This window comes from Pyruvatibacter mobilis, from assembly GCF_012848855.1.
In the GTDB taxonomy this organism is placed as follows: domain Bacteria; phylum Pseudomonadota; class Alphaproteobacteria; order CGMCC-115125; family CGMCC-115125; genus Pyruvatibacter; species Pyruvatibacter mobilis.
The window spans coordinates 1,764,236-1,879,578 of the sequence record NZ_CP051630.1 but is presented as its reverse complement, the minus strand read 5'-3'; the positions used below and the strand labels follow the sequence as shown (position 1 = coordinate 1,879,578).

General features: G+C 64.2%; 97 protein-coding genes, 2 tRNA genes and 1 pseudogene (1 of these 100 cut by a window edge). 55 read left to right on the top strand and 45 right to left on the bottom strand.

The window, feature by feature from the left end; translation table 11 throughout:
- Positions 1–272 precede the first annotated feature (272 nt).
- A complete protein-coding gene (locus HG718_RS08790) occupies positions 273–1,400 on the top strand; it encodes an acyl-CoA dehydrogenase family protein (protein WP_160587407.1) in 1,128 nt (375 codons plus the stop codon).
- 43 nt (positions 1,401–1,443) lie between these two features.
- Entirely contained in the window at positions 1,444–2,679 is a 1,236-nt protein-coding gene (locus tag HG718_RS08785) for an acyl-CoA dehydrogenase family protein (RefSeq protein WP_027839131.1), read from the top strand.
- Positions 2,680–2,773: 94 nt separating this feature from the next.
- On the opposite strand, the gene HG718_RS08780 is transcribed toward HG718_RS08785, so the two are convergent.
- The 3 genes from HG718_RS08780 to HG718_RS08770 form a co-directional block, all read right to left on the bottom strand.
- Positions 2,774–3,955, bottom strand: a complete 1,182-nt coding sequence (locus HG718_RS08780) for a molybdopterin molybdotransferase MoeA (RefSeq protein WP_160587408.1) — start codon at positions 3,953–3,955, stop codon at positions 2,774–2,776.
- A gap of 16 nt (positions 3,956–3,971) precedes the next feature.
- A complete protein-coding gene (locus HG718_RS08775; protein ID WP_160587409.1) occupies positions 3,972–4,493 on the bottom strand; it encodes a molybdenum cofactor synthesis domain-containing protein in 522 nt (173 codons plus the stop codon).
- Positions 4,494–4,592: 99 nt separating this feature from the next.
- Entirely contained in the window at positions 4,593–5,759 is a 1,167-nt protein-coding gene (locus tag HG718_RS08770; protein WP_160587410.1) for an aromatic ring-hydroxylating oxygenase subunit alpha, read from the bottom strand.
- Positions 5,760–5,849: 90 nt separating this feature from the next.
- On the opposite strand from HG718_RS08770, the gene HG718_RS08765 reads away from it, so the two are divergent.
- Positions 5,850–6,548 (top strand): TetR/AcrR family transcriptional regulator, encoded by a 699-nt coding sequence (locus HG718_RS08765; RefSeq protein WP_160587411.1) that lies wholly within the window; start codon positions 5,850–5,852, stop codon positions 6,546–6,548.
- Positions 6,549–6,597: 49 nt separating this feature from the next.
- Here the strand turns inward: HG718_RS08765 and HG718_RS08760 are convergent, their stop codons facing one another.
- Positions 6,598–7,026 carry a DUF4112 domain-containing protein gene (locus HG718_RS08760; protein WP_205345656.1) on the bottom strand — a complete coding sequence of 143 codons (429 nt, stop codon included), beginning with the start codon at positions 7,024–7,026 and terminating at the stop codon, positions 6,598–6,600.
- A 125-nt stretch (positions 7,027–7,151) separates the two neighbouring features.
- Between HG718_RS08760 and HG718_RS08755 the strand changes: the two genes are divergently transcribed.
- The 3 genes from HG718_RS08755 (at position 7,152) to HG718_RS08745 (ending at position 9,744) form a co-directional block, all read left to right on the top strand.
- Positions 7,152–7,766, top strand: a complete 615-nt coding sequence (locus HG718_RS08755) for an exopolysaccharide biosynthesis protein (protein ID WP_027839136.1) — start codon at positions 7,152–7,154, stop codon at positions 7,764–7,766.
- A 103-nt stretch (positions 7,767–7,869) separates the two neighbouring features.
- Complete coding sequence (gene dusA, locus HG718_RS08750) at positions 7,870–8,898, top strand: tRNA dihydrouridine(20/20a) synthase DusA (RefSeq protein ID WP_160587597.1); 1,029 nt, start codon at positions 7,870–7,872, stop codon at positions 8,896–8,898.
- 12 nt (positions 8,899–8,910) lie between these two features.
- Positions 8,911–9,744 carry a sulfite exporter TauE/SafE family protein gene (locus tag HG718_RS08745; RefSeq protein WP_160587412.1) on the top strand — a complete coding sequence of 278 codons (834 nt, stop codon included), beginning with the start codon at positions 8,911–8,913 and terminating at the stop codon, positions 9,742–9,744.
- Positions 9,745–9,747: 3 nt separating this feature from the next.
- Here HG718_RS08745 and HG718_RS08740 read toward each other — a convergent pair whose 3' ends face one another.
- The 3 genes from HG718_RS08740 to HG718_RS08730 all read right to left on the bottom strand — a co-directional run bounded on the left by HG718_RS08740 (position 9,748) and on the right by HG718_RS08730 (position 12,512).
- A complete protein-coding gene (locus HG718_RS08740) occupies positions 9,748–10,164 on the bottom strand; it encodes a PaaI family thioesterase (RefSeq protein ID WP_160587413.1) in 417 nt (138 codons plus the stop codon).
- A gap of 11 nt (positions 10,165–10,175) precedes the next feature.
- The gene (locus HG718_RS08735; protein ID WP_160587414.1) at positions 10,176–11,675 is read right to left on the bottom strand and encodes a phosphomannomutase/phosphoglucomutase; all 1,500 of its coding nucleotides are present in this window, start codon (positions 11,673–11,675) and stop codon (positions 10,176–10,178) included.
- 138 nt (positions 11,676–11,813) lie between these two features.
- Entirely contained in the window at positions 11,814–12,512 is a 699-nt protein-coding gene (locus HG718_RS08730) for a retropepsin-like aspartic protease family protein (protein WP_160587415.1), read from the bottom strand.
- A 234-nt stretch (positions 12,513–12,746) separates the two neighbouring features.
- Here HG718_RS08730 and cobA point away from each other — a divergent pair, with 234 nt between their 5' ends.
- Positions 12,747–13,619 (top strand): uroporphyrinogen-III C-methyltransferase, encoded by an 873-nt coding sequence (cobA, locus tag HG718_RS08725; RefSeq protein WP_160587598.1) that lies wholly within the window; start codon positions 12,747–12,749, stop codon positions 13,617–13,619.
- On the opposite strand, the gene HG718_RS08720 is transcribed toward cobA, so the two are convergent.
- Entirely contained in the window at positions 13,569–14,372 is an 804-nt protein-coding gene (locus HG718_RS08720; RefSeq protein WP_160587416.1) for a hypothetical protein, read from the bottom strand. The two genes, cobA and HG718_RS08720, sit on opposite strands and share 51 nt — an antisense overlap.
- A gap of 270 nt (positions 14,373–14,642) precedes the next feature.
- Here HG718_RS08720 and HG718_RS08715 point away from each other — a divergent pair, with 270 nt between their 5' ends.
- Together HG718_RS08715 and HG718_RS08710 are read left to right on the top strand one after the other, a co-directional pair.
- Entirely contained in the window at positions 14,643–15,830 is a 1,188-nt protein-coding gene (locus HG718_RS08715; RefSeq protein ID WP_027839142.1) for an acyl-CoA dehydrogenase family protein, read from the top strand.
- A 170-nt stretch (positions 15,831–16,000) separates the two neighbouring features.
- Complete coding sequence (locus HG718_RS08710) at positions 16,001–17,128, top strand: acyl-CoA dehydrogenase family protein (protein ID WP_027839143.1); 1,128 nt, start codon at positions 16,001–16,003, stop codon at positions 17,126–17,128.
- 97 nt (positions 17,129–17,225) lie between these two features.
- Here the strand turns inward: HG718_RS08710 and HG718_RS08705 are convergent, their stop codons facing one another.
- Complete coding sequence (locus HG718_RS08705; protein WP_160587417.1) at positions 17,226–18,629, bottom strand: sensor histidine kinase; 1,404 nt, start codon at positions 18,627–18,629, stop codon at positions 17,226–17,228.
- A gap of 228 nt (positions 18,630–18,857) precedes the next feature.
- Here HG718_RS08705 and HG718_RS08700 point away from each other — a divergent pair, with 228 nt between their 5' ends.
- The 4 genes from HG718_RS08700 (at position 18,858) to HG718_RS08685 (ending at position 23,603) form a co-directional block, all read left to right on the top strand.
- Complete coding sequence (locus HG718_RS08700) at positions 18,858–19,661, top strand: crotonase/enoyl-CoA hydratase family protein (protein ID WP_027839144.1); 804 nt, start codon at positions 18,858–18,860, stop codon at positions 19,659–19,661.
- A gap of 127 nt (positions 19,662–19,788) precedes the next feature.
- Positions 19,789–20,091: a putative quinol monooxygenase gene (locus HG718_RS08695; RefSeq protein ID WP_160587418.1), complete on the top strand. Its 303-nt coding sequence runs from the start codon at positions 19,789–19,791 to the stop codon at positions 20,089–20,091.
- A 265-nt stretch (positions 20,092–20,356) separates the two neighbouring features.
- Positions 20,357–21,565 (top strand): acyl-CoA dehydrogenase family protein, encoded by a 1,209-nt coding sequence (locus HG718_RS08690; protein WP_160587419.1) that lies wholly within the window; start codon positions 20,357–20,359, stop codon positions 21,563–21,565.
- A gap of 124 nt (positions 21,566–21,689) precedes the next feature.
- The gene (locus HG718_RS08685; RefSeq protein ID WP_160587420.1) at positions 21,690–23,603 is read left to right on the top strand and encodes an ATP-binding protein; all 1,914 of its coding nucleotides are present in this window, start codon (positions 21,690–21,692) and stop codon (positions 23,601–23,603) included.
- A 39-nt stretch (positions 23,604–23,642) separates the two neighbouring features.
- Here HG718_RS08685 and HG718_RS08680 read toward each other — a convergent pair whose 3' ends face one another.
- Positions 23,643–24,545, bottom strand: a complete 903-nt coding sequence (locus tag HG718_RS08680; protein ID WP_027839147.1) for an SDR family oxidoreductase — start codon at positions 24,543–24,545, stop codon at positions 23,643–23,645.
- A 194-nt stretch (positions 24,546–24,739) separates the two neighbouring features.
- On the opposite strand from HG718_RS08680, the gene HG718_RS08675 reads away from it, so the two are divergent.
- Entirely contained in the window at positions 24,740–25,993 is a 1,254-nt protein-coding gene (locus tag HG718_RS08675; protein WP_373868287.1) for a NupC/NupG family nucleoside CNT transporter, read from the top strand.
- On the opposite strand, the gene HG718_RS08670 is transcribed toward HG718_RS08675, so the two are convergent.
- Both HG718_RS08670 and HG718_RS08665 read right to left on the bottom strand, forming a co-directional pair.
- Positions 25,990–27,036 (bottom strand): LLM class flavin-dependent oxidoreductase, encoded by a 1,047-nt coding sequence (locus HG718_RS08670; protein ID WP_205345657.1) that lies wholly within the window; start codon positions 27,034–27,036, stop codon positions 25,990–25,992. The genes HG718_RS08675 and HG718_RS08670 overlap by 4 nt on opposite strands.
- A 92-nt stretch (positions 27,037–27,128) precedes the next feature.
- Positions 27,129–27,563: a PaaI family thioesterase gene (locus tag HG718_RS08665; RefSeq protein ID WP_027839150.1), complete on the bottom strand. Its 435-nt coding sequence runs from the start codon at positions 27,561–27,563 to the stop codon at positions 27,129–27,131.
- 107 nt (positions 27,564–27,670) lie between these two features.
- Between HG718_RS08665 and HG718_RS08660 the strand changes: the two genes are divergently transcribed.
- The 5 genes from HG718_RS08660 to HG718_RS08640 all read left to right on the top strand — a co-directional run bounded on the left by HG718_RS08660 (position 27,671) and on the right by HG718_RS08640 (position 32,857).
- On the top strand, positions 27,671–28,192 hold the full coding sequence (locus HG718_RS08660; protein ID WP_160587421.1) for a PAS domain-containing protein: 522 nt from the start codon (positions 27,671–27,673) through the stop codon (positions 28,190–28,192).
- A gap of 126 nt (positions 28,193–28,318) precedes the next feature.
- Positions 28,319–29,467: an acyl-CoA dehydrogenase family protein gene (locus HG718_RS08655; RefSeq protein WP_027839152.1), complete on the top strand. Its 1,149-nt coding sequence runs from the start codon at positions 28,319–28,321 to the stop codon at positions 29,465–29,467.
- A gap of 12 nt (positions 29,468–29,479) precedes the next feature.
- Complete coding sequence (locus HG718_RS08650; RefSeq protein ID WP_160587422.1) at positions 29,480–30,082, top strand: uracil-DNA glycosylase family protein; 603 nt, start codon at positions 29,480–29,482, stop codon at positions 30,080–30,082.
- Positions 30,083–30,220: 138 nt separating this feature from the next.
- Complete coding sequence (locus tag HG718_RS08645) at positions 30,221–31,129, top strand: alpha/beta fold hydrolase (protein ID WP_160587423.1); 909 nt, start codon at positions 30,221–30,223, stop codon at positions 31,127–31,129.
- 45 nt (positions 31,130–31,174) lie between these two features.
- Positions 31,175–32,857, top strand: a complete 1,683-nt coding sequence (locus tag HG718_RS08640) for an ArnT family glycosyltransferase (RefSeq protein ID WP_160587424.1) — start codon at positions 31,175–31,177, stop codon at positions 32,855–32,857.
- Here HG718_RS08640 and HG718_RS08635 read toward each other — a convergent pair.
- The 5 genes from HG718_RS08635 to HG718_RS08615 all read right to left on the bottom strand — a co-directional run bounded on the left by HG718_RS08635 (position 32,846) and on the right by HG718_RS08615 (position 37,073).
- Positions 32,846–34,342, bottom strand: coding sequence for a sensor histidine kinase (locus tag HG718_RS08635; protein ID WP_160587425.1), 1,497 nt, complete (start codon positions 34,340–34,342; stop codon positions 32,846–32,848). The two genes, HG718_RS08640 and HG718_RS08635, sit on opposite strands and share 12 nt — an antisense overlap.
- A 163-nt stretch (positions 34,343–34,505) precedes the next feature.
- Entirely contained in the window at positions 34,506–34,928 is a 423-nt protein-coding gene (arsC, locus tag HG718_RS08630) for an arsenate reductase (glutaredoxin) (protein ID WP_160587426.1), read from the bottom strand.
- A 43-nt stretch (positions 34,929–34,971) separates the two neighbouring features.
- Positions 34,972–35,046: transfer RNA gene (locus HG718_RS08625), tRNA-Val, on the bottom strand.
- Positions 35,047–35,149: 103 nt separating this feature from the next.
- The gene (gph, locus tag HG718_RS08620; RefSeq protein ID WP_027839157.1) at positions 35,150–35,818 is read right to left on the bottom strand and encodes a phosphoglycolate phosphatase; all 669 of its coding nucleotides are present in this window, start codon (positions 35,816–35,818) and stop codon (positions 35,150–35,152) included.
- 85 nt (positions 35,819–35,903) lie between these two features.
- Positions 35,904–37,073: a DUF2817 domain-containing protein gene (locus HG718_RS08615; protein WP_160587427.1), complete on the bottom strand. Its 1,170-nt coding sequence runs from the start codon at positions 37,071–37,073 to the stop codon at positions 35,904–35,906.
- 114 nt (positions 37,074–37,187) lie between these two features.
- Between HG718_RS08615 and HG718_RS08610 the strand changes: the two genes are divergently transcribed.
- From HG718_RS08610 to HG718_RS08590, 5 genes are all read left to right on the top strand, one after another.
- Positions 37,188–38,675 (top strand): NAD-dependent succinate-semialdehyde dehydrogenase, encoded by a 1,488-nt coding sequence (locus HG718_RS08610; protein WP_160587428.1) that lies wholly within the window; start codon positions 37,188–37,190, stop codon positions 38,673–38,675.
- A 6-nt stretch (positions 38,676–38,681) separates the two neighbouring features.
- The gene (gene rpiA, locus HG718_RS08605; protein ID WP_160587429.1) at positions 38,682–39,398 is read left to right on the top strand and encodes a ribose-5-phosphate isomerase RpiA; all 717 of its coding nucleotides are present in this window, start codon (positions 38,682–38,684) and stop codon (positions 39,396–39,398) included.
- Between the two features lie 87 nt (positions 39,399–39,485).
- On the top strand, positions 39,486–40,868 hold the full coding sequence (gor, locus tag HG718_RS08600) for a glutathione-disulfide reductase (RefSeq protein WP_160587430.1): 1,383 nt from the start codon (positions 39,486–39,488) through the stop codon (positions 40,866–40,868).
- 240 nt (positions 40,869–41,108) lie between these two features.
- Positions 41,109–42,491, top strand: a complete 1,383-nt coding sequence (locus HG718_RS08595; protein WP_160587431.1) for a class II 3-deoxy-7-phosphoheptulonate synthase — start codon at positions 41,109–41,111, stop codon at positions 42,489–42,491.
- 88 nt (positions 42,492–42,579) lie between these two features.
- A complete protein-coding gene (locus tag HG718_RS08590) occupies positions 42,580–44,625 on the top strand; it encodes an alpha/beta fold hydrolase (RefSeq protein WP_244624807.1) in 2,046 nt (681 codons plus the stop codon).
- A gap of 92 nt (positions 44,626–44,717) precedes the next feature.
- Here the strand turns inward: HG718_RS08590 and HG718_RS08585 are convergent, their stop codons facing one another.
- Both HG718_RS08585 and HG718_RS08580 read right to left on the bottom strand, forming a co-directional pair.
- On the bottom strand, positions 44,718–45,743 hold the full coding sequence (locus tag HG718_RS08585; RefSeq protein ID WP_160587433.1) for an NADP-dependent oxidoreductase: 1,026 nt from the start codon (positions 45,741–45,743) through the stop codon (positions 44,718–44,720).
- A gap of 69 nt (positions 45,744–45,812) precedes the next feature.
- Positions 45,813–46,829 (bottom strand): NADP-dependent oxidoreductase, encoded by a 1,017-nt coding sequence (locus HG718_RS08580; RefSeq protein ID WP_160587434.1) that lies wholly within the window; start codon positions 46,827–46,829, stop codon positions 45,813–45,815.
- A 237-nt stretch (positions 46,830–47,066) separates the two neighbouring features.
- On the opposite strand from HG718_RS08580, the gene HG718_RS08575 reads away from it, so the two are divergent.
- From HG718_RS08575 to rarD, 6 genes are all read left to right on the top strand, one after another.
- Positions 47,067–48,068: a Gfo/Idh/MocA family protein gene (locus HG718_RS08575; RefSeq protein ID WP_160587435.1), complete on the top strand. Its 1,002-nt coding sequence runs from the start codon at positions 47,067–47,069 to the stop codon at positions 48,066–48,068.
- Between the two features lie 39 nt (positions 48,069–48,107).
- Positions 48,108–49,769 (top strand): NAD+ synthase, encoded by a 1,662-nt coding sequence (locus HG718_RS08570; RefSeq protein WP_160587436.1) that lies wholly within the window; start codon positions 48,108–48,110, stop codon positions 49,767–49,769.
- A complete protein-coding gene (gene gltX / locus HG718_RS08565) occupies positions 49,759–51,102 on the top strand; it encodes a glutamate--tRNA ligase (RefSeq protein WP_160587437.1) in 1,344 nt (447 codons plus the stop codon). The genes HG718_RS08570 and gltX overlap by 11 nt, the downstream gene beginning before the upstream one ends.
- Before the next feature lie 190 nt (positions 51,103–51,292).
- Positions 51,293–52,657: a cysteine--tRNA ligase gene (gene cysS, locus HG718_RS08560; RefSeq protein WP_160587600.1), complete on the top strand. Its 1,365-nt coding sequence runs from the start codon at positions 51,293–51,295 to the stop codon at positions 52,655–52,657.
- Between the two features lie 13 nt (positions 52,658–52,670).
- On the top strand, positions 52,671–54,293 hold the full coding sequence (gene cimA / locus HG718_RS08555) for a citramalate synthase (RefSeq protein WP_160587438.1): 1,623 nt from the start codon (positions 52,671–52,673) through the stop codon (positions 54,291–54,293).
- A 7-nt stretch (positions 54,294–54,300) separates the two neighbouring features.
- The gene (gene rarD, locus HG718_RS08550; RefSeq protein ID WP_160587439.1) at positions 54,301–55,209 is read left to right on the top strand and encodes an EamA family transporter RarD; all 909 of its coding nucleotides are present in this window, start codon (positions 54,301–54,303) and stop codon (positions 55,207–55,209) included.
- Here the strand turns inward: rarD and HG718_RS08545 are convergent.
- Positions 55,206–55,766, bottom strand: a complete 561-nt coding sequence (locus HG718_RS08545; RefSeq protein WP_027839171.1) for an LOG family protein — start codon at positions 55,764–55,766, stop codon at positions 55,206–55,208. The genes rarD and HG718_RS08545 overlap by 4 nt on opposite strands.
- 944 nt (positions 55,767–56,710) lie before the next feature.
- On the opposite strand from HG718_RS08545, the pseudogene HG718_RS15740 reads away from it, so the two are divergent.
- The 4 genes and pseudogenes from HG718_RS15740 to HG718_RS08525 all read left to right on the top strand — a co-directional run.
- Positions 56,711–56,887: pseudogene (locus tag HG718_RS15740) on the top strand (LysM peptidoglycan-binding domain-containing protein); the annotation flags it as partial.
- Positions 56,888–57,047: 160 nt separating this feature from the next.
- Positions 57,048–58,949: an ABCB family ABC transporter ATP-binding protein/permease gene (locus HG718_RS08535; protein WP_160587441.1), complete on the top strand. Its 1,902-nt coding sequence runs from the start codon at positions 57,048–57,050 to the stop codon at positions 58,947–58,949.
- 64 nt (positions 58,950–59,013) lie between these two features.
- A complete protein-coding gene (locus HG718_RS08530) occupies positions 59,014–59,706 on the top strand; it encodes a phosphatidylserine decarboxylase (RefSeq protein ID WP_160587442.1) in 693 nt (230 codons plus the stop codon).
- Positions 59,703–60,563, top strand: a complete 861-nt coding sequence (locus tag HG718_RS08525; protein WP_160587443.1) for a CDP-alcohol phosphatidyltransferase family protein — start codon at positions 59,703–59,705, stop codon at positions 60,561–60,563. The genes HG718_RS08530 and HG718_RS08525 overlap by 4 nt, the downstream gene beginning before the upstream one ends.
- Before the next feature lie 52 nt (positions 60,564–60,615).
- On the opposite strand, the gene HG718_RS08520 is transcribed toward HG718_RS08525, so the two are convergent.
- The 5 genes from HG718_RS08520 to HG718_RS08500 form a co-directional block, all read right to left on the bottom strand.
- Complete coding sequence (locus HG718_RS08520) at positions 60,616–63,819, bottom strand: efflux RND transporter permease subunit (RefSeq protein WP_160587444.1); 3,204 nt, start codon at positions 63,817–63,819, stop codon at positions 60,616–60,618.
- Complete coding sequence (locus HG718_RS08515) at positions 63,816–64,922, bottom strand: efflux RND transporter periplasmic adaptor subunit (protein ID WP_170080196.1); 1,107 nt, start codon at positions 64,920–64,922, stop codon at positions 63,816–63,818. Before HG718_RS08515 ends, HG718_RS08520 begins: the two co-directional genes overlap by 4 nt.
- 106 nt (positions 64,923–65,028) lie before the next feature.
- Complete coding sequence (locus HG718_RS08510; protein WP_160587446.1) at positions 65,029–65,589, bottom strand: PadR family transcriptional regulator; 561 nt, start codon at positions 65,587–65,589, stop codon at positions 65,029–65,031.
- Between the two features lie 144 nt (positions 65,590–65,733).
- The gene (locus HG718_RS08505) at positions 65,734–66,933 is read right to left on the bottom strand and encodes a class I SAM-dependent methyltransferase (RefSeq protein WP_160587447.1); all 1,200 of its coding nucleotides are present in this window, start codon (positions 66,931–66,933) and stop codon (positions 65,734–65,736) included.
- A gap of 114 nt (positions 66,934–67,047) precedes the next feature.
- The gene (locus tag HG718_RS08500; protein WP_244624788.1) at positions 67,048–69,396 is read right to left on the bottom strand and encodes an efflux RND transporter permease subunit; all 2,349 of its coding nucleotides are present in this window, start codon (positions 69,394–69,396) and stop codon (positions 67,048–67,050) included.
- A gap of 223 nt (positions 69,397–69,619) precedes the next feature.
- Between HG718_RS08500 and HG718_RS08495 the strand changes: the two genes are divergently transcribed.
- The 8 genes from HG718_RS08495 to HG718_RS08460 all read left to right on the top strand — a co-directional run bounded on the left by HG718_RS08495 (position 69,620) and on the right by HG718_RS08460 (position 77,878).
- Positions 69,620–70,162, top strand: coding sequence for a tellurite resistance TerB family protein (locus HG718_RS08495; RefSeq protein WP_160587448.1), 543 nt, complete (start codon positions 69,620–69,622; stop codon positions 70,160–70,162).
- Between the two features lie 87 nt (positions 70,163–70,249).
- On the top strand, positions 70,250–71,428 hold the full coding sequence (locus tag HG718_RS08490; protein ID WP_160587449.1) for a saccharopine dehydrogenase family protein: 1,179 nt from the start codon (positions 70,250–70,252) through the stop codon (positions 71,426–71,428).
- A 146-nt stretch (positions 71,429–71,574) separates the two neighbouring features.
- Complete coding sequence (locus HG718_RS08485; RefSeq protein ID WP_160587450.1) at positions 71,575–72,819, top strand: acetyl-CoA C-acetyltransferase; 1,245 nt, start codon at positions 71,575–71,577, stop codon at positions 72,817–72,819.
- A gap of 90 nt (positions 72,820–72,909) precedes the next feature.
- Positions 72,910–73,755: a crotonase/enoyl-CoA hydratase family protein gene (locus tag HG718_RS08480; RefSeq protein ID WP_027839179.1), complete on the top strand. Its 846-nt coding sequence runs from the start codon at positions 72,910–72,912 to the stop codon at positions 73,753–73,755.
- A gap of 108 nt (positions 73,756–73,863) precedes the next feature.
- Positions 73,864–74,262, top strand: a complete 399-nt coding sequence (locus HG718_RS08475) for a globin (RefSeq protein WP_160587451.1) — start codon at positions 73,864–73,866, stop codon at positions 74,260–74,262.
- A gap of 102 nt (positions 74,263–74,364) precedes the next feature.
- Positions 74,365–75,225, top strand: a complete 861-nt coding sequence (gene purU, locus HG718_RS08470; RefSeq protein WP_160587452.1) for a formyltetrahydrofolate deformylase — start codon at positions 74,365–74,367, stop codon at positions 75,223–75,225.
- Between the two features lie 120 nt (positions 75,226–75,345).
- On the top strand, positions 75,346–77,022 hold the full coding sequence (locus HG718_RS08465; RefSeq protein ID WP_160587453.1) for a sulfatase: 1,677 nt from the start codon (positions 75,346–75,348) through the stop codon (positions 77,020–77,022).
- A complete protein-coding gene (locus tag HG718_RS08460; RefSeq protein WP_160587454.1) occupies positions 76,997–77,878 on the top strand; it encodes a formylglycine-generating enzyme family protein in 882 nt (293 codons plus the stop codon). Before HG718_RS08465 ends, HG718_RS08460 begins: the two co-directional genes overlap by 26 nt.
- 64 nt (positions 77,879–77,942) lie before the next feature.
- On the opposite strand, the gene HG718_RS08455 is transcribed toward HG718_RS08460, so the two are convergent.
- Together HG718_RS08455 and HG718_RS08450 are read right to left on the bottom strand one after the other, a co-directional pair.
- Positions 77,943–79,655, bottom strand: coding sequence for a methyl-accepting chemotaxis protein (locus HG718_RS08455; RefSeq protein WP_160587455.1), 1,713 nt, complete (start codon positions 79,653–79,655; stop codon positions 77,943–77,945).
- A 291-nt stretch (positions 79,656–79,946) separates the two neighbouring features.
- Positions 79,947–80,020: transfer RNA gene (locus HG718_RS08450), tRNA-Gln, on the bottom strand.
- 318 nt (positions 80,021–80,338) lie between these two features.
- Here HG718_RS08450 and HG718_RS08445 point away from each other — a divergent pair.
- The 6 genes from HG718_RS08445 to guaA all read left to right on the top strand — a co-directional run bounded on the left by HG718_RS08445 (position 80,339) and on the right by guaA (position 87,996).
- Positions 80,339–80,878 carry a response regulator gene (locus HG718_RS08445; protein WP_160587456.1) on the top strand — a complete coding sequence of 180 codons (540 nt, stop codon included), beginning with the start codon at positions 80,339–80,341 and terminating at the stop codon, positions 80,876–80,878.
- 516 nt (positions 80,879–81,394) lie between these two features.
- On the top strand, positions 81,395–82,618 hold the full coding sequence (locus HG718_RS08440; RefSeq protein ID WP_160587457.1) for a Ppx/GppA phosphatase family protein: 1,224 nt from the start codon (positions 81,395–81,397) through the stop codon (positions 82,616–82,618).
- A 99-nt stretch (positions 82,619–82,717) separates the two neighbouring features.
- Positions 82,718–83,470, top strand: coding sequence for an RlmE family RNA methyltransferase (locus tag HG718_RS08435; protein WP_160587458.1), 753 nt, complete (start codon positions 82,718–82,720; stop codon positions 83,468–83,470).
- A gap of 227 nt (positions 83,471–83,697) precedes the next feature.
- Positions 83,698–85,173: an IMP dehydrogenase gene (gene guaB / locus HG718_RS08430; protein WP_027843282.1), complete on the top strand. Its 1,476-nt coding sequence runs from the start codon at positions 83,698–83,700 to the stop codon at positions 85,171–85,173.
- Positions 85,170–86,396 carry an RsmB/NOP family class I SAM-dependent RNA methyltransferase gene (locus HG718_RS08425; protein ID WP_160587459.1) on the top strand — a complete coding sequence of 409 codons (1,227 nt, stop codon included), beginning with the start codon at positions 85,170–85,172 and terminating at the stop codon, positions 86,394–86,396. Before guaB ends, HG718_RS08425 begins: the two co-directional genes overlap by 4 nt.
- Before the next feature lie 16 nt (positions 86,397–86,412).
- Entirely contained in the window at positions 86,413–87,996 is a 1,584-nt protein-coding gene (guaA, locus tag HG718_RS08420) for a glutamine-hydrolyzing GMP synthase (protein ID WP_160587460.1), read from the top strand.
- A gap of 47 nt (positions 87,997–88,043) precedes the next feature.
- Here the strand turns inward: guaA and HG718_RS08415 are convergent, their stop codons facing one another.
- From HG718_RS08415 to HG718_RS08385, 7 genes are all read right to left on the bottom strand, one after another.
- A complete protein-coding gene (locus HG718_RS08415) occupies positions 88,044–89,186 on the bottom strand; it encodes a hypothetical protein (RefSeq protein ID WP_160587461.1) in 1,143 nt (380 codons plus the stop codon).
- A 59-nt stretch (positions 89,187–89,245) separates the two neighbouring features.
- Entirely contained in the window at positions 89,246–90,148 is a 903-nt protein-coding gene (gene bla / locus HG718_RS08410; RefSeq protein ID WP_160587462.1) for a class A beta-lactamase, read from the bottom strand.
- A 100-nt stretch (positions 90,149–90,248) separates the two neighbouring features.
- Positions 90,249–90,935 carry a CerR family C-terminal domain-containing protein gene (locus tag HG718_RS08405; RefSeq protein WP_160587463.1) on the bottom strand — a complete coding sequence of 229 codons (687 nt, stop codon included), beginning with the start codon at positions 90,933–90,935 and terminating at the stop codon, positions 90,249–90,251.
- 62 nt (positions 90,936–90,997) lie between these two features.
- Positions 90,998–92,356, bottom strand: a complete 1,359-nt coding sequence (locus HG718_RS08400) for an oxygenase MpaB family protein (RefSeq protein WP_205345658.1) — start codon at positions 92,354–92,356, stop codon at positions 90,998–91,000.
- Positions 92,357–92,511: 155 nt separating this feature from the next.
- Positions 92,512–93,630: a sensor histidine kinase gene (locus tag HG718_RS08395; protein ID WP_160587464.1), complete on the bottom strand. Its 1,119-nt coding sequence runs from the start codon at positions 93,628–93,630 to the stop codon at positions 92,512–92,514.
- Between the two features lie 251 nt (positions 93,631–93,881).
- Positions 93,882–94,757, bottom strand: a complete 876-nt coding sequence (locus HG718_RS08390; RefSeq protein WP_036265373.1) for an SDR family oxidoreductase — start codon at positions 94,755–94,757, stop codon at positions 93,882–93,884.
- A 43-nt stretch (positions 94,758–94,800) separates the two neighbouring features.
- Positions 94,801–95,412 carry a TetR/AcrR family transcriptional regulator gene (locus tag HG718_RS08385; RefSeq protein ID WP_160587465.1) on the bottom strand — a complete coding sequence of 204 codons (612 nt, stop codon included), beginning with the start codon at positions 95,410–95,412 and terminating at the stop codon, positions 94,801–94,803.
- Positions 95,413–95,652: 240 nt separating this feature from the next.
- Here HG718_RS08385 and HG718_RS08380 point away from each other — a divergent pair, with 240 nt between their 5' ends.
- From HG718_RS08380 to der, 7 genes are all read left to right on the top strand, one after another.
- On the top strand, positions 95,653–96,501 hold the full coding sequence (locus HG718_RS08380) for a tetratricopeptide repeat protein (RefSeq protein ID WP_160587466.1): 849 nt from the start codon (positions 95,653–95,655) through the stop codon (positions 96,499–96,501).
- Between the two features lie 89 nt (positions 96,502–96,590).
- Complete coding sequence (locus HG718_RS08375; RefSeq protein ID WP_160587467.1) at positions 96,591–97,448, top strand: hypothetical protein; 858 nt, start codon at positions 96,591–96,593, stop codon at positions 97,446–97,448.
- Between the two features lie 152 nt (positions 97,449–97,600).
- A complete protein-coding gene (locus HG718_RS08370; protein ID WP_160587468.1) occupies positions 97,601–98,485 on the top strand; it encodes a hypothetical protein in 885 nt (294 codons plus the stop codon).
- 229 nt (positions 98,486–98,714) lie between these two features.
- On the top strand, positions 98,715–99,548 hold the full coding sequence (panB, locus tag HG718_RS08365; protein WP_160587469.1) for a 3-methyl-2-oxobutanoate hydroxymethyltransferase: 834 nt from the start codon (positions 98,715–98,717) through the stop codon (positions 99,546–99,548).
- Between the two features lie 252 nt (positions 99,549–99,800).
- Positions 99,801–100,571: a tetratricopeptide repeat protein gene (locus tag HG718_RS08360; protein ID WP_160587470.1), complete on the top strand. Its 771-nt coding sequence runs from the start codon at positions 99,801–99,803 to the stop codon at positions 100,569–100,571.
- On the top strand, positions 100,568–101,908 hold the full coding sequence (locus tag HG718_RS08355) for a PQQ-like beta-propeller repeat protein (RefSeq protein ID WP_036263581.1): 1,341 nt from the start codon (positions 100,568–100,570) through the stop codon (positions 101,906–101,908). The genes HG718_RS08360 and HG718_RS08355 overlap by 4 nt, the downstream gene beginning before the upstream one ends.
- Positions 101,909–101,959: 51 nt before the next feature.
- Positions 101,960–103,432 carry a ribosome biogenesis GTPase Der gene (gene der, locus HG718_RS08350; protein ID WP_160587471.1) on the top strand — a complete coding sequence of 491 codons (1,473 nt, stop codon included), beginning with the start codon at positions 101,960–101,962 and terminating at the stop codon, positions 103,430–103,432.
- Between the two features lie 150 nt (positions 103,433–103,582).
- On the opposite strand, the gene HG718_RS08345 is transcribed toward der, so the two are convergent.
- The 11 genes from HG718_RS08345 to HG718_RS08295 form a co-directional block, all read right to left on the bottom strand.
- Positions 103,583–104,302, bottom strand: a complete 720-nt coding sequence (locus tag HG718_RS08345; RefSeq protein WP_160587472.1) for an SDR family NAD(P)-dependent oxidoreductase — start codon at positions 104,300–104,302, stop codon at positions 103,583–103,585.
- 18 nt (positions 104,303–104,320) lie between these two features.
- Positions 104,321–105,886, bottom strand: coding sequence for an amidophosphoribosyltransferase (gene purF / locus HG718_RS08340; RefSeq protein WP_170080195.1), 1,566 nt, complete (start codon positions 105,884–105,886; stop codon positions 104,321–104,323).
- A gap of 69 nt (positions 105,887–105,955) precedes the next feature.
- Complete coding sequence (locus HG718_RS08335; RefSeq protein ID WP_027840082.1) at positions 105,956–106,627, bottom strand: CvpA family protein; 672 nt, start codon at positions 106,625–106,627, stop codon at positions 105,956–105,958.
- Positions 106,628–106,693: 66 nt separating this feature from the next.
- Positions 106,694–108,088 (bottom strand): DNA repair protein RadA, encoded by a 1,395-nt coding sequence (radA, locus tag HG718_RS08330; protein ID WP_160587473.1) that lies wholly within the window; start codon positions 108,086–108,088, stop codon positions 106,694–106,696.
- 30 nt (positions 108,089–108,118) lie between these two features.
- On the bottom strand, positions 108,119–108,895 hold the full coding sequence (locus HG718_RS08325) for an ABC transporter ATP-binding protein (RefSeq protein ID WP_160587474.1): 777 nt from the start codon (positions 108,893–108,895) through the stop codon (positions 108,119–108,121).
- 28 nt (positions 108,896–108,923) lie between these two features.
- The gene (locus HG718_RS08320) at positions 108,924–109,697 is read right to left on the bottom strand and encodes an MlaE family ABC transporter permease (RefSeq protein ID WP_027840085.1); all 774 of its coding nucleotides are present in this window, start codon (positions 109,695–109,697) and stop codon (positions 108,924–108,926) included.
- 62 nt (positions 109,698–109,759) lie between these two features.
- Positions 109,760–110,893 carry an alanine racemase gene (alr, locus tag HG718_RS08315; protein ID WP_188658408.1) on the bottom strand — a complete coding sequence of 378 codons (1,134 nt, stop codon included), beginning with the start codon at positions 110,891–110,893 and terminating at the stop codon, positions 109,760–109,762.
- 30 nt (positions 110,894–110,923) lie between these two features.
- On the bottom strand, positions 110,924–112,432 hold the full coding sequence (locus HG718_RS08310) for a replicative DNA helicase (protein WP_027840087.1): 1,509 nt from the start codon (positions 112,430–112,432) through the stop codon (positions 110,924–110,926).
- Positions 112,433–112,595: 163 nt separating this feature from the next.
- The gene (locus HG718_RS08305) at positions 112,596–113,849 is read right to left on the bottom strand and encodes a cyclopropane fatty acid synthase (RefSeq protein WP_160587475.1); all 1,254 of its coding nucleotides are present in this window, start codon (positions 113,847–113,849) and stop codon (positions 112,596–112,598) included.
- Between the two features lie 381 nt (positions 113,850–114,230).
- Positions 114,231–114,860 (bottom strand): 50S ribosomal protein L9, encoded by a 630-nt coding sequence (gene rplI, locus HG718_RS08300; protein WP_160587476.1) that lies wholly within the window; start codon positions 114,858–114,860, stop codon positions 114,231–114,233.
- A gap of 110 nt (positions 114,861–114,970) precedes the next feature.
- Positions 114,971–115,343 carry the 3' end of a DUF2232 domain-containing protein gene (locus HG718_RS08295; RefSeq protein ID WP_160587477.1) on the bottom strand. The gene runs 689 nt beyond the window's last position, so only the last 373 of its 1,062 coding nucleotides appear in the window; its start codon lies beyond the right edge, outside the window; its stop codon occupies positions 114,971–114,973.

Below are 115,343 nucleotides of genomic sequence, written 5' to 3'. Positions count from 1 at the left end.
CCACGGGGCTGCAAAAACACGCAACCTCTTTCAACAGGCAGACCCTACGTCAAAGAGAAAATTAGCCGACAAGCCACCGGCATGGCCTTTCCGCGGCCTTGCCGAGCGCTAGTTTTTGCCTCAGAAAACAGGGGCTAATGGCCTGCAAAGGCACGGTCCCGCGACCGCGCCGAAGGTCGGAAAAGGTTCATTCCCGCATCAAGGCGACACGCGCGTGGCTGTAATCCAGCCCGCACCGCCGGGCGGACCAGGCAGGGTTGAGGAAACGGAAGATGAATTTTGACTTCTCCGATGACCAGAAGCTCCTGAAGGATCAGGCAGCGAAATTTCTGGCCGACAAGTGCAAGCCCGAGGATGTGCGCAAGATCCTCGAAAGCGATGCGCCCTATGACAAGGCGCTGTGGCAGGGCCTCGCCGAGATGGGCTTCTTGGGCACCACCATCGCCGAAGAGTATGGCGGGCTGGGCCTTGGCTATCTCGAACTGTGCGTGATCGCCGAAGAGCTGGGCCGCGCCTGCGCGCCGGTGCCCATGTCTTCCTCGGTCTATCTCGCTGCCGAAGCCCTGCAGCGCGCCGGCACCGAGGAGCAGAAGCAGAAGTGGCTGCCCAAGGTTGTGACCGGCGAAGCCATCGGCTGCTTTGCCTTTGCAGAGGGCGTGCAGGCCCCGACGCCGCGCACCATCAAGACCACCCTGTCCGGCAGCAAGCTTTCCGGCACCAAGCTGCCCGTCGCCGATGGCGATGTGGCGGACTTCGCCGTGGTCGTCGTCAAGACAGGCTCTGGCACTGCAGAAGGTGATGTGTCCCTGGCGCTGGTCGACCTCACTGCAGGCGGCGTGTCGCGCGAGACGGTGACAACGCTGGATCCGACGCGCAGCCACGCCTCCATCACGTTTGATGGTGCCGATGCTGAACTGCTGGGGGCAGAAGGTGAAGGCTGGGCGGTGACCCAGGACATCCTCAACCGCGCTGCCGTGCTCGTCGCCTTCGAGCAGCTGGGCGGCACCCAGGCAGCCATGGAAATGGCCCGCGACTATTCGCTGGAGCGCTACGCCTTCGGCCGCCAGATTGGCTCCTACCAGGCCATCAAGCACAAGCTGGCCGATATGTATGTGAAGCTCGAGCTGGCCCGTGGTCATTGCTACTACGGCGCCTGGGCGCTCTCCACCAATTCACCGGAACTGCCGCTGGCAGCCGCCGGTGCACGTGTGGCGGCCACCGAGGCCTTCCGCTTTGCGGCTCAGGAGAACATCCAGACCCATGGCGGCATCGGCTACACCTGGGAAGCCAACACCCAGTTCTACTACCGCCGCTCCAAACTGCTCGGCCTGACGCTCGGCGCCATCGGCCAGTGGAAGGAACGCATCGTGCGGCAGCTTGAGCAGCGCAACGCCGCGTAGCTGACGGAACCAACGCAAATTCGAGGAAACAGGAGTCCCCAAGATGGATTTCAACGATACCCCAGAAGAAGCCGCCTTCCGTAAGGAGTGCTATGACTGGCTCTCCGCCAACGCCAAGCTGAAGGCTGATGTGAGCGAAAAGCGCTCCGGCGGCAATCTCTCCGTGGACGAGCACGTTGCCCGCGCCAAGGAATGGCAGGCGAAGAAGGCCGAAGCCGGTTTTGCCCAGATCACCTGGCCGAAGGAATGGGGCGGCCGTGGCGGCACGCCGATTCAGTCGGTCATCTATTCGCAGGAAGAAGCCAAGTTCGCCGTGCCCGGCGGCGTCTTCGAGATCGGTCTCGGCATGTGTGTTCCGACCGTGATGACCTATGCCGACGCCGACACCTGCAAGCGTTTCGTGGGCCCGGCCCTGCGCGGCGAGGAAATCTGGTGCCAGCTCTTCTCCGAGCCGGCGGCTGGTTCCGACGTGGCGGGCATCCGAACCAAGGCCGAGAAGGATGGTGACGAATGGGTCATCAACGGCCAGAAGGTGTGGACCTCCGGCGCCCACTTCTCCGATTTCGGCATCATCATCACCCGGACCGACCCGAACGTGCCCAAGCACAAGGGTCTGACCATGTTCTGGATCGACATGAAGGCGCCGGGCGTAGACGTCCGCCCCATCAAGCAGATCTCCGGTGACGCCAACTTCAATGAAGTGTTCTTTACCGATGTGCGCGTGAAGGACAGCCAGCGCCTCGGCGAGGTGGGTGAAGGCTGGAAGTCCGCCATCACCACGCTGATGAATGAACGCCTGGCAGTCGGTGGCGGCGCCGGTGCCGGTGATTACGGCGAGCTCCTCGATCTTGCCCGCAGCACCGAGATGGAAGAAGGCCCCGCCATTGCCAACCCGGTCGTGCGCGAGCGCATTGCCGATTGGTATGTGGAAAGCCAGGGCCTCAAGATGAACCGCTTCCGCACCATTACCGCGCTCTCCAAGGGCACGGCACCGGGGCCGGAAGCCTCCATCGGCAAGATCGTGTCCGCACCGAAGATGCAGGATCTCGCTGCTTTCGCCATGGACCTTGAAGACATGGGCGGCATCATCACCGACCGTGAAATCGCTCCGCTGAATGGCGGTTTCCAGGCCCAATGGCTGGGTGCTGCGGGCTACCGCATCGCCGGCGGTACGGACGAAATCCTTCGCAACATCGTTGCCGAACGCGTGCTCGGCATGCCGCAGGACGTGCGTGTGGACAAGGACGTGGCCTTCAACGATCTGCCCAAGGGCAAGTAAGGCCCGCAGGCCCAAGCAATACGAAAGCGGCCCGCGGAACTATCCGCGGGCCGTTTTTGTGCGCGAGATCCTCGATAGGTTTTGCGGCGGAGACCTACAATGGCAGCACTTCGACAGTCTGCCCCGCGTCCAGCGCCGGCGCGTCCGGCAGGCGTCGGATGAGGACAGTGGCATTGGCCAGCGCGGCGAGATGCGCGGAGTCCTGTTTGGAGAGGGCGCGCACCGGCCCGGTCTGATGGTCGCGCACGCCACGCACATAGGTTTCGCGGTCACCATTTGCCTCAAGCGGCGCACCAAGCACGGCCTGCTCGAAGCCGAGCGCGAGCGCCGAAGGCTGGCCAAGCAAGGTCCGCATGGCCGGCACGAGGAACAGCCGCGCGGTTACCATCGCGGATACCGGATTGCCGGGCAGGCCCAGCACCGGCAACTCACCCAGCTTGCCGAACCAGGCAGGCTTCCCCGGTTTCACCCGCACCTTCTCGAAAATCAGCGTACCGCCTTCCTCGGTAAACACGCGGCGCAGATGATCGTGATCGCCGACAGACGCACCGCCGATGGTGACGAGCAGATCCGCGCCGTCGGCGCTGGCCAGGGCCTCGCGCACATCCTCCGGGTCATCTTCGGCAATGCCCAGCGACAGGGGCTGTCCGCCTACGGAGAAGACGAGCGCCGACAAGCCGGGCGTGCCTGAATTGAAAATCTGGTCCGGCCCCGGCGTTTCGCCCGGCATCACAAGCTCGTCGCCGGTAGAGAGGATGGCAACGCGCGGGCGCCGCATTACCGGGATATCGCCGATGCCGGCTGCTGCGGCCAGCGACACCTTGGCCGGGTTGAGGATGGTGCCCGGCTCCAGCAGCTGCTCGCCGGCTCTGTAGTCGGACCCGGCCTTGCGCACATGCCGCCAGGGGTTGGCAGCGTCCGCCGTATGGAGCGACGTGCCGTCGATGGTGACATTTTCCTGGATCACCACCTGATCGGCGCCAGCGGGCATGCGTGCGCCCGTGGACACGCGCACGGCCTGCCGCGGTGCGAGAGGGGCATCATGGCCGGTGCCGGCACGGGACTCGCCGCGGACCTCCAAAGGCGTGCCGTCAAGATCCTGTGACCGCACCGCGTACCCGTCCATGGCGGAAACGTCGCTCGGTGGCTGGTCACGCGTGGCGGTGATGGCAGCGGACAGGGTGCGGCCAAAAGCGCGCGCGGCTGCGACCGTCTCAGCGTCCAGCGGCGAAAGGGAGGCAGCGATGAGGTCGCGTGCTTCTTCCACGGTGATCATGCGCGGGACTGAAATCTCACTTCTCCCCAAGGCGCGGGATCATCTCAATGAGATTGCAGGGTTTGTGCTCGGGGTCGAACTCCGCCCGCAGCACCTTCTCCCATCCGTCGCGGACAGCACCGCTGGAGCCGGGCAGGGCGAACAGGAATGTCTCCCCTGCAATGCCCGCCGTCGCGCGTGACTGCAGGGTGGAAACACCGACGCTTTCAAAGCTGACCATGTGGAAGACAACGGAGAAGCCCTCGATCTCCTTGTCGTAGAAGGTCTTGAACACTTCCGGCGTGATGTCGCGGCCCGTGAGGCCGGTGCCGCCGGTGGAGATCACCGCGTGGATGGCCGGGTCAGCAATCCACTGTTCGAGCTTGAGGGCGATTGCTTCCTTCTCGTCGCGGACGATGGCGCGATCGATCACCGCGTGATCGGCTTCGCGGATGGCATCAATGAGATAGGCACCGGACGTATCCGTACTCTCGTCGCGTGTATCGGAAATGGTGAGAACGGCGAAGCCGACGGTTTTGGGGGCAGGATTGTCACTCACGGCGCTTTGGTCCACTCGCTGCTAACCGGTTACATATGCCGCAAACATAGGGGATGCGGCCGGCAAGCGCGAGGGGACCTTTGCGCACAAGACCGTGCGTCACGCTTCCATCAGGGGAAGTGGCGCGAGGCCAAGCGCTTCGCGATAGGTGTTGTGATAGTGGTGCAGGGCAGGCTCATTGCGGCCGAACACCATGTGGTCAAGAAGCCCTGACCTGAGTCCCCTGTGCGATGAAGCCGCTGCCACGTAGTCTTCGTCACGAATGATTTCGGCAAACTGACGGGGGAGTTCCACCAGACGTTCATCATCCTGGTCCAGCGCTTCAGGCCGGCCATAAAAGGTGATGCGTGAATAGGAACGGTGTGGATCATCCCCATGCGGATAGACGCGCACCAAGATGACCGTGGTCGCCCCCACATTCACCTGCACATTCGGGAACATGTAATAGACCGGAAACGCACCGTCGGTGATGTGCCAATCGGCCTCGTCTGTTCCGCGCAGTTCGTCGATACCGCGCGTACACAATGACATGCGGTGGTTGCGCCCATAGGTGTCATAGGCTTGCACATTGCCGTGGAAGAACGGGAACAGCGAGTTCTTGTGCAGCGCCGAGAAATGGTAGGTCTCGCCGAAAGTATCGATGGCGAGTTTCCAGTTCATCGGCGTCTCATAGGTGTCCTCACCCAGATAGACCATGCGGGAGAAGTCCCAGGAGTCGAACTCCGGCGTCAGGCCGGCCATGAGGGTGTCCATATCGAGCACACCATCCGCCTGCGGATGAACCCACAGGAGTCCGCAGTGTTCCGTGGCAGGCAACTCGGTCAGTCCGTGACAGTCCTTGTCGATCTGCCCGAAGTGATCCTCCTTCGGCACTGCGACCAGTCGGCCGTCGGGCGCATATGTCCAGGCATGGAAGGGGCAGGAGAACAGTTTCTTCTTGCCCCTTGTTTCGGTCTCCACGATGGCACCCCGGTGGCGGCACACATTTGCGAAGGCGCGGAACCGGCCGCTCTGGTCGCGGGTGGCAAGGATCGGCAGGTCGAAATCGTCATGCGTTGTGAAGCTGCCGGGCTCCGGCAGGTCGCCGCTCATGCCGATGATCTGGGGATGGCCGCGAAAGAATCTGTCCCACTCCTGCAGGGCTCGCGCCGGGCTCGTATAGGTCTCCGCAGGCGTATGCCGGATGCCGCCGGCATCCACGTTGGTGCCCGCATCGATATGGGCCATCAGCTGCTTCAGAACCTTGATCTGTTCGGCTTTTTCCATGGCCGTCACCTCCCATCAGCCAGTGTCGCTGAAAGAAGCGTGACTCAAATTGCAACGTGTTGCAAATAAAATATCCGCTATAGAGAACCCATGAGCATCGTCGACACTTCGTCTGCCCCCACGACCGGCCGGGAGCGCGCCAAGCAGGCGCGCATACAGCGGGCGCTGGATGCCGCGCGGTCAATCCTCCGGCGCGAGGGGGTGGAAGGGCTGCAGATCCGTTCGATCGCTGATGAGGCCGGGCTTGCGGTCCGGACGCTCTACAACCAGTTCAGCGGCGGCAAGCTGGACGTTTTGATGGCCCTGATGTCCCAGGAGCTCGATGACCTGGCCCAGGCGCTGGAGCAACTGCATCTCGATGATGGGATCGAGATTTCCCGCGCCGTGATCACCGTTTCCATCGACCGCTTCCGCAAATCCGAAGACGTGATGCGGCCCCTGATGTCGCTGACTTACGGCACGACGGACGAGCAGACAGCCTATCTCGGAAACAAGGCACGCCAGCTACAGGAGCGGGCGGTGGCCAAGGCGATGGAAGACGGGCAGTTGCGAGCCATCATGCCGCCGCGTGTCCTCGGCCATTTCATTCTTGATGCCTATGCGAATGCCGGCCATCGGTGGGCGCGCGGTGCCCTTGATCATGAAGGCTTTGAGGCCCAGGCGCTCAACGCCTGGGCATGCCTGCTTCTGGGCCTGGCCGAGGGGGATACGCGCACACGGCTCGAGGCAGAAATCGCAGCCCTTGCCCCGCGCGTTGAACAACTGGTGGACCGCCGGCGCAATATTTAGCAAGGGCAGGCTGATACGCGCGCCGGCCCGACACGGTGTCGGCGGCGCGTCAGTCCTTCGGCAGACGTTTTTCCATGTCCCGCAGGATGAGCCGCGCATTGCGCATGTTGGATTTGTAGGCAATGTCGAAAATATCACCCAGCACGGGGATGGCGCCGATGGCCGTATCAAGCAGTGTATTGATACCCATCGCCGCCAGCGTCCGTTTCCGCACGCCCGCGCGAAGCGCCTCAGAATAGATATAGCCCGACAGGATCAGCCCCAGCGCGTCGCCGATCCCTGGAATGATGCCGATCAACCCGTCTATGCCGAGCCGGATTCCGGTCCCGGGCACAGTGAACTGGGCATCCAGCATGCGCGCTACCCGCGCAATGCGCACCGCCGCATCCCGGTCCTTTTCCCCAAGGCCTGCAGGCGGAATGATTTCCATCCGGTCGGTCACATCGGTGAAGGTCTCGTCCGTTTTTCGGTCGTTCATGGGAACTCTTTCGAATGCGGGCGCTTAACAAGCTGAACCACTATGTGGGCAGGCAATGAAGGGCGGCAAGGGTGCGCACGGGCTGCCCATTGGCGAGATGCGCCCCCCGGGATGGATGCATAACCATGAGCGACAGCAATAGTTTCACCTCCCTCTCCAGCATCGTGGATCATATCCATGACCTGGCGGAAGATGCCGACAGCCTGCATGTGGACGACATCCTCGAGATGATCGGTAGCCGGTCGTTCGGCCCGCTGATGGTCGTACCGGCGCTGATGGCGGTCATTCCCTTCATTGGTGCTATTCCCGGCATGACCATCATCACCGGGCTCGCAATTGTCGCCATCGCCTGCCAGATCCTGCTGGGCCGCTCGCACGTCTGGGTGCCAAAGAAGGTGCGGCAGATACCTCTCGACCGGTCGGCCTTAAAAAAGGGGGCAGGCGGTTTCGAAGGCACCGCCAAGTTCATCGACAAGTTCATGACCTACCGCCTTGCCTGGGCCACCCGCGGGGCAGGCCTCTGGGTCACAGCGCTGGTGATGGTCATCCTCGGCGTCGCCATGCTGCCGACAGCGCTGCTGCCATGGGCTGTGCTGGTCCCCGGCATGGCTGCGCTGATCCTGGCTCTCGGTATCACCGCGCGCGACGGGCTCGTGGTGGTCATCGGCTGGCTGCTGGCGGCAGGCGCTGTCTACGCGGTCTATAGCTTCGCCGCCTCCAGCGAGAGCATTTCGGTCTGACCCGTTACCGGAACTGAGGTTGCCATGGTTTGACCTTGCCCCATCGCGGGCTTAGGTAAGCCTCATCCTGACCAGCGTGACGCGGTCCCGGCAGAGGTGCGTGGTGAACGCCGCAGAACACAGATTTTCCGTCGCCCCGATGATGGAATGGACGGACCGGCACTGCCGCGTCTTCCATCGCTGTCTGACGGCGTATGCGCGTCTGTACACCGAAATGGTAACCGCCCCGGCCGTGATCCACGGAGACCGAGAGCGGCTGCTGGGGTTTTCCGAAGGCGAGCATCCGGTAGCCTTGCAGATTGGCGGATCAGAGCCCGCGGAACTGGCCGAGGCGGCGCGCATCGGTGCTGAAGCGGGCTACGACGAGATCAATCTCAATGTTGGCTGCCCGTCCGACCGCGTTCAGTCCGGCAGTTTCGGGGCCTGCCTCATGCGCGAGCCGGACCTTGTGGCCCGCGGCGTCGACGCGATGAAGAGCACGGTAGATGTGCCCGTGACGGTGAAATGCCGCATAGGCGTCGACGATCAGATCCCGGCCAACGTGCTGCCCGCCTTCGCAGAGACCATGAAGCAGGCAGGCGCGGACGCCCTCATCGTCCATGCCCGCATGGCCTGGCTCAAGGGATTGTCGCCGAAGGAAAACCGCGAGGTGCCGCCCCTCGACTACCCGCTTGTCTATGCCCTGAAACAGGCCCATCCGGACTGGCCGATCAGCATCAATGGGGGCATCCAGTCGCTTGAGGAAGCCGAGGGGCATCTCGCCCATATGGACGGGGTGATGATGGGGCGGACCGCCTACCACGAGCCTTACGTGCTCGCCCGGGTCGATCAGCGTCTGTTCGGTGGAACGACACCCGTGCCCACCCGCCATGAGGCACTGGAACGCTTTCTGCCCTATGTGGACGAGCAATTGGGCAAGGGTGTCCGCCTCAATGCCATGGCAAAGCACGTGCTCGGACTTTTCCATGGGGCCCCCGGCGCCCGCGCCTTCCGCCGCCATTTGTCCGAACACATGCATAAGGACGGCGCCGGCCTCAATGTCCTGACTGACGCTGCAGCCCTCGTGGCCCGCGATCAGGCTGCCGAACCGGCGGCCACAAAAAGCCGTGCGTCCGTGGCGGGTGCGGTGTAAACACCGCCCGTCATGGATATTGCATCAATCGATTTCTCAATCCTGTTCGTCTTCGTCGGTGCGCTTGCCGCGGCGGGCATCCTCGCGGGCCTTGTTGCCGGGCTCTTCGGCGTTGGCGGCGGCATCGTCATCGTGCCGGTGCTCTATTACGTGTTCACGGCTTTCGACGTGCCCGAAGAAGTGCGCATGCATGTGGCGGTGGGTACATCGCTGGCGACCATCGTCGTGACCTCCATCCGCTCCGTCAGAAGCCATTTGCAATCAGGGGCAGTGGACGTACCACTGCTCAAGAGCTGGATATTGCCGATCACGGCAGGTGTCGTGGCGGGAACAGCCGTTGCCGACATCATTGACGGCACGGCCCTGACGCTGGTTTTTGGCTCCATCGCGCTGCTAGTTGCCGCCAACATGGCGTTTGCCAAATCTAGCTGGCAGCTTGCGGCTGATCTGCCGGGCCGTCCGGGGCGGGATGCCATCGGCGCGACAATCGGGTTCCTGTCGACGCTCATGGGCATCGGTGGCGGCACCTTCGGCAATACGGTTATGACCCTCTGCGGCCGGACGATCCATCAGGCGGTGGCGACCAGTGCGGGCCTCGGCCTTATCATCGCTGTGCCCGGGGCACTCGGCTTCATTGTCAGTGGCTGGGATGAAACCGGCACGCCGCCCGGCTCTGTCGGCTATGTGAATTTCATTGCGTTCGCCTGCATCGTGCCCGCAACCATCCTCATGGCACCGGTAGGTGCCCGGATGGCGCACCGGCTGCCGCAGAAGACACTCAAGCGTGGCTTCGCGCTGTTCCTGGCCATCGTTGCCATCCGCATGCTCTACGGCGTGCTGGCCTGATCGTCAGGCGCCGATGATGGCCCAGGCGCCTGCGGACGATGCAATCAGCTTGTCGCCCACATGAAATTCACCCTGGGTGAACACCACCCGGCGGCCCTTCTTGCGCAGCGTGGCAACGCCTTCGACCCAGTCCCCCTCGCGGGCTGCGCCGATGAATTCCGTGTTCAGATAGATGGTCGCGATCGGAACGCCGCTGGTGGCGTGATAGACGACCGACCCGAGCAGAGTATCAGCCACGGTAGACAGCATGCCGCCATGCAGCATGCCATAAGGATTGCAGTGGCGTTTCTCCACCAGGAACCCGTAACGCTGTTCGCCCTCCGTCTGGTGCGGCGGCTTGTAGATCGGGCCTGCGAGTTTTTCGAAGGTGTCGTAGTCGAAGGTATGGATGGGCGTCCATCCGTCAGGGATCTGCGTCATGTCTGTTGTTCTTATAGTTTCTGGTCGTAGTCGCCGACATCCGGATAGGTGGACAGGGTGGCGTCCAGCTCCGCGAACATGGCGCGCATATTGTCTTCCGACACGGGGCTTTCCACCACCACCACCAGGCCAGGCTTGTTGGACGAAGCGCGGATCAGCCCCCAGGTGCCATCATCAAGCGTCAGCCGCACACCATTGACCGTAACGAGATCGCGGATCGCCTGACCCATGATGGTCTCGCCCTTGTCGCGCATGGCGGTGTAGTGCGCCACGACGTTATCGACGACGCCGTATTTCTTGTCGTCCGGGCAGTGCGGCGACATGGTGGGCGACCCCCAGGTCTTGGGCAGGTCGTCCTTGAGGTCGGCCATGGTCTTGTCCGGCGCGCGGTCCAGCATGTCGAGCACGGCCAGCGCGGCCACGCAGCCATCGTCATAGCCGCGGCCGATGGGATTGTTGAAAAAATAGTGGCCCGACTTTTCAAAGCCCACCAGCGCACCAAGCTCATGGCTGCGTCGCTTGATGTAGGAGTGGCCCGTCTTCCAGTAATCCGTCGTGGCGCCTAGCTCCTGCAGCACAGGGTCGGTGAGGAACAGGCCCGTCGATTTCACATCGACCACGAATTTGGCATTGGGGTGCTGCCGGGCCAGGTCGCGCGCCAGCATCACACCAACCTTGTCGGCGAATATCTCTTCGCCCGTATTGTCGACAACGCCGCAGCGGTCGCCGTCGCCGTCGAAGGCAAGGCCCACATCCGCCTTGTGCTCCAGCACCGCATCACGCAAGGCGTGCAGCATCTCCATGTCTTCCGGGTTCGGATTATAGCGCGGGAAGGTAAAGTCGAGCTCGCAGTCGAGAGGGACGACTTCAGCGCCAACCTTTGCAAGGACCTCCGGCATGAAGGCACCGGCAGTGCCGTTGCCGCAGGCTGCGACGACCTTGAGCTTGCGGCTGATGGCGGGACGGTCCGTAAGGTCGGCGATGTAGCGGGCGCGCATGTCGTCGACATAGGTGTATCCGCCGCCGGACCGTGTCTTGCCCTCACCCCCCAGCACGATGGCCTTGAGGCGGGTCATCTCGTCAGGCCCGAAGGTCAACGGACGGTTCGCCCCCATCTTCACCCCGGTCCAGCCGTTTTCATTGTGGCTGGCCGTCACCATTGCGACGCAGGGCACATCCAGCGCGAATTGCGAGAAGTAGGCGACCGGCGAAAGTGCCAAGCCGATGTCGTGGACCTGAACGCCGGCAGCCATCAGCCCGGTCATCAGCGCCTGCTTTATGCTCGCTGAATAGGACCGGAAATCATGCCCCACGGCGATCTCCGGCTTGACGCCCAGCTCATGGATGAGCGTGCCGAGCCCGAGGCCGAGCGCCTGGACGCCGAGCAGGTTGATCTCCTTCTCGAACAGCCAGCGCGCGTCATATTCGCGGAACCCCTGCGGCGCGACGAGCGGGATGTTCTCGTACTCCAGCGTGTTGGGTTTGAGGTCGGCGCGCGGCGTGGGCAGCATGAGGGTCACCTTCGGATGCGGTGTGTGTCGATGTCGGTCGGGGAGTGCGTAGCATGCCCCAATGCATCCTGCATCCCGCAGCAATGTCTCATTGATATGACGCAATCAGGCCCGATGCGGCAGTCAGGGTGCACCAGCCTACTGACGCAGAATGAGCCGGTCTCCGTCAAACTGCACGGCCGATAGTTCTCGCAGGAAGGACATGCCCAGCAGGGATTGCGACAAGCCATCTCCCTGCGTCACCGACGCGGCCACGTCGCGGACCGTCAGTGAGCCGACGGTCACTTCGTCGAGGACCACGCGCGCCCCGGCCACCTGCCCATTGGCGGTGTTGTAAATGCGGTCGAACCGCAAGGTCGCGGGGTCGATGCCCAGGCGGCGCGCATCGCTTGCGGTCAGCGCCACACCACTTGCGCCCGTATCCACCAGCAATCGTACATTGGTGCCGTTGATGAGGGCCTGCACGTGGAAATGGCCGTCTGCGCTGGCCCGCAGGGCCACCTGGCCGGGAGTATAAGAGAGCGGGGCCGAGGGCACCACCTCGCCGAGCAGCCGGTGCCCCAGCATCCGGAACTCATCGCGGAAGGAATAGGCCGCGACCAGCACGATGCCGATGGCGATCCACACAAGGGCCTGTTTCAACGCCAGCCCGGCCCGCTGACGCCAGCCGACAATGACCGAGGATCCCACCAGCACCAGGAGCAGGACCAGATAGGTCAGGCGCATCTGTGCATCTTCATTGGCCAGCGTGTCGGGATAGGCGGACGCGAGGAAGAGGACCAGGGCACTAATCGCAAGGCCGGCAAGCCCGATCCACGTCCAGGTGTTGCGGTACATTTCAAAAATCCGGGCTGTTGCGAGGCAGGGGTGTGGTGCGCCGGGTGCGGACCTGCATCAGGTTAGGCTAAAGCTGGGTGCGGCCGGTTACGATTTTTCTTGGCATCGCCGAACCTGCTAATTATCTAGTAGGCAATGTGAAAATATTCATACAACACATGATATTTGGAAAATAAGTCTGTGACGACCGAACCCACCCAATTGCGGCCTGCTGCCGGCGTCCTGCCGGGAGAGATGCGCCAGCGATTCGGCTTGCCTGTGTTCGAGGCGGGGTGGGTGTGGCTTGCCGGAGCGGGGCCGGGGGATCCTGGCCTGCTGACGCTCCACACAGTGCATGGCCTCGCTGAAGCCGATGCGGTTGTGTACGACGCGCTGGTGGATGACCGCATCCTCGCCTTGGCGAAACCGACCGCTGAACTCGTGTTCGCAGGCAAGCGCGGCGGCAAACCAAGCCCCAAGCAGCGGGATATCTCAGACAGGCTCATCGAGCTGGCCCGGTCCGGCAAGCGCGTGCTGCGGCTCAAGGGCGGCGACCCGTTCGTCTTCGGGCGCGGGGGCGAGGAAGCCCTGGCGCTGGTGGAGGCGGGGATCCATTTCCGCGTGATTCCCGGTGTCACCGCGGGGACCGGCGGCCTTGCCTATGCGGGCATTCCCGTCACCCACCGGGATACTAACCAGGCCGTCACCTTCGTGACCGGCCACAGCGCGGCCGGCGAGGTGCCCGAGGGTCTTGACTGGGAGGCCATCGGTCAGGGGTCGCCCGTGATTGTGCTTTATATGGCGATGAAGCATCTCGGCATCATCGCCTCGAAATTCATTGCCACCGGGCGTAATCCCGACGAACCGGTTGCGGTGGTGAGCAATGCCTCGACACCGGATCAGAAGGTGCTTGAGACCACGCTGGCGAAAGCCGCGCAGGATGTGGCCGCTGCCGAGATGGCCGCGCCTGCTGTCATCTGCATCGGCGACGTGGTGCGTCTGCGTAGCGGACTTGATTGGCTCGGGGCGCTGACCTCAGGCCGCATGCTCGATCCGGACCCGCTGGGGGAAAAGGGATCAGGCGCTGAGCAGGACGGCGAGCGCCAGCAGCGCCCAAACCTCGCCTGACTGCTGCATCGCCAGAGGGGCGGCGAGGACCTCGGCCTCGATATCGCGGGCCAGCAGCCGCGGTGCGATGAACGCACCGAACATCGCCCCGCCGGCCGCCACTGCAGTCGGCATCAGGCCCAGCCCCAGAATGCTGATGATCAGCGCGATCAGGATCGCCGTTGTCGGTGCGCCAAGCGCGCGCCCATTGCCCTCGTCCATCTCGTCTTCGGTGATCCGCGTCCCGTCCGGCGGCAGGATCACGACCTTGGGGTCCACAGCCCCTGCCTCCGCCGGCACGTCCGCCTCATCTTCCCCATCCGGCTCAAGAAGAATCGCTGCGGCTTGCGACAGCGCGCCCGCGCCCGCCAGTGCCACCACCACCATGGCCGGGCCGCCGCCCGGCGTCAGCGGGCTGCCCAGCACATAGACCGCCGCCAGCTTCATCATGGTGGCGACCATCAGCGGGGCGGATGCTGTGTGACCATGGTCGTCCACATGCCCGCCGAGCAGAAGAAGCGCAGCGACGCACAGCACCGTGTTGACCACCAGCGGCAGGCCTGCGTCATGGGCCACGAAGAAAGCCCCACCCGCTGCCAGGCCCATGAAGGCTGCAACCAGCGGAAATGTGCGCTTCGGGCGTTCCGACAGGCAGGCCGCCGCCGGCGGTGCACCGACCGGCAGCCGGGTCAGGAGGCTGAGAGCCACATGCAGGTCATCCCGCCAGGCACGGACAGTCCAGGCGTCGTCGGCGGTGGTGAAGGGGGGCGTCATATGCGGGATGATTTTGCGGTTTTGCAGCTTGCTGACAGTTTTGTAGGTTATGTGGCGTTTTCACATCATGAAAAACGTCGCGTCAGCGGCACCCTAGCGATGCGGTGGTGGATGTGCCACACCCGCGCAGGTGAGTCAGTTTTCTTGAAACACGAACGATCGGAGCTAATATCCGCGCAACGCTGACGCGTGTTCATTTTTTGAAGAACGGGTGGGGCCGGGTGGCAGCAGGTGTTGCCACCGCCGATGCGGCGCCCCGGAGGGAGTAACATGGAAATCGAATTCAGCCCGGAAGACCTGGCGTTCCGCGATGAGGTACGCCAGTTCATCGAAGAGAATTATCCGGCCTATCTGCGCGAGATGAAGTCGCGCGGTGAAATGGGCAAGGAAGACATCCTTGCCTGGCACAAGGTCCTTCACAAGAAGGGGTGGGTCGCCCCGCACTGGCCGAAGGAATATGGCGGCTGTGAGTGGAACGTTACCCAGCGCTACATCTGGGGCGAAGAGAACGCCCGCGCGGAAACCCAGCCGCTGCTGCCGTTCGGCCTCTCCATGGTCGGCCCGGTGATCTACACTTACGGCAATGAAGAACAGAAGGCCCGCTTCCTGCCGCGGATCCTGTCCGGCGAGGACTGGTGGTGCCAGGGCTATTCCGAGCCCGGCTCCGGGTCCGACCTTGCGAGCCTGCGCACCAAGGCAGTGCGCGACGGTGATGAATACGTCATCAACGGCTCCAAGACCTGGACGACGCTGGCCCAGTACGCCGACTGGATGTTCTGCCTGTGCCGGACCGATCCGGACGCCAAGCAGCAGGAAGGCATTTCCTTCATCCTCATCGACATGAAGACGCCGGGCATCACCGTGCGCCCGATCATCACCATCGATGGCGGCCATGAAGTGAACGAGGTCTTCCTCGAAGACGTCCGCGTGCCGGCCGAGAACCTGATCGGCGAGGAGAACAAGGGCTGGACCTACGCCAAGTTCCTGCTCGGCAACGAGCGCTCCGGCATTGCCGGCGTTGCCCGCTCCAAGAAGGCCATCGAGCGTCTCAAGACGATTGCCGGGTCCGAGACCGTGGACGGCGAGCCGCTGATCAAGACCGATGAGTTCAAGCGCAAGATCGCCGATCTCGAGATCGACCTCTCCGCACTGGAATTCACCGAGCTGCGGACGCTGGCGTCCGAAAGCAAGGGCAAGGGCCCGGGGCCGGAAAGCTCCATCCTCAAGATCAAGGGCACCGAGATCCAGCAGCGCATCACCGAGCTGACCGTGGAAGCAGTGGGCCACTACGCCTTCCCGTACAATGCGCCGAACGGTGACGGCTCCAACGAAGTGCCGGGCCCCGACTATGCCCGCGGTGTCTCGCAGAACTACTTCAACGTCCGCAAGACGGCGATTTATGGTGGTTCGAACGAGATTCAGCGCAACATCATTGCGAAAGCGGTGCTGGGGCTCTAATCACTAGGGCGAAACGTTTTGCCGCTGGGAGGCATCGGGTCATTCGGCCCTGTGCCTCCCAATGGCTGACAGCTATTCAATTCTCACCTTTGACGCGGGAGGGGCCGCTTCGGCGCCGCTCCCTGCATCCTGAAAAAAGTAACCTGAACAACAGGAAGGACGCCTGAGCGATGGATTTCTCCTTCTCCGAAGAACAAAACCTGCTGCGCAACACCGTCGAGCGCTTCGTGCAGGAAAACTACGAGTTCGAAAAGCGCCGCAAGATCGTGGCCGCCGACAATGGCTGGAACCGCGACACGTGGACCCAGATCGCCGAACTCGGCCTGCTGGCCGCTCCCTTCTCCGAAGAGCAGGGCGGCCTCGGCGGCGGCCCGATCGACACCATGCTGGTGATGGAAGAATTCGGTAAGGGCCTGGTGGTCGACCCCTATCTGCCGACGGTCGTGCAGGCCGGCGGTTTCCTCCGCCGCGGCACCGCTGCCCAGATCGAAGAGCACATCCCCGGCATCATCGGCGGTGAGAATGTGTGGGCCTTCGCCTATGCCGAGCCGCAGAGCCGCTATAACCTGGCCGACGTCACCACGACGGCTAAGAAGGACGGCGACGGCTTCGTCATCAACGGCAGCAAGGCCGTCGTGCTGGCCGGTCCGTGGGCTGACAAGCTGATCGTGACCGCCCGCACCGCCGGTGGCCAGCGTGACGCCAACGGCATCACTGTCTTCATCGTGGACAAGGGTGCAACCGGCGTCTCCACCCGCGATTACCCGACTGTGGACGGCTCCCGCGCCTCGGAAATCACCTTCGAGAACGTCAAGGTCGGTGCCGACGCCGTCATCGGCGACGTCGACAACGGCCTGCCGCTCGTCGAGCTCATCTCCGACGAGAGCATCGCTGCCCTGTCTGCTGAAGCCTGCGGCTGCATGAAGATGCTGGTCGATGACACGGTCGAGTACTGCAAGACCCGCAAGCAGTTCGGTGTGCCCATCGGCAAGTTCCAGGTGCTGCAGCACCGCATGGTGGACATGTTCATGAACCATGAGCAGTCCGTGTCCATCACCTACATGGTCAACCTGAAGCTGGGCGAGGACGAAGCTGAGCGCAAGAAGGCCGCGTCCGCTGCCAAGGTGCAGATCGGCAAGGCCGGCCGCTTCGTGGGCCAGCAGGCCGTGCAGCTGCATGGCGGCATGGGCATGACCGACGAACTCCGCGTCGGTCACTACTTCAAGCGCTTGACCATGATCGACACCCAGCTCGGCAATGTGGACTTCCACCTGAAGCGCTACGCCGACGCTGCCTGAACAAGGCAGTCGACCTGACGAATTGCAGGACGGCCGTCTCCCGTGCGGGAGGCGGCCGTTTTGTTTGTGACCGACATGAAAGGAAAGCGGTGTGCAGCTAGGCCCGGACGCGGGCCGGTGACAGTTCGGCGTGGATCAGCCGGGCGCGCGGCAGAGTGACCGTGGCGCGTGTGCCGACGCCGGGCGTGCTTTCAAGCCCGAACGTCCCGCCATGGGCGTCCACCAGCCCGGTCACGATTGCAAGGCCAAGGCCGGTGCCCCGCTCGCCCGTATGGGACTGGGCATTACCCTGTGTAAAGGCGTTCATTACCCGGGCCAGCTCATCCTCGTCCATACCGCAGCCGGTGTCTTCAACGCCGAAGCGGATGGACCCGTCAGCCGTGGTGCCCGCAAACAGGGTCACGCGGCCACCATTGCCGGTGAACTTGAAGGCGTTCGAGACGAGGTTGAGCCAGAGCTGCCGCATGGCGCGGACATCAGCGAGAATGCGCGGCGGCTGCGCGGGCATATCGAGCTCAATGGTGACATTCCGCTCGGAGGCCTGAAGCCCGATCATCCGCTTGCAGTCTTCCGCAATGCCGCCGAGGTCTACCGGCTCTTCATTGAGTTCAAGCCGGCCCGCTTCGATGCGGGCCAAGTCGAGCACATCGTTGATGAGGGACAGCAGGTGCTGACCGCTGCCGTGAATGTCATCGACATACTGGCGGTAATTGTCGTGACCGACCGGGCCGAATGTCTCCGCACGCATGACGTCGGAAAAACCGATGATGGCATTGAGCGGCGTGCGCAGTTCATGACTGATGCTGGCGAGGAAGGTCGACTTGGTCTGGTTCGCCTCTTCGGCGCGCGAGCGCTCATGTTCGGCCACGCGCTTTTCTGTCTTGAGGCGCTGGATGAGCGCGTCTTTTTCGTCGCGCAGCGCCAGCATCGCCGTTGATGTCCGGTTGATTCCCTTGCCGATGACGACAAGGAAATAGACATAGACGCCGGCCACGCCGCCGATTGCCATGAACAGCGGATCGCCCGTGGAAATCGGCATCAGCACAAGCCCGAATGCCGGGACCAGAATCGAGCCATACATGAGCGGCAGGTAGATCGAGGAATGGCCGATGGCCATGGCCAGGTGGGCGGCAAGGATGCAGAGCAGGAAGGCGTTGTTGAGCACATCACCGGTCTGCCAGAAAATGAATGTGGCGGAGACCCAGGTAATCTCCCCCAGCAAGTTGCCGATGACGACGCGCTTACGCCAGCGCTGGAAAGCCTCATCGGTCATGTCATGAGCGCGGCCGCGCTTGGTAACCGTGTAGAAAGCGACATAGGTGCCGATGACGACCACAGCCCAGACAATGGCGGGAAGGATGCCGCCCCAGAACGACAGGACGGCCGCGACACCGGCGATCATGGTCGGGACCACGAGGGCGGTGGGGGCCATGTTCTGGACGAAATAGTCCAGCTGAGACCGTTCGGACTGGAGGCGGTCTGACAAATCTGACGCAGCCACGGCTGGTGCTCCCCGGGGTAACTAGCAGGCACCGCAGGGATCGGCCGGCGGCGGCGGGGCGGATCATGGGCCGAATGTGTTAACAAGCGCTTCGCAGATTGCAGATGCCGATCAAAAAAATGCGGAAAACAGCCAAAAATGACATGAATGCAAAGGTTTGGCATTCCGTGGCGGGCTGCTAGTGTCCGGCCAACAAACGCCATAACGAGACCTGACAGGGAGTTCTTCATGTCCGACGCGCCTGTGCTGCTGGAAGTGGACGGCCACATCGCCACGCTCACCATCAACCGTCCCGATGCGCGCAATGCCATCGGTGAGCCGGAAGACGGGCCCGCCTTCGCCGCTGCCGCAGATCAGATCAATGCCGACGTCAATATCCGCGCCGTCATCCTGACCGGCGCCGGCAAGGCATTCTCCGCCGGCGGCAACATCAAGGCCATGAAGGAGAAGGCCGGCAATTTCGCGGGGCCCGGCGTTGATATCGCGCGCGGCTACTACACCGGCATCCACCGCATCGTGAAATCCCTCTGGGCCCTCGAAGTACCGATGATCGCTGCCGTCAACGGACCGGCCATCGGGCTCGGCAATGACGTGGCCTGCCTTGCCGACACCCGCATCGCGTCTGACAAGGCCATCTTTGGCGCCACCTTCCTGAAGATCGGTCTGGTGCCCGGTGATGGCGGTTCGTGGCTGCTGCCGCGGGTCATCGGCTCGGCCCGCGCGGCTGAACTGTTCTTCACAGGCGATGTGATCGACGCGGAAACCGCCCGCGAATGGGGCCTCGTCAGCCGCGTGGTGCCACATGACGACCTGATGGCGGAAGCCCGCGCGCTCGCCGAGAAAATGGCAAAGCAGCCGCCGCATGTGCTGCGCATGACAAAGCGGCTGATGCGGCAGGGCATGACCACGACCTTTGATCAGATCATGGACATGTCCGCCAACATGCAGGCACTGGCCCACCACACCGAGGATCACGCCGAAGCTGTGAGCGCCTTCATCGAGAAGCGCGATCCGACCTATCACGGCCGCTAAGCGATTTGCGAAAATGCGGTAACCCGCAAACGGGCAGGTAATTGCCCTTGCGGCGGACTGCACATAAAGTCCCCCGCGTCAGACATTCACCAAACTGAAACACAACCAACCCAACGGGAGAAACAACATGGCCAAGGTAGGCATCGTCGCAACGCTCAGCATTCAGGCCGGCAAGGAAGCCGAGTTCGAGACCGTCTTCAACGACCTGCGGAGCCAGGTGCTGGCAAATGAGGCCGGCTGCGAGATGTATGACGTCTACAAGTCAAAGGCTGATGCCTCGACCTATGTCATCATGGAACGCTACGCCGACGACGCTGCGCTGAAGGCGCATGGCGAAACGGACTATTTCAAGGCCGCCGGTGCCAAGTTCGGTGCGCTGCTGGCCGGCGCCCCGAAGCTTGAAGTGCTCGACGGCGTCTCCATCGGCTGAGGCTGCACGCTTCAGGAAGTGATGGTCACGCCTTGAAGCGGCATCGTGTGAATTTCCGTCCAGGCGGGCAGGGCAACGGGGTCACAGACCTCTGCCTTGCCCGCGGACCGGGATGCCACATGTACTAAGTAGACGCTGCCGACCCGTGGATGCCGGCAGCACCACATTGTTTGTGGTCATGGAACAATGGGCGCGCCAGTCTGCGCCGTAAGGCCGGTTCTTCGACCGCGTTGCGTAATTCGGAATACCAAGCAGGAGCATCCAGATGGATCTGAGCTTTTCCAAGGAAGACCTCGCCTTCCGTGACGAAGTGCGGGCCTTTATCGAAGAGAATTTCACCGACGATCTGCGCCGCAAGATGGCGCGCACCAAGAACGGCTATCTGGACAAGGAAGACCACATCACGTGGCAGAAGCGTTTGCACGCCAAGGGCTGGGCGGCACCGCACTGGCCGACCGAGTATGGCGGGCCGGGCTTCACCCATTCCCAGCACTTCATCTATGACCGCGAAATGTCGGCTGCCGGTGTGCCGCTGACGGTGCCCTTCGGCATCACCATGGTGGCACCGGTCATCATGAAATTCGGCTCTGAAGAGCAGAAGAAGAAGTATCTCCCGGACATCCTGGCCAGCAATGTGTGGTGGTGCCAGGGCTATTCCGAGCCCGGTGCGGGGTCCGACCTTGCCTCTCTCCAGATGAAGGCTGAGGACAAGGGCGATCATTACCTGTGCAACGGCTCGAAGATCTGGACCACCCAGGCCCAGCACGCCGACATGATCTTCTGCCTGGTGCGCACTGCAAAGATGGAGAAGCGTCAGGACGGCATCTCCTTCCTGCTCATCGACATGAAGACGCCGGGCATCAAGGTGGAACCGCTGGTGACACTGGATGGCCCTGCGGAAGGCAAGCAGGAGATCAACCAAGTCTTCTTCGAAGACGTGAAGGTCCCCAAGGAGAACCTGATCGGCGAAGAGAACAAGGGCTGGACCTACGCCAAATACCTGCTCGAATTCGAACGCGGCAACTCCTATTCCCCGGGCCTGATGCGCTCGCTGGGCAAGGTCCGCAAGATCGCCGCAGACACCATCGTTGATGGCGAGCCACTGGCCGCCCAGCCGGAATTCCAGGCCAAGATCAACGACGTGGAAACCCAGGTCCGCGCCATGGAATACACCGAGCTGCGCATCTTCTCGGCGCTCTCCAACGGCCAGAATGTGGGCCCGGAATCCTCCATGCTGAAATGCCGTGGCACCGAGCTTCAGCAGGCGATCTCCGAACTCGCCCTGGAGGGCATCGGCTATTACTCCATGCCCTTCGTGCGCGACACGTTCGCGCTCTCCAACGAGGAAGTGGTGGGTCCGGATTACGCCCCGCCGGTGGCGCCTTATTATTTCAGCCTCCGCAAGGCCTCGATCTACGCCGGGTCGAATGAGATCCAGCGCAACATCATGTCCAAGGCGGTGCTGGGCCTCTGAGCCGCAACACATCGTTAAGCATGACGGGCCGGGGCAGCATTTTGGCTGCTCCGGCCTTTCTTTTGCGTCTTGGCTGATTGTAAGTCGCATCATTTTTTAACTGCTTTTGCTGCAGTCTTCAGCCATGAGTGACTGGAACCAGCTACGGCAGGCTGTCTGGGGCAAACCGCGCACCAAGGCGGAACTGGACGAGGCCATTTCAGGCGTCGAGAACCATCTCGACGTCCACCGGTGGGATTTTTTCAACACCGTGGCCTTCTCGTCCCTGCTGGTGCTTGCCTTCATGTCCGTCGGTCTGGGCCGCGAGGCGGTGATCTGGGCGGCCTGCGTCTGGTCGATCGAGGCGGTGCTGTCGACCGTCCACTGGCATCTGCGCAAGGCCCGCACGACCGCCCGCAACGTGATGAAGCGCCTCACGATCCTCCAGTGGGGCTCTTTCGCCACGCTGATGGTGTGGGCGCCGGGCCTGCTGTTCGGCATGGGGACATCCGACCCCATGTGCACGACGCTCGTGTTGCTATCCTGGTCCGGCTCGCTGATGGTCGTCACCAATCAGAACGGCGCCATTCCGCGTATCGCCATCACCAGCGGCATGGTGCCGGGTCTGCTCATCCTCTTCGTGCCGGCCATCTATGCCGAGCGCCCCGCCGAATATGCTCTTGCGGGTCTGGGCGCAGTTCTGGTGTTGCTGGTCGCGCGCACCACGACGTCCAATCTTGAACTCAACAAGAAGCTGTTCGCAGTACAGGCCGACAAGGACGAGCTGATTACCGAGCTTGAGTTCGCCCGCCGCGCCGCCGAGGCTGACCGCCAGCGCGCCGACACGGCCAATACGGCCAAGAGCGAATTCCTGGCCATGATGAGCCATGAAATCCGTACACCGATGAATGGCCTTCTGGGTATGGCGCAGATGCTGCTGCGCGGCGACCTATCCGATGAACAGCGCACCTATGCGCAGACCATCGTTGATTCTGGCGACACGCTTCTGGCCCTGCTCAATGATACGCTGGACCTGTCGCGCATCGAAGCCGGCCATATGGAGCTGGACCTCGACGAAGAGAACCCGCGCCGTATCCTCACCCAGCTCGAATCCCTCTGGGCCCCACGTGCGCGCGTGGAGGGGCTTGCGCTCAATTTCGATGTTGATCCGCGCCTGCCGGGCACAGCGGAGCTGGACAGCCGCAAGGTGCAACAGCTTCTGTCGAACCTGCTGGGCAATGCCATTAAGTTCACAGGCGACGGCTCGGTGACGCTCAAGGCTTCCGCACCGCGTGACGGCCTTCTCCGATTTGAGGTCATCGATACGGGACCCGGTATTTCCAGGTCTGCACAGCGCCGCATTTTCGAGAAGTTCACCCAGGCTGACACGTCCACCTCGCGCCGCTATGGCGGCTCAGGACTGGGGCTGACGCTCTGCAAGGAATTCGTCGAACTGATGGGCGGCCGCATCTATGTGGAAAGCGAAGAAGGGCAGGGCGCGCGCTTCGTCGCTGAAATCCCGGCTCGTTTCCTGTCTGCCGCCCCGCGCGCAGAAGAGCGTCCCGTCGCACCAGCGACTGAGAGTGCCACCGCCGCCGAAGAAACCGGCCCCGAACCCGGCGCAGCGGCGCGGCCGGACGGACCGCTTCATGTGCTGGTGGCCGACGATCACCCGACGAACCAGAAGCTCATGGGCGCTTTCCTCGAGCGGTATGGCTTTTCCTGCGTCATTGTCGATGACGGGGAAGCAGCGCTCGAGACGCTGAAGCGTGAGCATTTCGACATCGTGCTGATGGATGTCCAGATGCCGGTGATGGATGGCATCACGGCGACCGGTGAGATCCGCAAGCTGCCGGGCGGCAAGGGGCAGGTGCCCGTTCTCGCCATCACGGCAAATGCCATGCAGGGCCACCGCGAGGCCTATCTCGACAAGGGCTTTGACGGCTATGTGTCCAAGCCCATTGACGCCGAATTGCTGCGCAGCGAAATCCTGCGTGCCTGTGCGGAGGCTGCTGATCGGCAGGCGGACGCCGAAAAGCAAACAGCCGCGAGCGCCTGAAGCACTTGCGGCTGTCCGCAGTCAGTCTGACAGACAGGCTTACTTGCCCGACGCCTTTTCAAAGAACTTGCCGGTCTGCTCGCCGCCCATGAAGAAGGGCTTGGCGTTGGAGAAGTCCGTGATCTGGTCCCAGGCTTCCAGCACCTTCTCGGCGGACAGGTCGTCACGGCCGAGATAGACGCCATCGCTCTCAACAATCTGCGCGGCGGCGAACACACCGGCACCCGCACACAGGATGTTGCCGGTCGGCGCGTCTTCCGACACGAGGATCATGACGCCCGGGGACACGAATTCCGGCTTCAGCATGGCTTCGGCTTCCGGCGGCATCAGGTTCTCGGTCATGCGCGTAAAGGCAACCGGCGCCAGCGTGTTGACCTTAATGTTGTCCTTCTGGCCTTCGATCTTCAGCGTGTTCATGAAGCCTGCGACGCCCAGCTTGGCGGCGCCGTAGTTGGCCTGGCCGAAATTGCCGTAAAGACCGGAAGACGAGGCCGTCACGACAATGCGGCCATACTGCTGCTCTTTCATGATCGGCCAGACAGCGCGCGTCACCTTGGCAGTGCCGTTCAGGTGAACGTCAACAACGATGTCCCAGTCCTTCTGCTCCATCTTGCCGAAGGATTTGTCGCGCAGGATGCCGGCATTGTTGATCAGGATGTCGATGCGGCCGAAGGCGTCCATCGTTTCCTTGACGAGATTGGCAACGCCGGCGTCGTCCGTGACGCTCGAGCCATTGGCGATGGCTTCCCCGCCCATGGCCTTGATTTCTTCCACAACCTTGCCGGCCGCTTCGGACGACCCGCCGGAGCCGTCCACGGAGCCGCCGAGATCGTTGACCACCACCTTGGCGCCGCGGCGCGCCAGCTCAAGGGCGTGACAACGGCCCAGGCCGCCGCCCGCGCCGGTTACGATTGCAACCTTACCGTCGAACGAAATCGTCATGTTGTGAGTGTTCCTCTGTTTGGCGAAACCGCCAGAGTTGGCAGAAGGGAGCTGGGTCCGCGACGGACGCAGCGGAAATGTCTGGAGGGAGGTTTTGCATCGCCCGCCGGACCGGGTCAAGCTGGCCGCCGCGCTGCCGGAAAGTGATTCCGGCGGACGGCAGGGGAAGCGCCGGAATCCGGGGGATGCAGCCAGTGGCCTTCGATATACTTCACAGCCTGGCCGGGCTGGGCGTGCTCGTGGCACTTGCCTGGCTGATGAGCGAGAACCGGCGGCTTTTCGCCTGGCGCATGGTGCTGGCGGGGATCGCGGTTCAGATTGTGATCGCGATTCTGTTTCTCCGGGTGCCGCTCGCCCATGAGGCCATGCTGTCGCTCAACGGGCTGGTGGATGCTCTGATGGCGGCCACCCGCGCGGGCACTTCCTTTGTGTTCGGCTATCTGGGCGGCGGGGACACGCCGTTCGAGGTCACCAATCCCGGCGCCAATTTCAATCTCGCTTTTCAGTCCCTGCCGATCGTGCTCGTGGTGTCCGCCCTGGCAGCACTCCTGTGGCACTGGCGCGTATTGCCGGTGGCAATCGGTCTATTGTCCGCGGCCCTGCGCCGCACGCTCAACACGGGCGGCGCGCTGGGGCTGGCGTCCGGTGCGAATGTCTTCATGGGCATGGTGGAGGCCCCGATCCTCATCCGGCCCTATCTCGACCGGCTGACGCGGTCAGAACTGTTCGCGCTGATGTCGGTAGGCCTCGCCACTGTCGCGGGCACGGTCCTTGTCCTTTATGCGAGTGTCATCGGAACACGCATCGACGGAGCGCTCGGCCACATCATCACGGCATCGATTATTTCCCTGCCGGCAGCCATCATCATCGCGCGCATCATGGTGCCTGAAACGGCGACCGGCACCGAAGTGGGCGATGACGTGCCAGCGCTGACTTTCAACGGGAGCATGGACGCGGTGGTGCAGGGCACGACCAGCGGCCTGCAGCTTCTGCTGTCGATCGCAGCGATGCTGATCGTTGCCGTGGCGCTGGTTGCCATTGCCGACATCGCGCTGTCTCTGCTGCCGGAGGTCGCGGGCGCACCGCTGACACTGGAGCGCGTCCTCGGCTGGGCCTTTGCGCCCATCGCGTGGTGCATGGGGATCGCCTGGGAAGAGGCCCCGACCGCCGGTGCCCTGATGGGGACCAAGACCGTCCTCAACGAGTTTCTTGCCTATCTGGCGCTTGCGGGCCTTGAGCCAGGAGCCCTGTCGGACCGGGCGCAGCTCATCATGGTCTATGCCCTGTGCGGTTTCGCCAATCCCGGTTCCGTTGGCATCATGATCGGCGGTCTGACGACGCTGGTGCCGGAGCGCCGCGATGAAATCATCGGCATGGCTGGGCGCGCCTTCGTCGCCGGAACGCTGGCGACCTGCATGACAGGGGCTGTCGTCGGGCTTGTTGCCTAGGCAGCCGCTTTCAGGGCAAAGGCATCAGCCAGCAATTCATACGATCGCACCCTGTCCGCGTGATCATAGGTGATGGTGACCACCGCAAACTCACGCACGTCATACTTCTCGGCAAGGTGCAACAACTGGTCGCGCACCTGATCCGGCGTGCCCACCATGCCACGCGCCTCTATGCCGCGCAGGAGCGCGCGTTCTTCATCCGTATAGGGATAGGCCAGCGCATCTTCGACGGAGGGGAAAGCCCCGGCCTTGTTCTGCATCAGCTTGAGCACCCAGAGATTGCGGCTGGCGGAAATGCGCCGCGCTTCCTCTTCCGTTTCCGCGACTGTGACGGAAACACCCATGGCAGCGTAAGGCTCGGTAAGACCGCGGGAGGGCTGGAAGAACTTGCGGTAGGTGCCCATCGCCTGGTCGAGCGAATCCGGGTTGATGAAATGGGCATAGCAATAGGGGAGGCCGAACTGCGCTGCATGCATCGCCCCGTCACCACCGGACCCCAGCATCCACATTTCAGGTACGCCCGTCCCCAGTGGCGAGGCGTGAATGCCGAGATAGGGATGGTCTTCGGGGAAGCCACCGGCCTCGCCCACAAGCCCCGTCGCATCCTCAAGGAATTGCGTCAGCATCTCCACCTGCTGGGGGAAGACCTCCAGCGGATAGGCCTTGGGGCCGGGCATGAGGGCTGCCGTCGTGCGCGGGTCGGTGCCCGCCGCACGACCGAGGCCGAGATCAATGCGACCCGGATACAGCGTCTCGAGCACGCGGAAGACTTCCGCCACCTTGAGCGGCGAATAATGCGGCATCATCACGCCGCCGGAGCCGACACGGATCGACCTTGTCTCCGCCGCCAGCCGCGAGATCAGCACCTCCGGCGCCGAGCCCGCGAAGGACTTGGTGTTGTGATGCTCCGCCACCCAATAGCGCTTGTAGCCGAGCACATCGCACCGGCGCGCCAGGTCGATGGTGTCGTTGAGCGCGTCCGCCGACGTGCCGCCCGCACGGATGGGCGACTGGTCGAGAACGGATAGGCGGGGCAGTGACATGGAGCGTCCCTCTCTTCGGCAGTTCCTCGCGAGCACCCGTTGGCCGGGGCCCTGTGCGCGGCTCAGCCGCGCATTATCGGTGTGCGCGCAGCTCAGTCGCGCTTTTTCAGTTTGCGCACGATGCCGCTGAAATTAAGCAGCACCGTATCAGCATTCGGATCGTCCGGTGTAATCACCCCGCGCACGAAGACCATGCTTCCTGTCTCGCGAACAACTTCACCGGACGCGTAAATGATGCCCGAGGCCGGACCCGCCGCCGTGAATTCGCCGTTCAGCGCGATCGTGACGCCGCCGCCGTTCTGCAACTCGTCATATGCGATGGTAAATAAGGAGTAATCGGCGAAAGTCATCAGCATGCCGCCATGGATGGCCCCGCCGCCATTGAGGTGCTTCCGCTCCACTTTGAACGCGGACACGTAACCATCCGCAGTTTTCCTGAAGAAAAACGGCCCGGCCATGTCCTCGAAGGGCTCTTCCGCGCCCCATGTTTGCCAACCGGACAGTTCCTCGGGAGGGCTGATTGTCATTTGTCAAGCCTCTGCAACACACTAGCTGTTTCGAAATGCGGAATGTCTTATCACATTAGTCACAGTGCGAAGTTGTGTACGGAGTTACTTCGAAAACTGGGATGAATGTGGTTGAGATCAGACAACCCGAGGCGGCGCCGGCACGCCAGCCCATTCACGTCAAATCGATCAGCGAGCTTCATCAGCCGATCGTTCTGGCGGGGCTTGCCTATTGGGAAGAGAACGTGTCGGAGGGCTTGCCGTCCATCCGGCTCATCGATCCCGTGCGCCTGCGCACCCTGCTGAGCCACATCGTGCTCATCGATGTCATCTGGCCGGAAGGCGACGAGGCGGGCGAGACCGCGCCTGCCGATTTCCAGTACCGGCTGATCGGCCAGGAAAGCGCCGAGGTGCATGACATCAATCTCACCGGCAAGCGCGTCTCGGAGCAGTCCCGTTTCGGCCCGCGCTATTCCGAGGTGATGATGGACTTCTACAAGTTCATCTGCGTGAAGAAGAAGCCGGTTGCCAGCGGCGGCACGCTCGACATCATCGGTAAGGACTTCCGCGAGTTCGAAGGGCTCTACATGCCCTTTACCCGCTATGGGGGGCGGGTCGACCGCATCATGGCGGTGGTGGCCTATTTCTAGGCGCAGCCTAGTTTCCTGATTGTGATGACGCTCCTTTGAACCGCCATGCTAGGTGTTTTGACCTCGCCCGGACGGATGGATAGTCTCGCGCCACAAAATCAGGATCCGCCACAAGGTAAGCCGCCTATGTCCCTCGACGCAGAAACCCGTCAACAGCTTCTCGATTCCATCTCCCGTTTCGTCCGCGAGCGTCTGCGCCCGCTGGAGGACAAGGTCGCCGAAGACGACGCCGTGCCCGCCGAGATCATCCAGGAGATGCGCGAACTGGGCCTGTTCGGCCTCGCCATCCCGGAAGAGTTCGGCGGCCTCGGCCTGTCGATGGAAGACGAATGCCTGACCATGTTCGAGATGGGCAAAACGTCTCCCGCTTTCCGCTCCGTGTTCGGAACGAATGTGGGTATCGGCAGCCAGGGCATCGTGATGTTCGGCACCGACGAACAGAAAAGCGAATGGCTGCCGGGACTGGCGTCCGGCGAAATCATCGCCAGCTTCGCCCTCACCGAGCCGGAAGCAGGCTCTGACGCGGGCTCCGTGCGGACGACTGCCGTGCGTGATGGTGATGACTATGTGATCAACGGCACCAAGCGCTACATCACCAACGCCAACAAGGCGAATGTCTTTACACTGATGGCCCGCACCAACCCGGATGTGAAGGGCGCCAAGGGCGTGAGCTCCTTCATCGTGCCGTCCGACCTGCCAGGTATTTCCCTCGGTGCACCGGAAAAGAAGATGGGCCAGCAGGGCGCGCATATTTGTGACGTCAATTTCGACAATGTGCGTGTGCCCGCGCGGCTTCGCCTCGGTGATGAGGGCATGGGCTTCATCAACGCCATGCAGATTCTTGAGCGCGGCCGTTTGCACATCTCGGCTGTGTGCGTCGGCGTGGCTGAACGCCTCATCGCTGATTGCGTGGCCTATGCCGCCGAGCGCAAGCAGTTCGGCCAGCCGATCGGTGAATTCCAGCTTGTGCAGGGCATGCTGGCCGACAGCAAGACCGAGGCCTATGCGGGCCGCTGCATGGTGATGGATGCCGCCCGTCGCCGCGATGCAGGCGAGGAGATAGGCACCGAGGCATCCTGCTCCAAATATTTCTGTTCGGAGATGGTCGGCCGCGTGGCGGACCGCGCGGTGCAGATCTATGGCGGCGCCGGTTATATTGCCGATTACGGCATCGAACGCCTTTATCGCGATGTGCGCATCTTCCGCCTCTATGAGGGTACCAGCCAGATCCAGCAGGTGGTGATCGCGCGCAACATGCTGCGGGACGCAGGCTAGGGGACGCTTGGGATGGGTCGGGGTAAGGCGGACGAGGCCGCCGTACAGGCATTGCTCAAGGACATCCGTGCCTGCCGTGCCTGTGCCGACGATCTGCCGCACGATCCCCGGCCCGTGCTCCGGGCATCCACCACGGCGCGCCTGTGTATTGTCGGCCAGGCACCAGGCACCCGCGTCCATGCCAGCGGCATCCCCTTTGACGACCCGTCCGGCGACCGCCTGCGCGATTGGCTGGGCGTTGACCGCGACACTTTCTATGACGAGAGCAAGTTCGCGATCATCCCCATGGGCTTCTGCTTTCCCGGACTGGACGCGAAGGGTGGTGACAAGCCGCCGCTCAAGCGGTGCGCCAAGCTGTGGCGAGAGCAATTGTTCGAAACCCTCGGGCAGATCGATTTCACGATCATCATCGGCACCTATGCTCAGGCGTGGCACCTTGGCAAGGACCGCAAGAAGACGGTGACCGAAACGGTGGCTGCCTGGCAGGAATACATGCCTCGCGCCATCACGCTGCCGCACCCCTCCTGGCGCAACAACACGTGGCTGAAAAAGCATCCCTGGTTTGAGGCCGAAGTACTGCCAGTGCTGCGGGCCGAAGTGGCCAAGAGGATCTGACCCATGCGGAGGCTGTGGCACCGCGTGAGACACGGCGCGCTGGTCGCGGCAGCCGCGGGGCTTCTCGTCTCTGCCTGCGCACCGCGCTTTGACCTTCCGGGTCCGGAGGTTGTCCGCCCCGGCCTTGCAGCTGATCATATGACGGCCCCGGACGGTCGTCGGATCGCCATTCGCCGCCACATGGCTGAAGCGCCACAGGCTGTCATCGTGGCGGCCCATGGCATGAATGATTACGGCAATGCCTTTTATCTGGCCGGGCCATGGTTTGCGGATCGCGGGGTCAGCCTCGTGGCACTCGATCAGCGCGGCTTCGGGGAGACGCCGACGCGGGGTCGATGGCCGGGGACTGATGCCATGGCTGATGACCTCGCCCGCCTTGTCCGCCTGGTGAAGGCGGAGCAGCCGGATCTGCCTGTTTATCTGCTGGGCGTCAGCATGGGCGGCGCGGTCGCCAGCGTCGCCGCGGCGCGTCATGACCTGCCTGTGGAGGGTGTCATTCTCTCCGGCCCGGCCTTCTGGGGCTGGTCGAAGCTCAATCCGGTTTATCGCGCCACCCTGTGGACAGTCGCCCATGTGGCCCCTTGGTACTACCTCACCGGGGAAGGGCTGCGGCTCTTGCCGTCGGACAATATCGAGATGCTGCGCGCGTTGTCCCGCGACAAGCACATGATCCGCCAGACGCGGGTGGACGCCATCTACGGGCTCGTGACGCTGATGGATGACGCGCTGGCCGCAGCGTCCGACATCGACGAACCGGTTCTCGTGCTGTTCGGCGAGAAGGACGAGATCGTGCCGCTGGCGCCGGTGGAAGCCGTGGTGGCGCGACTGCCGGGCGAGAAGCGCTTCGTGCGCTATGGCGAGGGCTGGCACATGCTGCTGCGCGACCTTCAGCGCGAGCGTGTCTATATGGATATCCGCACCTGGATGCAGGACCACATGGCACCACTTCCTTCCGGCGAAGAAATCCCGCTGCCGCTGCGCGGACAAAGCGTCGCCGCAACGTCGGCCAGCGAAGATGTGGCGTCCAGCGCCAATTCAGGGCATTAAGGGGCGGATTTTCCCTCGCCGACCGGGTTGAAGGCGCGTCCCTGCATGTATTTCGTTCCCCGCATCGAGAAGCGGCCGGTCCTGGCCCTCGTCCTGCTCTGCCTTGCGCTCTATCTCCCCGGCCTCTTCACCCTGCCGGCGCTTGACCGCGATGAAGCGCGCTTTGCCCAGGCAACCGTGCAGATGCATGAGAGCGGCGACTATATGGTGCCGCATTTCCAGGACGACCTCCGGGCCAAGAAGCCGGTTGCGATCTACTGGATGCAGGCGGCCACAAGCGGCGTTGCCAGCGCGCTGGGCCTTGATACGGCTTCAGGCCACCCGGGCATCTGGGCGTTCCGTGTCCCGTCCTTTCTCGCTGCAATCCTGCTTAGCCTCGCCACCTGGCGCATCGGCAGTGCGTTTTACGGCAACAGGGCAGGGCTGATCGCCGGGGCCCTGATGGCGACGAGCGTCGTGCTGGTGGCAGAAGCCAACATCGCCAAGACGGATGCCGCACTGGCAGCCAGCATCGCGCTGGCCCAACTTGCCCTGGCCCGCATCTGGCTTGCGCGCGACCCGAGACGGCTTGACCCGGGCATCGGCAACGCGCTGCTGTTCTGGGTCGCGCTTGCCGTGGGCGTGCTGCTCAAGGGGCCGATTGCGCCCATGGTCTCCGGCCTGACCGTCCTTGGCCTCATGGCTGCAAGCCGCAGCATCTCATGGCTGGCCCTGCTGCGGCCGGTGCGCGGTGTCATCCTGCTGCTGGTATTGACCTTGCCCTGGGCCGTCATTGCCTGGACACAGACGGGCGGTGCCTTCTTTGGTGAAGCGGTGGGCGGCGATCTGCTGCCGAAGCTCGCGGGCGGACAGGAGCGTCATGGAGCGCCTGCAGGCTATTACACGCTGTTGCTGCTGCTGACCTTCTTCCCGGCCAATATGCTGCTGCTGCCGGCACTGGCCCGTGCCTGGACCGCGCGGCAGTCAGACGCCGTGATGTTCTGCGCGTCCTGGATCATCCCCAACTGGATCATCTTCGAGGCGGTGCCGACCAAGCTGCCGCACTACATCCTGCCGGTCTATCCGGCTTTCGCGATTCTTGTAGCGGCAGTAATGGCCGCAGCGTTCGATGCACCGGACATGCTGCGCAGCCGGCTGGCGCGCGTCAATGTGGTGGTGTGGTGCGTGCTGAGCCTGGTGCTGGCCGCAGCCGTGGTGGCGCTGCCGGTGTTGCTGCCGGAGGGAACGGGGATGGAACCCGGTCCCTGGCCGGTGGTGGGGGCAGGCATTTTCGTAGCCCTCGCCGTACGCGCGGCGTCCTATGCCTGGCGCGGTAACCCGTCCGGCATGGTGCTGGCACTGGCTGCCACGGGCGTGGCCTTCTCATGGGCGCTGCTGGAATTCGCCCGCCCGCGCGTGGAGCCGCTCTGGGTGGCTGAGCGCGTCGCCGCGACACTGGAGCGGGAAGGGCTTCTGGGAGCGGATGTGGCGTCTGCGGGTTTCTCCGAACCCAGCCTCGTCTTCGCCCTCGGCACCAATACCAGGCTCGGCAACGGCACGGACGCAGCCCTTGCCCTGGCATCCGGCGACGCGGATGTCGCGCTTGTCGAGGAGCGTGAAGCGGACCTCTTCGAGACGGCCGCGATGGCGGCGGGGCTCACGCTTGAACCTGTCGGCAGCGTTGACGGTCTCAACTATTCGCGCGGTGACCGCGTGCGGCTGGTGATCTATCGCCGCTCAGGCGGCTGACGTTTCCGGGCGAGTCACCCGTGGTTCAATCGGCGTGTCATCCGGTCGTGACACCTTGGGCAGGGCAATGTGGAAGATCGTGCCTTGCTCCTCCCCTGTGTCGAACCAGATCTGCCCGCCATGCGCCACGACCAGCTCACGCGTAATGGCAAGCCCGAGACCCGTCCCGCTTTCGGTCGCGGTGAGAGACGCGTTGCTTTCATCCGCGCAGGTAACGAAGGCCTCGAACACAGAGTTCTGAATTTTCAGAGGGATGCCCTCGCCCGTGTCGCTGACCCGCAGATAGCAGGCCGCTGAGTCCTCAGACGCAGACAAGCTGACACAGCCGCCCGGCGGGGTGTGCCGGATGGCATTGGAGGTGAGGTTGATGATGATCTGGCGGATTGATTGCGCGTCCACCGACGGGAAGGTGATGGCAGGCAAATCCATGCGCAGGGTGACGCCTTTTTCCCGGGCGCGCTCGTCCAGCATGGGCAGCACGGTGTCGAGACAGTCGCGGATGTCCAGCGACTCGAATTCATATTTCCGCCGGCCGCCCTCGATCTTTTGAATGTCGAGCACATCCTCCACAAGTGACAGCAGATGCTTGCCGCTCTTGTGGATGTCGGTGGCATATTCGATTTGCTTGGCCCGGTTGTCGGGGAAGTAGCCCGCGCTGAGCAATTCGGAGAAGCCGATGATGGCATTGAGAGGTGTGCGCAGCTCATGGCTCATGGTGGCGAGGAAGCTCGTCTTGGCGCGGGAGGCTGCTTCGGCGGACTTGCGTAGCGTATCGGCTTCCTCAAGCGCGTCGGACAGACGCGTTGCCGCATCATTGATCCGCTTCTCCGCGACCATGCGCCGCGTTATGTCCTTGTTGAGGCGCGCGCCCAACACCGCAAACCATGCGCCAAGGACCAGCACGAGTACGGCTGCAGCAACCGGGACCAGACGTGCCTGACTGAAAAACGCTAAAGAGAGACTGCCGATCACGAGGCACATGGGTGACAACATGATCCGGTAATGCGCGGATTGCTGGACCACATAGTTTAGCGAGATTGCGAAAACGACAAGAACGGCCAGCAGCCGCGACGTCGTATGTGTCAGCGCCACATCGACGTCATGCGCATGGTCCGGGTGCATCCAGCTGTCGCCTTCGCCGAGGTGAAACAACTGGATGATCAAGGCAATCCAGATAAACGCATTTGCCAGGTAGAACACCCGGAACAGGCGGCGCCGGGCAGCCAGTGACCATTCGGCAAGCGGCTTGCGCCCATAGCTGTAGCTGATCAGGTAGCCAGTGAGGCTCCAGAGCACGAGGGCTGTTGACCAGACAGCGATGAACCGCCCATCCACATGCCCTACCAAGGGGATCTCGAGTGAGAGGAGGAAGCCGATGATGCCTGCCCACGCAATGGAGGACATTGCATCCGTCGGCAGGTTCTTCGCCAGCGTGTCGAGCTGCTCCTGCTCGATCGAACTGTCAATGGTCGCAGACTGAAGCATTCTGCCTGATCTCGCGCTTTCTCTGCCGCCGCCTATGGGTCGACCAGAATTAGTTCGAGATTGCACGATGCTAGTTACAGAACGCTAAACGCAGGGGTTGAGCAGTTCCGTTGGCCACCCTTGGAAATACACGCAAAACGAGTGTATCGCGTGTTGAGCCGCGTCAGGCGACGCGGTTGCCGTCCGCATCGATGATCAGGCCACCATCTTCCTTGGCAAACGGGCCTGCGGGCCATGTTTCCAGAAGGTCCAGAACCGCTTCGCTGGGCCGGCACAGGCGCACGCCCCGCGGCGTGCAGACGATGGGGCGGTTGACCAGCACCGGATGTGCCAGCATGGCCTCCAGCAGCGCGTCGTCATCCACCGAGGGATCCAGGAGGCCGAGCTCTTCGGCCGGCGACTTGGTCGTGCGGAGGGCCGCGCGCGGGGTTAGGTCGGCTGCGGCAAATAGGGCCTGCAGCTGCGGCCGGGTCCAGCCGGTCTTGAGATACTCAATGACGACAGGCTCATAGCCCGCGGCCTTGATGGTGGCGAGCACATTGCGGGAGGTCCCGCAATCCGGATTGTGGTGGATTACGACGGACATGCCGGCAGACCTAAGCTGATCTTGGGAAGGTGCAGGGAGGAAATGGTGGGCGCGGCTGGGATTGAACCAGCGACCCCTGCGGTGTGAACACAGTGCTCTCCCACTGAGCTACGCGCCCCATTTTTCGGATGTACAGCGGCAAATCACTTCGCCGCCCGTCCAAAGGGAAAGGCGTTCTATGAGCGCGGACGGATAAAGTCAAGCGGCTCTTGGCCGGACGCTCAGAAGTCCAGTGCGTCGAAGGCCGCAAGGAACTCGTCATAATGATCAATGAGATGGGTCGCCCCCATTTCGGCGGGCGGCACATGGGTATAGCCGAAGGAAACCGCGATCGACGGAATGCCCGCGTTCTTCGCAGCATCAATGTCAAACGGGCTGTCCCCGACCATGACGGCCTTCGCACGATTGCCGCCGAGCCGGTCAATGGCTTCGAACAGGGGGGCAGGGTCTGGCTTCTTCACCGGCAAGGTATCGCCGCCGATGAGCACCGGAAAGAACCGTTTGAGGTCGAGCAATCCCAGCACTTCATGTGACAGGCCTTCCACCTTGTTGGTGACAACCCCGAGCCGGGCACCGCGCTGCTCCAGCGTTTCAAGAACCGGCACAAGCCCGTCGAACACCTGGGTGTGGTCCGCCAGGTGGTCGCCGTAATAATCCAGGAACTCGTGAAACAGCTGATCGAGCAGCGCCTCACTGGCCGGCTCGCCCGTATGGGCAAAGCCGCGTTCCATGATCTTACGGGCACCGCCGCCTACCATTTCACGCACTTTCTCGTGCGGCACCCGCTCACGGCCATGGCGGGTGAGGATGACATTCATGGTCTCGGTCAGGTCCAGGGCCGTGTCGGCCAGGGTGCCGTCGAGATCAAACAGGATGGTCGGCGCGGTCATGGGTGGTCCTCACAAGCAAAGCGGCAATGATCAGCTGACGCCGACCAGCCAGCGCCATGTGCCATGGCGGGGGACGACCCGCAACTCATGGCTCCTGTGACCAATCCGCCGCCCCCTTGACGGCGCGCGCCAGCACGTCGATTGCCCGCGCGGCAACGCGGGCCTCCCAATTGTCGCGGCGGGGGGCGTAATTGGTGCGGATCTCGGCCAGGTAGGCAGGGGCTTCAGCCGCCGTGAGCCCGCCTTCAAACCGCAGCCACCGTTCCAGCATGGGGATGCGCATGATGTCGCGCTCGTTGCGACGCGGCTGCGCTGAACAGAATTCGACCACCGCACCGGCGATGTCGGCCCGGCCGGCAAGCAGGTTTTCAAGCCCGCGGAACAGAATGCCGCTGCGTCCCGGGCGGCGGGAACCCCATTGCCGCTCCACCGTCTCGCGCCGCAGCGCGTCGCGCCCCCACCACATCTCTGCCCGCCGCCGCATGGCGCTGCCCTCAGGCGAGAAGCACAGGAAGATGGTGTCTCCGTCTCCGATGGGGCCGGAATGGAAATCCACATAGGCCAGATGCTCGATGTGGCGGAGCTCTTCCGTCACCAGCATCTCGAGCTGCACTAGCGGCCGGGCCAGCGACCTGCCGCCATAGTGGTAGCCATCTGGGTGGGTGTACTGGCCCCGGCTGATGGCGTCTTCCAGCGCCCATTGGCCGTGCCGCTCGACGAAACGCTGGCCGGCATCCAAAAGGGCGTCGATACGGGGCGGCGCGAGGTCGGGCGGACACAGGGCAGGGTGGATTTCCCCGTAAAGCGGGTTTTCCGGGTGCGGCTTCGTGTGGTCGAGATAGTTCCGGTTGAGATCAATATTGTCCTCGGTGCCGCGCAGCCCGTGGGCGAAGCCCCAGGAATTGAGCCCGTGCACCATGAGGATGCCGACCCCCGGCGGCAGGCTTTCTGATCCCACAGCGTCCAGCCAGGCCACCTGCGCGCCGGACCCCGCATAGCCCTCAGCGCCGTGAACGCCACTGAGGCACAGGACGGCCGTCCGCGCTCCATCGAGCCCGCGCATGGCAATGTCGATGGCAAGGTCTTCCCCCAGCGGGCCTGTGCCGGGCTGGATGAGCCTCGACGTCTCAAAGCCCGCCCGGGCCGCCGCACTGCGGAACCGGCTACGGGCGTCTCCATAGGTGTCGGAAAAGGGGGAGGCTGTGGAAATGGGAGGACTCCTGACGGCGGTGGTGTACCGGAAGAATACACCCATGCCGCCTCTCTGGCGGAACGGCTTTGCACAGCGCCCCTCCAGCCGCTAGAAACGCGGGGGCTGGCAGCTCCCCTCTCGATTGTCTCTGCCCGCCTGCATGTTGGAGGACCCTCCATGGCCGATGCGCCCACCGCACTCCCCGATGCCCTCAAGGATCCAGCGCTGTTTCGCCAACAGGCCTATATTGATGGCGCCTGGGTGGCCCACCCCGCAGGGGCTGTGACCGACGTCACCAACCCGGCGACCGGTGACCTCATTGCCCAGGTGCCGAAGCTGGGCCGTGAGGAAGCAACCCGCTCGGTGGAGGTGGCAGAACAGGCATTCCGCGCCTGGTCGAAGCGCACCGCCAAGGAGCGCTCGCAGATCATCCGTCGCTGGTTCGACCTGATGACCGAGCACGAGGATGATCTCGCCCTGCTGCTGACCCTGGAACAGGGCAAGCCCCTGCCGGAAGCGCTGGCGGAAGTGCGCTATGGCGCGGCCTTCACCGAGTTTTATGCTGAAGAAGCCAAGCGCGTGTATGGCGACGTGGTGCCCGCCCATTTCACTGACCGGCGCATCGTGGTGGCCAAGCAGCCGATCGGCGTCGTCGCCGCGATCACACCGTGGAACTTCCCCAACGCCATGATCCTCCGCAAGGTAGCCCCGGCACTCGCCGCCGGCTGCACGGTGGTGTGCAAGCCCGCCCCGCAGACACCGCTGTCAGCGCTCGCCCTGTGTGAGCTGGCGGAACGCGCGGGCCTGCCTGCCGGCTGTTTCAACGTCGTTACCGGCAATGAGGTCGAGATCGGCGGGGTCTATACGTCCCATGACGCGGTCCGCGTGGTGACCTTCACCGGCTCTACCCAGGTGGGCAAACTGCTGATGGAGCAGTCCGCCCGCACGGTGAAGAAGACCTCGATGGAGCTGGGTGGCAACGCGCCCTTCATTGTGTTCGACGACGCAGATATCGACAGGGCTGTGGAAGGGGCCATCGCCTCAAAGTACCGCAATACCGGCCAGACCTGCGTCTGCACCAACCGCATCCTGGTGCAGAATTCCGTATACGCCGCATTCACCCAGAAATTGTCGGCAGCAGTCGCCAAGCTGAAGGTGGGCCATGGTACCGAAGATGGCGCTCAGATCGGCCCGCTGATCGATGCCCAGGCGCTGGACAAGGTCGCGGGCCATGTGGCGGATGCGCTGGCAAAGGGGGCCAAGATCGGTACCGGCGGCAACCGCCATGCCCTGGGCGGCACTTTCTATGAGCCCACCGTGCTGATTGATGCAGAACCCGATATGCGCATCGCGCGGGAAGAGACTTTCGGCCCTGTCGCCCCCGTCTTCCGCTTCCGGACGGAGGAAGAGGCGGTGGAGATGGCCAACGACACCAATTACGGCCTCGCTGCCTATGTCTATTCCCGCGATGTCGGCCGTTGCTGGCGTGTGGGTGAGGCGCTGGATTTCGGCATTGTTGGCATCAACGAAGCGCTCCTGTCCGTCGAGGTAGCCCCCTTTGGCGGCGTCAAGGAATCCGGCATCGGCCGCGAAGGCGGCAAATGGGGCCTCGAGGAATTTCTGGAACCCAAATACATGACCTTCGGCGGTCTGGACGGAGAATAGGACCTGATGAGCGACACCAATCTTTCAGCCGACGACCAGAAGCGCATCGCCGCCGAAGCCGCGCTCGCCTACATCAAGGACGGCATGAAGGTCGGGCTGGGCACCGGCTCGACAGCGGCACATTTCGTTATCGCCCTTGGGCGTAAAGCAAAAGACGAGGGGCTGAAGCTCACCTGCGTGCCCACGTCGGAAGCCACGGACAAGCTGGCCCGCGAGGTCGGCCTTACCGTGACAACGCTGGACGACCAGCCGCATCTGGACGTGACGGTGGACGGGGCGGACGAAATCGGCCCCAGACTCACCCTCATCAAGGGCGGCGGCGGTGCGCTGCTGCGCGAGAAGATCGTGGCGTTTGCATCCTCGCAGATGATCGTCATCGCCGATGAGAGCAAGGTGGTACCGCATCTCGGCAACTTCCCGCTGCCCATCGAAGTGGTGCCCTTCGGCGCCCAGGCGACCGGCACCCGTATCCTTGAATCCGGCAAGCTATTCGGCTGCGACGGCGCAATCTCTCTGCGTACGGATGAGTATGGCGAGCCCTTTGTCACCGACGGCAACAACCTGATCTATGACTGGGCGCTGGGTGAGATCCCCGACCCGGACGGGCTTGGCGAATATCTCTCGCGCCTGCCTGGCGTCGTGGAGCACGGCCTGTTTCTCGGCATTGCGCATGCGGCGCTCATCGGCAAGGCCGACGACTCGGTCGACACGCTCAATCACTAGCATTTCAAGCTATTGTGAATGTCCCTTGGGAGGGGACGGACCCCATGCCATCTAGGGCGGGTCACAACGAATAAAGGGACGGGGCACATGTCCGAGTATGATTACGACCTCTTCACCATCGGCGCGGGCTCTGGCGGTGTGCGGGCGTCGCGCATGGCAGCCTCCTATGGCGCCCGCGTGGCCGTTGCTGAGGAATACCGCGTCGGCGGCACCTGCGTGATCCGCGGCTGCGTGCCCAAGAAGCTGTTCGTCTATGCCAGCCACGTCCATGAGGAGATCGAGGATGCCACAGGCTTCGGCTGGACGGTGGAAGGCGCCAAGTTCGACTGGAAGACCCTGATCGCCAACAAGGACAAGGAAATCGACCGGCTGAACGGCATCTATATCGGCAATCTCGAAGGCTCGGCTGTCGAGATCGTCGAGGACCGGGCTGTCATCAAGGACAAGCACACGATCCACCTGGTCAACCAGAACCGCGACGTGACGGCGAAGACCATCCTGATCGCCACCGGCGCGACGCCCAATATCCACGAAGTGCCGGGCCATGAGCTGGCCATCACCTCCAACGAGGCCTTCCATCTCGACGAGCTGCCGAAGCGGGTCGTGGTGGCCGGCGGCGGCTATATCGCCGTTGAGTTCGCCGGCATCTTCAATGGCCTGGGCTCCGAGACGACGCTGGTCTATCGCGGCGAGGAAATCCTGCGCGGGTTCGACAACGACCTCCGTCGTCATCTGCACATGGAGATGGAGAAGAAAGGCGTCACCATCCGCACCCAGGTGGTGTTTGAAAAGATCGAGAAGACCGATGACGGCCTCGCTGTGACGCTGAATGACGGGACGGTCATCGAGACGGACGCCGTGATGTTCGCCATCGGGCGTGTGCCCAATACCAAGGGGCTTGGCCTTGAGAACGCGGGCGTGAAGATGTCCGCAAACGGCACCATCGAAGTGGACGCCTATTCCCGCACCAATGTGGACAACATCTACGCGGTGGGCGACGTCACCAACCGCGCGAACCTGACGCCGGTGGCAATCCGCGAGGGGGCCGCCTTCGCCGAGACGGTTTTTGCCAACAACCCGGTGGCGGTGGATCATTCCTGCATCCCGACGGCTGTATTCTCGACGCCTGAGATCGGCACTGTCGGCATCAGCGAGGAAGTGGCGCGTGAGCGCTTTGACCGGGTGGATGTCTACAAGTCGACCTTCCGGCCCATGAAGCACACCCTGTCCGGCCGCGACGAGCGCACGATGATGAAGCTCGTGGTGGATCCTGCCTCCGACAGGGTGCTGGGTGTCCACATGATCGGCCCGGCTTCCGGCGAGATCGTGCAGGCGGTGGGCATTGCCGTTCAGATGGGCGCCACCAAGGCCCAGTTCGACGCCACCATCGCGGTTCATCCGACAGCGGCGGAAGAGCTGGTGACCATGAAGACGCCGGAACCCCAGCCGACGGCTGCCGCGGCGGAGTGACCGCACGCGACGGTTAACCAAGCCCGTGTGCCGGGACCTTCGGCGGCTTGAATCAATTTCACAGCCCCTTGGCTCAAGTCCTTGAGACAAGGGGTAGAATCAGGCGCGAAGCGGGCGTATATAGACCCGATCCCCGGACCTTGTGAGCCATGCGGTGGCGCCTGCATCCATGCTGGCAGCCTGCGCAGAACTTTCCAGGGCGCACAGCGGCCCGGCGGCAAATTGGTAGTGAGTGGAACCATGAGCGAGAACTGGACGCCCAAGTCCTGGCGGTCGAAGCCCGCCAAGCACATCCCGGAGTATCAGGACCAGGCCAAGCTGGCCGAGGTGGAAAAGACCCTTGCGGGTTATCCGCCGCTGGTCTTTGCGGGTGAAGCGCGCCAGCTCAAGGCCGACCTCGCCGAGGTGGCCGAGGGCCGTGCTTTCCTGCTTCAGGGCGGGGACTGCGCGGAGAGCTTTGCCGAGTTCCACCCGGACAATATCCGCGACACCTTCCGCGTGTTGCTGCAGATGGCGGTGGTGCTGACCTTCGCCGCGGGCTCCCCGGTGGTGAAAGTGGGCCGTATCGCCGGCCAGTTCGCCAAGCCGCGCTCGGCCCCGACCGAGACCCAGGGTGACGTGACCCTGCCGAGCTATTTCGGCGACAACATCAACGGCATCGAGTTCGACGCCGCGGCCCGCCAGCCTGACCCGGAGCGTCAGCTTCGTGCCTATTCCCAGGCGGCCTCGACCCTGAACCTGCTGCGCGCTTTCGCCCAGGGCGGCTATGCGGATCTCAATTTCGTGCACCGCTGGAACATGGGCTTCGTGGCCGATAGCCCCGAGGGGCACCGCTACGAGGAACTGGCGACGCGCATCTCCGAGACGCTGGACTTCATGAAGGCGTGCGGCATCGACGCGGATTCAACCCCGCAGCTGCAGCAGACGGACTTCTACACCAGCCACGAGGCGCTGCTGCTCGGCTACGAGCAGGCCATGACCCGCGTGGATTCGACCACGGGTGACTGGTACGACACCTCCGCCCACATGCTGTGGATCGGCGACCGCACCCGCGCGCCGGAAGAAGCCCATGTGGAATTCATGCGCGGCATCAAGAACCCGATCGCCATGAAGTGCGGCCCGTCGCTGGACCCGGACGAGTTGGTGCGCCTGTGTGATGTGCTGAACCCGGAAAACGAGCCCGGCCGCCTGACCCTGATCGCGCGCTTCGGCTCCGAAAAGGTGGGTGAGGGCCTGCCGCCGCTGATCCGCGCCATTGAGCGGGAAGGCAAGAAGGTGATCTGGTCGTGCGACCCGATGCACGGCAACACCATCAAGGCCACCAATGGCTACAAGACGCGCCCAGTGGACCGCATCCTCAAGGAAGTGCAGGACTTCATGGCCGTGCACCGCGCCGAGGGGACCCACGCGGGTGGTGTTCATTTCGAGATGACCGGTTCCGACGTGACCGAGTGTCTCGGCGGCGCCATCGAGGTGACCGAGGACAGCCTGTCGGACCGCTACCACACCCATTGCGATCCGCGGCTCAATGCCAACCAGGCGCTTGAGCTGGCCTTCCTCATCGCCGAGGGCCTGAAGGCGGAACGCGAACAGCGTGACCGCGTGGCAGCCGCCGCCGGCTGACCGCAGGCCAGACAGACAAATCCGTAGCCCCGTCCCGCAACCGCCGCTACCATGGCGGTATGAGGGACGGGGAACGGGCTTGGCCGCAGTGCTGATTATCCGAACACGGCTGATTGCCGCTGCCATGGTTCTGCTGGCGGCCTTTATCGTCATGGGCGCCAGCTCATTGGACGCAGCGCGCGCCCAGAGCGCCGCTCAATCTGACGATGCCGCGCCAGACAGTGTTGCGCCTGATGGTGCCGCGCCCGGCACCCTGACGCCCGTTCCCTGTGACACGCTGGCGGGCTTCACCCATGAGCGCATCTCCTGCAGCTATCTCCATGTGAGGGAAAGTGACCGCGGGCGGCAGCTGATGCTTGCCGTGGCAGTGGTGCGCGCGCGGCAGGCGGATGCTGTGGCAAGCCCCGTGGTGTTTCTCCATGGCGGGCCCGGCGGGCAGATCGTCCGCGCAGCCAGACACTTCGCGACCATGCCGATCAACGCGACCCGTGACGTGATCTTGTTCGATCAGCGCGGATCCGGCCTGTCGGAGCCGCAGGATTGTCAGGACGCGTCCCAAGCCTTTCTCGAGATGCTGGCAGCTGATTTGCCCGCGTCCAACTCGGTTCAGGTCCAGGCAGCCATTGAGCAGCGCTGCCATGACGAGATGATCAATGCCGGTGCCGATCTCAACGGATATGGCACAGCCGAGACCGTGGGCGACATGGACAGGCTGCGGCGGGCATTGGGTATTGAGGAATGGAACCTGTTCGGCGTGTCCTACGGCTCGACGGTTGCCCTGGACTATATCCGCACCCAACCCGAACACACGCGCGCGGCGGTGCTGGACAGTGTCTATCCCACCTCCGCGCCGGGCGGCGGGGACACGGCGACACGCAATTTCGTGCGCGCGCTGCAGCAGCTTTATGCGGATTGCCGCCGGGATGATGCCTGCCGACAGGCCTATCCGGGACTGGAGACGTCTTTCCTGGCCACGCTGATTGCGCTGGAGCGGGAGCCCCTTGCCATTCCGGTGGCAGACCGCAGCCTCGTGCCCTCCGGTGTCTTCCATCTCAATGCGCAGGACTTCGCCTCGATCATTCACCAGATGATGTATGCGCGCGAAACCATCTCCATCGTGCCCATGACCATCGACCGTGCGGCCCGGCGGGATGCCCAGGGGCTGACAGGGATCGTCAGTGTGCTGGCACCCTTGGCCACCCGCATCGACCTGCCAGCCTTGCTATCGGTTGATTGCCGCGAACGCATGCTGACGCGCGGCCGCACCATTCGTGATTTCAACAGGCTTGAGCGCTTCATGCGCCGCCAGCTCACCTTGTTCGACACGCAGGACGAATTGTGCGCCGACTGGGCGCCGGACTTTGCCGACCCGGCCTTCAACGAGCCCGTGTCATCGCCGGTGCCGGCTATCTTCTATTCCGGCGCCAATGATCCGATCACGCCGCCAAGCGCGACGCGGGACGCGTTTCGTCTGTTCCCCAACGCTCAATATGTGCATGTGCTGCATACGGGCCACGGGGTGGACCGGTCCCATGCCTGCATCCGCGACGTCACGGCAGCCTTTCTCGATGATCCGACTGCGCTGGTGCAGGACGCCTGCGTCGGGTCGATTGCCCCAATCCCATTCGTAACCGCCGTCGCACCATCCTCCGGCGTGCTGCCCTTTGCGACCGGCATCCTGCAACTGCAGATGCCGTTTCTGATTGTCTCGCTCGCAGCCGGTGTGCTGCTCGCGGTGATTGGCGGTCTGTGGACGCTCACCTCCGTGCTGCGCAGCGGATATGGCTGCAGCCCGTCTTCCCTCACCATCGGATCAGCTGTGTCCGCCGGGGCAGGGGCTCTCGTACTGATCGTATTTGCCGGATTGCTAACGCTGGTGGTGGCGGATACTGGGGCGAGCCTGACCCCCACACTGTTGGCTTTCGGCGTGCCGGAGGACGCGGGAACCCTGCTGAGCCTGCCCTGGGCAGCCCTGGCCGTGACGGTGCTCAGCCTTGGCCTGCTGATCGCAGCCGCCGCACGCGGCGGGGCGAATACGCGGCCGCACACCCCCATCGCTGTCCTGCTGACCGGTGGCATTCTCATGCTGGCGGTGTTGTGGTGGCTCGGCTTTTTCGCCCGGCTGCCGGGCTGAGCCTCGGGGCAGACAACAGGCCACAATGAAAAACCCCGCCGGCGCACCGGCGGGGTTTTCCGTTTGCTCGAGAGGGTCTCCCGGGTTCAGGCTCAGACAGCCTTGTCCGGACCGACCTTCACCAGCATTTTGCCGAAATTGCCGCCGGTGAAAAGGTTGAGGAAGGCGTTCGGCGCGCGCTCGATGCCGTCTTCAACGGTCTCTTCCCACTTGATCTTGCCTTCCTTGATCCACTGCGACATGTCGCGGATGAAGTCCGGCAAGAGGTCGAAATGGTTCGAGACGATGAAGCCCTGCATCTTCAGGCTCTTACCGACCATGTAGATGAGGTTGTTCGGGCCCGGGGTGGGGGTGGTGTCGTTGTACTGGGAAATCATGCCGCACATGGCCAGGCGGCCGAAGGGACGCATGTTTTCCAGCGCCGCCACCAGATGTTCGCCGCCCACATTCTCGAAATAGACGTCGATGCCCTTGGGCGCGGCTTCGCGCACCGCTTCGGTGAGATTGCCGCAGGTCTTGTAGTTGATCGCCTTGTCGATGCCGGCGGTCTCTTCCAGCCACTTGCACTTGTCATCGGAGCCGGCGGTGCCGACCACGAAGCAGCCCTTGGCCTTGGCGATTTGGCAGACGACAGCACCCACGGCACCGGACGCCGCTGACACGAAGACGGTTTCACCGTCCTTGAGTTCACCGACGCGCAGCAGGCCCGCATAGGCCGTCATGCCCGGCATACCGAGCGTGCCGAGATAGGCCTGGATGGGAGCGGCGTTCTCATCGACCTTCTGCACTTCCTCGCCCTTGGCGACGGCATATTCGCGCCAGCCGAGCATGGACTGCACATAGTCGCCAACGGCTACTTTGTCGGAATTGGACGCGACCACCTGACCGATGGCACCGCCTTCCAGCGGGGCACCGATCTGGAACGGCGGCACATAGCTCTCCCGGTCATACATGCGGCCGCGCATATAGGGGTCGACCGACATCCAGATATTGCGGATCAGAACTTCGCCGTCGCCGGGAGCACCGATCTCGGTCTCGGCGACTTCGAAATCCTCAAGCTTCGGCATGCCTTCCGGCCGCGCCTTCAGGCGGACTTCCTTTGAAACAACGTTAGACATGGGTTTCTCCCTGTTTGTCTGGTTACGGATAGAAAAAGCGAAATGTCATGTTGCCGTGGCGCTGCGGACCTAGCCCTGCGGGTCAGCCACGTGAACGAGGCGCTTGCCGAGATTCTCGCCGCCGAGCAGACCGACCAAGGCCTGCGGCGCGTTCTCCAATCCCTCGACGATGTCCTCGGCCACCTTGATGTGACTCTGGGCGGCAAAGCCCGCGAGCTCTGCTTCGGCCTGGGCGAACTGATCAGCGAAGTCGCTGACGATGAAGCCTTCGATCTTGAGGCGCTTGGTGACGAACAGGCCCGGCACGCCGCGCGGGCCGTGGGTGGGGGTTTCGGTGTCATATTGCGAAACCGCGCCGCAGCAGACGATGCGCCCGCGCATATTCATGCGGAACAGCACGCCTTCGAAGATATCGCCACCTACATTGTCGAAGAAGACGTCCACGCCGTCCGGCGCAGCCTGCTTCAGCGCTTTCACGACCGGTTCCTTGTTGTAGTTGATCGCCGCGTCGAAGCCGAGCTCGTCGGTGAGCCACTGGCACTTGCGATCGGACCCCGCAATACCGACCACGCGGGCCCCATGGGTCTTGGCCAGCTGGCCCGCGACCGAGCCGACGGCACCGGCAGCGGCGGAAACAACAACGGTTTCGCCCTTCTTCGGGGCACCGATTTTCAGCATGCCGAAATAGGCCGTCTTGCCGGTGATGCCGAGAATGGACAGCAGATGGGTGAGCGGTCCGCGCTGGGTGCGCTTGGCAACAGCGTCCCCCGGCAGCACCACATGCTCGCACCAGCCCATGTCGCCTTCCACCAGATCACCGGCCTTGAAGCCGGGATGGTTGGAGACAACGACCTGGCCGAGCGCCCCGCCGGCCATCTTGGTGCCGGGCAGCACCTGGTCGCGATAGGTGCGGCCCTGCATCCAGGCCCGGTTGGCAGCGTCGATGGAGATGTAAAGCAGCCGGATGAGCAGTTCCCCGTCGCCGGGCTCAGCCAGCGGCGTGGTGGAGAGCGCGAAATTCTGCGTCTGCAGCTTGCCGGAGGGCGAATCCGAAAGGGTGATTTCGCGGGTTTCCGTGACCGCCATCATCAGGCTCCATCTGGTGCAGAAAACGCAGGGGCATCGGCCCCCAAAATGTGGCCAAGAGTTAACACACGCAGGGCGGCCCCTTGCAAGGTGCGATTTTCGAACGGACCCTGCGTTGTGCAGAGCAGCCTTGGGAACGCGCCCCTTGGCCTCAGCGCGCCAATCGCCTAGCTTCGCGCCCGCACACCAAGGGCAGTTCCGCCCGATCTCTCAGGCTCACGAGTTCAGTTCAGCGTCATGCCCTATAACCGTCCCAAGCTTTCGCGCGTCCGCACGGGCGTTGTCGGCACCGGCTATTTCGGCCGGCTGCACGCCAGCAAATATGCCGCCATTCCCGGCGCGGACCTCGTCGGCGTGTTCGATCTCGACGCGGAACGGGCACAGATGGTGGCAGACGAGTTTGGCTGCGCTGTCATGGGCAGCCTCGACGACTTCTTCGGCAAGGTGGACGCTGTGTCCATTTCAGCACCGGCCACCCATCATTACGAGTTGGCGTCCCGCTTCCTGGAGCAGGGCATTCACGTCCTGATCGAAAAACCCATCGCGACGACCCTGGAAGACGCAGACCGGCTGATCAAGCTGGCGCGCGAAAAGCAGGCGGTGATCCAGGTGGGCCACCAGGAACGGTACGTGTTCTCGCGCTTTGATCTGCCGGCGCTGGTGTCCGACCCGGTGGAGATCGTCTGCCGTAGGGCAGGACCCTTTACCGGGCGCAACACCGATGTGAGCGCGATCCTCGACCTGATGATCCACGACATCGACATCAGCCACCAGATCCTGCGCTACAAGCCCGCCGAGGTGACGGCCACCGGCCGCGCCGTGCATGGCGATCTGGCCGACGAGATCGACGCGACAGTGACCACCGAGGACGGCAAGACCGTGCGCGTGTTTGCCAGCCGCGTCGGCGACAAGCTGGAACGCTCCGTGCGCATCGCCTGCAAGGACCGCGAGATCATGATCGATTTCGCCAACCGCAAGTTCGAGCTGGTGGAGTTCCCTGAAGGCAACGGCAATGGCGGCCCGCGCCGCATCATGGACCCGTCCGAAGTGGACGGGCTGCCCGTGGTGGATGAGCTCGTGTCGCAAGACCCGCTGGCCGAGGAAATCGGCGGCTTCGTGAATGCGGTGGCAACCGGTGCCCGCCCGCGCGTGAGCGGCGAGGACGCCCGCCGCGCTCTGGCGACGGCGCTGGCGATCGAAGAGGCGGTCGGGCCGCTCACCCGCGAAGAGAGCGCGTAATGCTTGGCATCGCGCCCGGAGCGCATTAGGTCTCATGCAATGACAGATACGCTTTCCATCTGCCTGGCGCAGCTCAACCCGGTGGTGGGTAATGTCGAGGCGAATATCGCCCGGGCCCGCTCAGCGCGCGCCGAAGCGGCCGCCAAGGGCGCCGACCTCATCGTCTTCACCGAGCTGTTCGTCTCCGGCTACCCGCCCGAAGACCTGGTGCTGAAGCCTGCCTTCCAGGACGCCGCCCGTGCGGTGCTGGAGGACTTTGCAGCCGACACAGCCGATGGCGGCCCCGCCGTCCTCATCGGCGTGCCGCTGCGGGACGCGGGCCTGCTGCATAATTCGGTGGCACTGCTGGAGGGCGGCAAGGTCGCTGAAGTGCGCCACAAGCAGATGTTGCCCAATTACGGCGTGTTCGACGAGATGCGCGTCTTCGCGCCCGGCCGCAACCCGGATCCGATCCCGTTCCGCGGCATCAAGCTCGGCGTGCCCATCTGCGAGGACATCTGGCACGAGCATGTGGTGGCGACGCTGAAGGCGCGCGGCGCGGACCTGTTGCTGGTGCCCAACGGCTCGCCCTTTGAGGCCACCAAGCACGGTGCCCGCATGGACCATGTACGCGCCCGCATCAGCGAAAGCGGCCTGCCGCTGGCCTATGTCAACCAGGTGGGCGGTCAGGACGAGCTTGTCTTCGACGGCGCGTCCTTCGTGATGAACACGGATTTCACCGTGCCCCTGAGCATGCCGGCCTTCGATGAAGCTCTGGTGATGACCGAGTGGACGCGCGGCGAGGCGGGCTGGACCTGTGCGGCAGGCGCCCGTGCTCCGGACCCGGAAGGTCTTGAAGCGATCTACAGCGCCTGTGTGCTGGGCCTGCGTGATTACGTCAACAAGAACCGGTTTCCCGGGGTGGTGCTGGGTCTGTCCGGCGGGATCGACAGTGCCATCTGCGCTGCCATGGCGGCGGATGCGCTTGGCCCGGACAAGGTCCGCTGCGTGATGCTGCCGTCGAAATACACAAGCCAGGAAAGCCTGGATGACGCGGAAGCCTGCGCGAAGCTCATCGGCACCCGGCTCGACACGGTTGCAATTTCCGAGACGGTTGACGCGATCGAAGGAGCGCTTGCCCCCCTGTTCGAGGGCCACGACCCGGACATCACCGAAGAGAACATCCAGTCCCGCGCCCGCGGCCTGTTGCTGATGGCCCTGTCCAACAAGTTCGGCGACATGGTAGTGACCACCGGCAACAAGTCGGAAGTGTCCGTCGGCTATGCCACGCTGTACGGCGACATGAATGGCGGCTTCAATCCCATCAAGGACCTCTACAAGATGCAGGTCTTCGCGCTGTGTGAATGGCGCAACCAGAACAAGCCTGCGATTGGTCTGGGTCCGGACGGCCGGGTGATCCCGCAACGGATCATCGACAAGCCGCCTTCTGCTGAGTTGCGCGAAGACCAGAAGGATGAGGACAGCCTGCCGCCATATCCGGTGCTGGACGACATCCTGGAAGGCCTGGTGGAGCACGAGCAGAGCGCCGAGGAAATCATCGCCCGCGGCCATGACCGCGACGTGGTGAAACGTATCGAGCACTTGCTCTATATCGCCGAATACAAGCGCCGCCAGGCAGCCCCCGGCGTGAAGATCGGCCGCAAATATTTCGGCCGCGACCGCCGTTACCCGATCACCAACGGCTTCCGCGATGCCCGCTAATACGGTCCGAACCCGCTTTGCGCCCAGCCCGACAGGGGCGCTGCATGTGGGCAACCTGCGAGCCGCGCTGCTCAACTGGCTCTATACCCGCAAGATGGGCGGCAGCATCGTGCTGCGCTTCGATGATACGGATCTGGCCCGCTCGACGCGGGAATATGCCGACGCGATTGCCGATGACCTTGCCTGGGCGGGTCTCGATTTCGACGAGGTAACCCGCCAGTCGGACCGGCTTGCAACCTATGATGCCGCCGCGGAGACGCTGAAGGCGCGCGGGCTGCTTTATCCCTGCTACGAGACTCCCGCGGAACTGGACCGCCGCCGCAAGCGCCAGCTCGCCCGGGGCAAGCCGCCTGTCTATGACCGCGCCGCCCTTGAGCTGAGTGCCGACGAGCGCACAGCGCTGGAGGCCGAGGGCCGCACGCCCCATTGGCGCTTCAAGCTGTCCCATGACACCGTGTCGTGGAACGATCTCGTGCGCGGGCCGCAATCCATCGAGACCGCGTCACTGTCCGACCCGGTGCTGATCCGGGAGGACGGCACCTATACCTACATGCTGCCATCTGCGGTGGATGACAGCGAACTGGGCATAACGAATGTTCTGCGTGGCGAAGACCATGTGACAAATACAGGTGTTCAGATTGAGCTATGGGAAGCGATTGGTACGAAGCTTCCTGTGTTTGGTCATTTCCCGCTGATGGTGGCGGCGGGCGGGGCGAAGCTGTCCAAGCGCGAGGGCGGTGCCAGCGTGGAGGAAGTGCGCGCCATGGGCCTCGAGCCGGAGGCGCTGACGAGCTATCTGGCGCTGCTCGGCACCTCCGATGATGTGCGGCCCATGAGCCTTGAGGCTCTGGTGGAGAATTTCGAGTTTTCGAAGTTCGGCCGCGCGCCGGGGCATTACGCGGTGGACGACATTGCCCGCCTCAATGCGGACTGGCTGCATGAGGCAGCCTTTGACCAGGTCGCGGACCGGCTTGCTGCCCGGGGCATAGATATGTCGCCGGAGCTGTGGGCGGCCATTCGCGGCAATCTCGAGACGCTTGCCGATGCAGCCCTGTGGAAGACGATCACTGAGGGGGAGATTTCGCCGGTGATCGAGGATCCGGCCTTTGCGCAGGCCGCAGCCGCCCTGCTGCCGCCGGAACCCTGGGACGAGACCACCTGGAAGACCTGGACAGATGCTGTGAAGGCCGAGACTGGCGCCAAGGGCAAGGGCCTGTTCATGCCGCTTCGGCTGGCGCTGACCGGCCTTGATCACGGCCCGGAACTGAAGGCGCTGCTGCCGCTCATCGGCCGCGACAAGGCGCGCAGCCGGCTTGCCGGGGATATGGGTTGATTTTTTAAGGCTTTGTCGCCAAAGTCCGGCTCATGACCATCGCCGCCACCACCGCGTGCATTTGCTGCACCATTATTATCAGCTAGCGCAAAACGCTGGCTCGCGGCCGTTCGTCAAAATCCTGATCCCAGACAAGACGTTTCGCCCCGAGGCCAGCAGGCCTTGAAGGACGGACTCTATGTCGCGTGACGTGACGCTCACCATCTACGACACCGGACGCCGCGAAAAGCGGGTGTTCGAGCCCATCGACGCGGCAAATGTGCGGCTCTATGCCTGCGGACCCACGGTTTATGACTATGCGCATATCGGCAATGGCCGCACGGCGGTGACGTTCGATCTCGTTTTCCGTGTGCTGCGCTATGCCTATGGCGTGGAGCACGTCACCTATGTGCGCAACATCACCGACATCGACGACAAGATCATGGCTCGCGCTGTGGAGCGGGGCATCTCGATCCGTGAGCTGACCAATGGCACCGCCGAGGTCTACCAGAAGGACATGGCGGGCCTCGGCGCACTGACGCCCACCCATGAGCCGCGCGCGACGGATTATGTGGATGGGATGGTCGCCATGGTGCAGACGCTCATCGACAAGGGCCATGCCTATGAGGCGGAAGGCCACGTGCTGTTCGACGTCTCGTCAGACAAGGACTATGGCCAGCTGTCCGGCCGGTCGCTGGATGACATGATTGCCGGGGCCCGTGTGGAAGTGGCGCCCTACAAGCGCAATGCGACGGATTTCGTGCTGTGGAAGCCGAGTGACGACGACATGCCCGGCTGGGACAGCCCGTGGGGCAATGGCCGCCCGGGCTGGCATCTTGAATGCTCCGTGATGAGCGAGGAGCTGCTGGGCGAAACCTTCGACATTCATGGTGGCGGCATCGACCTTGCCTTCCCGCACCATGAAAACGAGGTGGCGCAATCCACCTGCGCTCATGACGGTGCGGCGCTCGCCAATTACTGGATGCATGGCGGCTTTCTGCAGGTGGACGGCGAGAAGATGTCGAAGTCCCTCGGCAACTTCCTGGTCGTGCACGACCTGCTGGAGGACTGGCCGGGCGAGGCGCTGCGGCTGCATCTGTTCATGACCCATTACCGCCAGCCTCTGAACTGGACGGCGGAGGGCGTGCGTGAGGCCAAGGCCATTCTGGACCGCTGGTACAAGGTGACCGCCGGTGCAGGCAACGTAACCGGAGATGACGTGCCGGCGAGCGTGGCGGCGGCCCTGCTGGACGACTTCAACACGCCGCAGGCGCTTGCCGTGATGCATGGCCTCTACAGCGAGGCACAAAAGGGCAGCGAAGACGCCGCACGTGCCCTGAAAGCATCGGGCCAGTTGCTGGGCCTGTTTGGTCAGTCTGCGGAGGAATGGGCGGCCTGGCGGCCCCAGTCATCTGCTATTGATGACGCGCATGTGGAAAACATGATCGCTGCGCGCAACGCCGCGCGCAAAGCGAAGGATTTTGCCGAGGCCGACCGGCTGCGGGATGAACTGACGGCAATGGGTGTCGAGATCAAGGACGGGCCGGAAGGCACCACCTGGTCAGTCGCGCCGTGAAGGACAAAGCACAATGAGCTCCAAGGAACGTCTCTACCTGTTCGACACCACCCTGCGCGACGGCGCGCAGACGCAGGGCGTTGATTTCAGCGTCGAGGACAAGATCCGCATTGCCGAAACCCTCGACGAGCTGGGCATCGACTATGTGGAAGGCGGTTGGCCTGGCGCCAACCCGACGGACACTGCCTTCTTCAGCGAAAAGCGCGGGCTTAATTCAGCACGCATGACCGCCTTCGGCATGACCAAGCGCGTGGGGCGGTCGGCGGACAATGATCCGGGGCTTGCGGCCCTGTTCGACGCAGAGTCCGACGTGGTGTGTCTCGTCGCCAAGACATGGGATCACCAGGTGGAAGTTGCGCTTGGCTGCTCGCTTGACGAAAACCTCGAAGCCATTCGCGACAGCGTGCAGGCGATCACCAAGCACAAGCGTGAGCCGATGATCGACTGCGAGCATTTTTTCGACGGCTACAAAGCAAACCCGGACTACGCCATCGCCTGCGCCAATGAGGCGCTGGCAGCGGGCGCGCGCTGGGTGGTGCTGTGCGACACCAATGGCGGCACGCTGCCCCATGAGGTGGAGGCGATCACCCGCGAGGTGGCCAAGCACATCCCCGGCGACAATCTGGGCATCCATGCCCATAACGACACGGAAAACGCCGTGGCCAACACGCTGGCCGCGATCCGCGGCGGGGTGCGGCAGATCCAGGGCACACTGAACGGCCTGGGTGAACGCTGCGGCAATGCCAATATGGTGTCGCTGCTGCCAACCCTGATGCTGAAGCCTGAATTCGCTGACCGCTTCGAGACCGGCGTGCCCCATGACAGCCTGAAGCAGCTGACCCATGTCAGCCGCCTGCTGGATGAAATCCTCAATCGCACCCCGAACCGGCATCAGCCCTATGTGGGCGCGTCGGCCTTTGCCCATAAGGGCGGGCTGCATGTCTCCGCGGTGCAGAAAGACCCCTCCACCTATGAGCATGTGCCGCCGGAAGCGGTAGGCAACAAGCGCCGCATCCTGGTGTCCGACCAGGCGGGCCGCTCCAACGTGCTGGCGCAGCTCGAAAGCGCCGGCATCGAAGTGGAGGCGCAGGACCCGCGCGTGAAGCGGCTTGTGGACGAGGTGAAGGAGCGCGAGTTCCTCGGCTACGCCTATGACGGTGCGGAAGCCTCCTTCGAACTGCTGGCCCGTCGCGCCCTGGGCGAGGTGCCGCATTTCTTCGAAGTGGAGAGCTTCCGCGTGATGGTGGAGCGCCGCTACAACGCGGTGGGCGAACTGGTGACCGTGTCCGAAGCGACAGTGAAGGTCTCCGTCGACGGCGTCAGCATCATGAGCGCGGGCGAGGGAAACGGCCCCGTCAACGCGCTGGACCAGGCCCTGCGCAAGGATCTCGGCAAGTACTCGTCATGGCTCGAAGATCTGCGGCTGGCAGATTTCAAGGTCCGTATCCTGACGAGCGGTACCGAGGCCGTGACCCGCGTGATGATCGAAAGTGTGGACGGGGAGGGAGCACGCTGGTCCACTGTCGGCGTCTCGCCGAACATCGTGGATGCGTCCTTCCAGGCCCTGATGGATTCGATCACCTACAAGCTGCTGCGCGATGGTGCCCCGGCGGCCGTGCCGGTCTCCGAGCGGTGAGCCCCCTATGAGCGGGCCGGACAACCGTCCCGCCGCAGGAGGTGAAGCCAGGCAGACCGTATCCGGCGGCGTGCTTCTGGCGGGCGGTGCGTTCGCGCTATGGGGCGTGCTGCCGCTGTTCTACAAGGCGCTCGGCCATGTGCCGGTGCTGGATGTGCTGGCCCATCGCGGCATCTGGGCATTGGTATTTCTCGCCTTCATCGTCACGCTTACCCGCCGCTGGGCGATCGTGGCGGGTGCGCTGACAAGCCCGCGCGTGCTCGGCCTGCTGGTGGTGACTGGCGTTCTCATCGGCGGCAATTGGGGCGGCTTCATCTATGCGGTGGATGCAGGCCGGGTGCTGGAAGCAAGCCTCGGCTATTTCATCAACCCGATGATGAACGTAGCGCTGGGCGTTGTGCTGCTGGGCGAAAAACTCAACGGGCCGCAGAAGGCAGCGATTGCCTGCGCGGCGCTGGGAGTGCTGAACCAGGTGATCCTTATCGGCACGGTGCCGTGGATTGCCCTGTTCCTCGCGACCTCCTTTGCCGCCTATGGCTATCTGCGCAAGACGGTGTCCGTTGAAAGCCTCGATGGGTTGTTCGTCGAGATGCTGGTGCTGGCGCCGCTGATGATCGGCTATTTGGTGTGGGCGGAAGGCCCAGCCCTTGGTTTCGCCGGGGCCGACGCCTGGACAATCATGCTGCTTTTGCTGACCGGGCCCTTTACCGCGATCCCGCTGCTGCTCTTTGCCGCCGGGGCCAGGCGCATTCACCTGGCGACGCTCGGCATCCTGCAATTCATTGCACCCAGCATCATGTTCCTGATGGCCGTGTTCCTGTTCGGGGAGCCCTTCATGCTGGCCAACGCGCTGACCTTCGGTCTGATCTGGACAGGGCTCGCCGTCTTTGCGTGGGATGCCTGGCGCAGCCGCTAAGAGGCGCTGCCAAGACCGAGCGCATCAGCCAATCCGTCCACGGACGGGACCACCCGGTACATGCCTTTGAGATCGCCATGGGAGAAGCCGCGGGCGACGATATGGTCGAGCAGCTCCGCCAGCGGCGTCCAGTAGCCGTCAATGTCGAGAATGATGATCGGCTTGGCGTGGCGGCCGAGCTGCTTCCAGGTGAGGATGTCCACCAGCTCGGCGATGGTGCCGATGCCGCCGGGCAGCACCACGAAGGCATCCGCCCGCGCCGCCATGGCCTGCATGCGGTCATGCAGATTATCGGTGATCTCGTGATCGCCGGGGGCGTCCTTCATGACTTCCGGCACGGTGAGGAATTCCGGGATGATGCCGTCCACCTCGCCGCCGCCATCAGCCACGGCCCGCGCCAGAATGCCCATCAGGCCAATGCCGCCGCCACCATAAACCAGGCGAATGCCGCGTCCGGCGAGAAAGGCGCCGAGGTCGCGGGCCGCTGTGGCGAATGCGGGACTGTCGCCGGGAGAGCTGCCGCAGAACACCGTCACGGCCTTAATGTTTGACGCCATATCACCTTCACCCGGATCGGCTGTAATTAACGCAAATTGCGGATAGAAGCGGACGATGCCGCGCCGATGCCTTATTCTCAAGCTAAAGGCTTATCTGCAAGGGGTGCAGCCCGGGGTCCGGGCGCAGGAAGGGAGCCAGCGACATGTCGCGAGGCATTGCCATCTTCGGTGGCGTGGCGGCAGCACTTGCCGTTCTCGTAATTGGGTATTTTCTTTTCTTCGCCGGCGGGTCGACGCCGGGCGATGAGGGCGACGACGTCGCGGCGGTGGAGACACCGGCTGAAGAGGCGGTGCCCCAGCCCGAGGCGCAGGCGGCAGCCTTCCCGACATTCGATATCGTGCGCGTGGAGCGCGACGGGCAGACCGTCGCTGCCGGTCGCGCCGAACCTGGCTCGAAAATCCGCCTAATCGACAATGGCACCGTGCTGGCCGAAGCCGTGGCGGACAGCCGTGGTGAATGGGTGATCGTGCTCGACGAGCCGCTGGCACCGGGCGACCGGCAATTGCGCCTGGAAGCCGAACTGCCCGACGGCACGCTGCTGAATTCCGAACAGGTGGTGTCGATCTCGGTGCCCGAGAACCCGGATGCCGAAGCGCTGGTGGTGCTCCAGGGCCCGGACACGCCGAGCAAGGTGCTGCAGGGCACGGGCGTTGTTGCCGATGGCGGCGCGCTGTCCCTTGATACGGTGGATTACGGCGCCGATGGCGTTGTCATTTTCTCCGGCAAGGCACCTGCGGGCACGGATGTCCGTATCTATGTGGACAACGAGCCGTTCGGAGACGCCCGCGCGGACGACAAGGGCCGCTGGGTCTTCAACACCGACAAGCCGATCACACCGGGCGTACATGATCTGCGCGTTGACCAGATCGACGGGCAGGGCATGGTGCTGTCGCGGCTTGAGGCACCCTTCGAGCGCGCCACCCAGGCCGAAGTGGACATGGTCCTGCAGGATGGCAAAGTGGTTATTCAGCCCGGCAACAATCTGTGGACCATTGCCCGCCGCCTGTATGGCTCCGGCTTCAAATACACGGTGATCTATCAGGCCAATCAGGCGCAGATCCGTGACCCGGACCTGATCTATCCGGGCCAGGTCTTCGAGACGCCGGGCGCCGGGGGCTGACCTTCGTTCTTGTTTTGTCGCCGCAAGGCGTTATGTACCGGGGATGCAACCCGCCCGGCCGGGCGGGTGCGGGCGCGCGTTGCCAGGGATCCTGCCAGTACCGGACAGCTGTCCGTGCCGGCATTGGCTGCGCCGCCGCGATGTCCCCGGGAGTACCGTCATGTCACCTCGCTTCGGCGCCGGTAAGGGCCAGCAATTGACGCTGGATGTGGATCGCGCCGATGACGGCGATGCCATCCGCGACCTGTTGCCGTTTCTCTGGCCGAAGGGCCGGCCGGACCTGAAGCGCCGGGTGGTGCTGGCAATGATCGCGCTGGTGCTGGCCAAGGCCGTGACGGTCGGCATGCCCTATCTCTACAAGGCAGCGGTGGATTCGCTTGATGCGGCACGGCCGGAAGAGATCGCACTCAGCATCGTCCTCTCCCTCATCGCAGCCTATGGCGTTGCCCGCATCCTGATGATCGGCCTGGCGCAATTGCGCGACGGGCTGTTTGCGCGGGTGGGGCAGAACGCGGTGCGCGCTGTGGGGCTGCGCACATTCCGTCACCTGCACGCGCTGTCCCTGCGCTTTCATCTGAGCCGCCGCACCGGCGGGCTGAGCCGGGTGATCGAGCGCGGCGTGAAGGCCATCGAGTTCCTGTTGCGCTTCACTCTGTTCAATGTGGGCCCCACCATCCTTGAGCTGCTGCTGGTCGCGGGGCTGCTGTGGTGGACCTTCAACATCTGGTTCGCCGTGGTGACGCTGCTGACGGTCGGCGGCTATGTGCTTTTCACCTTCAAGGTCACTGAATGGCGCATCGGCTTCATCCGATCGATGAACCAGTCCGACGAGCGCGCCCACACCAAGGCCATCGACAGCCTGCTCAACTTCGAGACCGTCAAATATTTCGGCAACGAGGCCCACGAGGCTGACCGCTTCGACCGCTCCATGGCGCGCTACGAGGACGCTGCCGTGCGCTCCACCAAGTCGCTGTCCTGGCTCAATGCGGGGCAGGCGGCGATCTTCGCCATTGGCCTGTCGGTGCTGATGGGCATGGCGGCAACCGGCGTGGCTAATGGCACCATGACGCTGGGTGACTTCGTGCTGGTCAACACCATGCTCATCCAGCTCTATCAGCCCCTGAACCTGCTCGGCTTCGTCTACCGCGAGATCAAGCAGGCGCTGGTTGACATGGAAACCATGTTCTCGCTGCTGGGCGTTGGCACCGAGGTGGAGGACAAGCCGGGTGCGGTGCCGCTCAAGGTCAATGGCGGCGAAGTGCGGTTCGAGAACGTGTTCTTCGCCTATGATCCCGCGCGCCCGATCCTGAAGGATGTCAGCTTCACGGTCCCCGCCGGCCGCATGGTCGCCATTGTCGGCCCGTCCGGGGCGGGCAAGTCCACCATCTCCCGGCTGCTTTACCGCTTCTATGACGTGACGGAAGGCCGGGTGCTGATCGATGGGCAGGACGTGCGGGATGTCGAACAGGCAAGCGTGCGCCAGGCCATCGGCATCGTCCCGCAGGACACGGTGCTGTTCAACGACACGATCCGCTACAACATCCGCTACGGCCGCCCGGACGCGACCGACGCGGAAGTGGAGGAAGCCGCCCGCATGGCGCAGATCCACGATTTCATTGCGGCTCTGCCCGAGGGTTATGACAGCCAGGTCGGTGAGCGCGGGCTGAAGCTGTCGGGTGGTGAAAAGCAGCGCGTGGCCATTGCCCGCACCCTGCTCAAGAACCCGCCCATCCTGTTGCTGGATGAGGCGACGTCAGCGCTTGATACCCACACGGAAAAGGAAATCCAGGCCTCGCTATCGGTGGTCTCGCGCGACCGGACGAGCCTGGTGATCGCCCACCGCCTGTCCACCGTGGTGGAGGCGGACGAGATCATTGTGCTGGACAAGGGTGAAATCTGCGAGCGCGGCACGCACCAGGATTTGCTGGCGAAGGGTGGTGCCTATGCGGCCATGTGGCAGCGCCAGCAGGAGGCCCAGCGCATGGGCGAACAGCTGGAGCGCATCCAGGAAGGCGAGGAGACAGCGCCACTACTGGCCGCAGATTCCGCTGACGCAAAATAGGCGCAATTCGTGCTAGTTTAGGCGTCTGCGTATCCCCCGTTTTTCCAGAGGACTGCTGCCGCCAATGCGTGAGCTATTGTCATTCATTCCGCCGATGCACCCCGAAGGCCGCCGCTTCGTGCTGATTTTCGCGGCCATCACGCTGGTGCTGTTCCTGATCTGGGAACCGTTCGGCTGGCTGGGCGTCATCGCCACCGTGTGGTGTGCATGGTTTTTCCGCGACCCCGAGCGCGTGACACCGGACCGCCCCGGCCTCGTCATCGCCCCGGCGGATGGCGTCATCAACATGATTGCCAAGGCAGCCCCGCCGCCTGAACTCGGCATGGGTGACACGGAGCTGACCCGCGTCAGCATCTTCATGAATGTGTTCAACGTGCACATCATCCGCGCGCCGGTGGAAGCCGCGGCGATCCGCACGAGCTACCGGCCCGGCAAGTTCCTCAACGCCAATCTCGACAAGGCGTCAGAGGAAAACGAGCGGTACTCGGTGCTGATGCGCACCGGGGGCGGCCACGACTATGGCGTGGTGATGGTGGCGGGCCTCGTTGCGCGCCGCATTCTGCCGTTCCTCAAGCAGGGTGCGCATCTGGAGGCCGGTGACCGTATCGGCCTGATCCGGTTCGGCAGCCGGGTGGATGTCTATCTGCCGGAGGGGCTTGAGCCGCTTGTCTGCGTCGGTCAGACGAGTGTCGGCGGCGAGACCGTGCTGGCGGATCATCACGCCCACCATGATCACCGGCCCGGCCGCCGCTCATGAGCGTTTTCACGCCAAAGCAGGACGGCAGTTCCGAAGAGGGCAGTGGGCAGGGGACGGCGCCGCGCCGCCGCTTCCGCCGCGCGCCGGGCAGCCCGCCGCTGCGCAATCTCCTGCCCAACATCCTGACGGTGCTGGCACTCTGCGCCGGGCTGACGGCCATCCGCTTTGGTTTGGAGGGGCGCTATGAGTTCGCGGTCTACGCGATCCTGATCGCTGCGCTGTTCGACATGCTGGACGGGCGCGTCGCGCGCCTGCTGCAGGCGCAGTCAAAGATCGGCGCGGAGCTCGACTCCCTTGCTGACTTCTTCAATTTCGGCGTCGCGCCGGTGCTGATCCTCTACACCTGGAACCTGGAAAGCCTCGGTGGCCTGGGCTGGGTGGCAGTGCTGGCTTATGCGGTGGCCTGCGCGCTGCGGCTCGCCCGCTTCAATGTCAGCATGGATGATCCGGACCGGCCCACCTGGGCCAATGCATTCTTTGTCGGCGTGCCAGCGCCGGCGGCGGCGGGCCTCGTGATGCTGCCGCTCTATATGGACTTTGCGCAGATCACCACCTTCAACACCTGGCCATCGCTGGTGGCGGTGCATATCGGCATCGTGGCTTTCCTGATGGTGAGCCGGCTGCCGACTTTTTCCGGCAAGCATCTGCGGCTGTCGATGCGGCCGGACAAGGCGTTGCCGGTGTTGCTGGGCGTCGCCGTGCTGGCGGCACTTACTGTCAGCTATCCCTGGGCGACGATCATCGGCATTGCGCTGGCCTATGCCGCGACCCTGCCGCTCGCCTATTGGCGCCACCGGGTGCTGAGCAACCGCACGCGTATTGCCCGTGCGGGCCGCGACCGCGACCTGTCCGACTAGACGGTCTCACCGCAATACCCACATGCCTAAGGCAGGTTGGGCGGGCCGAGGATTACTCGGCCGCGCCGAAGCCCTGCCGTTGCCGGCGATTGCCGAGCCCGGGAATGAACCGCAGGATTCCGTCCCGGTAGCCCGGCCAGCTTTCCCGCAGGACGGCGGGTGCTGCCAGCATCACCGGCGTCACCACCAGCGTCAGCAGGGTGGCGAAGCTGAGGCCGGAAATGATGGCCGTGGAGAGCTGCACCCACCACACGGCCACCGGGCCGCCATAGGTGACGGTGCGGTCGAAGAAGCCCACATTGATCTGCGTCGCCATGGGCAGGAGACCGCAGATGGTGGTGATGGTGGTGAGCAGCACCGGACGCAGGCGCTGGCCCGCCGTCCGCAGCACGGCTTCCACCGGCTCCATGCCGCGCGCCAGGAGGCCCTGGAACGTGTCGATGAGCACGATGTTGTTGTTCACCACGATACCCGCCAGCGCCACGATGCCTGTGCCGGTCATGATGACCGAGAAGGTCTGGCCGGTGATGACCATGCCCAGCAGCACACCGATGGTGGACATGATGACCGCCGAGAGCGTCAGCACCGAGTGGTAGAAGGAATTGAACTGCGTCAGCAGGATGATGAACATCAGGAACAGCGCGGCGATCATGGCGTTGCCGAGGAACGCCGCTGATTCAGCCTGATCCTCATCCGCGCCACGGAAGCGCCAGTTGACCCGCGGGTCGATATTGGCTTCGGTCTCGAGCCACTCGCGGACTTCCCTCACCTTGTCATCCGCCAGCACGCCTTCGACCGTGTTGGCCTTCACGTCCATCACCTGGATGCCGTCCTTGCGGGTGATCTCGTTCACCTGCTGGGCCGGCACGCGGGTCACGAAGTTGGACAGCGGCACCAGACCATTGGGCGTGCGCAGGCGCAGCTGGTCCAGCTGGTCGATGGACCGGTCGGTGATCGGGAAGCGGGCGCGGATGTCCACTTCGTCATCCGCGTCATCCGGCCGGTAGGTCCCGACAAGAATACCGTTGGTGACCATCTGCACGGTGGCACCCACGGCGGACACGTCCGCCCCGAAGCGGCCGGCCTGCTCGCGGTCGATCTTCAGCACCCACTCGATGCCCGGCAGCGGCAGCGTGTCCTCGATGTCAATGAGATCATCAACGTTGTTTTCAAGGTGCTCGCGGACCTTCCGGGTCATCTCGCGCAGGGCGACGGGATCATTCGACGACAGCTGGATCTGCACGTCCTTGCCGGTGGGCGGACCGTCCTCGCGCTTGCGCACTTCCACATTGATGCCCGGCATGTCGCGGGTGCGCTCGCGGATTTCCTCAAGGATGATCGCGCCCGGACGGCGCTCTTCGTAAGGGGCAAGTTCAATGGAAATGCGGCCGATCATGTCAGCAGGGGCATCGCCGCCCTGGCCGGGGCCGCCCTGGCCGGGACCCGTCTGGGTGAAGACCGACTGGACACCCGCCACGTCGATGACGATTTCCTCGACTTCTTTCACCAGGCCGAGCATTTCCGCCGCCGACAGGTTGCCGCGCGCGCTAACCAGCACAGCCGCCTGCTCGGGCTCCGTTTCCACGAAGAACTCAACGCCATTGTTGAAGGCCGAGTAGAGCATGAAGATGCTCACCAACACGCCGATGGTCGCCAGCATGACCGTGAACGGCCGCTTCACCAGCCGGTCAAGCAGGCGCACATAGGCGCCCGTCATGCCTTCGAGAGCGCGGATGTCGCCGGTCTCAGCCCCGGACAGCATCGCCAGCGTCGCCTGGTTGGCAGCCTCAGCCTTGCCGAAGATCGAGCCCAGCACCGGCAGGAAGATGAGCGCGGTGATGAGCGATGCCATCAGCACGAAGATCAGCGTCAGCGGCAGATAGGACATGAACTCGCCGCTCACCCCCGGCCACAGCAGCATCGGCAGGAAGGCCGCAAGCGTGGTGGCGGTGGACGAGATGATGGGCCAGAACATGCGCGAGGAGGCGGACACATAGGCTTCCACCCGGCTCATGCCTTCTGCCATCTTGCGGTCGGCAAATTCCACGATGACGATCGCGCCGTCCACCAGCATGCCAACGGCGAGCAGCAGGCCGAACATCACCATCATGTTGAGGGTGAGCCCCGACAGGGCCAGCAGGAAAAAGCCGATGAGGAACGAGGTGGGAATGGCGACACCCACCAGCAGCGCAGAGCGCATGCCGAGGGCCGCCACAACCACGATCATCACAAGGCTGATGGCCGTGATGATGGATGCCTCAAGCGAGTTGATGGACCGGAAGATCCAGGACGACTGATCCTGGGTGTAGGAAATCCTGATGTCCTTGGGCCAGGTCCGGGTCTCTTCCTCAACGGCCTTGCGCACCGCTTCATTGGTGAGGACGATGTTCGACCCGAGCCGCTTTGTGACCTCGATGACGATGGCCGGCCCGCCGTTGAAGCGCGCGAAGCTCTCGGCATCCTTGAAGGTACGGCGGATCTCGGCGAGGTCGCCAAGGGTCACCACACCTTCGCCGGATGATTTGACGGCCAGGCTCATCACGTCTTCGCGGTTCTCGAACAGGCCGGGCAGCTTGACGTTGAAGCGCCCCTGGCCGGTATCAAGCGCGCCGGCTGCGACGAGCTGGTTGTTGAGGGATACCGCGTTGATCAGCTCGACCTGGGAGACGTTGTAGGATTCAAGCTTTACCGGATCGATGACGACTTCCAGCAGCTCTTCCCGGTCACCCACGAGCTTGGCTTCCAGCACGGTGGGGATTGCTTCGATGGCATCCTGCAGGCGGCGGGCCTTGGCCAGCAGCGTGCGCTCCGGAACATCGCCTGAAATGGCGACGACGAGCACCGGGAACAGGCTGGTGTTGAACTCCGTCACCACCGGTTCTTCCGCTTCCTGGGGGATTTCCGCGCGCGCCAGATCCACCTTCTCGCGCACATCCTGCAGGGCGTCGTCCTTGTCGAAGTCAACGTCGAATTCAAGGATGATGCCCGCCATGCCCTGGGTGGAAAAGGCGGTGATCTCCTTCAGGCCCTCAAGCGTCCGAAGCTCGGTTTCCATGGGACGTACGAGCAGACGCTCGCCGTCCTCCGGCGAGATGCCGGGATAGGGCAGGGACACGAAGAAGAACGGAATCGGAATGTCCGGGTCCGCTTCTTTCGGGATCGAGATGTAGGAGGTGATGCCTGCCAGGATCAGCAGCACCATCGTTGTTAGAACGGTGCGTGTGCGGCTGACCGCAGTTGCAACGAGCGGGTTCATGAATTGGCCCCTTCGTCTTCGAACGTCACCTCGACGGGCTGACCGTCACGGACGAATTCCTGACCGACGGTGATGACCGTCGCCTTTTCGGGAAGGCCCGCGATCCACACGCCCTCCGGACTGTCTTCGAGAATGGTGACTTCGCGGAACGCGGCCACATTACCGGGGCCCACCAGACGCACGCCGATGGTGCCATCATCGTTGAGCACCAGATAGGCAGGCGACATCAGATGTGCCTGCACGGCTTCCGCCGGAATGATGATCTCGGCCGTGATGCCGGCGGGCAGGGCGAGGTCCTTGTTGGGGATGGCAAGCTCCACCTTGAAGGTGCGGGTGCTCTCTTCCGCTGTCTTGGCAATGAAGCGCACGACACCTTCAAGCTTGCGGCCATCGATCAGGCGGGCATGGCCCACCGTGCCCATGGACAGCTTGGCCACGTCGCGCTCGGACACCTGACCCACCACGAGGATGGGGTCGAGATCCACCACGGTGGCGCAGGGCTGGCTGACCGACAGGAAGTCGCCGATCTCCACAAAACGGTTGTCGAGCACGCCGTCGAAGGGGGCCTTGATCTTGGTGTAGCCGAACTCGACTTCCATCTGGCGCACCTGCGCGACGGCGGCGTCATAGGCGGCCTTGTCGGCAGCCGCCTGGGTCTCGGAGCGATGCCCCTTGGCGGCCAGCTTCTTGGAGGCGTCATATTCGAGCCAGCGCTGTTCGCGCAGGGCCTTGGCCTCCGCCAGCCGGGCGCCGCGGGCATCCACCGACAGGCCGCAGAGAAGATCGCCCTTGGAGACGAACTCACCCTTTTCGACGGGCAGCTTGTTGACCGTGCCTGACGTTTCCGCCCGCACCTCATCTGCGCGGATGGGCTCCGTGCGGCCACGCACCAGCACGTCACGCACCACTTCACGTGCCTCGAACACACGCGCGCGGACGGTCTGCTTCTCCGCCGTGACAACCGGCTCGGTGACCTCGCCATTGGCGATGGCTTCCTCGCGCGCGGCTTCCTCGGACCCCAGATTGATCTGACCGGAAATGATCCACAGCCCCAGAACCGCGGCAATCACGGTCGCCAATACGTAGCTTTTCTTGATGGTCATGTCTGTCCGGGTCCTGGCAATCGGTTGCAGCGCCTTGGGTGGCGCCAAGTCTTGTTGGTTGGGGGCGCCAGAAACGCGGCGCGGAAACTACGCTAATACGTGGTGTTTATGACACCGGCTCCACGTGCCGGAGTGCCGGCTGCTCGTCGTCACGGGCAGCGGCTTCAATGAAATGGCGGTTGCGTTCGAGGAAGTCGGCCTGGGCCTTGTTGATGGCGATGCCGTAGCGGCGCACGAAGGAGGCCCCGGCATTGTCGCTGCCGACCTCGGTTTCCTCGAGCTCGGCGACGCTGTCCTTCACGAAGGTGATCTGCTCGTCGATCAGTGCCTTCACGCGCGAGCGCGGCAGCCGGTCAGCAAACAGCATCACGAAGGAGAAGTCCGACTTCACCTTGTCGATGCCGATCGGGCCGGCCAGCGCAGCTTCCAGCGCCTCCGTGCCCTTGGCGGTGATCGAATAGACCTTCTTGTCCGGGCGCTTGTCCTGCGATTCCATGCGGCATTCAAGCAGCCCGTCCTCGGTCATGCGGGTGAGGGCGGGATAGATCGAACCGAAGCTCGCATCCATGAAATGACGCAAGGGCCCCTGCTCGAACTCCTTTTTGATCTCGTAGCCCGAAGCATCGCCGAAGGCGAGCAGGCCGAGGCACATTGAGCGAACATCCATGGGCGAAACAGGCTTTCAATCCGGGCCGACGCAGGGAAATGGCCGGTTTTTGGGTATATAGGTTTGATATATGCCGACCTGCAAGGGGGGATACGCAATTCACCCCCCAGCGGATTGCATGGCTGGGACGGCGGGCGCCGCCTCTTACGGGCCGCTCAGCTGACGGATGGTCTTGAGGACCGTCGAGAAACGGACGATGCCGACCTGGCCGGATTTGAGGGCGGCAATCCGTGTCTGCCAGAGCTGTCCCTCGGCCATCAGCGCATCAACGCCTTCGGGCGGCAGCGGATCGCTGGCAAGCGTCGTGGCGACCTTGCGCCATTCAGATTCGACCATCGCCACATAGGACTTGGTGATGTTGGCAGTGTTCTTGAGGTCAAGCCGGCATTTGCCCAGCTTGTCCTGGTATTCTTCCACCGACCAGAGAACCGGCTTCTCCGGTTCCGCCTTGCGCCATTCGGTGACGTCCTCGTGCTCATCATCCCGCGGGAACAGCACGATGTCGTTGAAGACGAAGCGCCCGCCACCGCGCAGGGCACCGGCTGCATTGCGCAGGAACATTTCCCGGTTGGGCACAAAGCACATGTTTTCCCGGCAGAACATCCGGTCAAAGGCGCGGATGCCGAAATCCGGGTTCTGGTAATTGAACACCTGGCCGCGGACGACACCTTCGCTCTCGTCCTCCAGCCGCTTGGCTTCCAGCGGTTCCACCTCGAAACAGGTGACCATGTTGGGATAGCGGCCCATCAGCGCCTTGGCGGGGCCGATGCCGCCGGGAAGGATGTCGGCCGCTACGTCCTCGGCCTGCATCTGGGAGATCTTGGCCATGTTGAGGATGACGCTGCCGCCACCGGGCAGGGTAAAGCCTTCGCCCCACACCCGGTCGCGGATGCGCCTGATCCATTCCTCGGTCGGCGCCTGCGGACTGCTCTGGGTGATTTCACGCCGGCGTGCGACGGGGTCTTTCTTCTTGGCGGCGCGGCTGGGCCGGTCCTTGCGGGAATCTGCGGAGGCGGACGTGCCGTTCCACCATGCCTTGAAGCGCTCGGGGAAGGGAATGTAGCCGTCGTCGGCCCCGCTCTTGGAGGGTTTGGCGGCCTTTTTGCCCTCGGATTTGCCGGACGCGCCGCCCGATGTCTTGGCGTTGGACTTGCGTGCCCGTGCGGCTTCCGCGTTCAGCTTGGCGATCTGGCTGTCGATGATCTGGTTAAACTGGTCCGGCAGCGTGCGCGTGCTCTTGAACCGCTTGATGGCATCAAGGGTCATCTTGTCCAAGGACATCTGGAAGTCCTTGGCCCCCAGCGACTCAAGCTGGGTCTTGCTAAGGGTCAGCAGGCTCGACATTCGGTTTGGTCCGGACAGCACAGTGCACGTGCGATCCAGAGTGGGCCAACCTGGTTAAATCCGACCTAATATCATCGCCAGATGTCGCGTTATCGCGCGGATTTGATACAACCCCTAGGTGAAATCAGGGGTTTTACGCCGCGGCGCGATGCGCTCAAGGGTTGTGGCGAAGGCGGGAAGGCCCAAAATGGCGGCCACCATGTTCATCAGGAACATGAAGGCCAGCAACGCCCCCATATCGGCCTGGAACTTGAGCGGCGACAGAACCCAGGTGCCGACGCCGATCGCCAGCATGATGGCCGTGTAAACGACGGCCATGCCGGTGGAGAGCAGCGCCCCCTCATAGGCGTCCGTGATGCCGAGGCCTTCCTTCTGGTAATAGCGGATCTGGCTGTAGAGATAGAAGGCGTAGTCGACCCCGATGCCGGTGCCGAGCACCAGGACGGGCAGGGTGGTGACCTTGAGGCCGATGCCTAGCGCCACCATGAAGACATAGCCGAGGAGGGTGGCCAGCAGCAGCGGCATGCAGCAGCAGATGACCGCCCGCCAGTCCACATAGGCCAGGAACACCAGCACGATGATGGTGGCGAACACGTAGAGGATGAGCGGTGCCTCGCTCTCCTCAATCACTTCGTTGGTGGCCGCAATGATGCCGACACCACCCATGCCGAGGCGGATGGTGACGTCCTCGTTGGGATTGATCTCGTCATAGGCCTCCACGGCAGCCACCACCTCGTTGATGGTCGTCGCCTTGTGGTCGGACATGTAGGCAATCACAGGCAGGATGGTGCAGGCATTGTTGAGCAGGCCGGTGGTGGTGGGGACCGCCGACGTGGCGGAGATGAGCTGCTGGGTCGTCGGCGGCAATTCACGCCATTTGAGGCTGCCTTCGGCACCGATCGACTGGAAGCTGCGGGCCGCGAAGGGCAGGCTGTCCACCGACACGACCCCCGGCACGCCGCGCATATAGAGCGAGAACCGGTCCACGTAATTCATGATGTCAGGATCAATGCAGGCGTCGCGCGGGGTTTCAAGGATGATGATCAGCACATCCGTCGGCACGCTGAGGGCTGTCGCGATATAGGCCGTGTCCTGATTATATTTCGAGTCCGGCCGCAACTCCGACGCCCCGGCGGTGATGTCGCCCACATGGCGGTCGCGGCTGATGGAATAGGACAGGCCCAGCAGCACGAAGATCAGGATGGTGGCGTAGAGTGCCGGCTGCGGCTGCGCGATGCGCGCAATGAAGCTCATCACCTGTTCGCGCCGGGCGCGGGCCTTGATGAACAGGCGCACCTGCCGGTCATCACGCGGGATGTAAGACGCGATCAGCGGCAGCATCACCAGGTTTGAAATGATCTTCAGCGCAACGCCGATGGTGGCGATGACGGCGATGTCCTGCACCACGCCGACGGGAATGAGATAGAGTGTGACGAAGCCCACAAGGTCGGTGATCAGCGCCATCGAGCCGGGCACCAGCAGGCGGCGGAACGTGGCCCGCGCCGCATGCATGCCGTCCTGCCCCTTCGCAATCTGTGTGGCGATGAGATTAACCTGCTGCATGCCGTGACTGACGCCGATGGCGTAGACAAGGAACGGCACGAGGATCGCCAGCGGGTCGAGCGCATAGCCGATGGCACCCAGCACGCCGAACTGCCACACCACCGAGACGAGCGACGAGCCGATGGCCAGTGCCGACAGGGTGAGCGAGCGGACGTAGAAATAGACCGCAAGCCCCGTCAGCACGAAGGCAACGCCGAAGAAATAGGCGGCGATGATGGCGCCCTCGGCGATATCGCCGATGAATTTCGGAAAGCCGATGATCATCACATCGGTCTTGTCGTCGGTGAAGGGTGCGCGGATTTTCTGTTCGAGGATGTCCGCAACTTCCAGCGCCAGGTTCGCCGTGCTCGAGATATCGCCGTCGCCCGCGCCCTGCTCGCGCAATTGCAGGAGCACGATGGAGGCCGTCTCATCAAGGGCGACGAGGTCACCATAAAGATCGCTGTTCAGCACGCGCTGGCGTATCGCGTCCACATCGTCCTGAGTGATGCTGTCGACGGTGACATCGCCCGGCACGACATCATGGAGGTCAAACCCCTCCTCGGTGATTTCGAGGATCTGGGTGTTGGGCGTCCACAGGGAGAACATGCGGGCCCGGTCAACACCAGGCAGGTAACGCGCTTCCTCGGTGATGGCGTAGAGCTTCTTGAAGAAGTCCACGTTCCACATGTCACCGGTCTTGCTGCGCAGGCCGATCACAACCAGGTTCGCGCCCGGCAGCTCCTTCTGATACTCGAAATAGGTTTGCACATAGGGGTGTTCGAGCGGCACCTGCTTGAGGAAGCCGGCTTCCATGCGCCAGCCGGCCACGGCGAAGTAGCCGCCGATAACCGTCATTGCCGCCATGAATATGAGGATGGCCGCGCGCCAGCGGAAAATGACGTCTTCGATGATCTGCACTCGACTATCCCCCTGGAAAGGCCCTTACGCATGCGCGCCTGTTCACCAGCGCCTCATCGCGTCCGCGGCCTTCGCCCCTGATGCGTTTGCTGAAAAATTGCTTGTGATTTGTGCAAACCCCACCTTGCGCTAGGATGGCAGCCGAAAGCTCAAACCGCAACGCCGCGCATGCCTGAAAACAGCGCGGCAACACAGCCGATTAGCAGGGTGGGGAAACACCAATATGATCAAGTCTCTGTTCGGCGGCCTTGTCGCCAGGCAAGACCGCAAGCCCGCGCCGCTGGCCGGCGTGTTCAGCAAGGTGGGCGAGGCGCGCAAGGATGGGTCCACCCTGAGCGATGCGCTTGACGGCATTGACCGCACCACGATTGCCGCTGCCGTGCTGATGGTGGAAGTGGCTCGTCTGGACACGGACTATTCCGGCGAGGAGACCGACCGCATCTGCTCGATCATGCGCCGGGAATTCGGCATGTCGCTCGAACAGGCAAATGCGCTGCTGGACACCGCCGAGGCGCGCCATGAAGAGGCCTACACCAACTGGCTCTTCACCAAGACCATCAAGGAGAAGGCGGGCCTCGAAGAGCGCGCCCGGGTGATGGAGTATCTCTGGGATATCGCGTTTGCCGATGGCGAACTGCATGAGCTGGAAGCCGACCTGCTGTTGCGCATCGGCAATGCGATGGAGCTGCCGGAAAATCTCCGCATCACCGCGCTCCTCAATGTGCTGGCCAAGCATGGCAGCACGCTTGAACTGAAGCAGGCCTGACGCTACGTCACCCGGTGACACGCAACCCGGCGGACGGGAGAGGCCTTCAGGCCAATCTGAGCTCCGCCAGCAGCAAATGGAACTCTCATGAGCAAGAACCGCGAATTCGACGTCGTCGTCTATGGCGCGACCGGTTTTACCGGCCGCCTGGTGGCCGAATATCTCGCCGGGCAGTACGGCGTCGGCAAGGACCTGAAATGGGCAATGGCCGGCCGCAGCGAGGACAAGCTCGCCGCCGTCCGCGACGAGATCGGCGCCCCCAAGGATGTGCCCTTCGTGGTGGCGGATGCTTCTGATACAGCATCCCTCAAGGCCATGGCCGAGCGCACCAGCGTGGTGCTGACCACGGTTGGCCCGTACCAGCTCTATGGCAGCGACCTCGTGGCTGCCTGCGCCGAGGCCGGCACGGATTATGTAGACCTGTGCGGCGAGGTGAACTGGATGCACCAGATGATCGCCGCGCATTCTGACAAGGCGAAGGAAACCGGTGCCCGCATCGTGCTGTCCTGCGGCTTCGACTCGATCCCGTTCGATCTCGGCGTCTATTTCCTGCAGCAGAACGCCAAGGACAAGCTGGGCGAAATGGTGCCGCGGGTGAAGACGCGCGTGCGGGCCATGAAGGGCACCTTCTCCGGCGGTACGGTCGCCAGCTTCCGCGCCACCATGGCGCAGGCCGGCAAGGACCCGGAAGTCATCAACATCCTGCAGAACCCGTTCGCCCTCACACCGGGCTTTACCGGCCCGGAACAGCCGGCCGGCAACAAGCCGGAATACGACGAGGACCTGGGCATGTGGCTTGCGCCCTTCATCATGGCGCCGATCAACACCCGCAATGTGCACCGGTCAAACCAGCTTCTGGGTCACGTCTATGGCGAGGATTTCGTCTATGACGAGATGATGATCACGGGCCCCGGCGACCAGGGCAAGGAGATCGCCGACATGGTGGCGAACGACACCTCCATGATGAGCGAGGACGCCCCCAAGCCCGGCGAAGGCCCCTCCAAGAAGGAGCGCGAGGAAGGCATGTATGACGTGCTGCTGATCGGTGAGGCCAGGGACGGGCGCACGATCAAGGTGGGCGTCACCGGCGACCGCGATCCCGGCTATGGCTCAACCTCCAAGATCATCGCTGAAGCGGCGGTGTGCCTTGCCAAGGATGACATCAAGGTGCCCGGCGGCCTGTACACGTCCGCGCCCGCCATGGGCCTCGATCTGGTGGATCGGCTTACAAAAAATGCAGGCATGACCTTCAAGGTTGAAGGCTGACGTGACCCAGGCCTGATGGAAAGATCAGGCCGACGCGACGTCAACGGAAAGCCGGGCGCTAAGCAGTAGCGTCCGGCTTTTTCGTTCGCTACACCAATGCCCATCAGACCTCCTGTCTAACAACACGAACCTGCAAGGATGAGGAAATGACGGAAGCATGGATCATCGATGCGTGCCGCACCCCGCGGTCCATCGGTAAGGCCGGGAAGGGCGCTCTGTGGGAGTGCCATCCGCAGCATCTCGGTTCCACCGTTCTCAAGGCGCTTGCCGAGCGCAACAATTTGAAGACCGAAGACGTGGACGACATCGTGTGGGGCACCTCGTCCCAGCGCGGCAAGCAGGCCGGTGACCTCGGCCGCATGGCAGCGCTTGATGCGGGCTATGACGTGCGCTCCTCCGGCATGACGCTGGACCGCTTCTGTGGCTCGGGCATCACAACGGTGAACATCGCCGCGGCCAATATCATGTCCGGCATGGAAGACCTCGTGATCGCCGGCGGCACGGAAATGATGTCGCTCAACGGCCAGCCGGGCCATGAGTCCATGACCCCGTTCCTCGACAGCGGCAACGAGCACCTGCGCGACATGCACCCGCAGCCGCACCAGGGCGTGTGCGCCGATGCGATTGCGACCCTCGAAGGCATCGACCGTCAGGCGGTGGACGATCTGGCCCTCGTGAGCCAGCAGCGCGCCGATAACGCGATCAAGAACGGTCACTTCGACAAGGCGCTGGTGCCGGTCTATGACCATGACGGCAAGCTGCTGCTGGACCACGAAGAGTTCCCGCGCCCGAACACGACCCGTGAAGGGCTTGCCGAGCTTCAGCCGTCCTTTGCCAAGGTCGCCGACTTCAAGCTGGACGAGAAGGGCACGACCTTCCGCAAGCTGATCAACCAGGTCTATCCGGATCTCGAGATCAACCACATCCACCATGCCGGCAATTCGTCGGGCGTCGTGGACGGTGCCGCTGCCGTGCTGCTGGCCTCCCCGGAATACGCCAAGAAGAACGGCCTGAAGCCGCGTGCCCGCGTGGTGGCAATGGCGAATATGGGTGACAGCCCGACGCTGATGCTCAACGCACCGGTGCCGGCTGCCAAGAAGGTGCTGGAAAAGGCCGGTCTCAAGAAGGAAGACATCGACCTTTTCGAGATCAACGAAGCCTTCTCCGTGGTGGCTGAAAAGTTCATCCGCGACCTCGACCTTGACCGCGAGAAGGTCAACGTCAATGGCGGCGCGATGGCGCTGGGCCACCCGATCGGCGCCACCGGCTCGATCCTCGTGGGCACCATGGTCGATGAGCTGGAGCGCCAGGGCAAGCGCTATGGCCTTGTCACCATGTGCGCCGCCGGCGGCATGGCTCCGGCCGTGATCATCGAGCGCTTCGACGCGTAACCGCGCCGAACTGCAATAACGAGAACGACAGGGGGACCGGCGGCGATTATGCTGCCGGTCCCTTTCACCAGGTGCCCGGGAGGACAGGCCATGAGCGACCGCATTTCCGTTTCCATCGACAAGGGCGTGGCTGACGTGCGCCTGACCCGCTCCGACAAGATGAACGCGCTGGACGACGCGATGTTCACGGCTCTCATCGAAACGGGTGACGCGCTGGCTGCGAACCCGGATGTTCGCTGCGTGGTGATCTCAGGTGAAGGCCGCGCCTTCTGCGCCGGGCTCGACATGGGCAATTTCGGCAAGATGGCCAGCGGCTCATCCGAGGGCAGTTCCCCGGCTGAGGGCGGTGGCCGCCTTGAAAAGCGCACCCACGGTGTCTCCAACCGCGCGCAATATGCCGTGCGGGTGTGGCGGGAAATGCCGGTGCCGGTGATCGCCGCCGTGCACGGCGTTGCCTTCGGCGGCGGTTTCCAGCTCATCCTGGGCGCCGACATGCGCTATGTGGCACCGGACACTCAGCTGTCGATCATGGAAATCCGCTGGGGTCTCGTGCCGGACATGGCGGGCACACAGATCATGCGCCACCTGGCCCGTGAAGACATCGTCCGGGAGCTGACCTATACGGGCCGCCGCTTCTCAGGCGAGGAAGCATATGAATACGGCTTCGCCACCCGCGTGGAAGCCGACCCGCTGGCCGCGGCACTTGAAACCGCCCGCGAGATTGCGTCCAAGAGCCCGTCCGCCATCGAAGCCTCCAAGCGTCTTCTCAATGCGGCGGTTTATGCCGGGGAAGAGGAGGGGCTGGTGCTCGAATCCGTCGAGCAGGACGTTTTGATCAGCAGTCCCAACCAGATCGAAGCCGTGATGTCGCAGATGGAAAAGCGCGACGCGAATTACGCCCCGGCACGCAGCGGCCCGGTCCGCAAGGCGGGCTGAAATCCCCACCGCAACTGAGGCGATGCGCCGCGTAGGGTGACCGACCCGGTTTCGGGCTATGCTTGCCACACAAGAGGCAAGAGCCCGAGAAAGGGAAAGGAACCCGCCATGCAGGCAGAGGCCATCATCAGCAGCCTGGAACTGGCCGTCGAGAAGATCGGCGATCCCGCCCCGCGCGTCTATGAGCGCCTGTTCCGGGAACAGCCCGGGCTGGAAGAGCTGTTCTTCATGGACAATGACGGCGGCGTGCGCGGCTCCATGCTGCAGCAATGCTTTGACTGCATCTTTGACGCCATTGGAGAAGGGGTCATCTGCCGCAGCGTGATCCCGTCCGAATGCGAGCGCCACGTATCTTATGGCGTGGAGCCTGATGTCTTCTTCAGCTTCTTCCCGGTAATCCGCGATACCTTCCGTGAGGCTCTGGGCGACGACTGGACGCCCGAGATGGCGCAGGCCTGGGAAACGCTGCTGGCGGACCTCAAGCACCACACAAGGGAAGCGGCCTAGACCTTTCGCGCAGCGGGACGCGCGCCTATATAGCGGGCTCACAGGTTGGCCCCATTCGCGGTGCCTGCTGTCCTTCATTCTCTGTTCCAAGTGTGCGTTTCCGTGACCGACCCCAGCTTTGCGCTAACCCTCTCCTGTCCCAACAAGCCCGGCATCGTGATGAAGGTCTCCGCGCTCATCTATGAGGCGGGGGGCGATATCGTGACGGCGCAGCAATTCGACGACACGCTGGAAAACCGCTTCTTCATGCGCGTGGTGTTCCGCTGTGCCACCGGCAAGATGGATGTGCCCGCGCTGCGGGCGCTGCTGGCCACGCTGGGCGATGAACTGGAGGCGGACTGGCAATTGCGGGACCGCAGCCAGCCACGCAGGGTGATGATCCTTGTCTCCAAGTTCGACCATTGCCTGGCCGACCTGCTCTATCGCTGGCGGCGGGGCGAGCAGGCCATGGACATTACGGCCATCGTCTCCAACCATCCGCGCGAGACCTTCAACGGTCTCGACCTGTCCGGTCTGCGCTTCGAATACCTGCCGAGCACGAAGGAGACTAAGCCGCAGCAGGAGCAGAAGCTGTGGTCGCTCATTGAAGAGACGGGGACGGAGCTTGTAGTGCTGGCGCGCTACATGCAGGTGCTGTCAGATGATCTGTCAGCCAGGCTCGCGGGCCGCTGCATCAACATTCATCACAGCTTCCTGCCGAGCTTCAAGGGCGCGCGGCCCTATCATCAGGCCCATGCGCGCGGCGTGAAGGTGATTGGCGCCACGGCGCATTACGTGACAGCGGACCTCGACGAGGGACCGATCATCGCCCAGGACGTGGAGCCGATTTCCCACGGGGACACGCCGGAGGATCTGATCCGCCGGGGCCGCGACATTGAGCGGCGCGTGCTGGCCAAGGCCGTGCGCCATCACCTCGACGACCGCATCCTCCTCAATGGCAGCCGCACGGTGGTGTTCGACTGACACAGCGCTCATTGGGGCACCAATGGCGCGCTCCCCGGAGCGCCGGATGTGGTTTCTTGACCGCCTTTGAATTAATGACAATAATTAATTCAATAATCTGCGACGGGGAGGAATGGGCCGATGGGAAAGCGTGTCGCCATAATCGGGCTGGCCGTTGTGATTGGGTTGGTCGGCCTTGGGCTATTGGGCTGGATGAACCGCAGCGCGCTGATTTTGTTTGCGGTCAGCAATTTCGGACCGGACCCCGAGATCGCGGAGACGCGGGCGATCGAGTGGCAGCAGGGGCCGGCGGCATCGCCGGACCTGCAGGGCGAGCGGCCCCCCAATATCGTGTTCATCCTGCTTGATGACCTGGGCATCAACGACCTCTCCACCTTCGGCGGCGGCGTGGCGGACGGGCGCGTGCCGACACCCCATATCGACCGGCTGGCGGCGGAAGGCGCGATCTTCACCCAGGCCTATTCCGGCACGGGCACCTGTGCGCCCTCGCGCGCCATGCTGATGACGGGCCGCTACCCGACGCGGACGGGCTTCGAGTTCACCCCGGTGCCACCGGGCATGGGCCGCGTCGTGTCGCTGGTCGGCAATGCCATGGAGCGTGGTGGCTTGCCGGATATCGACTATGACGCCGAGCGGGCTGCGCTGTCGCCCGACTATGAAGGGCAGGGCCTGCCCGGCGACGAAGTGACGATTGCGGAGATGCTGAAAGCGCAGGGCTATCACACGGTCCATATCGGCAAGTGGCATCTGGGCCGCGGCGAGACATCGCGGCCGACCGCCCAGGGCTTCGACGAAAGCCTGCTGATGGCCAGCGGCCTGTTCCTGCAGGAGGATGATCCGGACGTTGTGAATGCCAGGCTGGACTTCGACCCGATCGACAAGTTCCTGTGGGCGCGGATGCGCTATGCGGCGTCGTATAATTCCGGCGACTGGTTCAGACCCGGTGGCTATCTCACTGATTACTGGACCGATGAATCCCTGAAGGTCATCGAGGCCAACAGGCACCGCCCCTTCTTCCTTTACCTCGCCCATTGGGGTGTGCACACGCCGCTGCAGGCCACCCGCGAAGACTATGACGCGGTGGGCGATATCGAGCCGCACCGGCTGCGGGTCTATGCGGCGATGCTGCGCGCGCTGGACCGCAGCGTCGGACGGATCATGCAGAAGCTTAAGGAGGAGGGGCTGGACGACAACACCCTCATCGTCCTGTCGAGCGACAATGGCGGCGCGGGCTATGTCGGCCTGCCGGAGATCAACGCGCCCTATCGCGGCTGGAAGATCACCCTGTTCGAAGGCGGCATCCGCGTGCCCCTGTTCATGCGCTGGCCGCAACGCATTGCGCCGGGCACGCAGGTCGAGACACCGGTTGCCCATATCGACGTGACGCCGACACTTGCCGCTGCGGCGGGCGCGGCCCTGCCTGACGGCGTGGCAATTGATGGCCTGAACCTGCTGCCGGCCGCCGCGGGCGAGGCAGGCATCAGCCGGCCGGATGACGCGATCTTCTGGCAAAGCGGCTATTACCGCGTGGTGCGGGCAGGGGACTGGAAGCTGCAATACAATGGCCGTCAGGACAGGGCATGGCTCTACAACCTGGCAACAGACCCCACCGAGCAGACCAATCTGGCCGACATCGAGACCAGCAAGCGCGAAGAACTGATGGCCCTGCTGGACGCCCATCAGGCCGGCGCGCGGGACCCGCTTTATCCCTATACGCTTGAAAGCCCGATCATGATCGACAAGACCCTGGCGGAGACCTATGCGCCGGGCGATGACTATGTGTACTGGCCGAACTAGGCGCCGCGCGCTGGCGGGCGCGTGGTTCTGCCTGCTTGCCTGGATCATGACGCCTGTGGCCGCGGTGGCGGGCGAGATGATCACTATTCCCGGCGGTGTGGGCCGGATGGGCTCGGACACGGGCCTGCCTGATGAACGTCCCGCCCATGATATTGAGGTGCAGAGCTTCCGCCTTGACCGCAGCCCGGTAACGGTTGCGGACTTTGCGGCATTCATCAGAGCGACCGGCCGTGAGACGGATGCCGAACGCCTGGAAGGCGGCGCCGTGATGAGCTTCGGCACCGGTCAGTGGCGGCTGGTGCCCGGCGCTACCTGGCGGACGCCCTATGGCCCTCAGAGACCGGAGGCACAGGTGGACCACCCGGTGACCCAGGTCTCCCACAGCGACGCGGAGGCCTATTGCCGCTGGCGCGACAAGCGCCTGCCGACCGAAAAGGAGTGGGAGTTCGCCGCCCGGGCCGGTCAGGACGGTGAGCCCGTCTACGCCTTTGGCGACAGGCTGCTGCGGGAGGGAGAATATCTGGCCAATGTGTGGACCGGCATCTTCCCGGTGCTGAACACTGCTGAGGACGGCTTCAAGACCACGTCTCCGGTGGGGGCCTTCGGTACCACGCCGATCGGACTGACCGACATGGCAGGCAATGTGTGGGAATGGACCAGTTCGGCCTATGCCCCCTATGGCACCGATACACCGCAGGCGGATGATCCGGCCGCCCCCCGCGTCCAGCGCGGCGGGTCCTATCTCTGTGATCCGAAGCTGTGCCATGGCTTTCGCGTGTCGGCACGCGGCCACGCGACACCTGACTCAGCACATATGCATGTGGGCTTTCGCTGCGCCGCGGATATTCTGAACTGATTAGATGCGCGAAGGCGGGCGCAGGCTGTTTAAGCCTGTCACCCGCCCTCGTGTGGTCATCAGATCAGGAGGCGTGGCGCAATGCCTCGCCTTCGGCTGCTTCCGCCGCCCGGACCGTGGCCTCCAGAAGCTCGAGAACCCGCGCGGAGGCTGTCTCGACTTTCTGCACCGCCGCATGAGCCCCGTCGATGTCGCCGGCATTGTAACACTTGGCGGCCTCGAGCCCCCAGCGGTGAACATCCGCATGCGGCGCTTCCAGCTCGCGGAAGGGTGCAAGGTCCCGGTAGGGCGCAGCTGCGTCGCTGTAATAGAGCTTGCCGAGACGGCAGGAATGATGATCGGCCAGCTCGTCCGGGCGCAACGACTGGCGGCCGGTGAGCATGTCCGCAAGGCGTTTCTTCCAGATCACGTGGTCCGACATGGCGATGCGCAGAACCTTGTGCGGCACGTCGAATTCGACGAACTGTGCAAGCTGGCCGCCGGTGGTCTTTTCCACCCGGTCCATACTTTCGGTGATGGCGCTCAGGGCCTTCACATTGCCGGCTGAATCCGTCGCGATCTTGGCGATGCCGGCGGCGACCTCATCGGAGGCAGCCGTCTGCTCGCGCAGGATGGCGGTGACCTGATCCATGCGGCCAGACACATCCGCCACCGTGTCGCGCAGGGTCTGCATCGTCTCCGAGACCTGGGTCATCGCGTCCTGGCCGGATTCAACGGCGTCGTTGGCGCCGGTCATGGCCGTTTCGATCTTGGTCATCTCGGTAAGCAGGGATTCGATCCGGCCACGGATCTCTTCGGTCGCTGTTGCGGTCTGCTTGGACAGCGACTGAACCTCGTTGGCGACCACGGCAAAGCCCTTGCCCGCCTCACCCGCGCGGGCGGCCTCGATGGTGGCATTGAGGGCCAGGAGGTTGGTCTGGCTGGCGATGTTCTCGATGGTTTCAACAATGGCGCCGATGGTGCGGGAGGAATCCGCAAGCTCGGTGACCAGCGATGACGTGATCTCCATGGCGCGGCTGATGTCATTCATCCGCGTGCTGGCATCGTTCACCACCTGGGCGCCGGTGGAGGCGCGCTCATTGGCGGAATTGGCGATGTCCGCAACCGTCTGGGTCGTCTCGGACATGCGCTGGATGCCGGCGCTGGTCTGCTCAATGGCAGCTCCGATGGCCTGTGCTTCGCCATCCATGTGCTGGATGTTGCGCAGGATTTCGCCGGAACGGATCGACGCCTCGTTGACCGCAATCGACACGTTGACGGAGGAATCCATCAGATTGTTGGCAAAGTCGTTGCCCTGCGACGCCGCAGACGCGGTGGCGGCCGTGTCGCTATAAACGCTGAGCGCGGCCTGCATGTCGAACATCAGGATCTTCGAAAAGGCCGAGATGGCTTCCGTCGCCTTGCGGCCGCTGAACCGGTTGGCGCTGCCCAGAAGCTCATTCACCCGCGCGGTGACGAAGCTGTAGCCGGAAATGTACCAGTGCGGCGTGAGCCCGATCATGTGATGCACGGCACCAATCCGGCGGGCGCGCTCCTCGAAGGCAGCGTCCGGGCCGGTCTCGAACAGGGCAAGCCAATGCGCCAGCTGCTTGTTGGCCAGCAGCTTCGTGCTTTTGCCGCTGTGCGTGACCAGCGCCGCCATGTCCGGCTGCGACATCACCCAGCCATAGAAATCCTCGAGGATGCCGGGCAGGGCCTCGCGAAGGGCGGGGAGGTATTTGCGGACAAGCGCCTTTTCCTCGGGAGTAAGTGTCAGGGGAGAAACCGGCGCTTGCATTCTTAACACCTCACGCAATTACAAAAGCAATTCGGCGGGAAACCTGACCGAATTGCGTTAAGGATCACCGAACCCGTGCAGGTTGCGGTTCCACTATTTCTGCGTGTTAAATCAGACGTGCAATGATCCGGTGCTCAGGGCACGGATGAATGGTGGCGCATCGCGAGATGGGGCATGCGCGCCGGGTCGGCCGGCGTTGCACGAAGCGCGCGGGTGTAAACCGGCGGGCTGCGCTCCAAGGGCGACTGCCGCACCGGACTCGGGCACTATCCGACATGACGGGAAAAAGAGTGGCTGGGGGACTAGGATTCGAACCTAGACTGGCGGAGTCAGAGTCCGCTGTCCTACCATTAGACGATCCCCCAACGAGGGAGCCGGGATGTAACGTATCCGGCTTGGGGCTGTAAACCCCTTTTTTGGGAAACCGGCGGATTTCGGGCTTTTTCTGGTCAGGCTGCGGGGGGGTAGGGCGAATGCTGCTGGGGCGAGCGGTTTGCCGCCGTTCCGGACGCTGTGAGCCTGAGATCACGCTTTGTTTTCCAAAGTGCCGCAGGCTCTTTTAAGCGGCCATTTACCCCTCTGCGGCAGGGTGGGCATCGTAGCATTCAACCCGACCGTGCATCCCTTAGCCCGGGGCCGGTCACCGATCTGCCGGAGGGGTCCAGGAGGACCGGTCGCTGTGCATGCAGTCTAATGCTTCCTTTCAGGACCTGACCAAGACCGACATCGTGCTGATGGAGGAATCCTCCTATCTGCGGTCGATCCTGACCCAGCTGGTGAAGAGCTTCCTGCCGCGCAGCTTCGACATGCACCAGGACGAGAACGGCGCGATCTCCCGCATGGCGTTTGCGCCCGCTGACTGCGTGCTGATCGACTGGCGGCCCCATGAAGGCGTCGGGCCCAAGCTGCTGAAGTTCATCCGCCGCAACACCGATTGCCAGTCCCCGGAAGCCGGCGTGGTCTGCATGGCATCCGTCGCGTCGCGCGACTCCGTCATGATGGCACGGGACCTGGGGGCCAATGTCTATGTGACCAAGCCCTTCTCGGCGACCGAACTGCGCAGCAAGATCGAGGTGGCGACCTTTGCCCCGCGCGACTTCGTGGTGGCGGAAGGCTATGTGGGCCCGGACCGGCGGCACCGGAAGGCCTCCTTCGACGGCAGTGAGCGCCGCGGCCACGGCCCGCTGACCCAGAGCGAAATCGATTCCATGATGGCGGGCTGACCCGGCAGACCCTGCTGACCCTGTCACCCCTGCCGATCGTCCCGTTTTTCGTTGGCGTGTTGCCCGTGCGGTTACCCGCGCCGGGGCCATATGGGCGCTGGCCTTGCGCGGCGGGCCGGTGCTAGACTCGCTTTCAAGTTCAACATAAAGCCGCGCTGCCCCCTAAGTATGGCGAGTAGCAGCGCGTGGAGTGGGACGGTGGACGACTCGCACGACCATGTGCGGGTGGCCCCGGCTTCCCCGGGCGACGCAGGCGACTGGACCGGGTCCAGGCAGCCGCGCGGCGCCGGAGTGCCTGGCGCCGCGCGCGTGGAACAACAGCACTCTTTGCCCCAGGGCAAAGGCGGCGGCCCTGCCGGGGAGGCGGGGGCTGTCCCTGAAAAGGCAGGCGAAAGCCCGGCCTCAAATACAGCCGCACAGTCCAGTTCAACCTCCGGCGAAAGCAAGAGCTCAGGCGACAGCGCGGGCCCAGGCGCAAACGCTGATGCCAACGCAGGCGGTGACGGCACACAGCCCGTGCGCCGCAAGCGCGGCCGCCGCGGCGGCAACCGGCATATGCCCCATGGGTCGAAGCAGGGACCCAACGGGCAGAAAAACCCGTCCCGGCCGCCGTCCACTTCCCAGACCCAGAGCGGCAGGCATTCGGCCGCAAAAGCAGGGTCCGGGCCGCGGGCTGACAACCGCAATTACGCCGCGGTTGATCTCGGTACAAATAACTGCCGCCTGCTGATCGCCCGGCCCTCCGGTGTGGGCTTCGAGGTGGTGGACGCCTTTTCGCGCATTGTGCGGCTGGGGGAAGGGCTGGGCACCAGCCAGCACCTGGCGGAAGAGGCGATGGACCGGGCTGTGGCGGCCCTGCGCATCTGCGCCTCCAAGATGCGCCGCCGCAACGTGGCCCGCGCCCGGGTGGTGACTACCCAGGCGTGCCGCCACGCGGACAATTCGGACATCTTCATGCGCCGTGTGGCGCGCGAAACCGGCCTCGATATGGAAGTGCTGTCACCGGAGGAGGAAGCCCGCCTTGCGGTGATCGGCTGCGCGCCGCTGCTCGACCGCTCCGCCAGCAAGGCGCTGGTGTTTGATATCGGCGGCGGCTCCACCGAGCTGGTGTGGCTCGACATGACTGCCAACGGCCCGCGCGGAGAGCCGGAACCGCTGGCCTGGGCGTCGCTGCCGGTGGGCGTGGTGACACTGGCGGACCGCTATGACGGCCGTACCGTCAACCGCGCCGGCTATGAAAGCATGGTGGCAGAAGTAAAGGCGCTGCTGGCAGACCGTCCGTGGACGGAGGAGCTGGACGCGGAACTGGCCGCAGCAACCGAGTCAGGCGACATTCACCTGCTCGGCACGTCCGGCACCGTCACCACCATCGCGGGCATTCACCTGGGCCTGCGGCGCTATGACCGCTCCAAGGTGGACGGCATCTGGGTCGATTTCGCCGATGTGGCGGCGGTGACCGACGGGCTGAGCCTGATGAGCTTCGACGAGCGGGCCCGCGTGCCCTGTATCGGCAAGGACCGGGCCGACCTCGTGCTGGCCGGTTGCGCCATTCTCGAAGCGATCCGCACCACCTGGCCGTGCCGCCGTTTGCGGGTGGCGGACCGGGGCCTGCGCGAAGGCATCCTGATGACACTGATGCGCGAGGACCGGGGCAAAAACAAGCGCAAACGCCGCCGCCGGGGCGGCCGTAACCGCAACCGCCGCGGCGCGCGGCCGGCGGACAATCCGGCAGGCGCTTGACGGGCACCCCGCAGGAGCGGCATCAGAACGGCTGAACCCGCGTGCGGCGGCCTGCGAGGCCCCCGCACCGGACAACCAGCAGGACCGGCGGCAACGGATATGGCGAGATCACGACGGGGAGGCGGCAGCGGCGCGTCCGCAGGCGGCGGGGGCGGCGCGCGGGAGCTGAAGCAGCGCGTGCGCACGGCACGCGGCCGCAAGACGTCGAGCACCCTGTGGCTGCAACGCCAGCTCAACGATCCCTATGTGGCTGCTGCACGGCGCGACGGCTATCGCAGCCGCGCCGCCTACAAGCTGGCCGAGATCGACGAGAAATACCACATCCTCAAGCCCGGCTACCGGGTGGTGGACCTGGGCGCGGCCCCCGGCGGCTGGACGCAGATCGCGGTGAAGCGCACCGGCGTCGAGACCAATCGCGGTGGCCATGTGATCGGCATCGACCTGCTGCCCATCGAGACCATCCCCGGCGCGACGCTGCTGGAGGGGGATTTCATGGCCGATGATGCGCCCGACCGGCTGAAGGCTGAGATGGGCGGCCCCGCCGATGTGGTGATGTCGGACATGGCGGCGTCGGCCACAGGCCACAAGGCGACCGACCACCTGCGCATCATGCATCTGTGCGAGCTGGCGCTGGAATTTGCCATCGAGGTGCTGAAGCCCGGCGGCAGCTTCCTCGCCAAGGTGCTTCAGGGCGGGGCGGAGAAGGACCTGATGGACATGCTACGCACCAATTTCAAGGTGGTGCGCCATGTGAAGCCGAAGGCCAGCCGCGCCGATTCGGCGGAAATGTATGTGCTGGCCACGGGCTTCAAGGGCCGCAAGGACGATGACGGCGGCGAGGGCGACGCCTAGCGCCGCACCGCCATTCAGGCGCAATCCGTGCGCATGTGCGGCCTAAGCCCTGTTTGAGGCGCCATTCCGGACCGCCTTCACGAGCCTGTGCATGGCACATTTGCATGTGTGCACCGCAAAACGGTTTGCGGGGTGCCGCTGCCATGGTAAGTACCCCCGCCAACGAATGAGCCTGCGCCCAAGAGCTGCCACCCCGGCATCCCAAGCGCGCAGAAGCGGAGGTTGGCTTGAAAATCCAGAACGGAAACATTCCCGAAGCGCTCACATTTGACGATGTGCTGCTGCGCCCTGCTGCGTCGGACGTTTTGCCCGGCGACGTGGTCACCAAGACCAAGCTGACGGCCGAGATCGAGCTCGGCATTCCCATCATCTCCTCCGCCATGGACACGGTGACCGAAGCGCCGCTGGCCATCGCCATGGCCCAGGCTGGCGGTCTGGGCATTCTCCACCGCAACATGTCGCCCGACGAGCAGGCCGAGCAGGTCCGCCAGGTGAAGAAGTTCGAAAGCGGCATGGTGGTGAACCCGGTCACCATCACCCCGGACGCGACCCTGCAGGACGCACTCGACCTGATGGAGCGGCACCGCATCTCCGGCATTCCGGTGGTCGAGGCCTCCAACAAGCTGGTGGGCATCCTTACCAACCGCGACGTGCGCTTTGCCAGCAACCCGGGCCAGCCGGTGCATGAACTGATGACCAAGGACGTCATCACGTCGCGCGAGAATGTGGGCCAGAGCGAAGCCAAGCGCCTGCTGCACCAGCACCGCATCGAAAAGCTGGTGGTGGTGGATGACGCCTATTGCTGCGTTGGCCTGATCACCGTGAAGGACATCGAAAAAGCGACGCTGCACCCCAATGCCTGCAAGGATGAGCAGGGCCGCCTGCGCGTGGGCGCTGCCACATCCGTCGGCGAGGACGGCTTTGCCCGCACCGAGGCGCTGATCGCCGCCGGTGCCGACGTGGTGGTGGTCGATACCGCGCATGGCCACTCATCCCGCGTGCTGGAAAGCGTCCGCCGCATCAAGCAATTCAGCAATTACACCCAGGTGATTGCCGGCAATGTGGCTACCGCCGAAGCCACCCGCGCGCTGATTGAAGCAGGCGCGGACGGCATCAAGGTGGGCATCGGCCCGGGCTCCATCTGCACCACCCGCATCGTGGCGGGCGTTGGTGTGCCACAGCTGTCGGCCATCATGGAATGCGCCGAGGAAGCGCGCGGCTCCGGCCGCCCGGTGATCGGTGACGGCGGCATCAAATATTCCGGCGACCTCGCCAAGGCGATTGCGGCCGGTGCTGATGTGGCGATGCTCGGCTCGCTGTTTGCCGGCACCGACGAAAGCCCTGGCGAGGTGTTCCTCTACCAGGGCCGCAGCTACAAGGCCTATCGCGGCATGGGCTCCATCGGCGCCATGGCGCGCGGGTCTGCTGACCGCTACTTCCAGTCGGATGTGAAGGACCAGCTCAAGCTGGTGCCCGAGGGCATTGAGGGGCAGGTGCCCTATAAGGGCCCGCTGTCGGCGGTGCTGCACCAGCTCGTTGGCGGCCTGCGTGCCTCCATGGGCTATACGGGCTGCAAGGACATCCCCACCATGCACGAGCAGGCCGAGTTCCGCCGCATCACCAATGCGGGCCTCGCCGAGAGCCACGTGCATGACGTGACCATCACCCGCGAAACCCCCAACTATCCGAGCCCGAGCCGTTGACGCCAGCGGCCCGCATTGCCGCGGCGATAGAGATCATCGAGGAAATCGAGCAGGGCCTGAAACCTGCCGATGATGTCGTGCGCCAATGGGGCCGCAGCCACCGCTTTGCGGGCGCCAAGGACCGGCGGGCGATCTCCGAGCGCGTCTATGCGGTGCTGCGCAGGCGGGGGCTCTATGCAGCCGCGGGCAACGAAACCCCGCGGGCGCTGGTGATGGCCGATCTGGTGTTGGGCGAGGGGCAGGCCCGCGACGACGTGGTGACGCTTTTTTCAGGCGAAGGTCACGCACCGGCCCCTCTAGATGATGACGAGCAGGCCGTGCTCAGCACACTGATGGCCGCCTCAGGCCAGGACCTGCCCGCCTATGACGTGCCGGATTTCATGCTGCAGGAGCTGACGCAGGCCTTCGGCGCCGACCTGGACGACGCGCTGGCAGCGCTCGACCGGCCCGCGCCCGTTGACCTGCGCGTCAACACGCTGAAGGTCTCGCGCGAGGAAGCAGCCACGATCCTCGCGGATGCAGGCATCGACACCGAGCCGACGCCGCATTCTCCCATCGGTCTCAGGGTGAAGGGCAGCCACCTCATCACCGGCACCCAGGCCTACAAGCAGGGGCTGGTGGAACCGATGGACGAGGGCTCGCAGCTGGCAGCGCTGGCGGTGGCGGCTGAACCCGGCATGCAGGTGCTGGATATGTGCGCCGGGGCCGGCGGCAAGACGCTGGCCATTGCCGCGGCGATGGACAACTCCGGCCAGATCTACGCGACCGACACCGACGCCCGCCGTCTCGGCAACCTCGCCCCGCGCATGAAGCGGGCCGGTGCGCGTAACATTCAGCCTTTGCCCTGGCCGCAGGATGCAAGCTTCGAGGCGCTCAACGGCAAATGCGACCGGGTGCTCCTGGATGTGCCGTGCTCAGGCTCCGGCTCCTGGCGCCGCCACCCGGAACAGAAATGGCGCGTGACGCCGGACGACATCGAGCGCCTGACGAAGACGCAAACAGCCCTGCTGCGCAGCGCCGCCCCGCTGGTGAAGCCCGGCGGTCGCCTCGTCTACATTACCTGCTCGGTCCTGCCCGCCGAAAACGAAGCCCGCATCGACGCCTTCCTTGAGGCGCATCCGGACTTTGCGCCACACTCCACCCCCACCGGCCCGCGCCTCGCACCCCACACGCACGGCACGGACGGGTTTTTCATCCGCAGCCTTCAACGCCAATCGCCCTAGACGGACTTAGCCTCTCATGAGTGAAACCAATCATCCCGATATTCCCGCCGGTGCGGACGACCGCGTTCTGATTGTCGATTTCGGCAGCCAGGTGACGCAGCTGATCGCGCGGCGCGTGCGCGAGAGCGGCGTCTATTCGGAGATCGTGCCGTTCGACAAGGCAGACGCGGCGATTGACCGGCTGAATCCTAAGGCGATCATCCTGTCCGGCGGGCCGGCCAGCGTGACCGGCATGGGGACACCGCGGGCACCGGAGCGGGTGTTCGAGCTGGGCGTGCCGGTGCTGGGTATCTGCTATGGCGAGCAGACCATGGTGGCGCAGCTGGGCGGTCGCGTGGAGGCGGCCGAGGAACGCGAATTCGGCCGCGCGCAGTTCACCACCCGCGAAGCCTCGCCGCTGTTCGACGGGGTGTGGGAGACGGGCACCGAGGACCAGGTGTGGATGAGCCATGGCGACCGGGTGATCGAGATCCCCGAGGGCTTCAAGGTGATCGGCACCAGCGCCAACGCGCCCTTTGCCGCCATCGCCGATGAGAGCCGCCGCTTCTATGGCGTGCAGTTCCACCCGGAAGTGGTGCACACCCTGCGCGGCGCGGAGATGCTGAAGAACTTCACCCACAAGATCGCCGGTTGCGCGGGCAACTGGTCGATGGCCGAGTTCCGCGAGACGGAAATCAAGCGCGTGCGCGACCAGGTGGGCGACGGTCGGGTGATCTGCGGCCTGTCCGGCGGCGTCGATTCATCCGTGGTCGCCGTATTGCTGCACGAGGCCATCGGCGACCAGCTTACTTGCGTGTTCGTTGATACGGGCATGATGCGCATGGGCGAGGCGGAGGAAGTGGTGACGCTGTTCCGCGATCACTACAACATCAAGCTGGTGCATGTGGATGCGCAGAAGCTGTTCCTCGACAAGCTTGAGGGCGTGACCGACCCCGAACAGAAGCGCAAGATCATCGGCGCCACCTTCATCGACGTCTTCGAGGACGAGGCGAAGAAGGTCGGCGGGGCGGACTTCCTGGCCCAGGGCACGCTCTACCCGGATGTGATCGAAAGCGTGTCCTTCATCGGCGGCCCGTCGGTGACCATCAAGTCACACCACAATGTGGGCGGCCTGCCGGAACGCATGAACATGAAGCTGGTGGAGCCCTTGCGCGAACTGTTCAAGGATGAGGTGCGCGCGCTGGGCCGCGAGCTGGGGCTGCCGGACGCCTTTGTCGGCCGCCATCCGTTCCCCGGCCCGGGGCTGGCCATCCGCATTCCCGGCGAGATCACCGGCGACCGGCTGGACATCCTGCGCAAGGCGGACCGCATCTATCTCGATGAGATCCGCAAGGCCGGGCTCTATGACGATATCTGGCAGGCTTTCGCCGTGCTGCTGCCGGTCAAGACCGTGGGCGTGATGGGCGACGAGCGCTCTTATGAATTCGTCTGCGCCCTGCGCGCGGTGACCTCGACCGACGGCATGACGGCGGACTACTACGATTTCAGCCACGACTTCCTCGGCCGCACCGCCACACGGATCATCAACGAGGTGCGCGGCATCAACCGCGTCGTCTACGACATCACCTCAAAGCCTCCCGGCACCATCGAGTGGGAGTAGATTGCAAATTCCAACTGAGAAGTGGCAAGAGACCGGCAGCAATTCAGTTAGCTACTAAGTGTGTCGCGGTCAGTATTTGCGCCCGTTGCGGTCAGGATCGCTTCCTCGATCAATCTCTGTGGTCGCAGAAATTTTATCCGGTCTGTGACATAAGCCGCAAACTCGCTCGCGTCGTCTTGATGTGGTGCAGGAACGTCGTACGTGAGCGGAAGAAAGGCAGTCAATGCGATCCGGTAGAGTGGCGCTGCATATTCGAAGACCGTGCGATTTGACACGGGAAGAATGAGGTCATTCCGCTCGACGGGGTTCCCGTGAAGGAAATCATTCCGACAATCGTAGAGTTTTTGATAGAGCCACGATGCCAAGGAACGCTTAAACGGCAGTTTTTTGCTGCCTGTATCGAAAGAGAGCTGACCGCACTTTTCCTTTGCCCAAGGTGTCAACTCAATCATCTCAAACACTTTGTCACGATTAGCATGACCGCTGCCGCCAGGATGCGCGAGAATCTCGAACGCACTGACCCAGAGAGACACCAGCCGCCCCACATCGTAAAACCTTGTTTCTGTTCCTGAAGGCAAAAGGGAAGCGTGATACGCCATATTTAGCGAGCGCATCAGCGCAATGTCCTGCCAGGCACTTGTGCTTGCGCTAAAGTGCAAACGCCAGCGTTCCATCAGTTTTTCCAAAAGTGGCCGGTCGACGTCGATTTCCCTTAGAGATGTTCGGAACAGGGAAGGTGACGATTGGCCTCTAAAGCGTGACAGCTGATGTATGCCAAGGATCGCAGGAGTATTCCCGATCATGTCCTCATAGTCTCTATCAAGCATCCAAGGATAGATCGCGAAGGCGTCGCCGTAGAGCGGTCGATTTCCGCCTGGATGTCGGAGTGCCATCGCCCGGCTGTGAGTGACTATGGAAAGAGCAATGAGGTCCCGGAAGCTCGCAAGCGCTGTGACATCTCGAAAGGCTGGTGGTGCTTCTGAGTTCAGGATCAGGACTGATGGCTCGAAACTATCTCCAAAATTGTCCGAAAACCGGTTCATGAAGTCTTCGAATGAAGGATGCTCTTGCTTGAGGGTAACAACACGAGGGTCATCGGCCGGTGCGATTGCTGCAATGTCGCAACCTATCTGGGCTTCAAGCGGGATATTCGGCAGGACAAATATTGGAGTCCACTCTGTGTCGGTCATATGCTCATCCTAAAGTCGCATAAGCCCGGCGCATCGCGCCGGGCTTTTTCGTGGCTGTCTCAGAGGTCCTGCACGGCCAGTCGCGCCACCTCGGCGAAGACAGCGTTGCGCGCGTCGCCCGTGAGGGACGGCATGTCGCAATAGGCGGCGATGATGAGGGGGCCGTGGCCAAGCGGCCAGATGACGCCGATATCGGCGGCGGCGCCTTCGGTGTTGGTGCCGGTCTTGTCGCCCACAAGCCACGTGTCCGGCACCCCGGCGCGCAGGCGGGTGCCGCCAGTCTTGCTGGTGATGAGCCAGGCGGTGAGCTGGTCACGCGAGGCGGGGGCGAGCGCATCGGTGAACAGAAGGGTCCGCAGGGTGGCCGCCATGGCGGCCGGGGTGGTGGTGTCCCTGATGTCGTCCGGGCCGTCATGCAGGTTGAGGGCGGGCTCGATGCGGTCAAGCCGCGTCATGTCATCCCCCAGCCCGCGCAGATAGGCCGTGAGGGACGCGGGGCCGCCAACGCTTTCAAGCAGCAGATTGGCCGCCGTGTTGTCGCTCCAGGTGACGGCGGCATCGCACAGGGCGGCGACTGTCATGCCCGGCGCGCCCGTGTGGTGCTTGGTGACCGGCGACCAGGGGATGAGGTCGGCCTCACTATGGGTGATGCGCCGGTCGAGCTGCTCGTCGCCATTCTCCACGCGCGTGAGGACGAAGGCTGCGGCGAGCGCCTTGAAGGTGCTCATGAGCAGGAAGCGCTCATCGGCGCGATGGCCCGTGGCCGCGCCCGTGGCGGGATCGAGGATGGCGACGCCGAGACGGCCGCCATGCCGGGCCTCCAGCGCCGCAAGATCCGCGTCGAGCTGCGGCGGGCCCGGCGGGGTTCCGGCCCGCGCGGCGGCGGGAGTGGCGGCGGCGAGGGCCGTGCCGGCCAGGACGGTGGCCGCAAGGGCCTGGCGGCGGGACGGGGCGGACGGCATGGGCATCTCCTCACGCGGACGGCACCGCGACAGGCGGTGGTGATATCCGGGCGTCGGGAGTGTGCCGGTAAATATGAGGAAAGTGGGGCCGGATACGCGCCTAGCCGGTGATCGCGTCGATCTGCCGGGTGACGACCTCGTCGATGAGGGCGAATTCCGCTTCGCCGATCCTGTCCCACTTCATCACGCGCAGGGTGACCGAGCGCCCGTCTCCGAAGCCTATGAGGCTGGACAGCAGCAGGATGGCCTCGATGCGCGATTGCGGCTCCACCTTGCGGTGGCCCTTGATGCCGGCAACCAGCCAGGCCACAAGCTCGATGCCCGGCTCCCACAGGCGGGTGAAGATGATCTGATGCGCGGGTCCCGGATTGCGCACTTCGCGCGCCACAAAGGCGGACCAGGATTGGTGCTGTTCCGACAATATGAGCAGCACGGACAGTTCCCGTATCACGCTGCGCAAGGCCCCGCGCAGGGCATTTGGGTCGCGCGTGGACTGCAACAGCCTGACCGCCTCGTCGGCGGCCTGTTGCGTGTGCTCGTAGAACTCATCCACGATGGCCTCGGCGCAGGCGCGGTAAAGCTCTTCCTTGCCCTTGAAGTAGTAGTTGATGGCCGGCTGGTTGACCCCGGCAAGACGCGCGATCTCCCGCGTGGAGACGGCGTCATAGCCCTTGTCGCCGAAGGCGGTGGCAGCCGCCAGCAGGATCGTCTGCCGGGTGCTGTCGCCTTTCGACGAGCTTGTGGCCGATGACCAGCGGGGGGATTTGAGCGGTGCGGGGTTCGTCATCTCTGCCTTGGTCCGGTCTGCCTTGGTCCGGTCTTTCTGGACGATGGGCAGTATAGGCCGGGTCAGGCCGCCTTCGCCATCACCGGCTTGTACTGGGATGAATCGGTGATGAAATCCGCATGCCCATAGCTGTCGAGCAGCCGCTCCACCTTGCGCACCAGCATCCGGTCAGCGATTGCCCCGGCGACTGGCAGGCGCAGCAGCGCCTTGTAGGCTGCTGCCTTGGGAAAGATGATCGCGGCGGTGACGGCGGCGGCAATCTTGTCGTTCAGGGTAAGCCGCACGCCCATGGCCTCGGCACGTTCGATGCGGCCTTCGCAGAAATTCTGGATGAAATAGACGCGCGAGAACCCGCGCTCCATCCAGTCGCGCAGGCGGCCCAGCGGCGATACGTCCTTGGAGAGGTCCGCCACCATGGTGCCGCGCACAAGCTCGCCGCAGGTGGCATCGTCATATTCAGAGCGCAGGGTGGCATTGCGCATGAGCATCAGGTCGGCGATGGCCTGGGGCGTGTCGGCCAGAAGGTCCTGCGGCAGGCCGAGCAGGAAACATCTGTACCGGGACAGTTCCACCATGCAGCGTTCGGGCTCGGTGAAGCTGGTGCGACCTTCCTGAAGGATGCGGAACGACATGAGGAACACGCCGATGAGCCCGGCGGGCATCTGGTCCACCTGCGGAATGGGAATGCCGTAGGTCGCCTGGTCCCACTTGCCTGACCGCATGATGTTGAACCGCACCATGGAATGCATCAGCCGCACCTTGGCGGCTGCCTTGAACCCGCCGCCGAACCGGCCCAGCGCGCCGGGCAGGGTGGTGGCGGTGAAGAAGCTCGCGGTCTCCAGCACCCGCTTGGCGGAGGTAGTATCAGACAGCGTGCCTGTCATCATCATCGGCAGGGCAGAATACTTGTTCATGAAGGTGGCGATGAACGCCCCGCGAATGGCGTAGGGCGACACATTGGCCATCAGGTTGCGCTCCTGCCGGGCGCCGCGCTCGACCATCTCCATGTTGACCCAGTCCGGCGTGTCCTCCATGGCGCGGATGAAGGCAACGAGCTCGGCGGGCGGGGTCTCGACGGCCTCGATGCCGTGATCACAGGCCGTCTCCAGCATGTCCACCAGGGCGCGGAAACCATATTCGGGAATGAGCGCCGCATAGGCGTCGGCCACCCGGTCGCCGGTCATGGTGTAGTTGCGGATCAGGGCCAACTTGCCGTCGTCCGCCAGCAGCCGCTGCCGCGTGTCGGCGAGGCGGGCGGGCAGCTCGGTGGCAGCGTCCGGCGAGGTGGCAAAGCGCTCCGGCACCGCGTCGAAATCAATGCCGCCATAGATCGCCGGAATGTCCGTCTTCTGCCGCCGGACGGCATCGGAGTAAAGCGGCGCGGTGGACGGCGCAGATTGGGACGACGCGGGCATGGACATGGGGCACCTCTCCTGGACCGGCGCGTGCCGGATCAATGTTTTATCGATTGATATTATCGGGTGATATAAAAATCAAGTGACGCGATGACACGCCCGCGCGGACCGGGGCGGTGCGGGCGGCAACCTTGTCATGGGCGTGGGGAAAAGGGGGCGGCTCAGCGCTCGAGCGGGACGGTGAGGCGCATGCGGGCGCCGTCCTCGGTGACGCTGCTTTCCACCGTGCCGCCGAGACTGGCGGCGGAGCTTTCGATGATCTTCATGCCGAGGCCGGAGGAGAACTCGCCGGACACGGGCGGCACGCCGCCATCGGGGCAGTCGCCGGTACCGACGCCATCGTCGCGGGCCTCGACAACGAGCATGCCGTCATCGGTGATGTCGCCGCGGACCTCGATCCGGCCGGCGCGATTGCCGGGAAAGGCGTGCTGGAACGAGTTGGCGGCGAACTCGTTGACGATCATCGCGATGCCGGACGCCATTTCCGACGGCACCTTGATGGCGGTGAAATCGAAGACGACATCCACCTGCACGGGCGCTGTGGCCTTGAGGCTTTCACCGATGGTCTTGGCGAAGATCGACAGATCCACGGAATCAACGGCGCTGGTCTGGTACATCGCCTGATGCAGCGCCGCGATGGCGTTGACGCGGGTCTGGGTGGCGGTGAGGGCGGCCTTGGCTTCCGGATCGGTGAGCTTGCGGGTCTGCAGGCGCAGCAGGCCGGAGACCATGGCGAGCGAATTCTTCACCCGGTGATCGACCTCGTTCTGAAGGATGATCTGCTGCTGCAGGGCGAAGCGCAGGTCGATCTGCCGCATGACCTGGCGGGCGAGAATCTTGATGGTGTCGCGCTGGATATCGGTGAGGCTGCGCGGGGCGTGGTCGAGCACGCAGAGCGTGCCGATGGGCAGGCCGTCCTCCGTCTTGAGTAGCGCGCCTGCATAAAAGCGCAGCGGCGCTTCGGCAGCAAGGCAGAGCGGGTTGTCGGCCATGCGCGGGTCGGCCAGCGTGTCGTGAATCTCGACGAAATCCTCACCCAGAATGACGTGGCTGCAGATCGACGTGTCGATCGGCGTCTCGCGCGTGCCGAGGCCGACCTCCGCCTTGAACCACTGGCGGTCTTCGTCGATGAGATTGATGACGGCAATCGGTGCGTCGCAGATCGCCGCGGCAAGGCGCACCATCTCGTCGAACTCTTCCTCGCGCGGTGTGTCGAGGATGCCGTAGCTGCGCAAGGCCCGCAGGCGGTCGTCTTGCTGGGGATGCGCGTCGGCTTTCATACAGGGCTTTCGATTGGGGGTGGCCGGACAATGCAGATCGTCCCGGTCCGGAAGGGCCGGGCATAAAATCACGGCAGGCCAATAAATCAAACCACTAATCACGGCCATGAGATGGCAGCGTTAATGATGCCCGTTATTCAGGTGTGCAATCGGCGGGTCACATGTGCCCTTGCGTGAAATCTCGCCGGGCACAAAGCCTGTATTCAGGCGGGCGTCCACCCGCCTGAATATTCATTCATGCAGGCTGGCGGTTACTCCGCAGCTTCATAGACAGGTTTCAACTGGTCGATGAGGGCCTGCTGAACGGGCGCGGTGGCCGCATTGACCGCCTCGACGCCCATGTCATGGCCGACCTGGGTGCGCAGCGGGCGCGGGCCCTCCATTTCCACCAGCCCTGCGATGGCATGGGCCACATTGCCGGCATCGGTCATCGCATCCCCTTCATCGAACATGGTCTGGAACATGCCCAGCAGCCGGTCACGGCCCTTGGCGCGGTCACCATAGGCGGCCACCACATCGGAATCGGCGGGGGCGGGAGAGGTGGAGACGAGGTCGGTGCCGTGGCCGCTTGGCTCCACCAGCACGCTCTCGATGCCCTGGGGGGCAAGTTCGTAATGCAGGCTCTCGCAATAGGATTCCATCGCCCATTTGCTGGCACAGTAGACGCCGAAGAAGGGGATGGAGAGGCGGCCGGCGGCCGAGCTGAGGCTGACCAGAAGGCCGCTGCCGCGAGCACGCATGCCGGGCAGCACGGCCCGGCTGGTGCGCACGATGCCCATGAGATTGACATCCATGCACTGGCACACCTGATCTTCCGTATACGCCTCAGTGAGGCCGGTGGGCATGACGCCCGCATTGTTCACCAGCACGTCGATGGGGGTGTGCTTGTCGATGGCCGCGATGGCGGCATTGACCGAGGCGTCGCTCGTAACATCCATTTCTGCGACGGTGATGTCGCGGCCCGCTGCGGCCTCCGCCCGCAGGCCGCTGGCCGCGTCGGCATTGCGGCCGTCAGGGTCGCGCATGGTGGCGATTACCTTGTGGCCGCGTTCGGCAAGATGCCGGGCGGTGAGCAGGCCGATGCCGCGGCTGGCACCGGTGATGAGAATGGTCTGTGGCGTTGTCATGGGAATGTCCTTACGCAACGTGGAACGGGACGCCGGACGGGGGTCAGGCGTGGGCGGGGGCAGATGTCGGGAAAACGCTCTTCAGGAAGAGATCAAGGGGGGCGCTGGAGGCTTCAGCCTTCATGCGGGTCAGCGCGCCGCTCCAGGAATTGAGCAGCCAGTCCGCGGCTTCCGCCGGGCTGAGATGCGCAAGGCCGAGGGCGGTGGTGCCGGCCTGGGTGATCGGCCCGGCGAGGCAGGCGGACAGCTCGGCCCATTGCTCGGCCAGAAGGGACTGGAAGGCGGGGTTCTGGTCCGCCAGCTCGGTTGAGAGGTTGCACATCAGGCAGCCGTCCTCGAAGCCGCGGCCACGGAAATCTTCATAGGCCGTCTCGAAGAACCGGCGCAGCCTGTCGAGGGGGCCCGCGCTTTCGTCGCCCAATATGGTCCTGGCCATATCGAGCTGGCCTGCGTGGTAGTGCCGGGCAACGGCGAGGCCGAACGCCTCCTTGCTGGAGAAGTGGTGATAGAACGAGCCCTTGGGCACGCCGCTGGCCGCCAGGATCTCGCTGATGCCGATGGCGCTGAAACTGCCGGACCGGATCAGCCCGACACCGCTTTCCAGAAGCCGGTCATGAGCATCTCCATAGGCCTTGTCGTTGCGGGGGCGGGGCATGGCGGGTCCTGCGCGTGGTTATTGAATTAGACCGGTCAAATATTAATCGGCTCGCGCCCCTTCAAGGGGGCGTGGCCGAAAAAAAGCCGGGGCGGGCCGGAGGCGGGGCAGAAACCGGCTTCAGAGGGGGCAAAAACCGGCTTCGGAGAATGTGGTGAGAAGCGTGCACGGGGGAGAGTGCGCCGGGCGGCTAAATCCGCTACACCTCCGGCAATCGGTTTTCAGTTTCGGGGGACGAACGTGTCTGTAAGGAAGCTTTCCCGCCGCGCTGCGCGGGCAGCCCGCGCACCGTCGATAATGGTCGCGCTGGTGGCAGCGCTCGCTGCCGGCGGCGCCTGGGCACAGGACAGCCAGTCCGCAGGGCAGGAGGGGGGCCTCAGCTTCCCGCCGCTGGTCTCCCCGGGTGAGACGGCCCAGCCGGTGGCGCAACCGCAGACACAGTCTCAGCCAGGCACCGGACCCGCCGACGCACCGCAACTGACGCCGCCAACGCCCGTGCTCGAGGCGCCTGCGCCCGCAGACGCTGCACCCACAGAGGCAGTGCCCGCTGAGGCCGTACCGGCTGAACCGGGCGAGGCTGACGCCGTGCAGGCGGCAGCGGATCCCGATGACGTGGATGGCATCTACGAAAACGAATTGTGCCACGCCCAGTTCTTCGACGGCGGCACGCCGCAGGCCGCCATCCTGCACTGCACGCGGGCGCTTGAATCAGGCGATCTGAGCGACGGCGATCTCGTAACCGCGCGGGTCAATCGCGGCATCGCCTACAAGCTCAACGGCCAGCTCGAGCTGGCAATCGAGGATTACACCGAAGCGCTGAAGCTGGCGCCGGATGCGGGCGACATCTACACCACCCGCGCCAATGCCTTTCTCGAAATGGCGCGGCTGGACGCGGCCATTTCCGACGCCAACAAGGCACTGGCCTTCAATCCGGACTATGCCCCGGCCTTTTTCGTCCGGGGGCGGATCTTCGAAGCGCTGGGCCAGAACGGGTTCGCGCGGGATGATTTTCTGCGCGCCTACGAGCTGGCCCCGGACAATGCCGACATCCAGGAAAAAGCCTGGGCTTACGGCGCCAACCAGAACTAGACACGCCGGGTCACCGCAGCGCGGGCCGGACGGCACAGACCGGATGGCGCGGGCAGACATAAAGGCACGGGCATGAGGGAGACGAGGACATGGTGAAGCTGCCGGTTTTGGAAACAACGGGACACGCGCTGACGGCGCCGTTCCGCTATGTGTGGCCGCTGTTTCCGTTTTATCTGGTGCTGCAGCTCGGCATGGTTGGCGTGATGGGCGCTGTCAGCAGCGTCGGCGCATCGGCGGACGGGGATGTGGGACTGGCGGTCGAGACGGCCAACCTGCCCCTCGCCATCGCGGCGGGCTTCGTGCTGTTCATCGCCTTCATCATGCTGGCAGTGCTGACCCACCGGGTGATCGCGGGCGTGGAAGAACCCTGGCAGCTCGGCCGTCCCTCCGTCAGCTATTTCCTTGTCAGCCTGTGTTTCAGCCTGCCGCTGCTGGCGATCATCCTGCTGGCCGGGATGGTATCTGGCGGGGCCATGCTGACCGGAGCCCCGGCTGCCGCGCCGCCGCCCAGTGTCGCCCTGTCATTGGCGCTGATCGGGATCTATGTCGCCTTCTTCTTCATCTTTGTGCGGCTGGGGCTGGCCCTGCCGGCGGCAGCGCTGGAGCAGCCGAAGCCGCTGCTGCTGGGATATCGTGCCTCTTCGGGCAATGGGTGGCGGCTGTTCGGCTGCTTCATGCTGATCGTCATTGCCGCCATGATCGTGAGCACCGTCCTGACGCTGCTGGGCTCTGGTCTCGGCATCATCGATTGGCCGCCCACGGATGAAAACGTGCAGGGCCTCGCCAATGCCTTCGACCTGTCCGACCCCGATGCGTTCGGTATCCTGACGGTCAATGTGCTGACCAACTATTTCACCACCGTGGCCTCGACCGCCTTCCTCACCTATTCCCTGCGCGCCCTGTGGCCGAATGTGGAAGGCGGGGCGGCGGCAGCATCCGCCGGCTGACGGCAGGAAAACACCACCCATCCAAAACGGACCGGACAGCGGGCTTGCCCGCCGCCCGGCCTTTGGGCAAGGTGCTGCTACCCGTCACACGTGACGGTGGAGCCGCATGACGGGCCGTCCGGGGGGGATGGCGGGCGGCAAGAGGGGCACATATGCGCAAGCTTCCGGTTTTCGACGTTCTGGGCCAGGCCTTCAGCTCGCCCATCCGCTATTGGTGGCCGCTGCTGCCGGTTTATCTCGCCGTGTCTGTAGTCATAGTCTTCGCGATGCCGCTGCTGTTCGGGGTTTCGATGCCCGCGATGGGACAGGCAACAGTTCCGGGCACGGAGGCTGGAGCCATGATTGCCTATTTTGCCCTCATGCTCGTGTTGCTGTCGGGGGTCGTCGTGCTGACCCATCGCATGGCAGCGGATGCGCCGGACAAATGGGCGCTCGGCATGCCCGTGGTTCGGTACCTCATCACCACCGTGCTGCTCATGCTCATGCTCGGCGTCATCGCCGGTATCCTGGTCTTGCTTATCGGACTGTTCACCGGCGGACTGACGGCAACACCCGGCACCTCGGTGGGAATCGGCGGTGCAGTTGGCATCGTCCTTGCCGTTCTCGTGGGTATCTTCATCTACGGCCTTGCTGCACGGCTGTTCCTTGCGCTGCCGGCCGCCGCGCTGGGCCGTAAAAAGGCGATCCGCACGGCCTGGCTGATGAGCGAAGGCAACACGCTTCGGCTGTTGGGTGCCTGGGTGCTCTACGCGATCCTCGTGCTCGCGGTGTCGTTCGGCCTGCTCTTTGTTGTCGGCGCCACGGGCTTCGCGGGTGGTGCCAATCCCATGGGCGGCCCGGCGGCAACGTCCTTCACGCCAGTGGGCATTCTCGTCACCCTCGTGAATGTGGTGGTGAACTATTACCTGTTCATCTTCGGGGCGGCCTTTCTCACCTATTCCTACCTGGAACTGCTGCCCAACGCGGAGAGCGGTGCCACGGCGGCGGACACTCCGGCTGCAGCGCCCGCGCCGGCAGCCCCCGAGGCCCCGTCATAGGCCCCTCCGGCCCCGTAAACGGCTGAAATGTGCGGTTTTTGGCGGGGGCGGCGGATGCATAGCCGCCCCGCGCTGCTGCTGATTGTCACAGGGCGGTGCAGCGACTAGGCTGCGCCGCCGCAAAAATGGGGCTCTGGCCGGGTTTTCCGCGAAAAAAGCGCGGGCATTCCGGGCCGGGCATCCCATATGCGCGCTGGTATCCCTTGCCCCCCAGTCAGGAGGCCCGGCCATGTCGACGCACGCCGCCATCCGCCGCAAGACCGTTCCGCAGATCCGCAATTCCAAGAACAAGACGCCGGTCGTCTGCCTCACCGCCTATCACGCCCATACGGCGCGGCTGGTGGACCCCTATGTGGACCTGCTGCTGGTGGGCGACAGCCTGGGCATGGTCATGCACGGCATGGAAAACACGCTGGGCGTGTCGCTGGAGCTGATGATCCTGCACGGCAAGGCGGTGATGCGCGGCGCGCAGCAATCCGTCGTGGTGGTGGACATGCCCTTCGGCTCCTACGAGGAAAGCCCCAATGTGGCCTTCCGCAACGCCGCCCGGGTGATCCAGGAAACCGGCTGCACCGCCATCAAGATGGAAGGCGGCGCGCGCATGGCGGAGACGATCCGCTTCCTCACCGAGCGCGGCATCCCCGTGATGGCCCATATCGGCCTGACGCCGCAGAGCGTGCAGACCATGGGCGGCTACAGGGTGCAGGGCCGCGAGACCGACGGCTGGGCCGCGCTGGAAGAAGATGCCCGCGCTGTTGCCGAGGCAGGCGCGTTCTCCGTGGTGCTTGAGGGTATCGCCGAACCACTGGCGGCCCGCATCACCAAGCAGATCGACATTCCGACCATCGGCATCGGCGCCTCGCCCACCTGCGATGGGCAGATCCTGGTGCTGGAAGACATGCTGGGCCTCAACCCGACGCCGCCGAAATTCGTCAAGGAGTTCGCCTCCCTCGGCGCGGCGATTGAAGGGGCGGCGGAGGCCTATGCCAAGGAAGTGCGCAACCGCAACTTCCCCGCCGAGGAACACACCTACGCCATGAAAGGCAATTCCTCGGGTACCTGACGGCACGCTGCCGCTAACGGCCTGAAATCGCCTCTTTTTTGACGCTTTATGGCTGGAATAGCCGGGGCAGCCCGGCTAGTTTCGGATGCGTCCGGATCATGATCCGGCAATGGCGCGCGGTCCCGCGCGCAAGACGGTGTGCGCCGGGGCGCGGACACCGATGTGCCGGACGCTGCGGGGGGTGGCCCCGCCGGCGCTCCCCAAGGCACACCCCGCGACAGAACAGCCACCGGAATTAGAAGGCCGCCTTCCTTGAGCGATATTTTCCGCGAAGTCGAAGAAGATCTCCGCCGCGAGCGGTACGAATCCCTGTGGGACACCTATGGCGCCTATGTCATCGGCGGCGCCGTGGCGCTGATCGTCGCCGTCGGCGCGGTGAGTTGGTGGAACGCCTCCACCAAGACCGCCGCCGAGGACGCGGCCCGCGCTTTCGTGGCTGCCGATCAGCTGGCCGAAGAAGGCAACACCGAAGAGGCCGCCGCAGCCTTCGCCACCCTCGCCGAAGAGGGCAATGGCGGCTATGAGGCGGTGGCCGGCATCCGCGCGGCGGGCCTGATGGCTGAAGCCGGCGACGTGGACGGCGCGGTCGCCCGGCTGGACGCGATTGCCGCCGGAGGCGGTGACGACACCCTGCGCAGCCTCGCAGCCCTGCGCGCCGCCATGCTGTTGGCTGACACCGCCAGCATCGATGATCTCAACATCCGGCTCGCGCCGCTGGCGGAGGAGGGCGAACCCTTCCGCTTCTCGGCGCTGGAGCTGCTGGGCTTTGCCGCCCTCAAGGCCGGTGATGAAGACGCAGCCGCCAACAATTTCCAGATGCTGGCCGATGCCGCCGGGGCGCCGCCGCTGATGCGCGAACGCGCCCGCGACATGCTGCGCGGCCTGCAAGTGGACGGCCCCGTCGCCCGCCAGCTGCCCGCCACACCGGCCGGGGAAACAGGTGAGGCTGGCGAGGCGGATGACACCGGTGCCGCAGAAGCACCGGACACGGAAGAAAATGCGTCCGGGGGGGAAGCGCAATGACGGTACATGGTTTCGCCCGCGTGGCGCTGACGGGGCTCCTGCTCACGGGCCTTGCCGCCTGCGACACGGTCAATGACTGGATCAGCCCGTCCGAAGACCCGCCGCTGCCCGGCGAACGCATTTCCGTGCTGGCGCTGGAGCAGTCGCTGGAGGCCGACCCGCGCATCGCATCGCTCCAGGTCATCCTGCCGGCACCATACGTCAACGACAGCTGGTCCCAGCCCGGCGGCTTTCCCGACAACGTGCTGCACCACCTCGATGCCTCTGACGCCATCGCCGAAGACTGGCAGGCAAGCGCCGGGGCGGGGTCGAGCGACGACGGCCGCCTGACAGCACCGCCCGTGGTGGCCGATGGCCGTATCTTCGTGCTCGATGCCGAGGGCGGCGTGCGCGCCTTCGCAGCCGACAGCGGCACGCGCCTGTGGGCCGTGGACCTGACGCCGGAAGACGCGGATTCCGAAGAAGGCTTCGGCGGCGGGCTCGCCTATGACGACGGTACGGTCTTCGCGGCCACCGGTTTCGGCACCGTGGTGGCGCTGGATGCCGCAAGCGGTGAACAGCTCTGGACCCATGACGGCCGCACGCCCTACCGGGCGGCCCCGTCAGCAGTGGGCGGCCGCGTCTTCGCCATCTCCTTCGACAACCAGACCGTCGCCCTGGCCCAGGCCACCGGCGAGGTGCTGTGGACCCATGCGGGCATCCAGGAAACAGCCGGCATTCTCGGCTCGCCGAGCCCGGCTGTCTCCGGCGACACGCTGGTCGTGCCCTATTCGTCCGGTGAACTGTTCGCGCTGCGCGTCGAGAACGGCCAGGAAATCTGGAACGACACGCTGACCCGCGTGCTCTCCAACACGGCGCTCGCCAACATCTCGGACATTGCCGGCCGCCCGGTGATCGACCGTGACCGCGTGTTCGCCGTCAGCCATGCGGGCCGCATGGTCTCCATCGACATCCGTACCGGCGAACGCGTGTGGACGCGCTCGCTCTCCGGCGTGCAGACGCCGTGGATCGCCGGCGACTTCATCTTCATGGTCACCACCAACGCGGAACTCGTGGCCCTGTCGCGCCGCGACGGGCGCATCCGCTGGGTGTCTCAGCTGCCGCGCTTCGAGGACCCGGAAGACCGCGAAGGCCCGATTGCCTGGGCCGGTCCGGTGCTGGTGGGTGACCGTCTGCTAACTGCTTCTTCCACCGGCGAGATGCTGGCGGTGTCGCCCTATAGCGGCGAGACCCTGGGCCAGATCGACATCCCGCGCGGCACTTTCATTGCGCCAATCGTGGCCAACAAGACCGTATTCGTGCTGACCGACGGCGCCGACCTGCTGGCCCTGCGCTAGCCGGGCCCGCGCCGCCGGCCACCCGACTGCCCGCGGCAGGAGCCGCAACTCATGAGCTTTACACTTGCCATTGTCGGCCGTCCCAATGTCGGCAAATCGACCCTGTTCAACCGCCTTGTCGGCAAGAAGCTGGCGCTGGTGGACGACACCCCCGGCGTCACGCGTGACCGCCGCGAAGGCGACGCCAGGCTGGGCGACATTCACTTCAAGATAATCGACACCGCGGGCTTCGAAGATGCGTCCGGCGACGTGCTGCCTGCCCGCATGCGGCGGCAGACCGAAGCCGCCATCGCGGCCGCCGATGTGTGCCTGTTCCTGGTGGATGCGCGCGCCGGCATCATGCCGCTGGACGAAGAGATCGCCCGTATCCTGCGCAAGGACGAGACGCCGGTGATCCTCGCGGCCAATAAGTGCGAAGGCAAGCAGGGCGAAGCGGGCCGCATGGAAGCCTTCCGCCTCGGCCTCGGTGAGCCGCTGGGCATTTCCGCCGAACACGGCGAGGGCACGGCTGACCTTTATGGCGCGCTGCTGCCCTTCGCCGAAGAAGCAGGCGCTTTCGAGGAAGACGAGCAGGAGGCAGAACCCGTCATCGATATGGATGCGGAGGATGCCGACGACATCGTTGATGAAGAGATCGACGACGAAAAGCCGCTGCGCCTTGCGGTGGTGGGCCGCCCGAATGCCGGCAAGTCCACGCTCATCAATGCGCTTATAGGCGAAGACCGGATGCTGACCGGGCCGGAGGCCGGCATCACCCGTGACTCGATCTCGGTGGACTGGAAGGTCGGCAAGCGACGCATCAAGCTGTGGGACACAGCCGGCCTGCGCCGCCGCGCCCGGGTGACCGAGAAGCTCGAAAAGCTGTCCGTCGCCGACACGCTGCGCGCGGTGGATTTCGCCGAAGTCGTGGTGCTGCTGATCGACGCCACCCAGCCCTTTGAAAAGCAGGACCTGCACATCGCCGACCTGGTGGTGAATGAGGGCCGCTCGCTGGTGCTGGCGATCAGCAAATGGGACCTGGTGGAAGACCGTGCCGCCGCGCGTCGGGAGATCGACCAGCGGATTGATGAATTGCTGCCGCAGGTGAAGGGCATCGAGATCGTGCCGATCTCATCAATGACCGGGCAGGGGCTCGACAAGATCATCCCCGCAGCCCTGCGCGCCTATACGCGCTGGACGCGCCGGGTTTCGACGGCAGCGCTCAACCGCTGGCTGGAAATCGCCGTCAGCCGCCACCAGCCGCCTGCCGTGCAGGGGCGCCGCATCCGCCTGCGCTATATGACCCAGGCCAAGTCACGGCCGCCGACCTTCATCGTCTTCTCCCAGCGCGCCGAGAAACTGCCGGACAGCTATGTGCGGTATCTGGTGAATGGCCTGCGCGAGCGCTTTGATCTCGACGGCACGCCCATCCGCCTGATGATGCGCAAGGGCGACAATCCGTATGCGGCCAAACGCACACGGCGCGGGACGTCGATCAAGGCCAAGATCAAGAGCAAGGCGGCCAGCAAGCCGAAGAAGGGCTGAGGCCTTCTCCGCCGCCGCTCGGGCACGGGGCCTAAGACCCTCCGGTCAAGCCGGAGGATCTCTGGCGGCAGGCACGGACATGCACCACCGATACCGCGACAAGCCGATAAGCGAGTGGGTCTTCCGGTCAGGCCGGACGGATATGGGAGTTCAGGACGCCTTGCGCTCGAAGCGGCGAATTTCGCCGTTGACGGTGTAGGTGGGGGCGGCCATTTCCAGGAACAGCGCTGCCACCTCGTTGGGGTGCGGCAGGGTCTCGGGGTCTTCGCCCGGCATGGCCTTGGCCCGCATGGCGGTGCGGGTGGGGCCGGGGCTCAGCAGGTTGGCGCGCACATTGGTCGTCTCGCACTCCGCCGCATAGGTCTTCACCAGCGCATCAAGCGCTGCCTTGGAGACTGCATAGGGGCCCCAATAGGCGGGCGTCTTGGTGGCGGCGCCGGACGTCACGAAGATGGCCCGGCCCGCGTCTGCCGCGCGCAGCAGCGGGTCCATCGACCGCAGCAGCCGCCAGTTGGCATTGACGTTGATGTCGATTGCCCGGTGCCAGTCCTTGGGCTGCACATGGCCGATGGGCGACAGCACGCCCAGATCGCCCGCATTGCCCACCAGCACGTCGAGCTTGCCCCAGCGCTCGTAGATGGCGGCCCCCAGCCGGTCCACGCCCTCATAATCGGTGAGGTCGAGCGGCACCAGCGTGGCGTTGCCGCCTTCCTTCTTGATGGCGTCGTCCAACTCCTCGAGCGCGCCCTCGGTGCGGGCGACCGCAATCACATGGGCGCCCTCGCGGGCGAAGGCGAGGGATACGGCATAGCCAATGCCGCGCGAGGCGCCGGTGACGAGGACCAGCTTTCCGTCAAATGTACCAGGCATGAAATCTCGGTCTTGGGGTCAGGCAATTTCCGCCAGCAGCGACAGCTGCGCGCCCGCCCGGTCGCCATCGCGATCGGTCAGCGGCGTCGGATAATCGCCCGTGAAACAATGGTCGGTGAGCTGCGGGTGCTCATCGTCGCGCGCCTCGTAGCCGAGCGCCTTGTAAAGACCCTCGACGGTGAGGAAGGCGAGGCTGTCGACGCCGATGTAGGAGCGCATGCCCTCGAGGTCGAAGCGGTGCGCCAGCAGCTTGGACTGGTCCGGCGTGTCGATGCCGTAAAAGTCCGAATGGGTGATGGGCGGGCTGGCGATGCGCAGATGCACCTCCCGCGCACCGGCGTCGCGGATCATCTGCACGATCTTGATGGAGGTGGTGCCGCGCACCACGCTGTCATCCACCAGCACCACGCGCTTGCCTTCCACCATGGCCCGGTTGGGATTGTGCTTCAGCTTCACGCCGAGCTGGCGGATCTGCTGGGTCGGCTCGATGAAGGTGCGGCCCACATAATGATTGCGGATCAGGCCCAGCTCGAAGGGCAGGCCCGCTTTCTCGGCATAGCCAAGGGCGGACGGCACGCCGGAATCAGGCACCGGGATGACGACATCCGCGTCCTCATGGCTTTCAGCAGCAAGCTGCGCGCCGAACTCCTTGCGCACCGCATAGACGCTCTTGCCGCCGACGATGGAATCCGGACGGGCGAAATAGATGTGCTCGAACACGCACGGCCGGCAGGGCTGCGGCGGGAAGGGCTTGTGGCTCTCCACGCCATCTTCCGTACACACCACGATTTCGCCGGGCTCGATCTCGCGCACGAAATGGGCACCGATGATGTCCAGCGCGCAGGTTTCCGAGGCCAGCACCGGGCAGCCATTGAGGTCGCCCATCACCAGCGGGCGGATGCCCTGCGGGTCGCGCGCGCCGATCAGCTTCTTCGGCGTCAGGCAGACAAGACCATAGGCGCCTTCCACCTGGGTCAGCGCGTCCACCAGACGTTCCACGATGCGCGGCTTGGCCGAGCGGGCGACGAGCTGGAGAATGGTCTCGGTGTCCGAGGTGGACTGGAAGATCGCCCCGTCGCGCACCAGCTGGTCACGCAGGGTCAGCGCATTGGTGAGATTGCCGTTGTGGCCGATGGCAAACCCGCCGCCCCACAGATCAGCGAACAGCGGCTGCACATTGCGCAGCATGGTTTCGCCGGTGGTCGAATAGCGGTTGTGGCCGATGGCGGCGTTGCCCGCCAGGCGGTTGATCATCTTCTCGGACGAGAAGTGGTCGCCCACAAGGCCCATGCGGCGCTCCGCGTTGAAGCGGCTGCCGTCATAGGAGACGATGCCGGCTGCTTCCTGTCCGCGGTGCTGGAGCGCGTGCAGGCCCAGCGCCGTCAGCGCGGCGGCGTCTTCATGGCCATAAACGCCGAACACGCCGCACTCTTCGCGCAGCGTGTCGCCTTCCATGATCTCGCGCCAGGTCTCGTAATCGATGAGGGTGTCGTTCTGTGCCGGGGTAGGGGAGCCGGACTTGGATGCGTCTTGCTTGGTCAAGGCAACCTCTTGCGCCACGGGATGCCCGGATGGGGACGGCATCCCTTGGAAGAACCGAATGGGTGAGCGGTCTGCCGGACCGCCTTCAGCTCCGGATGAGCTGGCCGTCGATCACTGCCCGTTCCCATTGTCGACCGACTCGATCAGCTGGTCGAGGCGGCGGCGTTCCTCAGCGTTATACCCTTCGGCGGCGTCGCTGTCAGCGCTGCCATTTTGCGGGTCTGCCTTGCTGCCGGTTGTGGACCCGGCATTCGGTGTGGCGGCGGGTGCAGCCTGTTTCGGGCGTGCATGCTGGGCGGGACGGTTCTCCTCACCCGGATCAACCAGATTTGTCAGGGTTTCCGCCGTTGCGGAGACCAGCGGCAACAGCCGCGATTCGTCCAGCCAGGCCGGAAAATCATCCCGCGCCACGAGCCAGGCGATGAACATATAGGCGATGGTGACAAGCAGAAAACCCCTGGCCAGGCCGAACAGGAACCCGCCGGTGCGGTCAAGCGCCCCCACATGCCCGTCCGGCACCCGCTCGCCCAGATAGAAGCTGAGGAAGGAGGCCAGGACCAGCACGACGGCGAAGACGAGAAAGGCGGCGGAGCCGTCCGCCAGCCATGTCGGCTCGATCCATTCGCGCGCCTTGGGCGACAGATAGGGCAGGGCGATGATGGCAGCAGCCGCGGCCGTGACCCAGGCGAGGATCGACAGCATTTCGCGCACGAAGCCGCGCACCATGGCCAGCAGGCCGGATATCAGCGTCACCGCGATGACGATGGCGTCAAACCCGGTCATCCTGCCCCCTCTTCGTCATGCTTTCCCCGCCGATGACGCAACATTCATGGTGAACAGGGTTTTACCCTAAGCGTCGCCGCCGGGCACGTCGGAATGGCAAATGACGTTAACGAGCTGGCCGATGGTGCCGATCTCCCGGACCGTGAGACCGCCGGACAGCGCTTTCAGTCCCTTTGGGCCGATGGCCTTCCTGAAGCCGAGCTTGGCGGCTTCCTTGGCCCGGTTCTCCGCCTGGGTGACGGCCCGGATGTCGCCCGACAGGCTGATCTCGCCGAAGACGACGGTCTGCGGGTCGATCGGGGCATCATCAAGCGACGATAACAGGGCGGCGGCCACGGCAAGGTCGGCGGCAGGCTCGTTGACCCTGAGGCCGCCAGCCACGTTGAGATAGACATCGAAGCCGCCGAAGCTGGTGCCGCAGCGGGCTTCGAGCACCGCCAGCACCATGGACAGCCGGCCGCCATCCCAGCCGACGACGGCGCGGCGCGGCGTGCCCAACGAGGTACGCACCACCAGCGCCTGGATTTCAACCAGCACTGGCCGCGTGCCTTCAATCCCGGCAAACACCACCGAGCCGGACGCGCTTTCCGAGCGGTCATTGAGGAACAGGGCGGACGGGTTGGCAACTTCCGCAAGGCCCGTGTCGCGCATCTCGAAGACGCCGATCTCGTCGGTGGGGCCGAAGCGGTTCTTCACCGCGCGCAGGATGCGGAACTGATGCCCGCGCTCGCCTTCGAAATAGAGCACCGTGTCCACCATGTGCTCCACCACGCGCGGCCCGGCGATCTGCCCTTCCTTGGTGACATGGCCGACGATGATCAATGCCGTGCCCTTGGCCTTGGCGACCTGCACCAGCGCCTGCGCGCAGGCCCGCACCTGGGAGACCGTGCCGGGGGCTGATTCAAGCGCGTCGGACCACATGGTCTGGATCGAATCGATGACGACGGCATCCGCCGCCGGGGCCTGCTCCAGCGTCGCGACGATGTCGGCAAGGCTGGTGGCGGCAGCAAGCTCCACCGGAGACTTCTCAAGCCCCAGCCGCCGCGCGCGCATGCGCACCTGGGCGATGGCCTCCTCGCCGGAGATGTAGAGCGCCCGCTTGCCGCTGCGTCCCAGCGCTGCCATCGCCTGCAGCAGGATGGTTGATTTGCCGATGCCCGGATCACCACCGACAAGAAGCGCCGAGCCCGGCACCAGCCCGCCGCCGCAGACCCGGTCGAACTCGGCGATGCCGGTGATATGGCGCGGGGCTTCCGCCGTCTCGCCCTCAAGCGGCACAAGGTCGAGCACCTTGCGCGCGCCGCGTGTCAGCCTGGCTGTGGCGGGAGAGCCCGCGGGGCCTGAGCCTGCGGTTTCCTCGACGAGCGAGTTCCACTCGCCGCAGCCATCACACTTGCCCGCCCATTTGGCATGGACGGCGCCGCAATTCTGGCAAACGAAGCGGGTGGCGGGCTTGGCCATCAAACGCGTCGGGCGGGGCGGCGGGCGCCGTTACGCCTTCAGCACCTCCATCTGGATCGGGCCTTCCGCCCGGCCGTTGACGAACTGGTCCACATAGGGATTGCCGCAACTATCCACCTCGGACGCATCGCCCGTCCAGATGATCTGGCCCTTGTAGATCATCGCCATGTGATCGGCGATCTTGCGGGCCGAGGCCATGTCATGGGTGATGGAAAGCGCCGTCGCGCCCATGTCCTTCACTGTGTCCACGATCAGCTCGTTGATGACATCCGCCATGATGGGGTCGAGGCCCGTGGTCGGCTCGTCGAAGAAGACGATCTCAGGGTCATGGGCGATGGCGCGGGCGAGGCCCACGCGCTTCTGCATGCCGCCGGACAATTCCGACGGGTTGAGCTCGCCCACATCCGCCGACAGGCCGACCTTGGCCAGCTTCTCGATGGCGATGTCCTTGGCCTGGGCGCGCGGCATGTTCTCGCCCTGCACCAGCGCGAAGGCGACATTTTCCCAGACCTTGAGACTGTCGAACAATGCCGCGCTCTGGAACAGCATGCCGAACTTCTTCAGCACCTGCTCGCGCTCCCGCTCGGAGATGCCGGTCACTTCCTCGCCATCGACCTTGATGGAACCGGACGTGGGATGGATGAGCCCGAGAATGCATTTGAGCATCACCGACTTGCCGGTACCCGAGCCGCCGATCACCACCATGGAGCGGCCCTGCTCGACGGTGAGGTTGATGCCGTCCAGCACGGTCTTTGGGCCGAAGCTCTTGTGCACGTCGGTCAGCTGGATTTTCGGCGATGCGGCCATGTCGGTCTTGCCTCTGGCGAACAGGAAATCAGGAAGTGAAGAGCAGCGACGTCATCAGGTAGTTGGCGGCAAGGATAAGGATCGAGGCGGCCACCACGGCATTGGTGGTGGCGCGGCCCACGCCCTGCGCGCCGCCCATGCTGCGATAGCCCGCATAGCACCCCATCAGCGCGATGATGAAGCCGAACACCGCGGACTTGATGAGGCCGGAGGTGACATCCTGCACCTCGATGAAATCAACCGTATTGCCGATATAGACCAGCGGATTGAAGCCCAGGCTCTGGGTCCCGACGGTGAAGCCGCCGAAGATGCCGATGATGTCGGCCACCACCACCAGCAGCGGCATGGAGACGACCGCAGCAATGATGCGCGGCGCCACCAGGTATTTGAACGGGTTGGTGGAGAGCGTCACCAGCGCGTCGATCTGCTCGGTGACACGCATGGTGCCGATCTCGGCTGCGATTGCCGCCGAAACACGGCCCGCGACCATGAGCCCGGCGATCACCGGACCCAGCTCGCGGGTTATGCCGATGGCCACGATGTTGGCGACGAAGCCCTCCGCATTGAAGCGGGAGCCGCCGATATAGATTTGCAGCGCCAGCACGCCGCCGGTGAAGAAGGCGGTGAGGCCGACGACCGGCAGCGAGAAATAGCCGATGCGCAGCATCTGCACGCCGATGAGCCGGAAATAGATGGGAGGCGCAACACACGCCCGCAGGGCCCGGAGGGTGAAACGAGACAGCGCGCCGACTTCGGCAAGGAAGGTCAGAACGGCACGCCCAACCAGGGCAAACAGGTTCACCGGATGTCACTCCTCGTCGGGTCGGGCGCCGGGCAGTGGGGCGGCCCGGCAGGGGCGGGTGCTCAGAATTGGCTGAAATCGGCTGCAATATAGCGCCGCTCATACCGTGAGCCCAAGCTGGTTAACACCTCGTACCCGATGGTGCCAGAGGCCTGTGCCAGATCATCCACACTTATGGTCGGCCCCAGCACCTCCGCCTGGTCGCCGGGCCTGACCGCGCCGTCGGGCAGGGCAGTGACGTCGAGCACCACGAGGTCCATGGAAACCCGGCCCACATAGGGCACGCGCACCCCGTTGATGGCGGCAAAGCCGCGGTTTCCCGCCGCCCGGAAGATGCCGTCCGCATAGCCCGCCGCGATGGTGGCGGTGCGCATGTCCGAGGCTGCAGTGAAGGTGGCACCGTAGCCGATGGTTTCACCCGCCGGCACCCGCCGCAGCTGCACCACTTCGGCCCCCACCGTCACAACATGGTGAAACGGCGCGGGCTCCGCGATGAACGGGCTGCCGCCATAAAGGCACACGCCCGGCCGGGTCAGCTCGTAGTGATAGTCGGGCCCCAGGAAGATGCCCGCCGAATTGCACAGGCTGGCTTCCACATCCGGCAGGCGCGACCGCATGCGGTTGAACCGCGCCCGCTGCACGATGTTCATGTCCGCAGACGGATCATCCGCACAGGCCAGGTGGCTCAAGACCAGGCGCAGGTCGATCCCCTGCAGGGCATCCGGCGCCAGCGCGTCGAGCGCTGCCTCGTCGAAGCCCAGCCGGTTCATGCCGGTGTCGAGCATCATGGAAGCAGCCAGGGGGCGGCCATGGCGGTCGCCGGCCTGCGCCCACAGGGCCAGTTGCTCCGGCCCGTTGAGCACAGGGATCAGCCCGGCATCGGCCATGGCATCCACATGGCCTGCCATCGGCCCGTTAAGCACATAGATGGCCGCGTCCGGCGCGACGCTGCGCACGGCGATGCCTTCAGACGGCAGGGCCACGAAGAAATCCCGGCAGCCGGCCTTGGCCAGCGTGCGCGCCACTTCGACCGCCCCAAGCCCGTAGCCATCCGCCTTGATGACAGCACTGGCCCGCGCTGTCCCGCTGGCCTCATGCGCCGCGCGCCAGTTCCGCGCCAGGGCACCGAGGTCGATGGTCAGGGAGCCGGAAGCAGAAAGCCCGGAAGCCGGAAGGGAAGGGGGCGTCGATGTCACGATGAGGGGCCGGACCGCAGAATTGCCAGATCACGGACCATCATAGGACTGGTGGAAATGGTCAAGATCACCGAAGCGGGTGAGGTTGGCCTGGAACTGCAGCTCCACGCGGCCGGTGGGACCATGGCGCTGCTTGCCGACAATCACCTCGGCCTTGCCATGGGCACGGGTGCAGTCTTCCTGCCATTTGAGATGTTCGGGCGTGCCTTCCGACGGCTCCGAGCGCAGCAGGTAATATTCCTCGCGATAGACGAACATCACCACGTCGGCGTCCTGCTCGATCGAGCCGGATTCACGCAGGTCCGACAGCTGCGGGCGCTTGTCGTCGCGCGCTTCCACCTGACGGGAGAGCTGCGACAGCGCCATGATCGGCACATTCAGCTCCTTCGCCAGTGCCTTGAGGCCGGTGGTGATGGCCGTCACCTCCTGCACGCGGTTGTCCTGGTTCTTGCCGCTGGAGGTGACGAGCTGGAGATAGTCAACCACGATCAGCTGCAGACCCACCTGGCGCTTCAGCCGCCGGGCGCGCGCGGCGAGGGTGGAGATGGCGATGCCGCCGGTATGGTCGATGTAAAGCGGGATCGACTGCAGAAGCTCGGTTGCCTCGCGCAGCTGGCCGAACTCGTCCGCCGTGATCTCGCCGCGCCGGATCTTCTCCGACGAGATGCCCGAATGCTCTGCCAGAAGTCGGGTCGCCAGCTGCTCGGCCGACATTTCCAGCGAGAAGAACGCTACCACGCCGCCATCGGCCACCTTCTCGCGGCCGTTCTCGTCGATCTCGGTGCGGAAGGCCTTGGCGGCATTGAAGGCGATGTTGGTGGCCAGCGCCGTCTTGCCCATGGAGGGACGCCCGGCAAGGATGATGAGGTCGGAGGACTGCAACCCGCCCAGCTTGGCATCGAGGTCGCGCAGGCCGGTTGAGAGGCCAGACAGCTGGCCCTCGCGCTGATAGGCGGCAGCGGCCATGTCCAGCGCACCGGTCAGCGAGTTCTTGAACGGAATGAAGCCGCCTTCATAGCGGCCCTTCTCGGCCAGATTGTAGAGCGCGGCTTCGGCGTTCTCGATCTGCTGCGTCGGCGGCAGGTCGATGGGGGTGTCCTCGGCGGTGGCGGTGATGTCCTCGCCCAGCCGGATCAGCTCGCGCCGGACGGCGAGGTCATAGATCGCCCGGCCGTAATCGCGCGCATGCGGCGTCGCCACGGCAGCGGCTGCCAGCCGCGCCAGATAGGCAGGGCCGCCCACATCGGCCAGTGCGCTGTCGCGCTCGAAAAACGCCTTGAGGGTAACCGGCGTCGCCAGGTGACCGCCCACCACGAGCTGCGCCACCGCCTCGAAGATGCGCGCGTGCAGCGGCTCGTAGAAATGATCCGCCGACAGGAACTCGGAGACTTTGTCATAGGCCTCGTTGTTGACGAGGATCGCCCCCAAGAGTGCCTGCTCCGCCTCGATTGAGTGCGGCATCTCGCGATACTTGATGCCCTCGAAATCGGGATCAGGCGTGTCGTCGGGAGCAGGGAAGGGAGTCGGTGCGGGATCCATGACCACAGTATGTAACGCAGCTGCGACCAGCCGTCAGGCGTCAATTGGGGCAAGCCCGGCGCTGTACACAAAAATCATATCCACAGCCTGTGGATGATGTGCGCGATTCAGTCTAACCGATTCCAATGACTCACAGAATCAAACACTTCAGGCACGGCGCGACTCACGCCCGCAGCTTGCTGCGGCCTGTGGACTGAAGCGTTTCCTCGCGCCGGTGCAGGGTGGTTTCGGCCTCTGTCATGTAGCTGCGGGTCATCGGCAGGGCATCCACCTTGCGGGTCAGCTGCACCTGGAACACCATGAATCCCATATGCCGGAACGAGCTTTCGGAGGCCGCCAGGTAGAACTCCCACATGCGGCAGAAGCGCTCGTCATAGATCTCCTTTGCCCGGTCGCGGTTGGCGGTGAAGCGCTCCCGCCAGTGGCGCAGGGTCTCCGCATAATGCAGGCGCAGGATCTCGATGTCGGTGACGAACAGGCCCGCCTTTTCGATGGCCGGCAGGACCTCGCTCAGGGCCGGAATGTAGCCGCCGGGAAAGATGTATTTGGCGATCCACGGATTGGTCGTGCCCGGCCCGTCGATGCGGCCGATGGAATGGATCAGCGCCACCCCGTCCTCGTCGAGCAGCCGGGCCACCTGGTCAAAATACTCCTGATAGTGACCCACCCCCACATGCTCGAACATGCCAACCGAGACGATGCGGTCAAACGCCGGGTCCAGATGCCGGTAGTCCTCCAGCCGGAACCGCACCCGGCTGTCGAGACCCTGATGCAGGGCGCGGGCGCTCGACAGGGTGTGCTGCTCCTCGGACAGGGTGACGCCGGTCACGTCCACCTCTTCCATCTGCGCCAGATAGAGCCCGAGCCCGCCCCAGCCAGACCCGATATCAAGCACCCGGTTGCCCGGCTCCAGCCTGAGCTTGGCGGCGATGTGGCGCTTTTTGGCCAGCTGCGCCTCGTCAAGGCTTGTGTCCGGGGTTTCGAAATAGGCACACGAATATTGCCGGTCCGGGTCCAGGAACAGGTCATAGAGCCCGCCGTCCAGATCGTAGTGATGGGCCACATTGTCTTTGGCCCGGCCGATCGGGTTGTGCTGCAGCACCCGCCGGTAGAGCCGCCGGGCCCGGGCGATGGCAGCCGCCAGCGGCGTGCCGTAACCGGTGCCCACATTGCGGCCCAGCAGGTCCATCAGGTCCCAGACATCGCCCTCGGTGATGTCGAGGCGGCCGTCCATATAGGCTTCGCCGAATTTGAGATGCGGGTTGAAGGCGATGGCGCGACCGATCTTCGCGTCCCGCAGGGTGAGTGTCACCCCGGGCGGGCCGCCATCGCCCACTGTCCAGGTCTTCCCATTGGCTTCGACCACCGTGAGCCGGCCGGTCTTCACCACATAGTCGAGCAACCACCGGAGGAACATCTCAGCACCTCATGCATGCCCAATTGTCTGCCCAGCCCATCAGCATGGCAGCCGGCCCGGGCCCGCAGGATCCGGGCAGCGGCCACCCAAAAGTCTATGCCCCCGGGCGGCAGGCGCAAGGGGGCATCCGATCGAGCATCTGGGGGGCGGGCGCTGCGGGGATAAGGGCGGGGATATCGAGCGTGACGCTGGCGCGGAAAAACCGGGGAAAACCCGCCTTCGCAGCTGCAGGAAAAATCGGCTTATACGACATATCGCAACATATCAGGCCTCTTGGAGCCCGATATTTGTTGCACCGCAAATGAAAACGCCGCCGCCCGGCATGGGCAGCGGCGTTGTCGTGTCGTCCTAAGGGCTGGCGCCCCGGAAAATGCCCTGGCGTCAGGCCTGGGTCTCTTCCTCGGCGGCGGCGTCATCGTCACCGGCCTCGGCAGCGTCACCCTCTTCGAGAGCGGCGGCGGCTTCGGCATCCTCGAACACTTCCTCGGCGAGGAGCGCTGCTTCCTCTTCCTCGTCGGTGCGGTCGACGGTCACGTCCTCACCGCGCGCCTGGCGCTCGGCTTCTTCCTGCGTCCGCGCCACGTTGACGGTGACGGTCGCAGAGACTTCCGGATGCAGACGGATCAGCACGTCGTGCAGGCCCAGGATCTTGATCGGGCGCTGCAGCTCCACCTGCTGGCGGGCCACGGTGAACCCGGCCTCGGTCAGGGCGGAAGCCACGTCGCGGGTGGCCACGGAGCCGTAGAGCTGGCCGGTTTCCGAAGCAGAGCGGATCACGATCACGCTTTCGCCGTTGAGCTTGGTCTCAACCGCTTCGGCTTCCTTGCGCAGTTCAAGGTTGCGGGCCTCGAGCTGGGCGCGCTCGGCTTCGAAGCGCTTGCGGTTTTCCTTGTTGGCACGCAGCGCCTTGCCGCGCGGCAGCAGGAAGTTGCGGGCGTAGCCCGGCTTCACGTCAACCACGTCGCCCATCTGGCCGAGCTTCTCGACCCGTTCAAGCAGAATAACGTCCATTGGAAACTAGTCCTTCTTCCAGCAAGCGCCGCCTGCCGCCCGATGCGGCCAGATCGTCGCGCCTGTCCCACCGCGCAGGGTGGTTAGCGGCAGAGTTTCTGGAAGCAGCCTCAGGCCGCTTCCAGGTCGGGAGCGTAGCGCTCCCGCAATCCCATCCAGGCATCCGCCAGTCCCAGGCATCCCACCAGCACCGCAACCAGCGGCGACAGCAGGACGAGGGCCGTATAGAACCCGGTGAGCGCGGCAGACCGTGCCTGCCAGCGGCGCGAGATAGCATGAATTGTGGCCAGTCCCAACAGGAAATAGGGAATGAACAGGACGGCCGCCAGCGACGCCCCCGCAAAGCCCGCTTCCCCCGGCAGGAAGGCAAACAGCAGTGAGGCCGGGAAGATCGCCAGAAACAGCTTCGGATAGCGCAATTCCGCGATCGACGGCGTCGGCCGCGCAGCGCGCCCCAGCCGCACCAGGATGAGCTGCGCCACC

Excerpts from the sequence above, each read along its gene's own strand:
- HG718_RS08375 (WP_160587467.1), top strand. The coding sequence starts at position 96,591 with ATGGTGAAGCTGCCGGTTTTGGAAACAACGGGACACGCGCTGACGGCG.
- panB (WP_160587469.1), top strand. The coding sequence starts at position 98,715 with ATGTCGACGCACGCCGCCATCCGCCGCAAGACCGTTCCGCAGATCCGC.
- HG718_RS08690 (WP_160587419.1), top strand. The coding sequence starts at position 20,357 with ATGGATCTGAGCTTTTCCAAGGAAGACCTCGCCTTCCGTGACGAAGTG.
- gltX (WP_160587437.1), top strand. The coding sequence starts at position 49,759 with ATGCCCGCTAATACGGTCCGAACCCGCTTTGCGCCCAGCCCGACAGGG.
- HG718_RS08640 (WP_160587424.1), top strand. The coding sequence starts at position 31,175 with ATGTATTTCGTTCCCCGCATCGAGAAGCGGCCGGTCCTGGCCCTCGTC.
- HG718_RS08665 (WP_027839150.1), bottom strand. The coding sequence starts at position 27,563 with ATGACAATCAGCCCTCCCGAGGAACTGTCCGGTTGGCAAACATGGGGC.
- HG718_RS08305 (WP_160587475.1), bottom strand. The coding sequence starts at position 113,849 with ATGTTCCTCCGGTGGTTGCTCGACTATGTGGTGAAGACCGGCCGGCTC.
- bla (WP_160587462.1), bottom strand. The coding sequence starts at position 90,148 with ATGCCGTCCGCCCCGTCCCGCCGCCAGGCCCTTGCGGCCACCGTCCTG.
- HG718_RS08495 (WP_160587448.1), top strand. The coding sequence starts at position 69,620 with ATGATCAAGTCTCTGTTCGGCGGCCTTGTCGCCAGGCAAGACCGCAAG.
- HG718_RS08645 (WP_160587423.1), top strand. The coding sequence starts at position 30,221 with ATGACGGCCCCGGACGGTCGTCGGATCGCCATTCGCCGCCACATGGCT.
- HG718_RS08695 (WP_160587418.1), top strand. The coding sequence starts at position 19,789 with ATGGCCAAGGTAGGCATCGTCGCAACGCTCAGCATTCAGGCCGGCAAG.
- HG718_RS08515 (WP_170080196.1), bottom strand. The coding sequence starts at position 64,922 with ATGACCATCAAGAAAAGCTACGTATTGGCGACCGTGATTGCCGCGGTT.
- HG718_RS08370 (WP_160587468.1), top strand. The coding sequence starts at position 97,601 with ATGCGCAAGCTTCCGGTTTTCGACGTTCTGGGCCAGGCCTTCAGCTCG.
- HG718_RS08310 (WP_027840087.1), bottom strand. The coding sequence starts at position 112,432 with ATGGATCCCGCACCGACTCCCTTCCCTGCTCCCGACGACACGCCTGAT.
- HG718_RS08595 (WP_160587431.1), top strand. The coding sequence starts at position 41,109 with ATGAGCGAGAACTGGACGCCCAAGTCCTGGCGGTCGAAGCCCGCCAAG.
- HG718_RS08655 (WP_027839152.1), top strand. The coding sequence starts at position 28,319 with ATGTCCCTCGACGCAGAAACCCGTCAACAGCTTCTCGATTCCATCTCC.
- HG718_RS08415 (WP_160587461.1), bottom strand. The coding sequence starts at position 89,186 with ATGACCGACACAGAGTGGACTCCAATATTTGTCCTGCCGAATATCCCG.
- HG718_RS08385 (WP_160587465.1), bottom strand. The coding sequence starts at position 95,412 with ATGCCCCGCCCCCGCAACGACAAGGCCTATGGAGATGCTCATGACCGG.
- HG718_RS08400 (WP_205345658.1), bottom strand. The coding sequence starts at position 92,356 with ATGTCCATGCCCGCGTCGTCCCAATCTGCGCCGTCCACCGCGCCGCTT.
- HG718_RS08435 (WP_160587458.1), top strand. The coding sequence starts at position 82,718 with ATGGCGAGATCACGACGGGGAGGCGGCAGCGGCGCGTCCGCAGGCGGC.
- HG718_RS08475 (WP_160587451.1), top strand. The coding sequence starts at position 73,864 with ATGCAGGCAGAGGCCATCATCAGCAGCCTGGAACTGGCCGTCGAGAAG.
- HG718_RS08610 (WP_160587428.1), top strand. The coding sequence starts at position 37,188 with ATGGCCGATGCGCCCACCGCACTCCCCGATGCCCTCAAGGATCCAGCG.
- HG718_RS08650 (WP_160587422.1), top strand. The coding sequence starts at position 29,480 with ATGGGTCGGGGTAAGGCGGACGAGGCCGCCGTACAGGCATTGCTCAAG.
- HG718_RS08700 (WP_027839144.1), top strand. The coding sequence starts at position 18,858 with ATGTCCGACGCGCCTGTGCTGCTGGAAGTGGACGGCCACATCGCCACG.
- gph (WP_027839157.1), bottom strand. The coding sequence starts at position 35,818 with ATGACCGCGCCGACCATCCTGTTTGATCTCGACGGCACCCTGGCCGAC.
- HG718_RS08545 (WP_027839171.1), bottom strand. The coding sequence starts at position 55,766 with ATGGCGTCAAACATTAAGGCCGTGACGGTGTTCTGCGGCAGCTCTCCC.
- guaA (WP_160587460.1), top strand. The coding sequence starts at position 86,413 with ATGAGTGAAACCAATCATCCCGATATTCCCGCCGGTGCGGACGACCGC.
- purF (WP_170080195.1), bottom strand. The coding sequence starts at position 105,886 with ATGCCGTCCCCATCCGGGCATCCCGTGGCGCAAGAGGTTGCCTTGACC.
- HG718_RS08780 (WP_160587408.1), bottom strand. The coding sequence starts at position 3,955 with ATGATCACCGTGGAAGAAGCACGCGACCTCATCGCTGCCTCCCTTTCG.
- HG718_RS08575 (WP_160587435.1), top strand. The coding sequence starts at position 47,067 with ATGCCCTATAACCGTCCCAAGCTTTCGCGCGTCCGCACGGGCGTTGTC.
- rpiA (WP_160587429.1), top strand. The coding sequence starts at position 38,682 with ATGAGCGACACCAATCTTTCAGCCGACGACCAGAAGCGCATCGCCGCC.
- rarD (WP_160587439.1), top strand. The coding sequence starts at position 54,301 with ATGAGCGGGCCGGACAACCGTCCCGCCGCAGGAGGTGAAGCCAGGCAG.
- HG718_RS08505 (WP_160587447.1), bottom strand. The coding sequence starts at position 66,933 with ATGTCGAGCCTGCTGACCCTTAGCAAGACCCAGCTTGAGTCGCTGGGG.
- gor (WP_160587430.1), top strand. The coding sequence starts at position 39,486 with ATGTCCGAGTATGATTACGACCTCTTCACCATCGGCGCGGGCTCTGGC.
- arsC (WP_160587426.1), bottom strand. The coding sequence starts at position 34,928 with ATGTCCGTCGTAATCCACCACAATCCGGATTGCGGGACCTCCCGCAAT.
- HG718_RS08730 (WP_160587415.1), bottom strand. The coding sequence starts at position 12,512 with ATGTACCGCAACACCTGGACGTGGATCGGGCTTGCCGGCCTTGCGATT.
- HG718_RS08525 (WP_160587443.1), top strand. The coding sequence starts at position 59,703 with ATGAGCGTTTTCACGCCAAAGCAGGACGGCAGTTCCGAAGAGGGCAGT.
- HG718_RS08715 (WP_027839142.1), top strand. The coding sequence starts at position 14,643 with ATGGAAATCGAATTCAGCCCGGAAGACCTGGCGTTCCGCGATGAGGTA.
- HG718_RS08585 (WP_160587433.1), bottom strand. The coding sequence starts at position 45,743 with ATGTCTAACGTTGTTTCAAAGGAAGTCCGCCTGAAGGCGCGGCCGGAA.
- HG718_RS08405 (WP_160587463.1), bottom strand. The coding sequence starts at position 90,935 with ATGACGAACCCCGCACCGCTCAAATCCCCCCGCTGGTCATCGGCCACA.
- der (WP_160587471.1), top strand. The coding sequence starts at position 101,960 with ATGAGCTTTACACTTGCCATTGTCGGCCGTCCCAATGTCGGCAAATCG.
- HG718_RS08685 (WP_160587420.1), top strand. The coding sequence starts at position 21,690 with ATGAGTGACTGGAACCAGCTACGGCAGGCTGTCTGGGGCAAACCGCGC.
- HG718_RS08460 (WP_160587454.1), top strand. The coding sequence starts at position 76,997 with ATGACTATGTGTACTGGCCGAACTAGGCGCCGCGCGCTGGCGGGCGCG.
- HG718_RS08720 (WP_160587416.1), bottom strand. The coding sequence starts at position 14,372 with ATGACGCCCCCCTTCACCACCGCCGACGACGCCTGGACTGTCCGTGCC.
- HG718_RS08530 (WP_160587442.1), top strand. The coding sequence starts at position 59,014 with ATGCGTGAGCTATTGTCATTCATTCCGCCGATGCACCCCGAAGGCCGC.
- rplI (WP_160587476.1), bottom strand. The coding sequence starts at position 114,860 with ATGGACGTTATTCTGCTTGAACGGGTCGAGAAGCTCGGCCAGATGGGC.
- HG718_RS08445 (WP_160587456.1), top strand. The coding sequence starts at position 80,339 with ATGCAGTCTAATGCTTCCTTTCAGGACCTGACCAAGACCGACATCGTG.
- HG718_RS08520 (WP_160587444.1), bottom strand. The coding sequence starts at position 63,819 with ATGAACCCGCTCGTTGCAACTGCGGTCAGCCGCACACGCACCGTTCTA.
- HG718_RS08535 (WP_160587441.1), top strand. The coding sequence starts at position 57,048 with ATGTCACCTCGCTTCGGCGCCGGTAAGGGCCAGCAATTGACGCTGGAT.
- HG718_RS08345 (WP_160587472.1), bottom strand. The coding sequence starts at position 104,302 with ATGCCTGGTACATTTGACGGAAAGCTGGTCCTCGTCACCGGCGCCTCG.
- HG718_RS08355 (WP_036263581.1), top strand. The coding sequence starts at position 100,568 with ATGACGGTACATGGTTTCGCCCGCGTGGCGCTGACGGGGCTCCTGCTC.
- HG718_RS08770 (WP_160587410.1), bottom strand. The coding sequence starts at position 5,759 with ATGGAAAAAGCCGAACAGATCAAGGTTCTGAAGCAGCTGATGGCCCAT.
- HG718_RS08455 (WP_160587455.1), bottom strand. The coding sequence starts at position 79,655 with ATGCAAGCGCCGGTTTCTCCCCTGACACTTACTCCCGAGGAAAAGGCG.
- HG718_RS08335 (WP_027840082.1), bottom strand. The coding sequence starts at position 106,627 with ATGACCGGGTTTGACGCCATCGTCATCGCGGTGACGCTGATATCCGGC.
- HG718_RS08635 (WP_160587425.1), bottom strand. The coding sequence starts at position 34,342 with ATGCTTCAGTCTGCGACCATTGACAGTTCGATCGAGCAGGAGCAGCTC.
- HG718_RS08615 (WP_160587427.1), bottom strand. The coding sequence starts at position 37,073 with ATGGGTGTATTCTTCCGGTACACCACCGCCGTCAGGAGTCCTCCCATT.
- HG718_RS08480 (WP_027839179.1), top strand. The coding sequence starts at position 72,910 with ATGAGCGACCGCATTTCCGTTTCCATCGACAAGGGCGTGGCTGACGTG.
- cobA (WP_160587598.1), top strand. The coding sequence starts at position 12,747 with ATGCGCCAGCGATTCGGCTTGCCTGTGTTCGAGGCGGGGTGGGTGTGG.
- HG718_RS08580 (WP_160587434.1), bottom strand. The coding sequence starts at position 46,829 with ATGGCGGTCACGGAAACCCGCGAAATCACCCTTTCGGATTCGCCCTCC.
- radA (WP_160587473.1), bottom strand. The coding sequence starts at position 108,088 with ATGGCCAAGCCCGCCACCCGCTTCGTTTGCCAGAATTGCGGCGCCGTC.
- HG718_RS08510 (WP_160587446.1), bottom strand. The coding sequence starts at position 65,589 with ATGGATGTTCGCTCAATGTGCCTCGGCCTGCTCGCCTTCGGCGATGCT.
- HG718_RS08755 (WP_027839136.1), top strand. The coding sequence starts at position 7,152 with ATGAGCGACAGCAATAGTTTCACCTCCCTCTCCAGCATCGTGGATCAT.
- cimA (WP_160587438.1), top strand. The coding sequence starts at position 52,671 with ATGAGCTCCAAGGAACGTCTCTACCTGTTCGACACCACCCTGCGCGAC.
- HG718_RS08570 (WP_160587436.1), top strand. The coding sequence starts at position 48,108 with ATGACAGATACGCTTTCCATCTGCCTGGCGCAGCTCAACCCGGTGGTG.
- HG718_RS08325 (WP_160587474.1), bottom strand. The coding sequence starts at position 108,895 with ATGGCCGCATCGCCGAAAATCCAGCTGACCGACGTGCACAAGAGCTTC.
- HG718_RS08710 (WP_027839143.1), top strand. The coding sequence starts at position 16,001 with ATGGATTTCTCCTTCTCCGAAGAACAAAACCTGCTGCGCAACACCGTC.
- HG718_RS08680 (WP_027839147.1), bottom strand. The coding sequence starts at position 24,545 with ATGACGATTTCGTTCGACGGTAAGGTTGCAATCGTAACCGGCGCGGGC.
- HG718_RS08740 (WP_160587413.1), bottom strand. The coding sequence starts at position 10,164 with ATGACGCAGATCCCTGACGGATGGACGCCCATCCATACCTTCGACTAC.
- HG718_RS08465 (WP_160587453.1), top strand. The coding sequence starts at position 75,346 with ATGGGAAAGCGTGTCGCCATAATCGGGCTGGCCGTTGTGATTGGGTTG.
- HG718_RS08785 (WP_027839131.1), top strand. The coding sequence starts at position 1,444 with ATGGATTTCAACGATACCCCAGAAGAAGCCGCCTTCCGTAAGGAGTGC.
- HG718_RS08390 (WP_036265373.1), bottom strand. The coding sequence starts at position 94,757 with ATGACAACGCCACAGACCATTCTCATCACCGGTGCCAGCCGCGGCATC.
- HG718_RS08760 (WP_205345656.1), bottom strand. The coding sequence starts at position 7,026 with ATGAACGACCGAAAAACGGACGAGACCTTCACCGATGTGACCGACCGG.
- HG718_RS08485 (WP_160587450.1), top strand. The coding sequence starts at position 71,575 with ATGACGGAAGCATGGATCATCGATGCGTGCCGCACCCCGCGGTCCATC.
- HG718_RS08765 (WP_160587411.1), top strand. The coding sequence starts at position 5,850 with ATGAGCATCGTCGACACTTCGTCTGCCCCCACGACCGGCCGGGAGCGC.
- HG718_RS08745 (WP_160587412.1), top strand. The coding sequence starts at position 8,911 with ATGGATATTGCATCAATCGATTTCTCAATCCTGTTCGTCTTCGTCGGT.
- HG718_RS08490 (WP_160587449.1), top strand. The coding sequence starts at position 70,250 with ATGAGCAAGAACCGCGAATTCGACGTCGTCGTCTATGGCGCGACCGGT.
- HG718_RS08790 (WP_160587407.1), top strand. The coding sequence starts at position 273 with ATGAATTTTGACTTCTCCGATGACCAGAAGCTCCTGAAGGATCAGGCA.
- HG718_RS08670 (WP_205345657.1), bottom strand. The coding sequence starts at position 27,036 with ATGTCACTGCCCCGCCTATCCGTTCTCGACCAGTCGCCCATCCGTGCG.
- HG718_RS08395 (WP_160587464.1), bottom strand. The coding sequence starts at position 93,630 with ATGAAAGCCGACGCGCATCCCCAGCAAGACGACCGCCTGCGGGCCTTG.
- HG718_RS08735 (WP_160587414.1), bottom strand. The coding sequence starts at position 11,675 with ATGCTGCCCACGCCGCGCGCCGACCTCAAACCCAACACGCTGGAGTAC.